Annotated in this window: 100 protein-coding genes and 7 tRNA genes (2 of these 107 only partly in view); 71 read left to right on the top strand and 36 right to left on the bottom strand. The window is 43.9% G+C overall.

Annotated features, from left to right (window positions below):
* Positions 1–851, bottom strand: the 5' portion of a protein-coding gene (locus K0I62_RS12150; RefSeq protein WP_220068386.1) for a Na+/H+ antiporter family protein. 469 nt of this gene lie to the left of the window's left edge; only the first 851 of its 1320 coding nucleotides appear in the window; the start codon lies at positions 849–851; the stop codon falls past the left edge of the window.
* A gap of 314 nt (positions 852–1165) precedes the next feature.
* On the opposite strand from K0I62_RS12150, the gene K0I62_RS12145 reads away from it, so the two are divergent.
* On the top strand, positions 1166–1771 hold the full coding sequence (locus K0I62_RS12145) for a peroxiredoxin (RefSeq protein ID WP_110456216.1): 606 nt from the start codon (positions 1166–1168) through the stop codon (positions 1769–1771).
* A 151-nt stretch (positions 1772–1922) separates the two neighbouring features.
* Complete coding sequence (locus tag K0I62_RS12140; protein ID WP_220068385.1) at positions 1923–2939, top strand: DUF3137 domain-containing protein; 1017 nt, start codon at positions 1923–1925, stop codon at positions 2937–2939.
* 134 nt (positions 2940–3073) lie between these two features.
* On the opposite strand, the gene rnt is transcribed toward K0I62_RS12140, so the two are convergent.
* Positions 3074–3766 carry a ribonuclease T gene (gene rnt, locus K0I62_RS12135; RefSeq protein WP_220068384.1) on the bottom strand — a complete coding sequence of 231 codons (693 nt, stop codon included), beginning with the start codon at positions 3764–3766 and terminating at the stop codon, positions 3074–3076.
* 143 nt (positions 3767–3909) lie between these two features.
* Here rnt and K0I62_RS12130 point away from each other — a divergent pair, with 143 nt between their 5' ends.
* The 17 genes from K0I62_RS12130 (at position 3910) to K0I62_RS12050 (ending at position 15621) form a co-directional block, all read left to right on the top strand.
* Positions 3910–4791 carry a flagellar protein MotY gene (locus K0I62_RS12130; protein ID WP_220068383.1) on the top strand — a complete coding sequence of 294 codons (882 nt, stop codon included), beginning with the start codon at positions 3910–3912 and terminating at the stop codon, positions 4789–4791.
* Positions 4792–5401: 610 nt separating this feature from the next.
* A complete protein-coding gene (locus K0I62_RS12125; RefSeq protein ID WP_220068382.1) occupies positions 5402–7555 on the top strand; it encodes a prolyl oligopeptidase family serine peptidase in 2154 nt (717 codons plus the stop codon).
* A 167-nt stretch (positions 7556–7722) separates the two neighbouring features.
* Positions 7723–8121, top strand: a complete 399-nt coding sequence (ybgC, locus tag K0I62_RS12120) for a tol-pal system-associated acyl-CoA thioesterase (RefSeq protein WP_220068381.1) — start codon at positions 7723–7725, stop codon at positions 8119–8121.
* Positions 8111–8800 (top strand): protein TolQ, encoded by a 690-nt coding sequence (gene tolQ, locus K0I62_RS12115; RefSeq protein ID WP_220068380.1) that lies wholly within the window; start codon positions 8111–8113, stop codon positions 8798–8800. The genes ybgC and tolQ overlap by 11 nt, the downstream gene beginning before the upstream one ends.
* Complete coding sequence (gene tolR / locus K0I62_RS12110) at positions 8800–9234, top strand: protein TolR (RefSeq protein WP_220068379.1); 435 nt, start codon at positions 8800–8802, stop codon at positions 9232–9234. The genes tolQ and tolR overlap by 1 nt, the downstream gene beginning before the upstream one ends.
* Before the next feature lie 3 nt (positions 9235–9237).
* Entirely contained in the window at positions 9238–10173 is a 936-nt protein-coding gene (tolA, locus tag K0I62_RS12105) for a cell envelope integrity protein TolA (RefSeq protein WP_220068378.1), read from the top strand.
* 9 nt (positions 10174–10182) lie between these two features.
* The gene (tolB, locus tag K0I62_RS12100) at positions 10183–11508 is read left to right on the top strand and encodes a Tol-Pal system beta propeller repeat protein TolB (protein WP_220068377.1); all 1326 of its coding nucleotides are present in this window, start codon (positions 10183–10185) and stop codon (positions 11506–11508) included.
* Positions 11509–11544: 36 nt separating this feature from the next.
* Positions 11545–12087: a peptidoglycan-associated lipoprotein Pal gene (gene pal, locus K0I62_RS12095; RefSeq protein WP_220068376.1), complete on the top strand. Its 543-nt coding sequence runs from the start codon at positions 11545–11547 to the stop codon at positions 12085–12087.
* 22 nt (positions 12088–12109) lie between these two features.
* Positions 12110–12838, top strand: coding sequence for a tol-pal system protein YbgF (gene ybgF / locus K0I62_RS12090; RefSeq protein ID WP_220068375.1), 729 nt, complete (start codon positions 12110–12112; stop codon positions 12836–12838).
* Positions 12839–13088: 250 nt separating this feature from the next.
* A tRNA-Lys gene (locus K0I62_RS12085) sits at positions 13089–13164 on the top strand.
* Between the two features lie 127 nt (positions 13165–13291).
* Positions 13292–13367: transfer RNA gene (locus K0I62_RS12080), tRNA-Lys, on the top strand.
* 127 nt (positions 13368–13494) lie between these two features.
* Positions 13495–13570 (top strand) — tRNA-Lys (locus K0I62_RS12075).
* Between the two features lie 37 nt (positions 13571–13607).
* Positions 13608–13683: transfer RNA gene (locus K0I62_RS12070), tRNA-Lys, on the top strand.
* A gap of 127 nt (positions 13684–13810) precedes the next feature.
* Positions 13811–13886: transfer RNA gene (locus tag K0I62_RS12065), tRNA-Lys, on the top strand.
* A gap of 127 nt (positions 13887–14013) precedes the next feature.
* Positions 14014–14089 (top strand) — tRNA-Lys (locus tag K0I62_RS12060).
* A 37-nt stretch (positions 14090–14126) separates the two neighbouring features.
* Positions 14127–14202 (top strand) — tRNA-Lys (locus K0I62_RS12055).
* A 276-nt stretch (positions 14203–14478) separates the two neighbouring features.
* On the top strand, positions 14479–15621 hold the full coding sequence (locus K0I62_RS12050) for a DcaP family trimeric outer membrane transporter (protein ID WP_220068374.1): 1143 nt from the start codon (positions 14479–14481) through the stop codon (positions 15619–15621).
* Between the two features lie 64 nt (positions 15622–15685).
* On the opposite strand, the gene K0I62_RS12045 is transcribed toward K0I62_RS12050, so the two are convergent.
* From K0I62_RS12045 to acs, 3 genes are all read right to left on the bottom strand, one after another.
* Complete coding sequence (locus K0I62_RS12045) at positions 15686–15943, bottom strand: GrxA family glutaredoxin (protein ID WP_028764773.1); 258 nt, start codon at positions 15941–15943, stop codon at positions 15686–15688.
* A 65-nt stretch (positions 15944–16008) separates the two neighbouring features.
* A complete protein-coding gene (gene radD, locus K0I62_RS12040; protein WP_220068373.1) occupies positions 16009–17748 on the bottom strand; it encodes a DNA repair helicase RadD in 1740 nt (579 codons plus the stop codon).
* 148 nt (positions 17749–17896) lie between these two features.
* Complete coding sequence (gene acs, locus K0I62_RS12035; protein ID WP_220068372.1) at positions 17897–19849, bottom strand: acetate--CoA ligase; 1953 nt, start codon at positions 19847–19849, stop codon at positions 17897–17899.
* A gap of 177 nt (positions 19850–20026) precedes the next feature.
* Between acs and K0I62_RS12030 the strand changes: the two genes are divergently transcribed.
* From K0I62_RS12030 to K0I62_RS12010, 5 genes are all read left to right on the top strand, one after another.
* Positions 20027–23449: a hybrid sensor histidine kinase/response regulator gene (locus K0I62_RS12030; protein ID WP_220068371.1), complete on the top strand. Its 3423-nt coding sequence runs from the start codon at positions 20027–20029 to the stop codon at positions 23447–23449.
* A gap of 25 nt (positions 23450–23474) precedes the next feature.
* On the top strand, positions 23475–24086 hold the full coding sequence (locus K0I62_RS12025) for a fumarylacetoacetate hydrolase family protein (protein ID WP_434086813.1): 612 nt from the start codon (positions 23475–23477) through the stop codon (positions 24084–24086).
* A gap of 222 nt (positions 24087–24308) precedes the next feature.
* Positions 24309–25598 carry an NAD(P)/FAD-dependent oxidoreductase gene (locus K0I62_RS12020; protein ID WP_220068370.1) on the top strand — a complete coding sequence of 430 codons (1290 nt, stop codon included), beginning with the start codon at positions 24309–24311 and terminating at the stop codon, positions 25596–25598.
* A 76-nt stretch (positions 25599–25674) separates the two neighbouring features.
* A complete protein-coding gene (locus K0I62_RS12015; protein ID WP_220068369.1) occupies positions 25675–25842 on the top strand; it encodes a hypothetical protein in 168 nt (55 codons plus the stop codon).
* Positions 25843–26689: 847 nt separating this feature from the next.
* Positions 26690–27436 carry a substrate-binding periplasmic protein gene (locus K0I62_RS12010; RefSeq protein WP_258404992.1) on the top strand — a complete coding sequence of 249 codons (747 nt, stop codon included), beginning with the start codon at positions 26690–26692 and terminating at the stop codon, positions 27434–27436.
* Between the two features lie 73 nt (positions 27437–27509).
* Here K0I62_RS12010 and K0I62_RS12005 read toward each other — a convergent pair whose 3' ends face one another.
* Positions 27510–28379 (bottom strand): LysR family transcriptional regulator, encoded by an 870-nt coding sequence (locus tag K0I62_RS12005; RefSeq protein ID WP_220068368.1) that lies wholly within the window; start codon positions 28377–28379, stop codon positions 27510–27512.
* Positions 28380–28553: 174 nt separating this feature from the next.
* Here K0I62_RS12005 and K0I62_RS12000 point away from each other — a divergent pair, with 174 nt between their 5' ends.
* Entirely contained in the window at positions 28554–29684 is a 1131-nt protein-coding gene (locus K0I62_RS12000) for an S-(hydroxymethyl)glutathione dehydrogenase/class III alcohol dehydrogenase (RefSeq protein ID WP_220068367.1), read from the top strand.
* Between the two features lie 80 nt (positions 29685–29764).
* Positions 29765–30607: an S-formylglutathione hydrolase gene (gene fghA, locus K0I62_RS11995; protein WP_220071370.1), complete on the top strand. Its 843-nt coding sequence runs from the start codon at positions 29765–29767 to the stop codon at positions 30605–30607.
* Between the two features lie 75 nt (positions 30608–30682).
* Here the strand turns inward: fghA and K0I62_RS11990 are convergent, their stop codons facing one another.
* From K0I62_RS11990 to ppsR, 4 genes are all read right to left on the bottom strand, one after another.
* The gene (locus tag K0I62_RS11990) at positions 30683–31342 is read right to left on the bottom strand and encodes a response regulator transcription factor (RefSeq protein ID WP_220068366.1); all 660 of its coding nucleotides are present in this window, start codon (positions 31340–31342) and stop codon (positions 30683–30685) included.
* A gap of 250 nt (positions 31343–31592) precedes the next feature.
* Positions 31593–32018, bottom strand: a complete 426-nt coding sequence (locus K0I62_RS11985) for an acyl-CoA thioesterase (protein WP_220068365.1) — start codon at positions 32016–32018, stop codon at positions 31593–31595.
* A gap of 101 nt (positions 32019–32119) precedes the next feature.
* Positions 32120–33181 (bottom strand): 3-deoxy-7-phosphoheptulonate synthase, encoded by a 1062-nt coding sequence (locus K0I62_RS11980; RefSeq protein ID WP_220068364.1) that lies wholly within the window; start codon positions 33179–33181, stop codon positions 32120–32122.
* Positions 33182–33380: 199 nt separating this feature from the next.
* Entirely contained in the window at positions 33381–34193 is an 813-nt protein-coding gene (gene ppsR / locus K0I62_RS11975; RefSeq protein WP_220068363.1) for a posphoenolpyruvate synthetase regulatory kinase/phosphorylase PpsR, read from the bottom strand.
* A 126-nt stretch (positions 34194–34319) separates the two neighbouring features.
* On the opposite strand from ppsR, the gene ppsA reads away from it, so the two are divergent.
* The gene (ppsA, locus tag K0I62_RS11970) at positions 34320–36689 is read left to right on the top strand and encodes a phosphoenolpyruvate synthase (RefSeq protein WP_220068362.1); all 2370 of its coding nucleotides are present in this window, start codon (positions 34320–34322) and stop codon (positions 36687–36689) included.
* Between the two features lie 453 nt (positions 36690–37142).
* On the opposite strand, the gene K0I62_RS11965 is transcribed toward ppsA, so the two are convergent.
* Both K0I62_RS11965 and metG read right to left on the bottom strand, forming a co-directional pair.
* Positions 37143–37292, bottom strand: a complete 150-nt coding sequence (locus tag K0I62_RS11965; RefSeq protein WP_220068361.1) for a hypothetical protein — start codon at positions 37290–37292, stop codon at positions 37143–37145.
* 137 nt (positions 37293–37429) lie between these two features.
* Positions 37430–39451, bottom strand: coding sequence for a methionine--tRNA ligase (gene metG, locus K0I62_RS11960; RefSeq protein WP_220068360.1), 2022 nt, complete (start codon positions 39449–39451; stop codon positions 37430–37432).
* A 159-nt stretch (positions 39452–39610) separates the two neighbouring features.
* On the opposite strand from metG, the gene apbC reads away from it, so the two are divergent.
* The 9 genes from apbC to K0I62_RS11915 are packed head-to-tail and all read left to right on the top strand — an operon-like array spanning position 39611 to position 46531.
* Positions 39611–40723, top strand: coding sequence for an iron-sulfur cluster carrier protein ApbC (apbC, locus tag K0I62_RS11955; protein ID WP_220068359.1), 1113 nt, complete (start codon positions 39611–39613; stop codon positions 40721–40723).
* Positions 40724–40733: 10 nt separating this feature from the next.
* Positions 40734–41369, top strand: a complete 636-nt coding sequence (gene udk / locus K0I62_RS11950; protein ID WP_220068358.1) for a uridine kinase — start codon at positions 40734–40736, stop codon at positions 41367–41369.
* Between the two features lie 27 nt (positions 41370–41396).
* Complete coding sequence (dcd, locus tag K0I62_RS11945) at positions 41397–41978, top strand: dCTP deaminase (RefSeq protein WP_220068357.1); 582 nt, start codon at positions 41397–41399, stop codon at positions 41976–41978.
* An 11-nt stretch (positions 41979–41989) separates the two neighbouring features.
* On the top strand, positions 41990–42814 hold the full coding sequence (gene pabC, locus K0I62_RS11940; protein ID WP_220071369.1) for an aminodeoxychorismate lyase: 825 nt from the start codon (positions 41990–41992) through the stop codon (positions 42812–42814).
* Positions 42811–43818, top strand: coding sequence for an endolytic transglycosylase MltG (mltG, locus tag K0I62_RS11935; protein ID WP_220068356.1), 1008 nt, complete (start codon positions 42811–42813; stop codon positions 43816–43818). The genes pabC and mltG overlap by 4 nt, the downstream gene beginning before the upstream one ends.
* A complete protein-coding gene (gene tmk, locus K0I62_RS11930) occupies positions 43815–44444 on the top strand; it encodes a dTMP kinase (protein WP_220068355.1) in 630 nt (209 codons plus the stop codon). Before mltG ends, tmk begins: the two co-directional genes overlap by 4 nt.
* A gap of 2 nt (positions 44445–44446) precedes the next feature.
* Positions 44447–45364, top strand: a complete 918-nt coding sequence (holB, locus tag K0I62_RS11925) for a DNA polymerase III subunit delta' (RefSeq protein WP_220068354.1) — start codon at positions 44447–44449, stop codon at positions 45362–45364.
* Between the two features lie 7 nt (positions 45365–45371).
* Positions 45372–45698, top strand: coding sequence for a PilZ domain-containing protein (locus tag K0I62_RS11920; RefSeq protein ID WP_220068353.1), 327 nt, complete (start codon positions 45372–45374; stop codon positions 45696–45698).
* 44 nt (positions 45699–45742) lie between these two features.
* On the top strand, positions 45743–46531 hold the full coding sequence (locus tag K0I62_RS11915) for a TatD family hydrolase (RefSeq protein ID WP_220068352.1): 789 nt from the start codon (positions 45743–45745) through the stop codon (positions 46529–46531).
* A gap of 338 nt (positions 46532–46869) precedes the next feature.
* Here the strand turns inward: K0I62_RS11915 and rsmF are convergent, their stop codons facing one another.
* Positions 46870–48312 carry a 16S rRNA (cytosine(1407)-C(5))-methyltransferase RsmF gene (gene rsmF / locus K0I62_RS11910; protein WP_220068351.1) on the bottom strand — a complete coding sequence of 481 codons (1443 nt, stop codon included), beginning with the start codon at positions 48310–48312 and terminating at the stop codon, positions 46870–46872.
* A gap of 90 nt (positions 48313–48402) precedes the next feature.
* On the opposite strand from rsmF, the gene K0I62_RS11905 reads away from it, so the two are divergent.
* Positions 48403–49629 (top strand): nucleoside recognition domain-containing protein, encoded by a 1227-nt coding sequence (locus tag K0I62_RS11905; RefSeq protein WP_220068350.1) that lies wholly within the window; start codon positions 48403–48405, stop codon positions 49627–49629.
* Between the two features lie 292 nt (positions 49630–49921).
* On the opposite strand, the gene K0I62_RS11900 is transcribed toward K0I62_RS11905, so the two are convergent.
* Positions 49922–50800, bottom strand: coding sequence for a DUF481 domain-containing protein (locus K0I62_RS11900; protein WP_220071368.1), 879 nt, complete (start codon positions 50798–50800; stop codon positions 49922–49924).
* 233 nt (positions 50801–51033) lie between these two features.
* Positions 51034–51405, bottom strand: a complete 372-nt coding sequence (locus K0I62_RS11895) for a diacylglycerol kinase (RefSeq protein ID WP_220068349.1) — start codon at positions 51403–51405, stop codon at positions 51034–51036.
* A gap of 160 nt (positions 51406–51565) precedes the next feature.
* Here K0I62_RS11895 and K0I62_RS11890 point away from each other — a divergent pair, with 160 nt between their 5' ends.
* On the top strand, positions 51566–52438 hold the full coding sequence (locus K0I62_RS11890) for a DNA ligase (protein WP_220068348.1): 873 nt from the start codon (positions 51566–51568) through the stop codon (positions 52436–52438).
* A gap of 20 nt (positions 52439–52458) precedes the next feature.
* A complete protein-coding gene (locus K0I62_RS11885; RefSeq protein WP_220068347.1) occupies positions 52459–52929 on the top strand; it encodes a low molecular weight protein-tyrosine-phosphatase in 471 nt (156 codons plus the stop codon).
* A 46-nt stretch (positions 52930–52975) separates the two neighbouring features.
* Here K0I62_RS11885 and ylqF read toward each other — a convergent pair whose 3' ends face one another.
* Both ylqF and K0I62_RS11875 read right to left on the bottom strand, forming a co-directional pair.
* On the bottom strand, positions 52976–53917 hold the full coding sequence (ylqF, locus tag K0I62_RS11880; protein WP_220068346.1) for a ribosome biogenesis GTPase YlqF: 942 nt from the start codon (positions 53915–53917) through the stop codon (positions 52976–52978).
* A 105-nt stretch (positions 53918–54022) separates the two neighbouring features.
* Positions 54023–54862, bottom strand: a complete 840-nt coding sequence (locus K0I62_RS11875) for an isopenicillin N synthase family dioxygenase (RefSeq protein WP_220068345.1) — start codon at positions 54860–54862, stop codon at positions 54023–54025.
* A 270-nt stretch (positions 54863–55132) separates the two neighbouring features.
* On the opposite strand from K0I62_RS11875, the gene K0I62_RS11870 reads away from it, so the two are divergent.
* Positions 55133–56035 carry a bifunctional methionine sulfoxide reductase B/A protein gene (locus K0I62_RS11870; RefSeq protein ID WP_220071367.1) on the top strand — a complete coding sequence of 301 codons (903 nt, stop codon included), beginning with the start codon at positions 55133–55135 and terminating at the stop codon, positions 56033–56035.
* Between the two features lie 53 nt (positions 56036–56088).
* Here K0I62_RS11870 and K0I62_RS11865 read toward each other — a convergent pair whose 3' ends face one another.
* Together K0I62_RS11865 and rne are read right to left on the bottom strand one after the other, a co-directional pair.
* A complete protein-coding gene (locus tag K0I62_RS11865) occupies positions 56089–57648 on the bottom strand; it encodes a SulP family inorganic anion transporter (RefSeq protein ID WP_220068344.1) in 1560 nt (519 codons plus the stop codon).
* A 155-nt stretch (positions 57649–57803) separates the two neighbouring features.
* Entirely contained in the window at positions 57804–61487 is a 3684-nt protein-coding gene (rne, locus tag K0I62_RS11860; protein WP_220068343.1) for a ribonuclease E, read from the bottom strand.
* 594 nt (positions 61488–62081) lie between these two features.
* Here rne and rluC point away from each other — a divergent pair.
* Together rluC and K0I62_RS11850 are read left to right on the top strand one after the other, a co-directional pair.
* A complete protein-coding gene (gene rluC / locus K0I62_RS11855; RefSeq protein WP_220068342.1) occupies positions 62082–63041 on the top strand; it encodes a 23S rRNA pseudouridine(955/2504/2580) synthase RluC in 960 nt (319 codons plus the stop codon).
* Positions 63038–63694 carry an HAD family hydrolase gene (locus K0I62_RS11850; protein ID WP_220068341.1) on the top strand — a complete coding sequence of 219 codons (657 nt, stop codon included), beginning with the start codon at positions 63038–63040 and terminating at the stop codon, positions 63692–63694. The genes rluC and K0I62_RS11850 overlap by 4 nt, the downstream gene beginning before the upstream one ends.
* 87 nt (positions 63695–63781) lie before the next feature.
* Here K0I62_RS11850 and K0I62_RS11845 read toward each other — a convergent pair whose 3' ends face one another.
* A complete protein-coding gene (locus tag K0I62_RS11845; protein ID WP_220068340.1) occupies positions 63782–64375 on the bottom strand; it encodes a Maf family protein in 594 nt (197 codons plus the stop codon).
* A gap of 318 nt (positions 64376–64693) precedes the next feature.
* On the opposite strand from K0I62_RS11845, the gene yceD reads away from it, so the two are divergent.
* The 10 genes from yceD (at position 64694) to K0I62_RS11795 (ending at position 72977) form a co-directional block, all read left to right on the top strand.
* On the top strand, positions 64694–65218 hold the full coding sequence (gene yceD, locus K0I62_RS11840; protein ID WP_220061216.1) for a 23S rRNA accumulation protein YceD: 525 nt from the start codon (positions 64694–64696) through the stop codon (positions 65216–65218).
* Positions 65219–65235: 17 nt separating this feature from the next.
* Complete coding sequence (gene rpmF / locus K0I62_RS11835) at positions 65236–65406, top strand: 50S ribosomal protein L32 (RefSeq protein ID WP_020913118.1); 171 nt, start codon at positions 65236–65238, stop codon at positions 65404–65406.
* 15 nt (positions 65407–65421) lie between these two features.
* On the top strand, positions 65422–66450 hold the full coding sequence (gene plsX, locus K0I62_RS11830; RefSeq protein WP_220068339.1) for a phosphate acyltransferase PlsX: 1029 nt from the start codon (positions 65422–65424) through the stop codon (positions 66448–66450).
* A gap of 9 nt (positions 66451–66459) precedes the next feature.
* Complete coding sequence (locus K0I62_RS11825; protein WP_220068338.1) at positions 66460–67419, top strand: beta-ketoacyl-ACP synthase III; 960 nt, start codon at positions 66460–66462, stop codon at positions 67417–67419.
* 44 nt (positions 67420–67463) lie between these two features.
* Positions 67464–68390 carry an ACP S-malonyltransferase gene (gene fabD, locus K0I62_RS11820; protein WP_220068337.1) on the top strand — a complete coding sequence of 309 codons (927 nt, stop codon included), beginning with the start codon at positions 67464–67466 and terminating at the stop codon, positions 68388–68390.
* 11 nt (positions 68391–68401) lie between these two features.
* Entirely contained in the window at positions 68402–69148 is a 747-nt protein-coding gene (gene fabG, locus K0I62_RS11815; protein ID WP_220068336.1) for a 3-oxoacyl-ACP reductase FabG, read from the top strand.
* A 161-nt stretch (positions 69149–69309) separates the two neighbouring features.
* A complete protein-coding gene (gene acpP, locus K0I62_RS11810) occupies positions 69310–69543 on the top strand; it encodes an acyl carrier protein (protein WP_011865403.1) in 234 nt (77 codons plus the stop codon).
* A gap of 184 nt (positions 69544–69727) precedes the next feature.
* Positions 69728–70969: a beta-ketoacyl-ACP synthase II gene (gene fabF / locus K0I62_RS11805; protein ID WP_220068335.1), complete on the top strand. Its 1242-nt coding sequence runs from the start codon at positions 69728–69730 to the stop codon at positions 70967–70969.
* Between the two features lie 289 nt (positions 70970–71258).
* Positions 71259–71738: an acyl-CoA thioesterase gene (locus tag K0I62_RS11800; RefSeq protein WP_220068334.1), complete on the top strand. Its 480-nt coding sequence runs from the start codon at positions 71259–71261 to the stop codon at positions 71736–71738.
* A gap of 363 nt (positions 71739–72101) precedes the next feature.
* A complete protein-coding gene (locus K0I62_RS11795) occupies positions 72102–72977 on the top strand; it encodes an NAD(P)-dependent oxidoreductase (RefSeq protein ID WP_220068333.1) in 876 nt (291 codons plus the stop codon).
* A 97-nt stretch (positions 72978–73074) separates the two neighbouring features.
* Here the strand turns inward: K0I62_RS11795 and cdd are convergent, their stop codons facing one another.
* Entirely contained in the window at positions 73075–73965 is an 891-nt protein-coding gene (gene cdd, locus K0I62_RS11790; RefSeq protein ID WP_220068332.1) for a cytidine deaminase, read from the bottom strand.
* Between the two features lie 97 nt (positions 73966–74062).
* Complete coding sequence (gene sbcB / locus K0I62_RS11785) at positions 74063–75475, bottom strand: exodeoxyribonuclease I (RefSeq protein WP_220068331.1); 1413 nt, start codon at positions 75473–75475, stop codon at positions 74063–74065.
* A gap of 166 nt (positions 75476–75641) precedes the next feature.
* Between sbcB and K0I62_RS11780 the strand changes: the two genes are divergently transcribed.
* The 3 genes from K0I62_RS11780 to K0I62_RS11770 all read left to right on the top strand — a co-directional run bounded on the left by K0I62_RS11780 (position 75642) and on the right by K0I62_RS11770 (position 77830).
* Entirely contained in the window at positions 75642–76466 is an 825-nt protein-coding gene (locus K0I62_RS11780; RefSeq protein WP_220068330.1) for a hypothetical protein, read from the top strand.
* 42 nt (positions 76467–76508) lie between these two features.
* Positions 76509–77321 (top strand): 23S rRNA (guanine(745)-N(1))-methyltransferase, encoded by an 813-nt coding sequence (gene rlmA, locus K0I62_RS11775; RefSeq protein WP_220068329.1) that lies wholly within the window; start codon positions 76509–76511, stop codon positions 77319–77321.
* A 302-nt stretch (positions 77322–77623) separates the two neighbouring features.
* Entirely contained in the window at positions 77624–77830 is a 207-nt protein-coding gene (locus K0I62_RS11770) for a cold-shock protein (protein ID WP_028764848.1), read from the top strand.
* A gap of 439 nt (positions 77831–78269) precedes the next feature.
* Here the strand turns inward: K0I62_RS11770 and K0I62_RS11765 are convergent, their stop codons facing one another.
* The 4 genes from K0I62_RS11765 to K0I62_RS11750 all read right to left on the bottom strand — a co-directional run bounded on the left by K0I62_RS11765 (position 78270) and on the right by K0I62_RS11750 (position 81713).
* Positions 78270–79172 carry an ABC transporter ATP-binding protein gene (locus K0I62_RS11765; protein WP_220068328.1) on the bottom strand — a complete coding sequence of 301 codons (903 nt, stop codon included), beginning with the start codon at positions 79170–79172 and terminating at the stop codon, positions 78270–78272.
* Positions 79169–80005 carry an ABC transporter permease subunit gene (locus tag K0I62_RS11760; protein ID WP_220068327.1) on the bottom strand — a complete coding sequence of 279 codons (837 nt, stop codon included), beginning with the start codon at positions 80003–80005 and terminating at the stop codon, positions 79169–79171. Before K0I62_RS11760 ends, K0I62_RS11765 begins: the two co-directional genes overlap by 4 nt.
* An 84-nt stretch (positions 80006–80089) precedes the next feature.
* Positions 80090–80740, bottom strand: a complete 651-nt coding sequence (locus K0I62_RS11755) for a YceH family protein (protein WP_220068326.1) — start codon at positions 80738–80740, stop codon at positions 80090–80092.
* Positions 80741–80876: 136 nt separating this feature from the next.
* Positions 80877–81713 carry a CvfB family protein gene (locus K0I62_RS11750; RefSeq protein ID WP_220068325.1) on the bottom strand — a complete coding sequence of 279 codons (837 nt, stop codon included), beginning with the start codon at positions 81711–81713 and terminating at the stop codon, positions 80877–80879.
* A 433-nt stretch (positions 81714–82146) separates the two neighbouring features.
* On the opposite strand from K0I62_RS11750, the gene speA reads away from it, so the two are divergent.
* From speA to pdxH, 4 genes are all read left to right on the top strand, one after another.
* Positions 82147–84060, top strand: coding sequence for a biosynthetic arginine decarboxylase (gene speA, locus K0I62_RS11745; protein WP_220068324.1), 1914 nt, complete (start codon positions 82147–82149; stop codon positions 84058–84060).
* Between the two features lie 96 nt (positions 84061–84156).
* Complete coding sequence (locus K0I62_RS11740; protein ID WP_220068323.1) at positions 84157–85077, top strand: adenosylmethionine decarboxylase; 921 nt, start codon at positions 84157–84159, stop codon at positions 85075–85077.
* Between the two features lie 18 nt (positions 85078–85095).
* On the top strand, positions 85096–86022 hold the full coding sequence (gene speB, locus K0I62_RS11735) for an agmatinase (protein ID WP_220068322.1): 927 nt from the start codon (positions 85096–85098) through the stop codon (positions 86020–86022).
* A 40-nt stretch (positions 86023–86062) separates the two neighbouring features.
* Entirely contained in the window at positions 86063–86704 is a 642-nt protein-coding gene (gene pdxH, locus K0I62_RS11730; RefSeq protein WP_220068321.1) for a pyridoxamine 5'-phosphate oxidase, read from the top strand.
* Between the two features lie 91 nt (positions 86705–86795).
* Here pdxH and K0I62_RS11725 read toward each other — a convergent pair whose 3' ends face one another.
* On the bottom strand, positions 86796–87572 hold the full coding sequence (locus K0I62_RS11725) for a hypothetical protein (protein WP_220068320.1): 777 nt from the start codon (positions 87570–87572) through the stop codon (positions 86796–86798).
* Positions 87573–87800: 228 nt separating this feature from the next.
* Here K0I62_RS11725 and cysB point away from each other — a divergent pair, with 228 nt between their 5' ends.
* The gene (gene cysB / locus K0I62_RS11720) at positions 87801–88775 is read left to right on the top strand and encodes an HTH-type transcriptional regulator CysB (RefSeq protein WP_220068319.1); all 975 of its coding nucleotides are present in this window, start codon (positions 87801–87803) and stop codon (positions 88773–88775) included.
* A gap of 64 nt (positions 88776–88839) precedes the next feature.
* On the opposite strand, the gene K0I62_RS11715 is transcribed toward cysB, so the two are convergent.
* The gene (locus K0I62_RS11715; protein ID WP_220068318.1) at positions 88840–90216 is read right to left on the bottom strand and encodes an L-serine ammonia-lyase; all 1377 of its coding nucleotides are present in this window, start codon (positions 90214–90216) and stop codon (positions 88840–88842) included.
* Positions 90217–90579: 363 nt separating this feature from the next.
* Here K0I62_RS11715 and nagZ point away from each other — a divergent pair, with 363 nt between their 5' ends.
* From nagZ to K0I62_RS11700, 3 genes are all read left to right on the top strand, one after another.
* On the top strand, positions 90580–91593 hold the full coding sequence (gene nagZ, locus K0I62_RS11710; RefSeq protein WP_220068317.1) for a beta-N-acetylhexosaminidase: 1014 nt from the start codon (positions 90580–90582) through the stop codon (positions 91591–91593).
* 75 nt (positions 91594–91668) lie between these two features.
* Positions 91669–92208 (top strand): alpha/beta hydrolase YcfP, encoded by a 540-nt coding sequence (ycfP, locus tag K0I62_RS11705; protein ID WP_220068316.1) that lies wholly within the window; start codon positions 91669–91671, stop codon positions 92206–92208.
* Between the two features lie 559 nt (positions 92209–92767).
* Positions 92768–93037, top strand: a complete 270-nt coding sequence (locus tag K0I62_RS11700; protein WP_220068315.1) for an acylphosphatase — start codon at positions 92768–92770, stop codon at positions 93035–93037.
* 490 nt (positions 93038–93527) lie between these two features.
* Here K0I62_RS11700 and K0I62_RS11695 read toward each other — a convergent pair whose 3' ends face one another.
* The 3 genes from K0I62_RS11695 to K0I62_RS11685 all read right to left on the bottom strand — a co-directional run bounded on the left by K0I62_RS11695 (position 93528) and on the right by K0I62_RS11685 (position 98701).
* Positions 93528–94544: a CsiV family protein gene (locus K0I62_RS11695; RefSeq protein ID WP_220068314.1), complete on the bottom strand. Its 1017-nt coding sequence runs from the start codon at positions 94542–94544 to the stop codon at positions 93528–93530.
* The gene (mfd, locus tag K0I62_RS11690; RefSeq protein WP_220071366.1) at positions 94537–98019 is read right to left on the bottom strand and encodes a transcription-repair coupling factor; all 3483 of its coding nucleotides are present in this window, start codon (positions 98017–98019) and stop codon (positions 94537–94539) included. Before mfd ends, K0I62_RS11695 begins: the two co-directional genes overlap by 8 nt.
* Positions 98020–98104: 85 nt before the next feature.
* Positions 98105–98701, bottom strand: a complete 597-nt coding sequence (locus K0I62_RS11685) for a hypothetical protein (protein WP_220068313.1) — start codon at positions 98699–98701, stop codon at positions 98105–98107.
* A 95-nt stretch (positions 98702–98796) separates the two neighbouring features.
* Between K0I62_RS11685 and K0I62_RS11680 the strand changes: the two genes are divergently transcribed.
* The 3 genes from K0I62_RS11680 to lolE are packed head-to-tail and all read left to right on the top strand — an operon-like array spanning position 98797 to position 102016.
* Positions 98797–100029: a lipoprotein-releasing ABC transporter permease subunit gene (locus tag K0I62_RS11680; protein WP_220068312.1), complete on the top strand. Its 1233-nt coding sequence runs from the start codon at positions 98797–98799 to the stop codon at positions 100027–100029.
* 2 nt (positions 100030–100031) lie between these two features.
* On the top strand, positions 100032–100763 hold the full coding sequence (gene lolD / locus K0I62_RS11675; protein WP_220068311.1) for a lipoprotein-releasing ABC transporter ATP-binding protein LolD: 732 nt from the start codon (positions 100032–100034) through the stop codon (positions 100761–100763).
* Positions 100760–102016 carry a lipoprotein-releasing ABC transporter permease subunit LolE gene (gene lolE / locus K0I62_RS11670; protein ID WP_220068310.1) on the top strand — a complete coding sequence of 419 codons (1257 nt, stop codon included), beginning with the start codon at positions 100760–100762 and terminating at the stop codon, positions 102014–102016. Before lolD ends, lolE begins: the two co-directional genes overlap by 4 nt.
* A 108-nt stretch (positions 102017–102124) precedes the next feature.
* Here lolE and K0I62_RS11665 read toward each other — a convergent pair whose 3' ends face one another.
* Entirely contained in the window at positions 102125–103489 is a 1365-nt protein-coding gene (locus tag K0I62_RS11665) for a diguanylate cyclase domain-containing protein (RefSeq protein ID WP_220068309.1), read from the bottom strand.
* Positions 103490–103849: 360 nt separating this feature from the next.
* Positions 103850–104356 (bottom strand): DUF2062 domain-containing protein, encoded by a 507-nt coding sequence (locus K0I62_RS11660; protein WP_220068308.1) that lies wholly within the window; start codon positions 104354–104356, stop codon positions 103850–103852.
* A 31-nt stretch (positions 104357–104387) separates the two neighbouring features.
* Here K0I62_RS11660 and K0I62_RS11655 point away from each other — a divergent pair, with 31 nt between their 5' ends.
* The 5 genes from K0I62_RS11655 to K0I62_RS11635 all read left to right on the top strand — a co-directional run bounded on the left by K0I62_RS11655 (position 104388) and on the right by K0I62_RS11635 (position 110630).
* Positions 104388–106700 (top strand): DNA internalization-related competence protein ComEC/Rec2, encoded by a 2313-nt coding sequence (locus K0I62_RS11655; protein WP_220068307.1) that lies wholly within the window; start codon positions 104388–104390, stop codon positions 106698–106700.
* Positions 106701–106734: 34 nt separating this feature from the next.
* Entirely contained in the window at positions 106735–108549 is a 1815-nt protein-coding gene (gene msbA / locus K0I62_RS11650) for a lipid A export permease/ATP-binding protein MsbA (RefSeq protein WP_220068306.1), read from the top strand.
* Positions 108550–108553: 4 nt separating this feature from the next.
* Positions 108554–109549 carry a tetraacyldisaccharide 4'-kinase gene (gene lpxK, locus K0I62_RS11645; RefSeq protein WP_220068305.1) on the top strand — a complete coding sequence of 332 codons (996 nt, stop codon included), beginning with the start codon at positions 108554–108556 and terminating at the stop codon, positions 109547–109549.
* A 25-nt stretch (positions 109550–109574) separates the two neighbouring features.
* Positions 109575–109754 (top strand): Trm112 family protein, encoded by a 180-nt coding sequence (locus K0I62_RS11640; RefSeq protein WP_220068304.1) that lies wholly within the window; start codon positions 109575–109577, stop codon positions 109752–109754.
* A 159-nt stretch (positions 109755–109913) separates the two neighbouring features.
* A complete protein-coding gene (locus K0I62_RS11635) occupies positions 109914–110630 on the top strand; it encodes a BUD32 family EKC/KEOPS complex subunit (RefSeq protein ID WP_220068303.1) in 717 nt (238 codons plus the stop codon).
* A 16-nt stretch (positions 110631–110646) separates the two neighbouring features.
* Here K0I62_RS11635 and K0I62_RS11630 read toward each other — a convergent pair whose 3' ends face one another.
* The 3 genes from K0I62_RS11630 to K0I62_RS11620 form a co-directional block, all read right to left on the bottom strand.
* The gene (locus K0I62_RS11630; protein WP_220068302.1) at positions 110647–111534 is read right to left on the bottom strand and encodes an MBL fold metallo-hydrolase; all 888 of its coding nucleotides are present in this window, start codon (positions 111532–111534) and stop codon (positions 110647–110649) included.
* Positions 111535–111636: 102 nt separating this feature from the next.
* Positions 111637–114684 (bottom strand): efflux RND transporter permease subunit, encoded by a 3048-nt coding sequence (locus tag K0I62_RS11625; RefSeq protein ID WP_220068301.1) that lies wholly within the window; start codon positions 114682–114684, stop codon positions 111637–111639.
* Positions 114681–115343, bottom strand: partial view of an efflux RND transporter permease subunit gene (locus tag K0I62_RS11620; RefSeq protein ID WP_220068300.1) — the final stretch only. 2598 nt of this gene lie beyond the right edge of the window; only the last 663 of its 3261 coding nucleotides appear in the window; its start codon lies off the right edge, out of view; it ends in the stop codon at positions 114681–114683. The genes K0I62_RS11625 and K0I62_RS11620 overlap by 4 nt, the downstream gene beginning before the upstream one ends.

Genomic DNA, 115343 nt, shown 5'->3' with positions numbered 1-115343 from the left:
ATATCTTGATCGGCAACATGTTTAAGCGCGCCAGAAAAACTAAAAATAATAAAACCAATGAGCGCGCCAAATATCATCGAGTCGGTATAAAGCTGTACAACTAAGGTTGCCACGATTGCTAAAACAGCCACAAAGATATTACGACGATTAATCGTCTCTTCAGGCTCTGCGGCCAAAATCATCTGCTCTTTATACTCACGTGGTTTGCGGTAACTAATAAACACCGCAATAAATAAGCCCAATATCATGCCCAAAGCTGGGATAAGCATTGCTGAAGGGATCTGCTCACGTACCGCATTGAGATTATTGCTATTGAGATTAGCGAGCAAAATATCGTTAAGGAAAATGCCACCAAAGCCAATCGGTAAGATCATGTAGGTTGTCACTAAGCCAAACGTTAGTACGCAAGCGACTAAGCGACGATCCATTTTTAGCTTCGACATAACATGCAAAAGGGGCGGGATTAAAATCGGAATAAAAGCGATATGGATAGGCAAAATATTTTGTGACGAAACCGCCATGGCTAAAATCGCAATTAATAGCAACCAACGAACACGGTTAATATTGACGCTGCTTTGTTCCTTCCCTAGCTGAGATATCACTTTCTGAGAAATAAGCGTGGTTAGTCCAGAGTGAGAAAGCGCTACGGCAAATGCACCAAGTAGTGCATAACTTAGGGCTATTTGAGCGCCGCCACCAAGGCCAGTATTAAAGGCATCTACCGTGGCTTGTAGATCCATTCCGCCCACTAGGCCGGCTGCAAGAGCGCTAATGGTGAGGGCGATAACAACATTTACCCTTGCGAGACTTAATCCCAACATTAGGCAAACGGCGATAACAACTGCATTCATATTGATTCTTTTTTGATTAACTATCGTGTGATTGACGCTATTTTTGACTGCATCGTTTCACTTGTCCAGCCAATCGGCGTTTTATCTTAAAAAAAGGAGCAGATGTAACGTGTCTGTATTTAACTGTAATGCGTAAGTGTAAATACCAATACATTAGGCAAGGGTATAGAGCACAGTTAATGGGCAACTAGATGAAAATTTATTAAAAAAGGTGACAATGATCCCAAATAGCTTGTGTCCCGCTGACGACTGCCTATAATGCTTTTTAGTTCATAGTTATAAAGCTTTTTTCAATCCATAGATGGAGATATAAAATGAGTGTATTAGTAGGCCGTCCGGCTCCTGATTTTACTGCTGCAGCGGTTCTTGGTAATGGCGAAATCGTAGATAGCTTTAACCTAAGCGAAGCGATCAAAGGTAAGACTGCTGTAGTATTCTTCTACCCACTTGATTTCACTTTTGTTTGTCCATCTGAACTGATCGCATTTGATCACCGTATGGATGAGTTCAAGAAGCGTGGCGTAGAAGTTATCGGTGTTTCTATCGATTCTCAGTTCACTCACAACGCGTGGCGTAACACTCCAGTAGATAAAGGTGGTATTGGTCAAGTTCAATACACTCTTGTTGCTGACGTTAAGCACGAAATTTGTAAAGCATATGATGTTGAGCATCCAGAAGCTGGTGTTGCTTTCCGTGGTTCTTTCCTTATCGACAAAGAAGGTCAAGTTCGTCATCAAGTGGTTAATGATCTTCCATTAGGTCGTAACGTAGACGAAATGATCCGTATGGTTGACGCACTTCAGTTCCACGAAGAGCACGGTGATGTTTGTCCTGCAGGTTGGGAAAAAGGTGACAAAGGTATGGACGCAAGCCCAGAAGGCGTTGCTTCTTACCTAACTGACAACGCTGACTCTCTATAATCTTAAGATAATAGTTTGTAGCTAAAAAAGCCGCGAGGATCGCGGCTTTTTTGTTTTTGTTATATTAATGATGCACGTTGATACGGTTAAGGACCAAAACTATAGACTCGTAGGTATGACGTCGCATTAAAACATATTCAAGGAGTGATAAATGAATCCGATGGAGTTTGATGTTCCTGAAAAGGATAAACTTTCTTTTAGTCAGTACTACAAGCGCAATATTGCCCCAAAATGTGCATCCTATGAAAAGATGCGCTTAGATGCTGTCAAGCGATACAACGAACGAGCCAAAATTGCTAAACCCTTAGGCCAACTCGTCATCCCATTATTTCTCGTCGGATTTGCCGTGATGTATTATAGCTTAGCAGTGCTTGATGACGGCCAACTATTCACCATAAGTCTGCTCGGTACCATGACGGTATTTGCAATGATCGCAGGCGTTTATGTTTGGGCATGTGGCGAAGTGACTAAATTAAGCAAAGACATTTTTGGTGAGCTTTATCCTATTCTCATTCGTTATTTTGGTAAGGAATTTAAACTCAATCCGCCAAATTTGCCAGAGCTAGAAACGTACAAAGATTACGGTATTTTACCTAAATATGACCGTGGCTATTTTAAAGACTCCTTCAAAGGGAAGTATCAAGGCATTAAATTTTTGCTACGGGAATTAGGGTTGGATGTAAATGATGGTACTAATAACGATAATCAAACCCGATATAAAAATATTTTCAATGGCATATTAATTGAATTTGATATCTCTAAACGTTTTTCAGGTATTACCCTGATTAGCAAAGATAGAGGCATGTTCGGTAACAAATTGGATGCCTTCAAAAGTGATTTATCGCGGGTTAGACTCGAAGATGTGCGCTTTGAAAGAGAGTTTGAAGTGTACAGTAGCGATCAGGTTGAAGCACGTTACTTGCTCAATACCGCGACGATGGAACGCTTGCTCTCAATAGGGCGCTTCTATAATTCTGAACTGGAAGCTTGTTTTAAAGACGGAAAGTTACTGCTTAAAATAGCGAGTAGTCATGATTATTTCCAATCTAACCTAGATATCCAAAAAGAGTTAAGCTTTCAAGAAGATATTGAACAACTATTTAAAGAGTTAGAGGAGATTTTTGCGCTAATTAATACGCTAAAATTAAATCAATACACTGGGTTGTAAACGGTGCTTTAATATCGTTTCATTGTTAAAAGGGGGATGCGGTGCTATTGCGCTGCATCCCCTTTGATATTGTGATGAGGTAAATGGTTAAAGTGGCACTATCTAGAGTGCATTAACTGGATTTGATCATCGCGCTAACTTGAACAGCTATCTTGGCTTTCGCTCTGTTCTTCCATTGAATCGTCGGCATTATCAGAGCTAAGTGGCCAACCGCCTAAAGCTTTCCATTTGTTCACAATATGGCAAAACAGTTCCGCGGTACGTTCTGTATCGTAAAGCGCTGAATGTGCTTCCTTATTATCAAAATCAATTCCGGCTATAGAGCAGGCTTTAGCTAGTACCGTATGTCCTAGCGCTAGCCCTGATAGTGCTGCAGTATCAAAAGTGGCAAAGGGATGGAATGGCGTGCGTTTTAGGCCATTACGTTCAATCGCCTTAGTCACAAAGCCATGATCAAAAGCCGCGTTATGGGCAACAATGATACTACGATGGCAACCAGAGGCTTTCTGTGCTTTCTTCACCTCTTTAAATATTTCTAAAAAGGCTTCTTTTTCTGATACAGCACCACGCAGCGGGTTAGTTGGATCAATGCCGTTAAATGCGAGCGCTTCAGGCTCTAAATTAGCTCCTTCAAATGGTTCAATGTGATAGTGAAGTGTTTTATCGAGTCCTAACACTCCTTGCTCATCCATCTTTAATATGGTCACTGCAATTTCAAGCAACGCATCGGTCTGGGCATTAAAGCCAGCAGTTTCTACATCAATAACCACGGGGAAGTATCCCCTAAAGCGGTGGTTAAGTTTATTCGCGTCGCAAATATCACTCATCAAAATATCCAAATAGTTAGCAGGGGGCTATTATGAAGTATCTGGTGTTAACTTGTCATGTTTGATTGGCTAATATATAAGCTAAAGGAATATTAAAGCAGGCCGATAGGGTTTAGTAACACTATTAATATGAGTGATTGTCTATGTGGACTAGGGTGCTGTTTGTTGGAACATTATGGTTGAGCTTGGGGATGTCGACGACAGCTCACGGCGAATTACGTCATTATGTGGCATCACTTGAACAGTCTCAATGGCGCTTAAGCGACAATACACCGATTGTCTGCCGACTTGAACATGATATTCCTTCATATGGTAAGGCGGTGTTTACGAGTCGTGCGGGTAAGGACCATGACCTCAATTTCACCCTTGATATGTGGGTGAAACCTGACGAAGTAACACATGCCAAATTGATGAGTATGGCACCAGCTTGGCGCCCAGGTGTTTCATCGAAACCGATAACCGACTTGACCTATCAAAAGTACTTTAGTGGTGAAGTGCCCAAAAATGCGGCTTGGTCGATGCTTAATGAGTTAGAGAGAGGTATGCAGCCGACTTTCTATTATGCCGATTGGTATAACCGTTCAAGTAAAGTCGCGGTGGGATTATCGGCGGCTAATTTTGCTCGAAAGTATTCAGATTTTCGCTCTTGTCTTGCCAATCTCTTACCCTACAGTTTTGAAGATATTGCATTTACGGTACTGACTTATGAGTTTGGCGGTGCAGAGCTAACTCGCTATTCTAAGGCTCAAATCGCGAAGGTACAAGAATACTTATCCTACGATCCAGAGGTGGAGTTAGTGTTGATTGACGCTTATACCGATAGTTATGGTGGTCGTTCAGTCAATAAGAAAGTATCAGAAAAGCGAGCGGACTCGGTGAAAGAGTTATTTGTATCGGCGGGGATCCCGCAAGAGCGAATTCACACGCTTGGTCATGGTGAAAAACGCCACGTCGCATCCAATGCGACCATAGATGAACGTTCACGAAACAGGCGAGTCGTCATTAGGTTAAGTAAGCCTCTTTAGGTTTCTTACCTATCTTATCTCACTTAAACCCAGCTAATGCTGGGTTTATTATTTTTAGCGTTAATGTCATTGATTCGCACGGAGAGGGAAATTTGCAGGAGCTGAGAATTTATATAAAAAAAGCCCACTTAATCATTAAGTGGGCCGCAAATAATATATTGCAATCAACAAATTGAAGGAAGGAAGTCAAGCATAAGAACCAGGGATGAATTCACGTGTATAGCACATGACTTCGGAGTTCTTGTTTTCAAATCTACCTGAAGTAGACACCTCCTGAAAACAAGATGAATTATAGGATCAGACGTTTAAACCAGCAAACTAAAAAAATTACCCGTTTAGATTAGTAAAACTAATCCTTTGGAGGCGGCGTTTTTTTACTGGATTCACTAATTCCATGCCTTTGCGCGGAATTAGTCACATTTAGTGCATAACTTTACGATTTAATAAATTTATCTATGTTGGTTTTTTATTAACAATTGAGATGGATTAGTTTTAAATTGAATGTTTAGAGCCCATTGCACTGTTTTATTTTGCTTGTATAGTACGAGGTTATGGGCATTTGCTCGCACTTTGACGTCAAATAATAATTAGATCCCTAGGATGGCTACTGATGCTTCTTAAAACGATATTATCTAAGCAACACCTTTTTATTGCTGGACTCGGGCTTACGCTCGTTGGTTGTCAGTACAATGCATCGCAAGTTGATGTTCCACAAACAATCAGTACGCCAACAGGCGTGACAGAAACAATTCATGGTGTAGAGGTTGCCGATCCATATCGTTTTCTTGAAGAGGAAAGTGATGCGACCCATGCTTGGGTTAAGCAGCAGCAACAAGCTGGTCATGATTACCTCGCTCAGATAGAGAATAAGCAAGCTATTGTCGACCGTATTACCGAGTTGTGGAACTTTGAAAAAATTACCGCACCAGCAGAGCATGGCAGTAATACGTTTTACTATCGCAATGATGGCCTGCAAGCGCAGTCTGTTTTATATGTAAAAAATAAAGCAGGGCAAGAGAAAGTTGCCTTAGATCCTAATGCATTTTCAACTGATGGAACCGTGGCGTTAAGTGGCGTGTCGGTCAGTGGTGACGGTCAAACGATTGCTTATGGTGTGTCTAAATCAGGTTCTGATTGGCAGCAGTGGCAATTTGTCGATGTTGCTACGGGTAAAAAACTCGTTGATGAACTTAATTGGATTAAATTTTCTAGTGCACAGTGGAGTAAGGATAACCAAGGAGTTTACTATTCACGCTACGATGCACCAGAAGGTGGTAATTTGTTAGCCGATGTTAATTTTAACCAAAAAGTTTACTTTCATAAGTTAGGCACAGACCAGTCTGAAGATAAGTTAATCTATGAGCGCCCTCAAAACAAAGATTGGGGCTTTGGCGCTGAAGTTTCAGAGCAAGGGGATTACTTGCTGCTGTCTATTTCACAAGGCACTGATAGCCGTAATCGCTTCTTCTACAAGTCGTTAACGGAAGAAAATGCGCCTGTGGTTGAATTGATTGTCGACCTTGAAGCGGAATATAGTTTCCTTGGCAATGATAAATCAGTCTTCTATTTTAAGACTGATTTAGATGCGCCTAATGGTAAAGTCATTGCGATTGATGTTAACCGCCCCGCAAAAGCTAACTGGAAAACGGTTATTGCTGAGTCAAGCGATCCAATCGCTAGCGCGGCGATTATTAATGACCATTTGGTGGTCAGTTATCTGCATGACGTTTTAGGACAGTTGTCAATATTCAGCATGGACGGTGTAAAACGCCAAGATGTTGAGTTACCGGGTAAGGGTAAGATTGCTGGTCCTTATGGTAAGCGCAGTAAAGATTACTTCTATTACACCTTTAATAGCTATGTTCAGCCTCAGACTACCTACAAGTTTGATTTTAAAACGGGTGAGTCGAGTTTGTACGCCAAGCCAGATATCTCATTTAATCCAGATGACTATGTGTCAGATCAAGTCTTCTATACCAGCAAAGACGGTACTCGTGTACCTATGATGGTGTCCTATAAAAAGGGATTAAAACTTGATGGTAACAATCCTACTTTGTTATACGCCTACGGTGGGTTTGCAATATCGTTAACGCCTCGCTTTAGCCCTGCTAACATTGCGTGGATGGATATGGGGGGTATTTATGCAGTACCTAATCTCCGCGGTGGAGCCGAGTATGGTGAAAGTTGGCATCAAGCTGGCATGTTCGATAAGAAGCAAAATGTATTTGATGATTATTATGCTGCGGCCGAGTATCTGATCGACAACAAATACACCAATAGCAGTAAGCTAGGTGCCTATGGTCGTAGTAATGGTGGTTTGTTGATGGGCGCCGCCTTGACTCAGCGACCAGAGCTTTTTGCCGCCGTGTTGCCAGCTGTTGGTGTGCTGGATATGCTGCGCTTCCATAAGTTCACCATTGGCTGGGCGTGGACCAGTGAGTATGGCAGTGCAGATGTTGCTGAACAGTTCCCTGCGCTGCTTGCCTATTCGCCATACCATAATATCACCGAGCGCGATTACCCAGCCACTATGGTAATGACCGCCGACCATGATGACCGCGTTGTACCCCTGCACAGCTTTAAGTTTGGTGCCCTGTTACAAGACAGACAGACGGGTGATGCGCCTATCATCATGCGTATCGAGTCTAAGGCGGGCCACGGTGCCGGTAAGCCGACAGCGATGAAGATAGATGAGTTTGCCGACATTTATAGTTTCCTATGGCACAGTTTTGGCTTAACAGTACCGGCTAAGATTGGCAAGTAACTTAGGTCTATAAAAGTTGACGGTAAAAGGGAAGTTATTAACTTCCCTTTTTTATTAACAAAATTTTATGAAGTTAGTCGTGACAGTTGCAGTTTGAACCATTCACAATTGATGATGCGATAGGTATAGTAGGCCTCTATTTATCTAATGTTTGGCAATCAGGATCTATGTTTCGTTGGCCTATTTCTGTTTATTACGAAGATACTGACGCTGGGGGAGTGGTATATCACTCTAACTACCTTAATTTTTTTGAGCGTGCTCGTACGGAGTGGCTAAAAAACATGGGGGTTAAGCAGACTCAGCTGTTAGCAGATGATATTGCGTTTGTTGTAAAAAAAGCGGAATTGGACTTTAAGATAGCCGCTCGATTTGAGCAGGACCTTTTTGTCGAATCAGAGGTCATAGAGATGAAGAAGGCCTCGTTACTGTTTCGGCAGCGTTTGTTAGATGATGCTGGTAAGGTCTATTGCGAAGGCTTGATTCTCGTTGCTTGTGTCGCTTTGTCACGTATGAGACCAAGGGCCATTCCCCACAATATTGTTCAGGAGTTTAAGGGTGGAAGCTGATATTTCTTTTATCGGTCTGTTTTTACAGGCTAGTTTGCTGGTTAAGTTTGTCATGCTGACGCTACTCGCGTTATCCGTCGTTTCATGGGCGGTGATAATTCAACGCCGAAGGCTTTTAGCTGTAGCGCGAGAACGCTCGCTTAAGTTTGAAGATAAGTTTTGGTCTGGAGTCGATTTAAACAAGCTTTATAAAGAACTGTCTGCCAGACAAGAGAGTAATACGGGTTTAGAAACGCTGTTTTATACGGGTTTCAAAGAATATGCGCGTTTAAACAATCTTAACGGTAAAGTGCCAAGTGCTGTGATGGATGGCAGCTACCGCGCGATGCGTGTCTCGCTATCTCGTGAACTTGAAAAGCTCGAAACCCATTTGCCATTACTGGCCACTATTGGCTCAACAAGTCCCTATATCGGCTTATTTGGAACCGTGTGGGGGATTATGAACTCCTTTATTGCCTTAGGTGCGGTAGAGAATGCCACATTAGCCATGGTTGCACCAGGTATTGCCGAGGCGCTTATCGCTACCGCCATGGGCCTATTTGCCGCAATTCCCGCTGTTATAGCCTATAACCGATTTTCGACTCAAGTGGATAAGATAGAGATGTCTTATGCCAACTTTATGGAAGAGTTTTCTAGCATTTTGCATCGCCAAGCTTATAGCGAAAAGGAAACGGTGTAATGCAACAAGGTTATCAACGTAAAAGACGCAGGCCAGTAGCGGAAATCAACGTTGTTCCCTATATCGACGTGATGTTGGTGTTGTTGATCATTTTTATGGTTACCGCGCCGATAGTAACTCAAGGGGTAAAAGTGGATTTACCTCAAGGGGCTGCAGAGTCGCTTCCTGCCGACAGTAAACCGCCCGTTGTGGCATCCATTGATGCCGATGGCGATTATTATCTCGATGTCGGCAGTAGCAGCTCAAAAGAGACATTGGATTTAGAAGAGCTGGCGATAAGAGTGAGTGCCATCATTCAGCTTGAGCCTGAGCGCCCTGTGGTGGTTAAAGCGGATCGCAGTATAGCTTACGAAAAAGTGATTCAGTTGATGGTTTCGTTGCAAAAGGCTGGGGTGCCGTCCGTTGGCCTTATGACTGATTCACCAGAGGAGTAGTCGGTGGCAACTAAATCAGATTTTAAATTACCTCTCATTATTTCTGCCAGCATTCATATTGGCGTGATAGGGATAGTAGCGATGGGCGTCGACTTCGATGAGAAACCTAAAGTGGTTCCTCAAGTGAGTGCGCCTGCGGTTCAAGCTGTGGTTGTCGACCAGAAAAAAGTGACGGAATATGCTGAAAAGCTTAAGGCCGATAAGCGAGAAGCCGAACGTAAAGAGAAAGCGCGTCAAGATGAACTCGAGCGCCGAGCTAATGAAGCCAAACAAGCCCGTGAGCGTGAGCAAGCACAAATAAAGAAACTTGAACAACAGCGTAAGCAAAAAGAGATTGAAACTCAAAATGCTGCCGCCGCAGCTAAAGCTGCAAAGTTAAAAGAGAAACAAGAAAAGGAAAAGGCTGCACAGGCAGAAGCACAGCGTAAGAAGAAAGAAGCTGAGCGTAAAGCCTCTGAAGAGGCGGCCGCCAAAGCTGAGGCGAAGCGTAAGCAAGAGGAAGCCGCGGCGAAAAAGGCTGCCGATGAACGTAAGCGCAAAGAAGCTGCAGAACGTAAACGTAAAGCTGAAGAACAGGCGCGTTTAGAACAAGAGCGTATGATGCAAGAGGCGTTAGCCGCCGAACAAGCTGCGTTGTCGCAGACGCGCAATAAGCAAGTGGTTAGCGAGGTACAGCGTTATACCAGTATGATCCGTGCGACCATTCAACGTAATTTGGTGGTAGATGAATCGATGCGAGGCAAAAGCTGTCGTATCTTTATTCGGTTAGCCAAAGATGGTTTTGTTACCGGAAATGAGATTTTATCTGGAGACCCAGTGGTCTGCCGAGCAACCAAAGCTGCAATCAACAAGGCAGGACGTTTACCCGTGTCGCCAGAGGCTGACGTCTACAACAAGCTAAAAGAGATTAACTTAACTGTTCAACCGGAATTTAATTAAAGGAGTGTCATGAAAACTTTGGGGAAATGGCTCATTTTAGGGTTGATGTTCTGCACAATACCTGCCAAAGCTGCGTTAGATATTGTGATCACCGAAGGGGTTGATGCCGCTCGTCCGATAGCGGTTATTCCGTTTGTTTGGCAAGGCGCAACACCAATGCCACAGCAGATCTCTGATGTGGTGATGTCTGACTTGGCTCGCAGCGGCACCTTTAAGCCAATGGAAGAGCTTGGACTACCACAACGCAATATTAGCTCAGTGTCCAATTTTGATGTAAAGGCTTGGTCTGGTGTTGCTGCAGAAGCTGTGGTGATGGGATCGGTCAAACCTTTTGGACCCGATCAATATCTGGTTAACTTTGAGCTAATTGACTTAGTGAAAGCGCAAATGCAGTCAAGTGGACCTACATCAAAATCTGAATACCTGATTGATAGCCGTGAAACCGTTATCACTGCCGCTCAGTTTAGACAATATGGGCACAGGATCAGTGATATTGTTTATGAGAAATTAACCGGGATTCGTGGTGCGTTTTTAACCCGTATTGCGTATGTTGTGGTTGAACATCAAGATAAATCACCCTATAAGCTGATGATTGCTGACTACGACGGTTATAACGAGCAGATGTTACTTCGTTCTCCAGAACCATTAATGTCGCCAGCTTGGTCACCAGATGCGCGCCGATTAGCGTATGTGAGTTTTGAGAACAAAAAAGCAGAAATTTTTGTTCAAGATATTTATACCCAGCAGCGCACTAAGGTGACGAGTTTTTCTGGGATTAATGGCGCACCCTCATTTTCACCAGATGGTAAAAAGTTAGCGGTTACTTTGTCTAAAGATGGTCAACCAGAGATATACGTGGTTGACATTGATACTAAAGCGATTAAGCGAGTGACTAATCACTATGCTATTGATACCGAAGCGTCTTGGACCCCAGATGGTAAATCGTTAATTTTTACCTCTGAGCGTGGTGGTCGTCCACAATTGTATCAAGTGACGCTAGCATCGGGTAAAGTGGCTCGTCTGACATTTGAAGGTGAGTGGAATTTAGGTGGTTCAATTTCACCCGATGGCCGTAGCATGGTATTTGTTAATCGTACCAATGGTAAGTTTAATATCGCCAGAATGGATTTAGAAACTCGCTTTATGCAGGTGCTGACAAGCACTCGTTTAGATGAATCGCCGAGCATTGCGCCAAACGGTACTATGGTGATTTATGGTACGACTTATCAAGGAAAACAAGTTCTAGCGGCAGTCTCTATGGACGGGCGATTTAAAGCTAGATTGCCAGTGGGACAAGGGGAGGTTAAATCTCCAGCTTGGTCACCGTTCTTATAACTATTTATCACGTAAAACAAGATTAAGGATTTAAAAATGGATCTTAATAAGCTGTTTAAGGCTATGGTAGTTGCGCTTCCAATTATAGCTATTAGTGCATGTAGCTCAACATCAGAATCAGAAACCGATGCGACTAGCTCAATGGGTGGTAGCGAAAGCAGCGAAATGACATCTGGTAGTGGTGTTGAAACGGGTGGCGTCGCACCAATGTTGACCCCTGAAGAGCAACAGCGCATTAAATACCAAGAGTTGCGTAAAGAACATATTATCTATTTTGATTTTGATCGTAGTTCTGTGTCATCAGAGTTTTCAGAAGTGCTTAATGCTCATGGAGAGTATTTGGTTGAACACCCAAATGTTCGAGTGATGATTGAAGGACACGCAGATGAACGTGGTACTCCTGAATACAACATCGCACTAGGTGAACGTCGTGCTAAAGCGGTTGCTAAGTACTTACAAAGCATGGGTGTATCACCAAGTCAGATGAGTATTGTCAGCTATGGTGAAGAGAAACCTTTAGATTTTTCTCGTACGGATGATGGTTTTGCCAAAAACCGTCGTGCCGTTTTAGTTTATTAAAAATAGTTTAATAGGGCTAAATATGAAAACAGCCGTTCTCACTGCGGCAATTCTGATGAGTGTTGGTGTGGCTACTGCCGCACCTGCACCCGTTGAAGATATTGCTGGTGGTTCTTCTTCAGACGATAGAATCGCTCGACTAGAGCGTATGCTAAAAGCTAAGCAAGCATCCGAGTTTGAAACTCAGCAACGATTAGATACGCTGCAGCAAGAGGTGTTAGATCTTCGCGGTTTAACCGAGCAGCAAAATTATCAGATTAATCAGATGCTGCAACGTCAGCGTCAGCTCTATGAAGATATTGCAAACCTAAGTAGTGCTAAAAGCTCAAGTACAGTTTCGACTACAGTCGCCTCAGAACCAAGTGCTTCCTCTTCTCTTGGCGAAACGGCAAGTTATGAAAGCGCTGTAAATCTAGTGCTGAAAGAGCGCAAATATGATGAAGCCATCCCTGCATTTAGGAATTTCATTAAGTCCTATCCAGAGTCAACCTATGCCGCTAACGCTAATTACTGGTTAGGTCAGCTACTTTACAATAAAGGTGAGTTTGCTGAAGCGACTCAAGCGTTTAATACTGTAGTTAATAAGTTTAAAGATTCTAATAAGCGTGCAGATAGCTTAGTTAAATTAGGGATGATTGCTCAGAAAAGTTCCGATGTTGTAGGTGCTAAGCGTTTTTATCAACAAGTTCTCAGTGAATATGATAATAGTGCTGCTGCGCGGATAGCCAAACAACAGTTGGCGGGTCTGTGATCTCTATGTAACTAAAAAACATACTCTTAGTCTGTTTTTCATGCAAACGATAAAAAATGGGAAATTTGCACTTGCATGAGAAGATGAAAAAGGTATTATAGGCGCCCTCAAAGCGGTGTAGTCGCTAGGGCGCTAAATCAGTAAGGTTTAGATGTTAAATGGGTCATTAGCTCAGTCACTATTGCATAGAGAAAGGGCGGTTGGCTTTTAACCATTGATGACGGTTAATTCACATTATCATCACTAAGATGGGTCGTTAGCTCAGTCGGTAGAGCAGTTGGCTTTTAACCAATTGGTCGAAGGTTCGAATCCTTCACGACCCACCACTCTTCTACCAGTGGTTAAATAAGTAGGCATCCAGATGGGTCGTTAGCTCAGTCGCTATTGTATAGAGAAAGGGCAGTTGGCTTTTAACCATTGATGACGGTTAATTCACATTATCATCACTAAGATGGGTCGTTAGCTCAGTCGGTAGAGCAGTTGGCTTTTAACCAATTGGTCGAAGGTTCGAATCCTTCACGACCCACCACTCTTCTACCAGTGGTTAAATAAGTAGGCATCCAGATGGGTCGTTAGCTCAGTCGCTATTGTATAGAGAAAGGGCAGTTGGCTTTTAACCATTGATGACGGTTAATTCACATTATCATCACTAAGATGGGTCGTTAGCTCAGTCGGTAGAGCAGTTGGCTTTTAACCAATTGGTCGAAGGTTCGAATCCTTCACGACCCACCACTTTTCTACCAGTGGTTAAATAAGTAGGCATCCAAATGGGTCGTTAGCTCAGTCGGTAGAGCAGTTGGCTTTTAACCAATTGGTCGAAGGTTCGAATCCTTCACGACCCACCACTCTTCTACCAGTGGTTAAATAAGTAGGCATCCAGATGGGTCGTTAGCTCAGTCGCTATTGTATAGAGAAAGGGCAGTTGGCTTTTAACCATTGATGACGGTTAATTCACATTATCATCACTAAGATGGGTCGTTAGCTCAGTCGGTAGAGCAGTTGGCTTTTAACCAATTGGTCGAAGGTTCGAATCCTTCACGACCCACCACTCTTCTACCAGTGGTTAAATAAGTAGGCATCCAGATGGGTCGTTAGCTCAGTCGCTATTGTATAGAGAAAGGGCAGTTGGCTTTTAACCATTGATGACGGTTAATTCACATTATCATCACTAAGATGGGTCGTTAGCTCAGTCGGTAGAGCAGTTGGCTTTTAACCAATTGGTCGAAGGTTCGAATCCTTCACGACCCACCACTTTTCTACCAGTGGTTAAATAAGTAGGCATCCAGATGGGTCGTTAGCTCAGTCGGTAGAGCAGTTGGCTTTTAACCAATTGGTCGAAGGTTCGAATCCTTCACGACCCACCACTTTTCTGTTTATTCCCCTTCCGATATAAATATCCCTGTTTAAATGCTGTTTTTTTAGCGCAGTCGAATCCTTTATACACAAAAAGGCAGTTTCATTAGTTCTACTAAAATCCTCAGCTATCTCATGTCTTATGAGCTTGATGAGACCCATTTACCATTCCTAATCCATTAATTAGAAGTCACTACTCGACCTTTGTCTGATAGACGTTTTGCCAATGTTGTAAATTTGTTAACTCAGTCATATTCATGCTGATAATAATGATAAGGGAGAGAAAAATGACAAAATTAAAACTATCTTTAACAGCTGTAGCAACCATGTTGGCGATGAGTTCAACCATTGCTGTAGCTGAAACTGAATTTAAGTTTGGTGGATATGTTAAAGCTGATGTGATGTTTAGTGACTACAGTAACGGTGCACCAGATTCAGGAAATCTATCTCGTCAGTTTTATGTGCCAGGGACTATTTACGGCACGTCCGATAATGGTGAGCAGGTCGTGGATTTTCAAGCGCGTGAATCGCGTTTTAATTTTAAGAGTACCACCGATCTTGATGGACATAAGCTGAGCGGTTTTATTGAACTTGATTTTATGACTCACCCCGATGGTAATGAGCGAGTATCAAACAGTTATTCGCCTCGTATTCGTCATGCTTTTGTTAGTTTCGATAATTGGACTGTGGGTCAAACATGGTCGACGTTTCAAAATCCTGGCGCACTGCCAGAGAACTTAGATTTTGTTGGTGCGGCAGACGGTACGCCATTTGTTCGTCAAACTCAGGTACGCTACACCAATGGTGGCTTCCAATTCGCGATAGAAAACCCTGAGACAACGGTAACACCAAATGGCGGCGGGGCACGTATCGTTAGCGGTAGCGGTATGGTACCCGATTTTGTTGCTCGATATAATTTCAAGACCGAAGGTGGGGCTAAGTTTACGATCGCGGGTTTAGCAAGACAGCTCAACATTGAAAAAGGCGATATTGACTCACAGACCATGGGCTACGGTGTGAGCTTTACAGGGGTTATCCCTGTAGGTAGTGATGATATCAAGCTCTCTGCGACGGCTGGTGATGGTATGGGGCGTTATATGGCGCTTAACTATGCAAATGCTGGAGTGTTAGATGCCGATGGTGATATTCAGACAATTAGTTCTTACGGTGGTTTTGCATCTTACCGACATTGGTGGAATGATAAATGGCGTTCAAGCTTTACATTATCAGGTTTTAAAGCTGACAACGATATCGCTTTGACTGGCGGCGCTGTAAACGAAGAGTCATATTCTGGCTATGTGAACTTACTCTACTCACCAGTGAAACCGATCACTGTTGGTGTTGAATATATGTACGCAGAAAACAAGAAACAGAATGGTGATAAAGGTGAGTTAAATCGTGTAATGTTCTCACTTAAGTACGTCTTGTAGAAATGTTAATAAAAAAGGAGGCCTAGCCTCCTTTTTTATTACTTATATACAGATAACTTACTGTTTATAGTAAGTTATTGTCGCGTACATATTGTTCAAACTCAGTACAGCCACCAACATGAACTTGATCAACGAAGATTTGTGGCACAGTTTCTACTGGCTTACCAACCGTTTTTTCAAGATCGGCTTTACTGATCCCTTCTGCATGGATATCAACATACTTGAATTTAAAATCATCACGAGCTTCTACGAGTTGCTCTGATAACTGGACGGCTCTAACGCAGTAAGGACAGCCAGGACGGCCAAAAATTACAACAAACATATACGCTCCTGAAAAAATGATTCGAGACTTTATACCATAGCAATGAACTGATTGCATATTCTCAATTAGACAAACTTATTCTCGGTGTGAAATCGGCCCTGATAGTCGAAAAATCGCTCTAATAGCTCCCATCCTTTTTTACCTTTCTTTAGCAGCAATAGATCAGGGGGCCTGAAGGCATCTTTTGCGGCGATAACGTGTTCGACGCTATTTAATTTGGGTTGTTTACAACCAGGCGTCCGAGTGTGTTGATGGACAAATATCGCATAGAACGCTTTTATCTGTGCTGGAGTCTGAAAGTTAAAATAACAACTAAAGTCGTTTCCCTCAATGTCGATATAGCGTACTCGAAGTTTATCTTGATGGTGCTCTAACAGCATCTCTTGGCAACGAAATAGATGATGATGCTTCTGCTGTAGCACCTCTTTAAGACGTTTATCGGGATCTACGAGTACCTGATCGCAGTGCTGGCATATTTTCGCCGCGATATCATTTTCCTCGCCGCAATTGGGGCAAGACTTGGAACGAAAGCGAAAATCGCATTGTTGCTTACCATCTTTGGTTTCGATCACTGCTTGGCATCGGCGCCCAAAGTGTTCGACCAAATCACCGTCATCATCGACAAGTCCCCAAAAGATATTGGCGAAGTGACAGACAGGGCAGTGGACTTGAACGGGAACACTTTTACTATCGGGTTTTGCATGGCCAACTTCGGGAAAAAACAGATCAAAACCGTTAGCGGCATAATCAATCACCAGACAATCGGTTTTTCCTTCGCAGATCCGTAGGCCGCGACCTACCATCTGTTGAAATAGACTGACCGATGCAGTGGGCCTTAATATCGCAATAAGGTCGACATGGGGGGCGTCAAAGCCTGTGGTGAGTACCGCAACATTAACCAGATATTTGAGTTGCCGGTGTTTAAAGTTATCGATGATCTCATCTCGATCATGTGATGGCGTCGATGCGGTGATGAGTCCTGCTTGCTCATCACTTAGCAGGGCCATGATCTCTTGTGCATGTCTTACCGTTGCGGCAAAAATAATCGTGCCCTGTTTGTGTTTCGATAACGCCATAATCTGTTTAACGATGGCTTTCGTCGCCCGACCGGCAATATTGAGTAAAGCATTAACTTCCGATTCGCGATATTCACCATTGCTTGTGGCTTGTAATTCGCTAAAGTCATACTGGGCCGAAAGGCCATCAAATAGTTTTGGTGAGGTTAAAAAACCTTGCTTGATTAGTGGTCTCATTGGCAATTCAAAAATGCACTGCTCAAATGCTGGGTGTTGGGTATTTCCCACCTTACCGTGATAGTGGTAGCGATAGATCCAACCAGAATCGAGTCGATAAGGGGTTGCCGTCAGGCCCAGTAACTTAAGTTTCGGATTCTGCGCTCGTAGATGGCTAAGTAATTTTTGATATTGGCTTTCTTTGTCAGCGCTAACGCGATGACACTCGTCAATAATCACTAAAGAGTAGGGCTGGTTAAATTGAGATGGACTCTTAACCGCCGACTGAATACTGGCAACAACCGTTTTGTTCGCTGTAGATTTTTGTTTTAATCCAGCAGAATAGATACTGGCCGCGTCAGTCAGTAATCCGACTTTTTCTGCATTTTGGGCAACCAACTCTTTGACGTGAGTCAGTACCAAAATGCGGCCACGGGCGATACGGGCTAATTCAGCAATAACAATACTTTTACCAGCACCTGTGGGGAGTACTAACACGGCAGACGCTTGGCTTGTTTTAAAATGACGCACGGCGGCATCGACGGCTTGTTGTTGATAATTTCGTAGTTGCACGCGTAATCGTGTTGCTGGAGGTATCGAAAGTACAGGATACCAGCGTAGCCTAGTGAGCGGCCAGTGTTGTCGATAAAAACGCAAAAATGGCTAAAAAAAACCCCTCAGAGAGGGGCTAGAAGAGAGAACTGTTAAGCTTAACCAAAAGTTATTCGCTGCGGTTAAGGCGACTTTCGATAAGGGTATCGATAACCGCTGGATCGGCTAAGGTTGAAGAATCACCTAAGTTGGTTACTTCGTTAGCAGCGATCTTGCGTAAGAAGCGGCGCATAATTTTACCCGAACGTGTTTTGGGTAATCCACCAGCCCACTGGATAAGATCAGGTGTTGCTAACGCACCAATCTCTTTACGAACCCATTGACGCAGTTCTTGGCGCAGCTCTTCACTTTCAGCGGTGCCTTTTGTGAGTGTTACATAAGCATAGATACCTTGGCCTTTAATGTCGTGGGGATAACCCACAACCGCGGCTTCGGCAACATGTTCATGGGAAACCAGTGCGCTTTCAACTTCAGCAGTGCCTAAGCGATGGCCAGAGACATTAATCACATCATCAACACGGCCAGTGATCCAGTAGTAACCATCTTCATCACGGCGTGCGCCATCGCCAGTAAAATACATACCTCGGAATGTTTTAAAGTAAGTTAATGCGAAGCGATCATGATCGCCATAAACGGTGCGCATCTGTCCAGGCCAAGAGTCGAGAATAACTAAGTTGCCCTCTGTGGCACCGTCAACAATATTACCCATGTTATCGACAAGAGCTGGCTGCACACCGAAGAAGGGGCGGGTTGCAGAACCGGGTTTTGTGTCGGTAGCACCGGGTAGTGGGCTGATCAAAATGCCGCCAGTTTCTGTTTGCCACCAAGTATCTACGATTGGGCATTGCTCGTGACCAATCACTTCGTGATACCAGCGCCATGCCTCTGGATTGATAGGTTCTCCTACCGACCCCATGATCCGTAGCGAGCTTCCGTCGAATTGGTCAAACTGCTCTTTTCCTTCAGCCATTAACGCGCGGATAAGTGTTGGTGCGGTATACAAGATATTGACCTTATGACGGTCTATCATTTCGCCAAGGCGAGCAGGTGTTGGGTAGTTAGGTACACCTTCGTGAATAAGGACTGTTGCGCCGTTTGCCAGCGGTCCGTAAACCATATAGGAGTGTCCGGTGATCCAACCGACGTCGGCGGTACACCAATAAACTTCGCCATCTTTATAGTCAAACACATACTCATGGGTCATTGAGGCATACACCATGTATCCGCCAGTGGTGTGTAAAACCCCCTTGGGGTTACCAGTAGAGCCTGAGGTATAGAGTAAAAATAGCGGGTCTTCTGCGCCCATCTCTTCTGGCACGCAGTGCTCTGATGCGGTGTCCATGAGTGATTGCCACTTAATATCGCGGCCTTCGACCCAGTTGACAGGGTTTCCTGTACGCTCATAAACAATCACCTTTTCAACACAGGTGACATCAGGATGAGACAGGGCTTCATCGATGTTGGCTTTGAGTGGAATAATACGGCCGCCACGAATGCCTTCATCGGCCGTGATAACCACTTTCGATTTACCATCGATGACACGCGATGCGATAGAGTCTGGCGAGAAACCACCAAATACCACTGAGTGAATTGCACCTATACGGGCACAAGCAAGCATAACGATCGCGGCTTCTGGCACCATAGGCATATATACGGTGACGACGTCACCGCGGCGAACCCCTTGGCTACGAAGGGCATTGGCAAACTTACAGACTTCTTTATGTAGTTCACCATAAGTTAGCGTGCGTTGATCTGCCGCGTCATCGCCTTCCCAGATAATAGCGACCTTATCGGCATTTTTTTCTAAGTGCCTATCTAAACAGTTGGCCGATGCGTTAAGTGTGCCGTCATAAAACCAGTTTATAGAGAGGTTATGATCATCAAAAGAGGTTTTCTTCACCTTAGTAAAAGGCTTTATCCAATCGATGCGCTGACCGTGCTCTCTCCAGAAACCTTCAGGATTGACTACTGACTCCTGATACATTTTTTTGTATTGTTCTTCGTTAATGTGTGCTTTATTAGCGATTTCGCTTGGAACTTTATAGAGAGACTGCGTGCTCATCTGACTTCCTTTAATATCTGATTGTGCGTAGTTGAAGTATGGAATGCTTCGGTCATCTAGCTCTATTAGACATTGGTCTAGTAAAAAAATATCCTTAATTTTTAGAATGTTGTGATTATATTTGAGTGAGAATTAAGCTACTATTTAGCCCATAAGAATTAAAATGTTGGAAAATCGATGAATCTGACCATTGTTGTGGGTGTCATAGCCATTTTATATGTGTCGTTGCTCTTCCTATTAGCGTGGGGGGCTGAACGCTGGTTTGGTCGTATTACTAAGAAGATGCAAAGTTGGATCTATGGCTTGAGCCTCGCGGTTTACTGCTCATCATGGAGTTTTCTTGGCACGGTTGGTCAGTCGGCTCAAGATCTGTGGTCATTTTTACCAATCTTTCTTGGACCTATCTTAATTTTCGTTTTTGGTTTTGGTTTGTTGCGTAAGATGGTGATTGTGTCTAAGGCGCAGAACATCACCTCTGTGGCAGATTTTATCGCTGCCCGTTACGGCAAATCACAGACGATTGCGGCGATTGTTACCCTTATAGCACTGTTTGGCATCATGCCTTATATCGCCTTACAGCTAAAGGCGATGGTATTTAGCTTAAACCTGTTTCAACCCAATGATTCGCCTTATGATGGCGCGCGGGTATCACTGATCGTTACCGCTTTACTGGCCATGTTTGCCATTTTATTTGGTACCCGAAAACTCGATGCCACCGAGCATAATCCTGGAATGATGTTAGCCATTGCGTTTGAGTCACTGGTAAAACTGGCGGCTTTTTTGCTTGTTGGCATAGTGGTCTGCTTCGGCTTTTTTGATGGCTTTTCCGATATCTGGCAGCAGGCAAAAGCCGGTGATTTGATTAACAATCCTAATTTACGTCTTGAGAACGTAATGCCGCAGTTATTTGTGGGGATGGCGGCATTTTTGTGTATGCCGCGCCAGTTTCATGTGATGATGGTGGAGTGCGTCGATGAAAAAACACTGCTCAAGGCGAGATGGCTGTTTCCGCTTTACCTGATGTTGTTTGGTCTATTTGTCGCACCCTTAGCGCTGGCAGGAAAGATCGTATTAGGTGATGGCGTCGCGGCTGACACTTATGTGATAAATCTACCATTAGCGCTAGAGCACCCCGTAGTCGCTGTTATTGCACTGCTTGGCACTTTATCTGCCGCGACAGGCATGGTGATCGTGGCGGTGGTGACGATTAGTGTCATGGTGAGTAACGAGTGGCTAGTGCCACTGCTGTTGCGCTCAGGGAAAATTCGTCAGAAAAATTTCAGTCAATTCTCCCAGTTTTTACTCAATGCGCGTCGGATAGCGATCATCGTCATTTTAGGTATGGGTTATTTTAGCTATTTAACCTTTATGGACAGCGATTCGCTATCTGCACTCGGTATGCTCTCCTTTGGCGCATTTGCACAACTTGCCCCCGCATTAGTCGGTGGCATGTATTGGAAACATGGTAATCGCGGTGGGGTATATTTAGGGTTAATCGTGGGATTTGGCTTATGGTGCTATATCTTGGCGCAGGGGATGAGCGATTCTCATGGGGTGTTTGGTGGTGAGCTGACCCTGCTCGATTCGATCAATCCCAATGTACGTGATGTGTTGACGGCGCTAACGGTTAACCTTGGTTGTTATGTGCTTGGTTCTATCTGGTTCAGGGCCGGTGTTGCTGAGCGTATTCAGGCCAGTGCATTTGTGACACCCGGTCAGCTAAAAAAGACCTCAAGCCGCAAAGCCTCACCCATATCTCAACAAGATTTGCTAATTCTAGCGAGTCGATTTGTCAGCCCCACACGAGCATATGAGAGCTTTTCCCGCTTCTCGGAACAAGCTGTTCGCAGTGATAGTTGGCATAAGGTCGCATCGCCCGAACTTATCGCCCATACCGAACATATGCTCGCAGGAGTGTTAGGTGGTTCGAGTGCATCCTTGGTCATGGACTCGGTGTTGCAGGGGCGGGATTTAGCCCTAGATGAGGTATTTAACTTAGTCGATGAGGCGTCATCGAAGATCATTCTCAGCCAAGATATGCTGCGTGGTGCAATTGAGCACGCTTACGAAGGGATGAGCGTCGTCGACAAAGATCTTAATCTGGTAGCTTGGAACTACAAATACGAAGAGTTGTATGATTATCCTGAAGATTTTCTCCAGCAGGGGATGCCGATTGCAGATGTAGTGCGTTTTAATGCGAAGCGAGGCTTCTGTGGTGAAGGTGATATTGAAGAGCAAGTCGCTAAGCGCGTTCAACATATGAAAAATGGCTCCCCCCATGTATCTGAGCGGGAAAGAAAAGATGGCAAGGTGATCAAGATCCAGGGCAATCCCATGCCAAGTGGTGGGTTTGTGATGACCTTTACCGATATTACTCAGTACCGAGAGCATGCTCGTGAGCTGCAAGAAGTGAATGAAACCCTAGAGGCTAGAGTAAAAGAGCGTACCTATGAACTGGCATTGCTTAATAGCCAATTACTCGAAGCTAAGGCGCAAGAGGAGAATGCCAATGCGTCAAAGAGTCGCTTCTTAGCTGCAGTGGGTCATGACTTAATGCAACCTCTAAATGCCGCACGCCTATTTACCGCCTCACTGGCACAATATCCTAACCTCGACCAAGAGGGGCGAACGACCCTGTCTCATGTCAACAGTTCGCTCAAAATTGCAGGGGAACTGTTGACGGATCTACTTGATATTTCGAAGCTCGATTCTGGCATGGTTGATGTTAATCGAAGAGACTTTTCGGTGTCAGAGTTATTAGATGGGCTTGCCGTTGAGTTTGATGCGATGGCAAAAGATTATGGAATCAAGTTCTCTATGGTGCCGAGCAGCGTCACCATTAGCTCAGATCTCAGTTTATTACGTCGAGTGTTGCAAAACTTTCTCACCAATGCATATCGGTATGCCAAAGGTCGCCGGGTGTTACTGGGGTGTCGTCACCGCCGAGGTGCGCTGGAGATCCAGGTTATTGATACAGGCTGTGGTATTGATGATCGCGAGGTTTCTGAGATCTTTAAGGAGTTTAAACGTCTCGATAACCCCCAAAGCAAAAGTGTCAGCGGGCTTGGGCTTGGTTTGGCGATAGCCGATCGCATTGCCCGAGTGTTAGAGCATGATATTAAAGTGGTATCTAAGTTGGGGCAGGGCTCAATGTTCTCAATTTCGGTGCCTCTAGGTGATAAAATCAATGTCGCAATGCCAAAGAAATCGAACTTGATCATGCAACCTTTAGCCGGGGTTAAAGTGCTCTGTATCGATAATGAAGAGGCCATTTTAGCTGGGCTTGAGAGTTTACTTAGCCGTTGGCAATGTGAGGTCATTTGTGCCAGTGACTTAGCCGATGCACGAATTAAACTGGGGCTTAAAGGTGTCGCGCCCGATATCGTTTTAGCGGACTACCACTTAGATAATGATCAAAATGGAGTCGATGCAATGGACGGTATTCGCGCGCTTTATGGAGCGCATCTTCCCGGTATTTTGATCACCGCTAATACTCGCAAAGAGATTGTCGATGATGTGCAGCAGCGTGGCTATCACTATATGGCGAAGATGGTAAAACCTGCAGCGCTGCGTGCGTTAATCTCAAGTCTAGTGAAATAACGTATTTGTAAAAGGAGAGCCTCGTTTGAATCAAGTCATGTGTGACGGAAAACCTGTCACCCCAAGTAAAATTGTCTGCGTGGGGCGTAACTATGTCGAACATATTCAGGAGCTCAACAATGACGTTCCCGAGCAGATGGTGCTGTTTGTTAAACCTAATTCGGCTATTTCCTCGGTACTCATGAGTTACCATCAAGAGCCTCTGCACTACGAGGCCGAACTCTGTTTTATGGTGGCAGGTGGCGCTTTTAAGGCGGTAGGCTTAGGGCTAGATCTCACTAAACGGCAATTACAAGGTGAGCTAAAAGCAAAGGGTCTGCCTTGGGAGCGAGCCAAGGCGTTTGATGGTTCTGCGCTGTTTAGTGAGTTTGTCACTATTGCCCAAGATAGCAATAGACTCTCCTTTAGCCTGCATGTGGATGGAACCTTGCGTCAACAGGGGGACATTGGCTTGATGATCCATAAACCCGATGCCATTTATCGCGAGATTAGCGAGTTTATGACACTTAACGATGGCGATATTGTGATGACGGGTACCCCAAAAGGGGTTGGAATGATTAAGGCTGAAGAGGTGTTCACGCTACAGATGCAACAAGATGGCTGCATGCGTGTTGAGTCTAGCTGGTTGTCTCGGTAATTTTAACTCTCAGTCTGAGCCTCAGCCACATTGTCTGTTTCAATTTCGGCGTTAGCCAGATGATTTTATAGATTGTTTTTCATATAGCGTATCTGATTTTAGCGATGCGCTTGATCCACTTCTTTGTTGTTGACCCAGGTTTGAACTTCTATATACTCGAATAACACACACCTTTGTAAAAAATATAAAACAAAGCTTTGATCGAGCAACTTAGGAGCCTTCATGTCACTACCGCGCTGCAATTCCTACTACAATGCCACCATCAATCAAGAAACCGATTATAAGGCGCTACAAGGCGAGTTCGATGTCGATGTGGTGATTATTGGGGGCGGATTTACTGGGGTTGCCACCGCAGTCGAGTTATCGGAGCGAGGCTACAAAGTCGCCATTGTCGAGGCGAATAAGATAGCTTGGGGCGCAACTGGGCGTAATGGCGGTCAAGTCACGGGTAGTCTGTCTGGCGACGGGGCGATGATTAAACAGCTACGAAATCAAATTGGCACAGAAGCAGAGGATTTTGTCTGGAACCTGCGCTGGCGCGGTCACGAGATCATAAAAAACCGTGTAGCTAAATATGGTATCGATTGCGATCTTAAATTTGGTCATCTGCATACCGCCTATAAACCCGCTCACATGAGCGAAATGCAGGCAACCTTTGATGAAGGCGTGCGCCGCGGTATGGGCGACGAGCTTGAACTACTATCAAAAGCTGATATTCCTCAATATTTAGATACGCCACTCTATCATGGTGGCTTGCTCAATAAGCGTAATATGCATCTGCACTCAGTTAACCTGTGTATTGGTGAGGCGAGGGCGGCAGAGGCCAATGGCGCCCTGATTTTTGAACATTCACACGTGCTTGATATTATCGACGGTGATCGCCCTGTGGTGAAAACCGCACAAGGGCAGATCACAGCCAACAGCGTAGTACTAGCGGGTAATGCTTACCACAAATTAGCGCGCCGAAAATTAAGCGGCTTGCTGTTTCCTGCATCCTTAGGTAACTGTGCGACGGTTAAGTTAGACCCTGCGCTTGCCAAGCAACTTAATCCCCACGACTTGGCCGTGTATGACAGCCGTTTTGTGCTCGATTACTACCGCATGACCGCAGACCATCGCTTAATGTTTGGTGGCGGAACCAATTATTCGGGCCGCGATTCTAAGGATGTCGCTGCAGAGCTTCGCCCTGCGCTAGAACGTACCTTCCCGCAGCTCAAAGGGGTTGAAATCGAATTCGATTGGACCGGCATGGCAGGCATAGTGGTCAACCGTATTCCCCAGCTTGGTAAAGTGTCTAATAACGTATTTTACTGCCAAGGTTATTCGGGTCACGGTGTCGCAACCTCGCATATTATGGGGGAGATCATGGCTCAGGCGGTGATTGGTCAGTACAAAGAGTTTGACCTGTTTGCCAATATGAAACAGATCCGTTTGCCCGTCGGTGAATGGCTCGGTAATCAAGGCATGGCAATCGGCATGCTTTACTACCGCATGATGGAGAATTTTCGCTAATTGACGCGATAATTTGATCTTCGAATGAAGGTGTTGGCATTTTGGCTTGTAGCATTTGGCTGAGTCGGTTTTTGGTATGGCTGATGCTAGCGTTAACCTTCATGGTTTTGAATTGCTTGCAGCAGTTGAAGTGCATGGATGCGCAAATGTCGTGATCACAGGATGTGGAAGAGCGATCTATTCGTGCAGGTATTTCGGTGGGACGCTGCAAGCATATCCCTATACGCTCGACGGTGGCATCTGACGTGAATGGATTCACAAATGCCGCGATAAAATAGAGGTCAGAGAGCGGCCATGCCATCAACGTCCGCACCCGTATCTACACGGGGTTATTTTATCTCTTCGATTTGGCCGTAATTGGTATCCACAGAACCGTTAAAAGCTAAATTGTTTTTGTGGTTTAACATTTGGCTGAATTAGTGTTGGTAGAGTGTCTTTGAAATTTGTATCTTCACTGTAACTAATCGCCGGACAGGCGATAAGTTACAGTGAAGGTGTGACCTTCAAACCCACTTAACTAATACTCATCCATCCAAATGTTACTCGTACCGAATGAAATCAAATCGAAGAGAGTTAATAACCTAGTGTAAGCGCGGTTTTGGCCTTCGAAATCATGGCCGAAAATGTTTCAGACATTTTTCGGCATTCCCTCCGTCCTTGGAGGTCAGATGATTTCGCAGAGCCCACATGGAACTGCTTGAACAACGTTCATGCCTCTCACTCGAGAATACGGAGCTGCACTTCACTCACCGAGCCAAAAGAGTGATTGCACATTCCTCGCCGAACAGGCGATTAATAACAGTGAAGGCTCGACCTTCAAAGACTTTCAATAAATGAGAATGTAGCGGAGCGCTACTCAAGCAAATGGAAAATGCCAAACCTTTGGTAAGCCCTATTAATACCAGCCCAAGTTAAATTTGTTCTGAGTCCTATCCTGCTTGTGGCCGTTGCCTTACAAAGAGTCGATAAGAAAACGCTGTCGTTATGATTTGCTAAACTTTGTTTATGTGAGTTCTTCTGCTCGCATTCTTTTTGCTAGGTTGTACTCCGTTATCTAGACTTAACCTATTGCCATGAGTGGAGGAGACGGTTTGAAAATCATTATACGTCACAGTTATTTATTACTAGCCCTGTTACTCAGCACTGCCTTCGCAGCAGATAGCCCGTTGCTGCCAAGCTATCGATTTGCGTCTATTGAGTATTTACTTGAGCAAGAAGTGGCGCGTGAAGTGATACCGCAGGTTTACCAAGGCCTAGGGATAAACGTTGAAATATTACCTTTGCCGGGCAATCGGGCTCAATATGCTGCCGTTTCGGGTCAACTGGACGGTGAAGTAATGCGAATATGGCGTTATGGTGAAGACAATCCAACTATGTTACGCGTTCCTACGCCTTATTATTATGTTGAAACGATGGCTTTTGTTCGTGCTGATAGTGGCATTATTATCCGCGAGCCCAAAGATCTCGAGCCATATAGGGTGGCAAGGGTTAGAGGCGTCAAGCATACCAACAACGTCACTGCGGGGCTGCCAAGGGTTCGAGACGTTGACAGTACTAAGATGATGCTCGAGCTATTGCACAATAATCAGGTTGATGTAGCGCTTACCAGTCACCTCGATGGACAGATCATGATGAAACGCTATCATTTCGATAATATCACTGGGATGCCAAACCATTTGGGACACCTTGCGCTGTACCACTATTTACATCCCAAACATGCTGAGCTATTGCCTGCGATTGATGCTGAGTTCAAGCGCCTTGAAGATGCATCCGAACTCGGTACTCTTATCAAGTTGGCAGAGATCCGGGTGATAGAGCGTCAGCTTTTACTTGAATAACTATCGTTTTTGACAGCAATAAACACCTATTGGCCTAAATCAGACACCCTCCACTATTATGTGGGAATGACCATTAGGGAAGTTGCGCTGCGAGAAAATCCACCATTAACCGTACTTTAGGGGAAAGATGACGGTTTTGTGGGTAAAGTGCCCAGACCCCTTCATTCGGCTCTTGATAAGCATTTAAAAGCGGTACTAAGCTGCCTGTAGCAAGATCATGGCTGATGTAGTAATTAGGCAGTTGAGAAATCCCAATCCCTTTTAATGTGGCATCTCTAAGGCCGTGGCCAGTATTGCACTTTAATGTGCCATTGACCTTTATCTGACGTTCTCGGCCTTGATCGATGAAACGCCAGTAGTCATGGTTGCCGATCAAGCAATTATGTTGACTAAGCTCTGACAGCGTATGTGGCTCGCCATAACGTTTTAGGTAAGCCGGGGAGGCGCAAACAAAGTTAATCCGCTGGCTTATGCGTTTTGCCATCAAGCTCGAATCTGCCAGCTTACCGATACGGATCGCTAAATCGATACCTGCATCGATCAAGTTAACTTGCCTGTTCGTCAGCTCTACCTCGATTTCAATGCTGGGGTGGATGAGCATAAAGTCGTTGACGATAGGCAAAATATATTTTTCACCGTAAGCCACGGGCGCGGTGATTTTTAATAATCCTTGGGGCGTGCCTTTTAAACTGCTCAAGGCGCGCTCTGCTTCATCTAAGCCGTCGAGCACTTGACGACAATGGCGGTAGTAAAGGGTGCCTTCTTCGGTTAGAGACACTTTACGGGTCGTGCGGTAGAGCAGCTTGGTGTCGAGCCTTCGTTCTAACGCACTCACTTGGCGGCTCACTTGGGCGGTAGAGATCCCTAGGCGCTTAGCTGCGGCGGTAAAACTCTCTGTTTCTGCCACCGCGACAAATTCACTGACCCCTTCCCAACTTTGCATTGTTACTATCTCGTAAAAATCATTTGCAGAATAGCTAGATTATCATTGCACAAGAAATAAATACAATGATGCCACTGTAATATCTGAGATCTATTGGGTCGATTGTTACACCCGTTGCGAAGAAAGCGACTAAATTGTAGGTGTCGCATCCACATCATCAAAGGAGTTATTTTTATGTCAGATAAGTTTATTAAATCGAAAGCGGCCATTGCATGGGGCGCGGGTCAGCCATTATCAATAGAAGAGGTGGATGTGATGCTACCTCGTGCAGGCGAAGTGTTAGTGAAGATTGTGGCGACGGGTGTTTGTCATACCGATGCGTTTACCCTATCGGGAGATGATCCTGAAGGGGTGTTTCCTGCCATTTTAGGCCATGAAGGTGGCGGTATCGTTGAGATGGTTGGTGAAGGTGTTACCAGCGTTAAAGTGGGTGACCACGTTATTCCGCTATACACGCCAGAATGTGGTGAGTGCAAGTTCTGTAAGTCGGGCAAAACTAATCTTTGTCAAAAAATTCGTGAAACCCAAGGTAAAGGCTTAATGCCCGACGGCACCACCCGTTTTTATAAAGATGGCGAGCCTATTTTCCATTACATGGGCTGTTCTACTTTTTCTGAATATACGGTATTACCTGAGATCTCTTTGGCTAAGGTCAATCCTGAAGCGCCGCTTGAAGAGGTGTGCCTACTCGGTTGTGGCGTAACAACGGGTATGGGCGCAGTTCTAAACACTGCCAAAGTTGAGCCTGGTGCTAGCGTGGCGATTTTTGGCATTGGTGGTATCGGTCTTTCAGCGATTATCGGTGCAACCATGGCGGGTGCTACGCGCATTATTGCCATCGATATTAATGACAGTAAGTTTGAACTGGCGCGTCAACTTGGCGCGACGGATTGCATTAACCCTAAAGACTATGACAAGCCTATTCAAGAGGTGATTGTTGAGCTAACCGATGGTGGCGTTGATTACTCATTTGAGTGTATCGGTAATGTAGATGTGATGCGCAGTGCCTTAGAGTGTTGCCATAAGGGCTGGGGCGAATCAGTGATCATTGGCGTCGCAGGTGCAGGGCAAGAGATCTCAACACGTCCGTTCCAGTTAGTGACCGGTCGGGTATGGCGTGGCAGTGCGTTTGGTGGTGTAAAAGGGCGCTCTGAGCTGCCGGAAATTGTTGAGAAATACCTACGCGGCGAGTTTAAGTTAAGCGATTTTATTACCCATACCATGCCACTTGAAGAGATTAACAACGCCTTTGATTTGATGCATGAAGGTAAGAGTATCCGCTCAGTTGTGCACTTTGATAAATAGCGGTAAAGCAAAAACAGATTAGCATCAATCAACAGCGTGGCGAAGGTGAAAGCTTTTGCCACGCATGGTGAGGATAAATGATGACGATAGAAAATATCAGCAGTAATAAAAGCTTTGATGGTTGGCATAAACAGTATCAACATCAATCGAGTGTGCTTAATTGTCAGATGCGCTTTGCGATTTATCTGCCGCCTCAGGCCAGCGAGCAAAAAGTCCCTGTACTTTACTGGCTATCAGGCCTTACCTGCACTGATGAAAACTTTATGCAAAAATCAGGTGCAATGCGTATTGCGGCGGAGCTAGGCATGGCGATTGTTGCTCCAGATACCAGCCCTCGTGGAGAAGGGGTTGCTGATGATCCTGATGCAAGCTATGACCTAGGTTTAGGCGCAGGTTTTTATGTTAACGCCACCCAAGCACCATGGCGTGCGCATTATCAGATGTATGACTATGTGGTTAAGGAGTTACCGGATCTGATTGAGCAACATTTTCCGGTGAGCTGTGACCGTGCAATCGCTGGGCATTCGATGGGCGGCCACGGCGCGTTAACCATTGGTCTGCGTAATCCTGAGCGCTATCAGTCGATATCGGCATTTAGTCCGATAGTGAATCCGATAAACTGTCCATGGGGACAGAAGGCATTTGTAAATTACTTAGGTAAGAACCGTGATGACTGGCTTGAGTACGATGCCTGTGAGCTGATGAAGATCGCCGATACCGATCTGCCTGTGCTGGTGGATCAGGGAACAAGTGATAACTTTCTTGAAGAGCAGCTTAAGCCTCATGCCTTAGTTGAGGCTGCAGCAATGAATGAGTATCCACTGATATTGCGAATGCAAGAGGGTTATGATCATAGCTACTACTTTATCGCTAGTTTTATTGAAGATCATCTGCAGTTTCATGCCAAGCATTTGAAGCTATAAAAAGCGCACAAAAAAGCCGAATATGAATTCGGCTTTTTTATTTATTATTCTTGATAAACATCGAGATAAAGTTGATTAGATTTCAATTTTATCCATTTCAAGCTGTTGAAGGGCGATAACAGCTTGAGTGCGATTGCGTACTCCAAGTTTACGAAATATGGCCGTTGCATGGGCTTTAATAGTCGCCTCTGAAACGCCTAGCTCATAGGCTATCTGTTTATTTAGCAGGCCTTCGGCAAACATCTGCAATACCTTGTATTGCTGAGGAGTTAGATCGGCTAGTTTAGTTGCCATTTGATCGGTGGCGTCTTCATCAATTTCTTGTAGCTCAATATTCTCCGGTAGCCACATATCACCATAAAGTACCGCTGTAAGGGCATCGGCTAGGGTCTCCATTGACGCCGATTTAGGAATAAACCCAGCGCTGCCGTAATGCACTGCTCGGCTAATGGTCATTGCATCTTCATGAGCTGAAATCACCACAACAGGAAGTTCTGGAAAGTGAGTACGCAAATGAATCAGGGTTGAATAACCATGTGATCCAGGCATTTGCAGATCAAGCAAAACCATATCGTAATTGGTTTCAGTTTGTTCTAACAATGCTTGCAATGCATCCGCACTATCGGCTTCAAACCAATTGGTATTGGCAAAAGAGCCACTGAGCGCCTGACGTAGAGCATTTCTAAATAAGGGGTGATCATCTGCGATGATGATATTTAAATTTTCTAGCTTCATTGCTTTTTGATTATCTTTGTTGCACTTGAAGATAAACTCAATGTAACAGATAACTGGCGTATTATTCTATGAATTTTATGCCCTAGGCATTGCTTTTCTGATTAATTATCGCGCTAGTTAGACTTTAGTCTAATACGTTTGCTTGTAGAATGGCATATTGAAAGAGATAAAAGAGGTATCCTTACCTCTTGCTTAGCAGGGGGTTATCGTTCGATTCGCCTGACTAAAAATACGATTGCACAAGAGATGCTTATTCTTGTGTCCACACTTTTGTTGGTTTGCGATCAGCGTCGACTGCAACAAAGGTGAATACGCCACGAATGGCATGTTCTCGCTTATCTTGATACATATCCTCAACGAAAATATTAACCTCAACTTTGAGTGATGTATTGCCTACATGAATCACCTTAGCGATGATTTCTGCAAGGGTTCCTGCTGGAATCGCTTTATTGAAATCAATTCTATCTGAACTGACAGTGACTAAAGCTTTGCGACAAAAACGGGTTGCAGCGATAAACGCAGTTTCGTCCATCCAAGCTAACGCTTCGCCGCCAAAAAGGGTGTTGTGGTGGTTGGTGATCGAGGGAAATATGGCTTTTATTACGCGCGCTTCAGATTGCTCTATGCGCGCTAAAATAGCGTCAGAATAAGGAGATTGAATGTTAGTTAGGGGCATACGGCAACCTTAAGGTTCTGCATTAAAAACATAAAGGCTTCATTGCTGAAGCCTTTATTATTAAAGGTGTGGATGACATTTTGTGGTTAAACTAGCTCATATCAAGCTAGTTTATTGATGCGTGCTCGTGATGCTTTAGCTAAATCACGTAGTAATTGCTCTGAGTCTTCCCAATGCAAACAGGCATCAGTGATACTTTTGCCATAGATCAGTGGTTCACCAGTAACAACCTTTTGATTTCCCTCTTCAAGGAAGCTTTCAGCCATAATACCCGCAACGGCAGTCGAACCTTGCTCTAGTTGCTCGATAATATTTTTGGCGACAATTAATTGATTTTTGTGCTTCTTTTGGCTGTTACCATGACTAAAATCAACCACCATACGGTGAGACAAACCGACCTTAGTTAACTGCTCAGCGGCTGCATTAACGTCATCGGCATGATAGTTAGGTTGTTTACCACCACGTAGAATAATGTGGCCATAGGGGTTACCGCTGGTGCGGTACACCGCCATTGCACCATCTTTATCCGGGGAATAGAAGATATGTGGCTCTTTTGCGGCGCGCACTGCATCAATAGCTATGTTGATGTTACCGTCTGTTCCGTTTTTGAAGCCAACAGGACAAGAAAGTGCCGAGGCCATCTCCCGGTGAATTTGGCTTTCAGTGGTGCGAGCGCCTACAGCACCCCAAGTGATAAGGTCGGCGATGTATTGACCATTAACCATATCAAGGAATTCGGTCGCAATAGGTAACTTGAGTTCAGTTATTTGTTGTAATAGGTGGCGCGCTAAACGAAGGCCTTTGTTGGCATTAAAGCTGCCATCGAGATCTGGATCAGAGATTAAACCTTTCCAACCCACTGTAGTGCGCGGCTTTTCAAAATAGACCCGCATTAAGATGCAAAGATCATCTTTTAGCTCTTGATGTAATACAGCTAAGCGTTTTGCATAGTCGATAGCGGCTTGAGTGTCATGAATAGAGCAAGGGCCAATAATCACCAACAAGCGTTGATCTTCACCAGTAAGAATGGCTTCAACTTCACGTCGTTGTTGTACCAAGTAATCAGCAGCGTCTTGAGTAAGCGGGTATTCAGATGCGAGTTTTGCAGGTGAAATGGCCTTGCATAATAATGTGGTGCGTAATTCGTCTGTTTTAATGGTCATTCAATATACCGAGCGTTTGTCTTGGCATTTCGCCTTATTGCCTCGGATTATAACGAATAGTTGCTAGCTGCACAGCGCTTAAATCGTGAAAATTTCGCGAATTCTTGCAGACTGTGCATTTCAATGGGGCAAATAAGCCAATAATTGACGCCAGATAAGCGACTCGATAAGCCGCTATATCGCCTCGATTTGGGGGAGATTAAAACATATGACGTTCCAGACCTGTTTTTTCTAATATCTTGGTGGCAATCTCTTCTACCGAGTGATTAGTCGTGTTGACGAACGGGATACGTTCACGCTTGTACATCATCTCTACCTCTTTTACTTCGATACGACATTGCCGTAATGAGGAGTAGCGACTATTTTCCATTCGGCTTTGACGGATCTCATGTAAACGTACCGGATCGATGGTTAGACCAAATAGTTTGTGCTTATTCTTTTTGAGGACATCTGGTAGCTTAAGGTTATCCATATCATCTTCGATAAACGGGTAGTTAGCGGCTTTGATACCAAACTGCATTGATAAGTAAAGGCTGCTGGGGGTCTTGCCGCAGCGAGAAACGCCGAGTAAAACGATGTCTGCTTTATCGATATGTTTCAGTGTTTGGCCGTCATCGTTCTCCATGGCGTAGTTAATGGCATCGATACGTGCTTCATAACTATGATTCGCTTTACCATGGGTTCGGTGGACAACGGGGCTCGCTTTTATTCCTAATTGTTCCTCTAATGGCGCAACGAACGTGTTCAAAAAGTCATAATCGATACATTCGCTACTATATATGATGTCTCTAATTTCTGGTTTGACGATAGAATGGAACACCAGTGGCCTTTCGCCTGTTGTAATAAAACAATCATTTATTTGCTTCTTTACAGCTTCAGCTTTCTGAGTTGTTTCTACGAACGGAATAGTAAGCGCCTCAAACTCAACAGGAAACTGAGACAAAACCGCATGACCAAACACCTCGGCCGTGATCGCCGTCCCATCTGATATATAAAAGACTTTACGTAACATTTCGACCTCTTGTAGTAATAAAATTACAAATAAAATTATACATTTACGCTTCTTGCTGTGGAGTGTAAAATGCCGCTGCCCTCCTGTGAAGGGGCCACACTGAAATAAACTTGCGGAGATAGAACTGTGCAGCAATATGTACTCTGGTATCAAGAATTAGGCATGGGTGACGTCAACAAGGTCGGCGGTAAAAACGCTTCTCTTGGGGAGATGATCAGCAATCTAGCTAATGCAGGTGTTCAAGTGCCTGGTGGATTTGCTACCACCTCTTTTGCGTTCAATGAGTTTCTTGAACAAAGTGGACTTAACCAGAAGATATACGACATTCTAGATTCTCTAGATGTCGATGACGTGAATGCACTCGCGGCAGCCGGTGCACAGATCAGACAATGGGTTATCGACACCCCATTCCATACCGAATTTGAGCAGGTTGTACGTGAGTCGTACGACAAGCTTTCCTCTGAAACTCAAGATGCGTCTTTCGCGGTGCGTTCTTCAGCGACAGCCGAAGATATGCCAGATGCTTCTTTTGCGGGTCAGCAAGAAACTTTCCTAAACGTGAAAGGATTTGATTCTGTATTAGTAGCGATTAAGCACGTATTTGCATCGTTATTTAATGACCGAGCTATCTCATACCGTGTGCACCAAGGTTACGATCATAAAGGCGTAGCGCTTTCTGCCGGTGTACAGCGTATGGTTCGCTCTGATACCGCTGCATCAGGTGTAATGTTCACTATGGATACTGAGTCGGGTAACAACGACGTGGTATTTATTACTTCATCATTTGGCTTAGGTGAAATGGTAGTACAGGGCGCAGTGAATCCTGATGAGTTCTACGTACACAAGCCAAGTTTAACTGCGGGTCATAAGGCCGTTGTGCGCCGTAACATCGGTAGCAAGCTTATTCAGATGGTTTACTCTGATGACTTAAATCATGGTAAACAAGTTAAGATAGAAGATGTTGCTGCAGACAAGCGTCGTCACTTCTCAATCAATGATGAAGAAGTGATGGAACTTGCTAAGCAAGCGATGGTTATCGAAAAGCACTACGGTCGACCAATGGACATCGAGTGGGCTAAAGATGGCAATGATGGCAAGCTTTATATTGTTCAGGCGCGTCCTGAAACCGTTCGCTCACGTGAAGATGTACAACTAATCGAACGTTACAGTCTTAAGACGAAAGGCGATGTCATTGGTGAAGGTCGCTCAATTGGTCATAAGATTGGTAACGGTACTGCTAAAGTACTGGCTTCTATCGAAGATATGGATCAAATCGAAGAAGGTGATGTACTGGTTACCGACATGACCGACCCCGATTGGGAACCTATCATGAAGCGCGCCAGTGCGATTGTTACAAACCGCGGTGGTCGTACTTGTCATGCTGCGATTATCGCTCGTGAGCTTGGTGTTCCAGCGGTAGTGGGTTGTGGTGATATCACGGACAAGATTAAGCATGGTCAACAGGTGACAGTATCTTGTGCCGAAGGTGACACAGGTTTCATCTACGAAGGTATCCAAGATTTCGAAGTGATGTCATCACGTGTCGATTCTATGCCTGATCTGCCAATGAAGATCATGATGAACGTGGGCAACCCTGATAGAGCATTCGACTTTGCTCGTCTGCCTAATGAAGGTGTGGGTCTAGCGCGTCTTGAGTTCATTATTAACCGCATGATCGGTATTCACCCTAAAGCTTTGCTTGAGTTCAACGACCAAACTGCTGAACTGCAACAAGAGATCCACGAGATGATCGCAGGTTATGAATCACCTGTTGAATATTACGTGGCGCGTCTGGTTGAAGGTATTGCGACTATCGCATCGGCTTTCCATCCTAAGAAAGTGATTGTACGTATGTCAGACTTTAAGTCTAACGAGTACGCAAACTTAGTCGGTGGTGACCGTTACGAGCCAGAAGAAGAGAACCCAATGCTGGGCTTCCGCGGTGCAAGCCGTTATATCTCAGAGTCGTTCCGTGACTGTTTCGCCCTTGAGTGTGAAGCGATTAAGCGTGTGCGCGGTGAGATGGGTCTGACTAACGTTGAGATCATGATCCCATTCGTACGTACCCTTGAAGAAGCTGCACAGGTGATTGAGCTACTTAAAGAGCAAGGACTTGAGCGTGGTAAAGATGGTCTTCGCGTCATCATGATGTGTGAGCTTCCATCTAATGCATTGCTTGCCGATCAGTTCCTTGAGTATTTCGATGGCTTCTCAATCGGTTCAAATGATTTAACTCAGCTAACGCTAGGTCTTGATCGTGACTCGGGTATTATCAGTCATCTATTTGATGAGCGTAATCCTGCGGTTAAAGCCCTGTTGGCGATGGCAATTAAATCGGCTAAAGCTAAAGGTGCTTACGTTGGCATTTGTGGTCAAGGCCCATCAGACCACGCTGACTTTGCTGCATGGTTAGTTGAGCAAGGCATTGATACTGTGTCGTTAAACCCTGATACCGTGATCGATACTTGGCTATATTTAGGCAATAATCACGCATAAATAATTGCGGTTTGTGAGTTTAATTAAAAAAGCCGCTTTTTAGCTAAGTCCTATCACCTAAGATGTGTAGAGTGCTAAGACTTAGCGAGTCTTACTTATTTAAACGGTCCTTGATTTGGGCCGTTTTTTCGTTCAGGCCATGTAGCGCTTTATTCGTCCCCGCATTCTCCTTTGCTTTTTCGGTATTACACTCGGTGAAGCTATTGCGTACCACATCAGTGGGAGGGTAAAACACGCCTAACAGGTGAGTATTAGCATTTTTGATGCAGTGTTAACGAGTTTGACTCTAGTTCAATCCTCGCTCAACTATGCTCTTCACTTGTTGTAAACAACAAGGCCTTGTATGTTCCCTTCATACTTAAGGCATTCCCTCCATCCTAGGAGATCTGATGTTGTGAATATCTTTAAGGCACGACGATATGGAGCAGTTACTTAGCGGGTCACTTTGGTCTTCTATGCTTGTTTTGTTGGTTTTATCAAGCGCGGAAGCTCTTTTTGGAAAAGTGCGAGTGGATCTGGGGCAGCAAAGCCATCAACATCATCAATTAGCCAATGAGCTAATATAAAAATCCCCTCAAACATAATGTTTGAGGGGATTTTCATCTAACTAGAAGATCGTTCAACTGGTCATTTTTCTTAACTGATCAGTGTTAGCCTTATAGGTTAGGCGTCAATCAAAGCCACCTTCGATGAAAGTGGTTTTTACTTGATACCGTATTCGTTGATGCCGTTAAGTGATATTACTTAACACGCATACCTGGCTGAGCACCTTCGTGTGGCTCTAAAATCCACAAGTCTTTCTTTCCTGGACCCGCCGCAAGTACCATACCTTCCGACATGCCAAAACGCATCTTACGCGGTGCAAGGTTTGCGACCATCACGGTAAGTTTACCTTCAAGATCTTCAGGTGCGTAAGCTGACTTTATCCCTGCAAAGACTTGCTTGGTTTCGCCGCCTAGATCAAGTTGCAGTTTCAGCAACTTGTTCGCTTCAGGCACATGCTCAGCTTTTGCGATACGCGCAATACGTAAGTCGAGCTTGGCGAAATCATCAAAACTTATCTCTTCGCTTATTGGGTCAAGATCTAGCTGACTCTTTGGCGCCTCGGTAACTTGTAAGTTTTCGGTAGAGGCTTCGATGATCGCTTCGATGTTTTTCATTTCAACGCGCTGCATTAGTGCTTTGAATGGTGCAATTTGATGCCCTGCTAGATCACGGCCTAAGTCGTTCCAAGTGAGCTCTAACTGCAGGAAGCCTTCTACGTCTTTAGCCAGTTTGGGTAGCACTGGCTTAAGGTAAGTGACCAAAATTCGGAACAGGTTAAGTGCATTACTGCAGACCTGATGTGCTTCATCTTGTTTGTCTTCTTGCTTAACTAGCTGCCACGGCGCTGCATCGGCAACAAAACCATTGGCGATGTCGGCTAGCGCCATAATTTCGCGCATCGCCTTACCAAACTCGCGAGTTTCGTAAAATTGAGCGATCGTTTCTTGTTTGGCTAAGAAGGCTTCAGCTAATGATTGATCAGTCACTTTGGCTAACTTGCCATCAAAGCGTTTGCTGATGAATCCTGCGGTACGAGAGGCTAAGTTCACTAATTTGCCAACAAGGTCTGAGTTTACTCGTTGCGCAAAATCTTCCAAGTTCAGATCTAAATCATCAATACGGCTACTTAATTTTGCAGCGTAGTAATAACGAAGATATTCAGGATTCAAATTATCTAAATAGGTACGAGCTTTAATAAAGGTCCCTTTAGATTTTGACATTTTTGCGCCATTGACGGTGACATAACCATGAGCATACACGCTGTTGGGTTTGCGGAAATCGGCACCTTCGAGCATCGCTGGCCAGAATAGGCTATGGAAGTAGACAATGTCTTTACCGATAAAGTGATAAATCTCAGCGGTAGAATCTTTCCCCCAAAACTCGTCGAAGTTGAGGCCTTCACGCTTGTCGCAAAGGTTTTTAAATGATCCCATGTAGCCGATAGGTGCATCTAACCATACGTAGAAAAACTTACCTGGCGCATCAGGGATCTCAAAGCCGAAGTAGGGAGCGTCACGACTAATATCCCACTGTTGCAAGCCTTGGTCGAACCATTCGCCTAATTTGTTCGCCATCTCTTGTTGCAACGAGCCTGAGCGAGTCCACTCTTTAAGCATGCCTTCAAACGCAGGAAGGTCAAAAAAGAAGTGCTCACTGTCTTTCATTATCGGCGTAGCGCCCGATACGGCAGACTTTGGATCGATTAGATCTGTTGGGCTGTAGGTTGCACCGCAGCTGTCACAGTTATCGCCATATTGGTCGACAGACTTACACTTAGGGCAAGTGCCTTTGACAAAACGATCGGGAAGGAACATCGACTTTTCTGGATCGAATAGTTGCGAAATCGTTCTCGATTTTATGTAACCACCGTCGCGTAGCTTGAGATAAATCTCCGTCGCTAATGCGCGGTTCTCATCGCTGTGAGTGCTATGGAAGTTATCGAATTCAATATTGAAGTCAGCAAAGTCTTGTTGATGCTCTTTTTGTACTTGAGCAATCATCTCTTCTGGTGCAATACCTAGTTGTTGCGCCTTCAACATAATCGGTGTGCCGTGGGCATCGTCGGCGCAAATATAATGACACTCATGTCCACGCAGCTTTTGGAAGCGAGCCCAAATATCGGTTTGAATATATTCCAACATGTGACCTAAATGGATCGGTCCATTGGCATAAGGAAGTGCGCTAGTCACGAGAATTTTACGTTGTGAAGTTGCCATCTTGTCTCAAAATCAGTAAGTGCCCAAAAAGAATGGCATAGATACTAACCGATCATTGCATAAGTTTCACCAAAAGCTGCTTTAACTGAGCTAAATCTACCCGAATATTGTCAGAATTTCTGATACACTTAGCCAAATTAAATTCAGGGGGTAGTCGTTTTGTCTTCAGCTTCTCATAATTATCACCTTAGTGATGATCTTCTCGGGCCAGTTTTGGCCATTTTAGACGCATATCAAGATCCAAATTTGCAGCAAGGTTTAGTGACAGCAGGTTGTGTGACCAAGCTCGATATTGAAGGCAAGCGTTTGCTACTTGGATTGTGTTATCCCTATCCTTGTCAGACACAATATCGTGACACGGTTATGACAATCACCAACAAGCTAGCCGTACTCGACGCCATTGATGAAGTGGAGTGTGAAATTGACTTTCAGCCTGCGACTATCTCTTCTGGTGCAGTGGAGCCATTGCCGAATGTGAAACAAGTTATTGCTGTTGCATCCGGAAAGGGCGGTGTAGGGAAGTCGACTACCGCAGTTAATCTTGCGTTGGCGTTAGCGGCCGAAGGTGCCAAAGTTGGTATCTTAGATGCCGATATTTATGGCCCTTCAATTCCTATTATGTTAGGTGTGCCAGATTTTAATCCGGTATCTCCAGATGGCAAAATGATGACCGCGGCCAGTGCTCACGGTATCGCTGCGCAGTCAATCGGTTTTATGTTAGGTGGCGATGAAGCTGCTGTTTGGCGTGGTCCTATGGCGGCTGGTGCGTTAGCTCAGTTGCTAAACGAAACGCTTTGGCCTGAACTCGATTATCTGGTTATCGATATGCCACCAGGAACGGGCGATATCCAGTTGACTTTGTCGCAAAAAGTCCCTGTAAGTGGCGCGGTTATCGTGACAACACCGCAAGATATCGCGCTTGCTGATGCGAAGAAAGGCGTCAGTATGTTCCAAAAAGTGAATATTCCAGTGTTGGGTATTGTTGAAAACATGAGTTTTCACCTTTGTAGTGAATGTGGCCATAAAGAGCATCCATTTGGTCAAGATGGCGGTGCTAAAATGGCGCAGCGCTACAATGTCCCGTTGTTAGGCCAATTGCCACTTAAACTCAATATTCGGGAGGATGTTGATAATGGTGTGCCGACAGTGGTTGCCGATAGTGAAGGACAAGTTGCGCAGCTTTATCTAGCTATCGCAAGAAAAGTTGGCGCGCAATTGGCGTTAACTCAGACACAAAGTGTCGTTTCAATTTCAATTACAGAAGATGAGTAAGGTTTAAAGCATGAAATCGCAATGTGTCATTATTGGTATTGCTGGGGCATCAGCATCGGGTAAGAGTCTAATCGCGAAGACGATTTATGAAGAGTTATGTCGCGATTTAGGCACCGATGAAATAGGTGTGATTGCGGAAGACGCTTACTATAAAGATCAGAGCCATCTATCGATGGATCAGCGAGTGCTGACTAATTACGACCACCCAAAGGCCTTAGACCATCCATTGTTGTGTGAGCATCTAGAAGCTCTTAAACATGGTCAAGCGGTGGATATTCCTCAATACAGCTATACCGAACACACGCGTATAGCAGAAACCGTTAAGATGACACCCAAGAAAGTGATTATTCTTGAGGGGATTTTACTGCTAACCGACCCCATGCTGAGAGAGAAGATGGACGCCAGCGTGTTTATGGATACACCGCTTGATATCTGTTTTATGCGCCGTTTATCTCGTGATGTTGCTGAACGGGGGAGAACGATGGAGTCTGTCATGCAGCAATATACCCAAACGGTGAGACCCATGTTTTTACAGTTTATCGATCCGTCTAAGCAATACGCTGACATTATTGTTCCTCGCGGTGGTAAAAATCGTATTGCAACCGACATTTTGAAAGCGAGAATTCAACACCTCTTGGTAAGATAATAAGGTCAATTTAGGAGTTTAGTTGAGATGCGTTTGACTGATTTAGAGATTGAAGCATGTTTAGATGACGGCACGATTATTATCGAGCCTCGTCCTGATGCCGACGCCATCAGCGGTGTCAGTGTTGATGTCAAATTAGGTGACCAGTTTCGCGTATTTCAAGATCATACGGCTCCTTTTATTGACTTAAGTGGTCCAAGTGCCGAAATGCAGGCCGCGCTCGATAGTGTGATGAGCGATAAAATCGTGATCCCTGAAGGGGGAGCATTTTTTTTGCACCCAGGTGAACTTGCGTTGGCTATTACCCATGAACATGTCACTTTACCTCCAGATATCGTTGGGTGGCTTGATGGGCGCTCTTCACTTGCGCGTCTCGGTTTAATGGTGCATGTCACTGCACACCGTATCGACCCTGGTTGGCAAGGCAGGATAGTGCTGGAGTTTTATAACAGCGGCAAGCTGCCATTAGCGCTTCGTCCTTTAATGACGATTGGCGCGCTTAACTTTGAGCGATTAAATTCGCCGGTAGCACGTCCATATAACCAGCGTAAAAGCGCTAAGTATCGAGATCAACAAGAAGCCGTCGCAAGTCGGATCAGTCAGGACTAATCATGTCAGGATTGCTATGGGTCAATGGCGCTCGTCAAGAGACTGTATCTGCGTTTGATAGAGGCCTCGCTTATGGCGATGGCCTTTTTGCTACTATGCGCTGCACGAAAGAGGGGGTGCTATTTATAGATACCCACATGGCGCGTTTAACCCAAAGCGCAAAACGATTGGGGATACAATGGCAACCTTCTATCGAACTTAAACAGCTAATTGCATCGTTAGTGCAACAAGAGCACAAATCGTTTAATGGTGACTTTTGCCTTAAGCTCTTGTTGAGTCGTGGCGTTGGTGGTCGTGGATATCAACCGCCAGAAAAAGCAGCGACGACTGAGGTCATTTCGTTTCATCCGATCCCGAGTCACTATCGACAGTGGCAATCAACTGGGATTGCGCTGCAAACGAGCAATATGCGCTTGGCCTTACAAACACGCCTAGCTGGTATGAAACATCTTAATCGGCTAGAGCAAGTGCTAATTAAAGCTCAGATTCTGGGTGAAGGCTTTGATGATTGGTTGGTGTTAGATACGCAAAACACCATCATTGAATCATCAATGGCGAATCTATTTTTGATTAAAAATAGCCAAGTTGTGACACCTAGCTTGCACTTGTCTGGGGTCGCGGGCGTGATGCGAGAGCAATTGATTTATTGGTTTATTGAGTCAGGCTTCGATATTGATATTAGGCCGGTGACCTACAGCGAATTAGGCGAGTTTGAGCATGTATTATTGTCAAATAGTCTCTTTGGTGTCGTCGGTATCAATCGTATTGACCAATGGTTTTTTTCGCCAAGTGAATTAATTCAAAAAATTATTAGAACGCTATCCTTATCATTATGAAAAAACGCTTTATTAGTATTATCTCTGTGCTTTTGTCATCACTGTGCATTGCAAGTGTCGGACTCTTTTGGGGTTACCAGTCGGTATTAAGCTATAGCCAAAATCCACTTACTCTCGATTCTGCACAAGAGCTTGAGGTTAAAAGAGGCACCTCTTTTATGCAGATGGCTAGCGGATTAGAGCAGCGTGGGGTGATAGCGGATACTTGGAAGTTAAAGGTGCTAATTAAGCTTCATCCAGAGCTCGCTCAAATTCGCTCCGGTTTATATCTGATGACGCCAGATGATACGATATCGAGTTTACTCGATAAGTTAACCCAAGGCCGAGAGATGGTCTTTAGTGTCACGTTAATTGAAGGTCAAACGATTAAGGAGTGGAGTGCTGTTTTGCAGCAACTGCCTCGGATAAAGTGGCAAAACGATGTATTTAATCAAGTACTTCTTGATCACGGTGATACTTCTGGATTGCCTGAAGGGAAGTTTTATCCCGACACTTATCATTATGGTGCAGGGGATGACATTAAGGTTATTGTTGAGCAAAGTTACCTTAAGATGCAAAGTGAGTTAGAGAAAGTTTGGCAGAAAAGGGATACAAGCATTCCATTATCTTCGCCTTATGAGTTGCTTATTATGGCGTCGATTATTGAAAAAGAGACGGGCAAAGCCAGTGAGCGTCCTTGGATATCTGCGGTATTTACGAATCGATTACGTAAGAAAATGCGCCTGCAAACCGATCCCACGGTGATTTACGGCATGGGCGATCGGTACCAGGGCAACATTACGCGTAAAGATTTACGTCAAATGACACCTTACAACACTTATCGTATTAATGGATTAACCCCAACACCAATTGCCGCACCAAGTGGAGCCTCTTTGCAGGCGGCAGCACATCCTGCAGCAGTGGATTATCTCTATTTTGTCTCAAAAAATGATGGTAGCCATATTTTTTCTAAAACATTAACTGAGCACAATCGTGCCGTAGATAAATATCAGAGAAACCGATGAACAAAAGTAGCGCTAAATTTATCGTCATAGAAGGATTAGAGGGAGCGGGTAAATCGAGTGCTATCGCTTTAGTCAGAGATTTTATCGAGCAGCACAATGGCGCTGCACCAGTGTGTACTCGCGAGCCAGGTGGTACGCCGCTTGCTGAACGTATACGTGATTTGGTTAAGATTGCTGACCCTAGCGATCCGCTATGTGATGAAGCTGAGTGTTTACTGCTCTACGCCGCGCGGGCGCAACTTGTTGAGAATATTATCAAGCCTGCACTCGCCAATGGACAATGGGTACTCGGTGATAGACATAATTTATCTTCGTTAGCCTATCAAGGTGGTGGACGAAATTTGATGCCTTTGGTAGCGACGGTGAGTGAAGCAACATTGAAGGGTTTTAAACCTGATTTAACTCTCTACCTTGATATTGATCCCGTGCTTGGTCTTCAAAGAGCGGCTGATCGCGGCGCATTAGATCGAATCGAGCAACAGGCGATCAGTTTTTTTGAACGTGCTCGAGCAACTTATCTATCACTCGCAGACGAAGACGAGTCAATCATCGTGATTGATGCCAGTCAGAGTATGGCTGAAGTTCATCATGACATTTTGACTGCGCTGCAACAGCAGGGGTGGTAGTGATGAACGCGATCCCTTGGCATAAGACGGTTATTGAACAGTTTAGTCTGCAGGTAAGCACCGGTCTTCAGGGACATGCCTATTTAGTGGGTATGCATCAAGGGTATGGCGGCCTCGAACTGTCGTTAACTTTAGCACAAATTGCTTTGTGTAATCAGCCAACGCAAAGCGGTCCGTGTGACCGCTGTAAAGCGTGTCAGCTGTTTCTTGCTGGAAATCATCCCGATTTTTATCAGGTAGAAGCCGATGGTAATCAGATTAAAGTTGATCAGATAAGAGATCTTTGCCAGCGTTTGACCTCTACTGCACAGCAGGGCGGCAAACGTGTAGCTGTAATAAAAAACTGTGAACGCTTAAATGTCGCTGCTGCAAATGCACTGCTTAAGACATTAGAGGAGCCAGGCAAAGAGACACTTCTTTTGCTGCAAACAGATACACCAAGCCGTTTGATGGCGACCATCAGCAGTCGTTGTCAGCGTTTACATTTTACCCTGCCGATGGCGAATGACGTTCAAAAGTGGATATTAGAGCACGTTGAATTAAAAAATGATGTCACTTGGTGTCTACCGGTAATGGGGGGGCCTATCGAATTACTGGCGGCGTTGCAATCGGATCGCTATACCCAACTTATTCAATTCAGGAAAGACTGGATACAAAGTTTGTCGTCTGGACACCTGTGTGCTAATTTAACTAATATAGATCAAAAGCAAGTTTCTGATGCGCTTAGGGTTTTGTATCTTGTTTTAAGACAAAAACTGATTAAGCAGAAAAGTGCCGATGCATTAATTAACGTTAAGATAACCACTTTTGCAGCCAAGGTAATGGCAACGTATCATGAGTTAAACATGATGCCGAGTATAAATTTTATGGCTATTTTTCAATCGTTTATCTTAGAGTATCAGTCGCTAACAACAAGTTAAAATAAATATGGTCGATCTCGTAGTTAATTTTGATACTTTACATCAGCTATACCGTGCTTACATGCCGTTTATTCAGCCTGTAGGCCTTTTTGTTGCAACTACTGAAAGCCACTATCTAGGCCAAGAGTTGTCGATTGCCTACCAATTACCTGGTTCTACTGTGAAGCAAGAGTTTCAAGGGATTGTTGTATGGATCAACCCATTAGGCGCGTCGGGCGGACGACCTGCTGGCATAGGGGTGAAAATAATCTCCGATGCATCAACTCACAAACATCATATCGAGAACTTATTATCTCGAGAGCTAGCGTCCAGTGATTTGACCTGTACTATGTAGCTAGGTATCCTTGGCTCCTTTTTGTTGTTTAGTTGGAAATAAGCGTGCTCATCGATTCACATTGTCATTTAGATCGCCTGAAAATTGCCCCCGATCATGCCTCGTTAGCAGAGATCCTCGCTCAAGCTAAGTCGCGTGGTGTCGATTATTTCCTTTGTGTGAATGTACGTCAAAAAGGTTTTGCTGCCATGCAGGCCAAAATGGCGGAGTTTGATCAAGTTTTTCTATCGGCAGGCGTTCATCCTCTAGATGTTAAAGAGGGGCTCGATACTCTAGAATTACATCAATATATTAACGATCCCAAAGTGGTTGCCATTGGTGAAACCGGTTTAGATTATTTTTATGCCGATGACACCAAAGCATTGCAACAATCTTGTTTTGAGCAACAAATCGCGTTGGCTGTTGAGGTTAATAAGCCGCTGATTGTCCATACTCGAGATGCGAGAGAAGATACTATCGCGTTACTCAAAGCGGGTCATGCAGATAAAGTCGGTGGGGTATTACATTGCTTTACTGAAAACTGGGAAATGGCTAAAGCGGCTATCGATCTTGGTTTTTATATCTCTGTTTCGGGGATTGTTACCTTTAAGAATGCAGGCGATCTGCGCACGGTTATTCGTAAAGTCCCTAAAGACCGCCTTCTAGTTGAAACCGATGCACCATATTTAGCCCCCGTCCCACATCGCGGCCAGGAAAATCAACCTGCATTTGTCAGAGATGTTGCCGAGTTTGTTGCTGAGTTGAGAGGGGAGTCATTTGAAGAACTTGCTGACTATACTACGACCAATTTCTTTGATTTATTTAAAGATGCTGCCAAGTTAGTTAATCGCTAGTCATACCCGCTTATATTAAGCATTTAATAGCTTTATCTCTTATAGACTAGGTTTTCGCTAGCGAACAGATCTTTATACTGATAGATATCAATTATATAGACAAAAAAAGACCCAAAACTATTCCAATTGTTCTGGGTCTAGGGGAATGGCTCTTTGCAGAGCCGTGCGCTACTGTTTGAGATTGCCTTTCTTTGCTCTCAGACCTTTATTGTAGTCAAGCTTGAGCTAACTGCTTATTCAGTATAAATTTCAACCAAAATAAAATGTAACCAAATGTGTCAATCTTGACCTGTAATCAATCTATGGTTGCTGTCGATTGCTTGATGTTTTTCTTATCTTCAATTACTTAACTTTTGATTCAACGAAGGACAAATTTTGTCTTTTACCAATTCTCGGGGAAGGCTATTTTTTAGCTTACTACCTAAGTGCTTAACAATACCAAGATTAGCTTGATGATAGCTAACAAGTTGTTCTCCCATAGGGGGCACTTTCGCGTCGAGCATGATATCACGACCCATTAAGTAGCTCATTGCTTGCTGTTCATTTAATTCAATGCTCCTAGTGGTTGACGCTAAAGCGATAATGGCTTCGTGGCGCGCTTTAAAGCCCTTCTTGAGCGCGTCAGCAATTTTAATACCAATGCGTTGGAAGCGAATTTTACCTATTAATGGCATGATGTTATGCGGAAATAACCAATATTCATCATCACGCTGCATGATCACCCCATGTTCAGCTAAGTTGATGCCAAAAGTTGTTTGAGCATAGTCTTCGAGTGCTAGGATCTGTTTATTACTTGCAAGGCTGAAGGGAAAGTTCTTCTGTCGTTTTGGCTCTGGAACCGCACGTTCAATATTTGCGACCTTTTTTATCTTTGCGATAAAGAAACCTTCGCTATCATAAATCTGTGGCCAAACATGTAAAAAACCCTCTGCGGTACAGGCTTTGTCGGCGTCAGGAAATAGCGTGGCTAGTGATTCAAACTCAACCGCTTCTGGATAGCGCTGTTTAAGATGAAGGCAGACTTGTTGGTTCTCTGTGCGATTGAGCGTACAGGTTGAATAGACTAACGTGCCGCCAGTTTTTAAGGCGAGGAAAGCAGACTCTATCAGGTCTATTTGTGTATTTGCAATTGACTCAATCTCACTAAAATCCCAATGCTTCAACGCATCAGGGTCTTTACGTATTGTGCCTTCACCACTGCAAGGCGCATCGAGTAAAATAGCGTCGAAAGTATCATAGAGATATTCACCAAAGACCCGAGCATCGAAATGGGTTAATGCAGTATTTTTAACCCCCATTCGCAATACATTGGCGTGCAGTACTTTGACTCGGCTAGATGAATATTCATTAGCAACAAGCAAGCCTTGGTTATTCATCATTGCTGCAAGCTGGGTTGTTTTAGACCCTGGCGCAGAAGCCATATCTAACAAGGTTAAGTCAGCCGGAGTTACTATCGCATCTGGAAACAGAGCATGGGGAGGTAGCATTGAACTGGCTTCTTGAATATAAAATAGTCCTTGAATATGCTCTAGGGTATTGCCCAGTTGCACCTCATCTTCGACCGTAACCCAAAAACCGGCGTCACACCATGGAATCGGTTCAAACTGCCAACCTTTGGCTTGCATCAGCGCGATAAAATGCGCTGTCGATATTTTGAGTGTATTAACCCGAATCGATGGCCTGAGTGGCATCGCACTATAGGCGATAAAATCATCCATCGAAAGGTGTTCGGGGATCTCTTGAGCTATGCTATTGATAAAATTTTGATTTAGTTGAACCATAAGAAAGAAAAACCAGATATTGTTAGCTAGCAGTATACCACATAGGTGGTTACGCTATTGGTTTATAGACCACGGGTTAAAGGAGTATGTGTGCTTAATCGCATTTGGTTGATTTTTTTTGGGGCGGCATTGTTGTCTATTGGTATTTCCTTGTCACAGGGTGAGTGGCATGTACTATCGGATGCCGTTGATTCAATATTTGCCAGTGCTAAGCTTGCAGCGGAGATCTCTCTTGGCTTGATAGGAGTACTATCGCTATGGATGGGATTGATGCGAGTCGGCGAAAAAGCCGGGGTTGTCGCGGCAATATCGTTTTTATTTGAACCTTTGCTGCACCGACTTATGCCTGAAGTACCTAAAGGTCATCCTGCATATGGCAGCGTGACCATGAATTTAACCGCCAATGTCTTAGGGCTCGATAATGCAGCAACGCCCCTTGGGTTAAAAGCGATGCAAGATTTGCAATCACTCAATCCGAATAAAGAGGTGGCCACCAATGCGCAAATATTGTTTTTAGTATTAAATACTTCTTCGGTCACACTGGTCCCTGTGACCGTTTTTCTGTATCGAGCGCAACAAGGCGCTGCTGCGCCAGCAGACATCTTTTTACCGATATTGTTAGCGACAACGGCATCAACATTAGTGGGCGTATTGGTTGTTGCTTGTTTTCAGAGACTTTCTCTTTTTAATAGCGTGATCATGGGCTATGCCGCGGTGATCTTGGGAGGCATCTCAGCACTGGTTTTTTATCTAGGAACCCTAACTGCGAGTGCAATAGGTACGCTATCAACCTCCCTCGGTAATGGCATTTTACTTATGCTTATTTTTAGCTTTGTTCTCGTTGCGGGCATACGACGGGTGGCTGTCTATGATGAGTTTATTGCCGGCGCGAAAGAGGGGTTTGAGCAGGCTGTGAAGCTAATCCCATACCTGTTAGCCATGCTTCTAGCCATTGCGTTACTGCGTTCATCGGGAGCACTCGATTATCTGCTCAATTTGATTGCGGCAGTCGTTAAGGTTATTGGCGGGGATACGCGATTTATTGATGCATTGCCTACCGCATTGATGAAGCCTTTTAGTGGCTCAGGGGCAAGAGCTATGATGCTGGAAACTATGCAGCATTATGGCGTTGATTCTTTCGCCGGCAGGCTAGCTGCGATAGTACAAGGCAGTACTGAAACCACTTTTTATGTACTGGCTGTGTATTTCGGAGCAGTGGGTATTCGTAATGGCCGCCATGCTTTAGTGTGTGGGTTAACTGCTGATATTGCGGGGATCTGTGCCGCTATCTGGGTTTGTTATCAGTTTTATGGTTGATCACTATATCGTAGGGACCTTGGGGCTTTCGAGTTTGTTCTTTGCTCTGATTCAATGATGTTATATGGCAGGAGGAAATGATGTTTAAAGTGGGTTAAGTGGGAGATTACCGGATAATTTGAAACGAAGCTAAAGAACTGGCCTCTTTACTATTTTCGTATTCTTGTTGGCTATTGTTGAGAGTCGCTAAATGTTCCCGCTGCCATGCCAAAACCATCAACATATTCAAAATAATCAATGATCATTAATTAACTGTATAATCTGGTGCACGAATTCGTTATTGATAGAGGGTTTAGAAGTAGTAGCTCACCGATAACATTGGACCGATAAAGCTGTAGTAAAGATTATAGTCTGCGACGTTGCTATCAACTTGGTTGATGTTGTGCTTAAAGTTAACATCCACTTTATAGTAGTTAAATGCTGCTGCCATATGCCAGTTTTCTGTGATAGCGGCCTCCACACCAGCTCTTACATCGATCAGGCTACCTTCCACATCATCTAGTTTAATATAGAAATATTGTACGTGAGCGTTAAATGTAAAACCAGGTGAAAACTCATAATCACCATATAAGCCAATATCAGGCAATGGTGCAGTGACTTCTTCATTTACAAGTTTAGGTGATGCAGCATTGGCGCATTGTTGAATACTCTCTCCTTCGACACAGATCCCTATATCGCCATCAAATGCTGTTTTGATAAACATAGTGTGTAGGCCGAGAGATACACCCAAATTGGAGTTATTACCCTGATAAAAATTATACTTATAACCTAGACGTGCAATATCAATGTTGAGTGTCGTTTCTAATTCTCCACCTGCTTGTACATCATAGATTTGATCATCTAGGGTAACTTGAAATGGAACAGTAAGTGTTTTTACTTCAGCATTCCGATGGAGTTGTTTCCATTCAAAGTAGATGCCGTGTTTAGAATTAAATTGGTATTGTGCTTCAAAGAAAGGAAGAAATTGTGATTCCTCTAAATTGAGATCTTCTTCAAAATCGAGTTTAAAATTGTCTCCCCTAAGTGGATCAGTGACATCCATGCTTGAATTTGAGTTGGAATAAAAACCACCGACTCTAATCATTGTTTTACTTTCTTCAATGAGTGCAAAAGTTGAAGGTATAACCGTATCCTCGGCACCAATCGCCGAACTACTAATTAAACCAAGCATGAATAACGTTGAATATTTAACCACTAAGTCAAGCCTTACCAATTCTTATTATAAGTTATTGATTTTAATGTACTACGGTATTTTGTACGTTAGTCATTCTAGCAGGATTAATTTAATTGTGAATGATTTGTATCAATAGATGTCAACAAAGTCTTGTTTTTTGTTGAAACAAGGTAGCGATCGCAAAGATCATCGTCTCTGTGCATTGAGGCGTTAGGAGGCCGAATTGAGTGTTAAAAAAACAGAGGCCAGATGATCATTAACCAGGTGATGCCACATAACGCTAAACTGATGAATACCGCTGCAGAGGCGATATCTTTTGCTTGGCCACTTAATGGGTGGATCTCGTGGCCGATGCGATCGACTACAGCTTCAATCGCTGAATTAAGTAATTCAACGATAAGTACGATCAGTAGCGTCATAATCAATAGTATGCGCTCTACGGACGACACATCGATAAGCATAGCGATTGGTAGCATTACAATGGCTAATATCAGCTCTTGTCGAAAGGCAGCTTCTGCTTGCCAAGCAACTTTTAGTCCTTGCATAGAAAAACCAGTGGCACGAAAAATACGTTTAATGCCTTGATTATTTTCTGGTTTCATAAAATTTCAATACTCAATGTTAACCATAGCTACGATGTTTAAAAAGTGACGGAAGTATAACATTCAAACAACAACTAATGCATTGCCTTTAATGTTTTGGATTTACTTGGTCTAAACTGATCTTACATGAATGTTGGATCATTAGCTCAAGGAGGAGCATATGTGGGTATATCTATCGCGGATTATTGTTGTTGTATTACTGTTTATTGGTTTAGTCCCCAATTTGTTGTCACAGGACATTGTTGTAACGGCTGACAAGCATCAACGGCTTAAGTTACAACATGCTGGATCCATCTCTCCGCAGCTGCCTATTTCAGAGTATTTTGTCAGTGAGAAGCTCGATGGGGTTCGTGGCTTTTGGAATGGAACCACCATGTATACTCGCAGTGGCAGGAAAATCGCTTTGCCAGATTGGTTTGTTCATGGGTTTCCCGCTCAAGCGCTTGATGGTGAACTTTGGATTGCTAGAGGTAAATTTGATGATATTTCGGGATTAGTTCGACAAACTCGCCCTGATCAAGAGCGCTGGAGACAAGTAAAGTTTATGGTGTTTGATCTACCAGAAAGTAAGCAGCCGTTTGAAGTTCGTTATCGATATGCTGTTGATCATTTTAGCCACCTATCGCCCTTTCTTAGGGTCATTTCACAACGGCAATACGATAATCGCAAAGATGTCGATCAGTTATTAACCAGTGTGGTTGATGCTGGTGGCGAAGGGCTTATGTTACATCGAAGATCTGCAATATACCTTCAAGGGCGTAATAATGATGTAGTGAAGCTAAAGCAGTATCAAGATGCTGAAGCGGTGGTGATTGGACATTACCCCGGTAAAGGTAAATATGAAGGAATGTTGGGGGCGTTAGAGGTTAAAGCCGCCGATGGAACCATTTTCCGCTTAGGGACAGGCTTTAGTGATGAACAACGGAAAAAGCCTCCTCGAATAGGGAGTTCCGTGACCTATAAATACTATGGTTTAACTAAGTTAGGTGTGCCAAGATTTGCGAGTTTTGTTAGAGTAAGGTTGGAACAGTAGTACGTATCTATGGAGGTATAATGACACAGACAACATCGGTTTTATTTGTATGTTTGGGTAACATTTGTCGCTCGCCAACGGCAGAAGCAGTGTTAAGGACAAAGGCTACTGAACGTGGACTAGCTGTAGAATGTGACTCTGCAGGTACATCGGCAGCTCATATAGGCGAAGCACCTGATGGAAGGGCGATGCAAGCAGGTAAAAGGCGTGGTATCGATTTTTCAGGAATCACGGCAAGACAAGTATGCGATAATGATTTTATTAAATTTGACATGATCTTAGCGGCTGACAGGGCCAATTTACATAAGCTACGAGAGCGATGTCCCACTGAACATCAACATAAGTTAGATTTGATACTTTCTTATGGTAACAGTGAATATAGCGAAGTGCCCGACCCCTATTATGGTGGTGAAAATGGATTTGAATTAGTATTAGATTTAATCGAACAAAGTTGTGACGGTATACTTGCGCAAATATCCTTAGAGGATTAAAAAAGGGCGCTAACGCGCCCTTTTTTAATCGAGTTAAGTTGATACCTTAACTGTTATGACGAATACCAGAACGTTTTAATCTTTCTTCTTCTAGCTTTTGTTGTTTGATTGCTTCTTTTTCTGCAAGTATTCTAGCTACTTCTGCTTTTTCGGCTTCAGCCATTGTCGGTGTCTCTAGTGACAATTGGCCAATTTTACCTGAGCGGAATTCGTGCAGCAGTAGTTCGGATGCTTTGTGTAGATCGATACGTCCACCTGGTCTGAGCGCGCCGCGTTTACGGCCGATGGCTTCAAGTAGACCGATATCATCTTTTGGGAGTTCTTTTAGTTTATAGCGTTCAGTTATGGCCTCTGGATAGGCAGCTAAAAAATACTCGGCGGCGAACATAGCTACATCTTCATATTCCATTGCCGTATCTTTAATCGCGCCCGTCACAGCGAGCCGATAACTACTGGCTTCATTATCCACTTTTGGCCATAAAATCCCTGGGGTGTCTGACAGCACGATACCATTTTTAAGGTTGATGCGTTGCTGCCTTTTCGTCACCGCGGGTTCATTCCCCGTTTTGGCGATGACTCTACCTGCTAAGATATTGATAATAGTAGATTTACCCACGTTAGGGATACCCATGATCATGGTGCGAATATCTTTTTCTGTGGTATCACGATTAGGCACTAATTTACGGCACAGATCGGGGACTTTGCGAACCTGTGCGGCTTGTAGGGTGGTGATCGCCATCGCTTTCACGCCTTGTTCTTGCTCAAGGTGATCGATCCAAAGTTGGGTTGTTACTGGATCAGCAAGATCGGATTTATTCAGTAGCTTTATGCATGGCCTATCACCGCGCAGTGTTTTTACCATAGGGTTTTCGCTGCTGAAGGGGATACGGGCATCGAGCACCTCAATCACGAGATCGATTTGAGGCATCACCTCTTCAATCTCTTTACGCGCCTTGTGCATGTGACCGGGATACCACTGAATAGCCATGTTTATACTCTACCTTTAGCTGAAGTTGGCGCGATTTTACCTTGATATGTCGGAAAAATCACAAATAAAAAGCGCCAGATGGCGCTTTTTATTGGCAAACTTGGATTAGATTACACCAAGTTCTCTTAAACGTTCCATCAAGTAACTATCTGCAGTATAGCGCTCTGATAGCACAACTTCTGGCTTGGGATGTAAAAACAGTGGCAGAGAAATACGTGGGCGGGTTTTATCGGTACCTTCAGGGTTAATCACTCGATGTGTTGTTGAAGGAAAATAGCCGCCCGATGCTTCTTGAAGCATGTCACCTATGTTGATAATAATATTTCCAAAGTCACTTGGTACATCTAGCCAGTCACCGGTTTTGGTTTTCACCTGTAGGCCTGGTTCACTTGCAGCTGGTAATACCGTGAGTAAGTTTATATCTTCGTGAGCTGCGGCTCGAATTGCCCCCATGGCTTCGTCGCCTGACATTGGTGGGTAATGTAAAATGCGTAGTAAGGTTTTATGGCTGCCTTCTATCATCTTCGGTAGTGAGATTGAGTAGTTGACGGCTACATTTTCCGGAGTGTGTGCTTCGACCCAACTTAGCAGTTCTGCAGCTAGCGCATTAGCTTCTTGATAATATTTTAGAATGTTTTCTTTTAAGTGTTTAGGGATCCGGCCCCAAGGATAAACATGGTAATACTCTTTGATGTCTTTAACGTTATGACCTTTAGCGGTTTCAGAAATGCTAGCAGGGAAGAAACCGTCATGGGTTTCTGCTTTAAACATGAAGTCATGTTTTTCATCACTGTTAAAAAAGACTTGCCATTGTGTGTAGATAGTTTCGACTAATTCTTTGTTGATAGGATGGTTAGACAGCACACCAAAGCCAGTTTCACGTAATGATTCGACGAATCTTTTTGCGCTATCTTGAGCACGGTAATCGATAGTTTCTAATTTCATATTCTGTTCTTTTATTGTTATTGACCCGGCCGAAGTTTACATTTGTCTCATTAAATGGGCAATTAAGTGTTCTTTTTGTGGATTTACCTCGGCTCTACTGATGCCTTTTTAGTTATTTTTCAATAGGTAAGCTAAGAACAACAAGAATGAATAAAATTGGTATAATATCAGAGTTAATTAGTAGGTCTTTTGTCTGTTATATTATGGCTTAGGATCCTGTCGGTGCTCCGTAGTCATTGCGCTGATAAAAAGGAAGTAGAGTGGTGGTTTATGCGTGAATTAACTGAATTTGAAAAGTACGTGATTGAAGATAAGGGCACTGAGCGGCCTTTCAGTGGTGAATATAATCAGCATGACGCTCAAGGCGTGTATCACTGTAAGCGTTGTGACGCGCCTTTGTATCGCTCGGAGCATAAGTTTAATGCCCATTGTGGATGGCCCGCATTTGACGACGAGATAGACGGTGCAGTTAAACGTGTCGCCGATGCCGATGGTCAGAGAACTGAAATTGTATGCCGTCAGTGTGATGCGCATTTAGGCCATGTGTTTGAAGGCGAGTATTTAACTGAGAAAAATATTCGTCACTGTGTCAATTCAGTATCAATGCAGTTTAAGCCAGTTCAGGTAGATGCTCAGAGTTCGATCCAATGGGCGACGCTGGCGGGTGGCTGCTTTTGGTGCATAGAAGCTATTTATGCCCAATTGAAGGGGGTTATTTCGGTACAATCCGGCTACTGTGGAGGAGACGAGGCTACCGCGAATTATAAGAGTGTATGCAGCGGAACAACAGGCCATGCTGAAGTGGTTCATATTGAGTTTGATCGACAGATGATTAGCTTTGAAGAACTGCTTGAAGTCTTTTTTAAAAGCCACGATCCAACCACGTTAAATCGACAGGGAAATGACATTGGATCGCAATATCGGTCGGCCATTTTTGTTCACACTGATCAACAAATTGATATAGCGTCGGCGATGATAGACCAACTCATGAAAGCAGAAGTATATGATTCGCCTATAGTGACCGAGGTGGTTGCTTTTGACGTGTTCTATCCCGCGGAGTCTTATCACCATGACTATTTCGCCCATAATGGTCAACAACCTTATTGCCAAATGGTGATAAAGCCTAAGGTTGATAAATTCAAGGCACTATTCAAAGAAAAATTGAAGCGGTAGGTTAAAACGTAATAAATAAAGGCGCTCTATAGCGCCTTTATTTATTTGAAGCATTATGAATCGAGTTTATCGTCGGCGACTTTATAGTGTGGATCTTCGATAAAATTAACCTCTACTAAATCACCAGCCTTATGAAGCAACTGCTTACAGTCATGACTTAGGTGGCGCAGATGTAATTTTTTCCCCGCACTAACGTACCGCTCTGCAAGTGTATCGATAGCATCGAGCGCTGAGTGATCGCATACTCTAGAGTTTTGGAAATCGACAATTACATCTTCAGGATCTGTTTTAGAGTGAAACAGTTCAAGAAACTCAGCGACAGATCCAAAAAATAGTGGACCATTCAGTTTATATACCTTCCATCCGTTGGCATCTTCGCTTACTTCAACGTTGATATGCTTTGCATGTTCCCAAGCAAATACCAGCGCGGATACGATAACGCCCACAAATACAGCAAATGCTAGATCGGTAAATACGGTAACCACAGTCACCAGTATGATGACAAAGGCATCATGCTTTGGCACTTTACGCATCACATTGAAGCTTGCCCATTCGAAGGTGCCTAGTACGACCATGAACATTACGCCTACCAATGCTGCTAGCGGGATCATCTCAATCAGTGAAGAACCGAATAAGATAAAGGCTAATAAAGCGACCGCAGCTGTGATCCCCGACAAGCGACCTCGACCACCAGAATTGATGTTAATCATGGATTGGCCAATCATGGCACAGCCGCCCATGGCGCCAAAGAAACCACTGGTGATGTTACCAATACCTTGGCCGATACATTCTTTGTTCCCTTTACCGCGGGTACTCGTCATTTCATCTATCACAGTTAGTGTTAACAGGGATTCAATAAGGCCAACAGCAGCTAAAATAAACGAGTAGGGGAGAATGATATATAAGGTGTCTAAATTAAAAGGAACCGATGGGATTGAGAAGCTCGGCAAACTTCCTGCGATAGTTGCATTGTCATTGCCACTCATCGATTTTAAAAAGTCCAATACATTACGGGTATCAAGTTGGAAGTACACCACAATGGCGGTTACCGATAAAATCGCCGCTAATGAAGAGGGGAATGCGGTCGTCAATTTAGGCAGAAAATGAATAATAGCCATTGTTAGCGCCACTAGACCTAACATCAATAACAGCTGATCTTGTGGTAGCCAGTTCAATACGCCATTAGCGTCTGGTGCCTTAAACTGCCCAAGCTGGGCGAGAAAAATAACAATAGCTAAGCCATTAACGAAACCTATCATTACTGGGTAGGGAACGATACGAATAAACTTCCCCAATTTTAGCAGGCCAAAACTCACTTGAATTAAGCCCGCGAGTACTACGGCGGCAAAGAGATACTGGACGCCATGCTCAGCAACCAGTGCGACCATGACCACAGCCATTGCGCCAGTTGCACCAGAGATCATACCTGGTCTACCGCCAATAAGTGCGGTTACTAGTCCCATAATAAAGGCTGCATACAGACCCACCATGGGCTCTACACCTGCAACAAATGCAAATGCCACGGCTTCTGGAACTAGGGCCAACGCGACGGTTAGTCCTGAGAGTAAGTCTGCTCTGTGGCTTGCGGTTTTGTGACGAATAAGATCGAACATTTAACCTCTGTTGTAAAATTGTGATTAATTGGAGTGAGGCCGCGCATACTAGCAAAATTCACGCGGTAATAAAACAAAAGCCATGCTGATCAGCATGGCTTTTGAGTTTATTGAGGTAAAGTCAACTGTAGACTTATATCTCAATTATCGTCAGTCTATGGGCGAGCCATATCTGATTCAGCACTATTACCGCGTGAAGTTGGCTCTTTGCTCTCTTCATTTTTAGTCGCTTGGTATTGGCGTCCCGTTGGCACTTCAACATTTGGCCTAGCTGTAATTGTTGGCTTGGTCATTGTTGAGCTAACCATAGTACCAAAACGGCTGGCAGGCTTAGGTGCTACTTTTGCGTGTTCAGTTTCTGTTGTCGGCTCAGAAGCAGACTCAGACTTTGCAGGTGCAGGTGCAGGTGCAGGTGCAGGTGCATTTGGAACCGCTATTGCTGCCGGCTTCGCCATCGGTGCGGAAACCGAAATAGATGAAGCAGGTTTAGCTACTTTGACCTTTGTCTCGGCAACTTCAGTCTCGGTAACTTTGTTTTCAGCCGCTTTATCTTCTGAAACGGTAGCCTCAGGAACTTTAACTTCTGCTGAGTGACTCGCGTTTGCTTGAGTAATGGCTGAAGTCGTGGGTGATTCAGTATCGCTAACGCTTGCTGACTCAACTTCTGCAACTACTTCAGGTTCAGCTTTTCCTGTTGATTCTACAGCTGGCGTAGCTTGCTGAACTGGCACTTCAATCGCTGCAGGCTCTTCTGCTTTTGCCGTGACAGCGACTTCACTCTTAACTGGCTCTACAGTTTCAACATTGCTTTCAACGTTAGCCACTTCACTATCCGTTGTTACTTCAACTTTAGCTGTTTTGGTGGTCGATGCCGCTGCTGAAGAGGATGAAACACGACGCTTGGCCTTAGGTTTAGGCTTTGCTTCCGTATCTATTTCATCTTTTGCTTGTGGTTGTTCACTGCTCTCAGCTTTCACATCAGCTTTCACATCTGTTGTTTGAGTGGCTTCACTTTTACTCGCTACTTGTTTCGAGTCTGTGGTTTCGACTACTGCAGTGACTTCAACGTCCGCAATGGCGTCCTTTTCTGTTGGTTGAGCTTCAACGACACCTTGAGGATCAGTATCGAGGATCGGCGCAGTTTCGACATCATTTGGTATAAAGGCTGGTTGAGCATTTTCATTAGTGCTCTCGTTACCAGTATCTTCATCGCGACGACGACGTTGCCCTGCGGCGCGAAGATGGCGCGGGCTACGACGACTACGACGCTGTCCATCACGAGGTTCACGTTTGCCATCGGCATCAGTTTCAACTTCGTTATTGCTTTCAATGGCTTCAGTTTCTGGACTATTAGCTTCTGTCTTTTGGCTGTCGGCTTTGGCTTCAGTTGCTGGACGATTAGCTTCTGTCTTTTGGCTGTCAGCTTTGGCTTCAGTTTCTGGACGATTAGCTTCTGTCTTTTGGTTGTCAGCTTTGGCTTCAGTTGCTGCGCTATCTTCTGTCACTTGGTTGTCAGCTTTGGCTTCATTGGTTAGCTTAATCTCAGTGCCTACGGAGCTGTCATCTGCTGCATCAGTGACTTTAGTTTTGGTATTTCCCACAACTTCTTGCGAGACTTCGGCCTCTGGAGTCGCTGTTTGCTCTTGCTTTGGCTTAGCTTTGCGCGGCGGACGCTTAGCTCGTGATGCCTTATCTTCGCTCTTAGCTGTAGACTCGGTCTCCTTTGCTTCTACCGATACTGCTTTGTCTTGTGCTTCTAACGCTAGAGCTGCTTCTTGCTCTTTCTGTTGCTCAGTTTGCACTCGCACTTTACGGCGCATATTACGGCGTTGACGACGTTCTCTTGCTGCTTCCTGTTTCGGTTGCTGCTCTTTAGTCTGTTCTGTCGGTGTTTGCTGAGTTGCTGCTTTAGCATCGTCACGTTTTACACGTTTATTGTCATTACGTCCTTTAGTTGGACGAGACTCATTGCCATCAGCCTTTGTATTGCGAGTGCGCTTATTTTCAGGCTCTTTTGTTTCACTCTCATCACGACCACGACGATTGTCATTACGACGAGTGTTACGGCGACCTGTGTTGCGGCTCTGTGCGTTACGGCGAGGTTGTTCTTTAGGCTTCTCTTCACTTTTGGGTTCATCGGAGCTAAAGAGGTTGCCGATAGCTGAAAGTAGCTTCGACAGTAGACCTGGCGTCGCTGCTTTCTCAACAACTTTAGGTGTTGACGTAGGCGTCGGCGTTGCTGTTTGAGTTGGCGCTGCATAACCTTTCAGTGCAGGTTCTGGTGATGCTGCACGCTCAAGCTTACGAGGTTCATAAAGCTTCGCTTCTTGCTTCTCAAGCAGTTTATAGCTTGATTCACTGATTTGGTCATCTTTGCGATGTCTTGAAACGCGATAATCTGGTGTGGTCATGTTTGGATCAGGGATCACATACACTTCAACATTGTGACGCTCTTCAGTAATACGAATGGCTTTACGTTTTTCGTTAAGTAGGAACGCTGCCACATCAACCGGTACAACAGCTTCAATTTGTGATGTGTTCTCTTTAATCGCTTCCTCTTCCATTAAACGCAGGATAGAGAGCGCTAATGATTCGGTACCGCGAATAGTGCCTTGACCATGACAACGTGGGCAAAGGTGGGCAGCCGACTCTTCTAGAGAAGGGCGTAGGCGTTGACGTGACATCTCCATTAGACCGAAACGAGAGATGCGTCCAAGCTGAACGCGTGCTCTATCGTGGTGTACGGCATCACGCATTCTGTTTTCAACTTCACGCTGATGTCTAACTGGCGTCATGTCAATAAAGTCAATAACAACCAGGCCACCTAGGTCACGAAGACGAAGTTGACGGGCAATTTCATCGGCAGCTTCTAAGTTGGTATTTAGTGCTGTTTCTTCAATATCTCCACCTTTAGTGGCGCGGGCAGAGTTAATGTCGATCGAGGTTAATGCCTCTGTCGGATCGATGACAATTGAACCGCCAGATGGTAAACGAACTTCACGCTGGAACGCCGATTCAATTTGAGTTTCGATCTGGAAGTGAGTAAATAATGGCACTTCTGCTTCATAACGCTTAATGCGATCGACAAAATCTGGACGTACTAAAGAAACATGCTCTTTGGCTTGTTCATAAATACGTGGATGATCGATAAGTACTTCACCGACATCGCGACGCAAGTAGTCACGGATTGCGCGAACAATCACGTTACTTTCTTGATGGATTAAGAATGGTGCTGGGCGGGTTTTAGCCGCTTCTTCGATTGCTGTCCAGTGATGTTGAAGTACTTTTAAATCCCACTTTAACTCAGTGGCTTCTTTACCGACCCCCGCAGTACGGACGATGAGTCCCATGCCTTGTGGTACTTCAAGTTCAGATAATGCCGCTTTAAGCTCGGTACGTTCGTCGCCTTCGATACGGCGAGAAATACCACCGGCGCGCGGGTTATTTGGCATTAAGACAAGATAAGAGCCCGCAAGGCTTATAAATGTAGTGAGTGCAGCACCTTTGTTGCCACGTTCTTCTTTGTCTATTTGAACGATAACTTCCTGACCTTCTTTGATCACTTCCTTAATGTTAGGACGACCTTGGAAAGAGTAACCTTTAGGGAAGTATTCGCGAGCAATCTCTTTTAGAGGTAAGAAACCATGGCGGTCAGCGCCATAATCGACAAATGCGGCTTCTAGCGAAGGTTCTACACGGGTAATTTTACCCTTGTAGATGTTGGCTTTTTTCTGTTCATGACCTGGGCTTTCAATATCTAGATCATACAGTTGTTGCCCATCAACTAGGGCAACGCGCAACTCTTCAGATTGAGTCGCATTAATTAACATCCGTTTCATGATGACGTATTTCTTCTTAAAATAGGGTCATCAAACCAAGCTTTTTTCGACGCATTACGGGCCCAGAGGTAGGCGGAAGCCTCGCGGCTTGAGTCTAGGCTAAGGTGCGCAATTTCTGTAAGACGCAATCACTGCGTGTCGCTACCTATTTATGGCTTATTTTTTAATATTTCTAAAAACAAGGAATTCGTTGTAAAACGTCAACCAACCCCATAAATTCTAATGTACTTTCCGGTAATGCCAAAATCGATAAGCGTTCGTCTGACGACAAGTTAAAATTAAACTTCGAATTTGGGGCGCTATTCTTGGAAAAACCACGTTGAAATGTGGCATTAATGCTGTGTTTAGTCGTTCAAACTCGTTTTCTCGGTTTTTTTGATGCAACGACTTGCAAATCAATGAGTTGCTACTCAGTAAAAATGTCTTTTAGTTTCCGCTCTTCGCGCATGCTTTGGGAGATTTGTGAACACTTTATTCACTATTTATCCCCATAGGCGTGGCAAATATAGCAACAAACCAGAAAATCAGCAAATGGAAAGGCATAAAAGATGTTAGTTGTGTACAATAAGCAGCTTGAACGATACAAGGCGTAGCATGAATAATCAACAATCTCTAAATAAAGTCGAATTGGTCACCATTGATGAGGACCATTTAGGCCAGCGAATCGATAACTTTCTTGTCACCAAATTAAAAGGCGTACCTAAAAGCATGATCTATCGTATCGTGCGAAAGGGGGAAGTTAGGGTCAATAAAAAACGAATCAAGCCAGAATATAAGCTACAGGATGGCGACATCGTTCGCATTCCGCCTGTCAGAGTTTCTGCTAGTGACGATAAGCCTGGGCCGAGTGCTAAATTGACCAAGGTGTCTCAATTAGAAGACCGTATCGTATTTGAAGATAAGTCCATTATCGTGCTCAACAAGCCCGCGGGTATCGCGGTACATGGCGGCAGCGGTGTCGACTTTGGGGTGATCGAAGCGATGCGATCATTACGTCCTCAGCAGAAGTTTCTCGAATTAGTGCACCGTTTAGATAAAGACACATCTGGTGTGTTGCTTATCGCAAAGAAGCGCAGCGCATTAAAACATCTGCATGATCAGTTGCGTTATAAGAAGATGCAGAAAGATTATTTTGCATTAGTTCGTGGTGAGTGGCAAAGCCATGACAAGGTGATCAATGCACCATTATTAAAGTTAACGCTTAAGTCCGGTGAGCGTATTGTTAGAGTTAATCAAGAGGGCAAAGCATCTGAAACGCGCTTTAAGATTAAACAGCGATATAAAGGTGTCACTTTAGTGCAAGCTAGCCCAGTGACAGGACGAACTCATCAGATCCGTGTGCATTGCCAATATGCTGGCCACCCTATTGCCTGTGATGAAAAGTATAGCGAACAGAAGTTTGATGATTCGATGCGAGCGTTAGGCTTAAACCGCCTATTTTTACATGCAGCGCAGCTAAAGTTTATCCATCCTAGCACCGAAGAGGTGATGCAAGTTAAAGCGCCATTGGATGATGCGTTAGAACTATTATTGTCTAAATTGGAAAAAGTATGAAACGTTATGAGCTAGTCATCTTTGATTGGGATGGTACTTTGATGGACTCTGTGGGGAAGATTGTTGCCTGTATGCAGCAAACCGCGACGCAGCTTAATATGCTAGTACCTACAGAAGCCGCAATAAGAGATATTATCGGATTGTCTATGAATGAGGCGCTTAATGTGCTTCATCCTGCGGCTAGTGCTCAAACCCGTGAAGAGATGATCTCTGTATATCGTCAGCAATACCTGCAGCTCAATAAAACCCCAAGTCCCGTTTTCGATGGAGCAGAAGAGCTATTGTTAGCGCTTAAATCATCGGGACACTCTTTGGCTGTTGCCACAGGAAAGGCTAGAGCTGGACTGGATAGAGTATTAACTGAGACTGGGTTTGCAACGCATTTCCAAGCGAGTCGCTGCGCTGATGAGGCAAAAAGTAAACCTCATCCTCAGATGTTAAACGAGTTACTCCAGCAGTTAAACGTCGCGCCGCAAAAAGCGCTTATGGTCGGGGATTCTATACATGACCTCAATATGGCAAATAATGCGGGTATTGATGCAATAGGCGTGAGTTACGGCGCTCATAGATCTGATAAATTAAGTCAAGCAAACCCTATCGCCATCGTATCGTCGCCGCTGGCAATGCTGCCAGTGATCACCGGTAGTGTTTAATTGTGAACATAAAAGTTTGATGCTTGGCATTATAGGCATGCAAATATTGTGATCACATCGATATTGTCGCGAGCAATTTTTTTACCGCTATCTTGACTGGCTAAGCACATCAATATTTTGTTTAGCCAACATATCAATCAATAGAATAAGCGGTAAACCTATTAAAGTATTAGGGTCGCGACCTTCAAGTTTATCAAAAAGTGCAATGCCTAACCCTTCGCTTTTAAAGCTACCCGCACAATAGAAAGGTTGTTCTTTATCGACGTAGTAGCGTATTTGCGATTCGGTTAAGCTTCTAAAATGAACAGTAAACGTTTCATGTTGTGCATCAATGCTCTCGTTTTCAATGTTATACAGGGCTAACCCAGTATAAAAAGTGATCGCCTTTCCTGAACTTCTCATCAACTGCTTAACCGCATTTTCCGCATTAAGAGGTTTACCTATGATCTCGCCATCGATAACCGCAACCTGATCCGAGCCGATAACTATACCTTTTTCTCTATCCTTGGCTCCTGCGATGGCTTTAGCGATCGCAAGGCGGGTGACTAAGGCGGGTGCTGTTTCATTAGGCTGAGGAGTTTCGTTGGTGTCGATTGAGCAGGTTTCAAAAGTAATGCCGAGTTTTTCTAATAACAATTTTCGATAACTTGATGTAGAAGCAAGAATGATAGCTTGTGACATTAATAGACCTTTTTAAATGTGATGAGATGTTCGTGCTAATTAGACGAATAAAATATACAGCCTTTGACTGAGTTAACGGCTATTGTGGCATATTGCTTATACTGGTGCAGATTTCTACGTCGATTAGACTAAAATTAGTGCGCGAATGCTTTAATTTTAATCGTGCGGGGCTTGAGTATCCACTAGGGCTTGGGTAGAATTTTGCCTCCAATAATTTTTGTTTTATGCGTGAGTTTTTTAGGAATCGTTATCTTGATCCTTAAAGGTAGTAAATTTTCCTTTGACTCCGAGTAATTCAAACTATAATATGCGCGCCTTATGCAAACAGTAAAGATACCGGTTTCAATTGATCCAAACCGCGCGGCGGCAAGCAAGCTTTCTTATGAAGGCATGATTCCTGGTGTGCAGTTAAAGCGATTAAATGAGTTATGTGCCGGCGACTGTTCCGATGTGGCAGTGTCGCTTGAATGTAACGTGGATATACAGGGGATAGTCTACCTGAAAGGGAAGGCTGTGACGGAGCTCACTCTGAATTGTCAACGTTGTATGACACTATTTACTACTGAGGTTACGGTCGAGTTTTGTTTTAGCCCTTGCGGGTCTGAAGCAGAAATCGATGAGCTCCCGGATGCGTATGACCCTATTGAGTGCAATGAGATAGGTGAAGTTCGTCTGCATCAATTGATTGAAGATGAATTGATAGTTGCTATGCCTTTGATCCCAAAGCATGTTGACGATAGTTGCAGCGAAGGTGATCAAGATATAGTCGTAGGCGAGATTGAACCCGCTCAAGAGGAGCGTCCAAATCCGTTTGCAGTGTTAGAAAAACTGAAGAGCAAGTAATCTAGGAGACAGGTCAAATGGCTGTACAACAGAATAAAAAATCTCGTTCAAAGCGCGGTATGCGCCGTTCACACGATTCATTGAGCACCGCTCAACTATCTGTGGATGCAACGAGTGGTGAACTACACCGTCGTCACAATGTGACTGCAGACGGTTTCTACCGCGGTCAAAAGGTTATCAACAAGTAATTTGTTGATAATTTAATGACTGATCTGACGCTTGCGTTAGATGCGATGGGGGGCGATTTTGGCCCCTGCATCACAGTGCCTGCAACCCTGCAGGCACTTCGCTTATATCCCTTTCTCAATGTCACGTTAGTTGGCGATAGGTCTCAAATTGAGCCGCTATTAAGCCAATGTGAATCTTCTTTATTGTCTCGGGTTGAGATACTTCATACGACTGAAGTCGTTAAAATGAGCGATAGGCCTGTGCATGCTTTGCGTAATTGCAAGCAAAGTTCAATGCGCCTTGCTATCGAATTAGTCCGTGATAATAAAGCTCAAGCCTGTTTAAGTGCTGGTAATACTGGCGCATTAATGGCGATTTCTAAGGTATTACTAAAAACGCTTCCAGGCATTGACCGGCCTGCATTGGTTAGCTGTTTACCTGCGGTGAATCATAAACCCGTTTATCTGCTTGATCTTGGAGCTAACGTATCATGTTGCAGTGAAACCTTGTTTCAGTTTGCCGTGATGGGATCGGTGCTTTGTGAAGCCGTTGATAAAAATGCCTCTCCGAAAGTCGCTTTACTTAATGTCGGTATTGAAGAGATCAAGGGTAATGATCAGGTTCAGCAAGCAGGGCAATTACTGCAACAATCGCCGCAACTCAATTACACTGGGTTTATCGAAGGCGATGATATCTATTCTGGAAATGTTGATGTTATTGTTTGCGATGGCTTTGTTGGTAACATCACACTTAAAACTTCAGAGGGGATCGCAAGGCTCCTCGTCCATCAGTTAAAGAAGGGATTAACCCAAGGCTTTTTTGTTCGATTAATGGCCAAATTAATCGCGCCGCGCATTAATAGTGTTTTAAATCAGATGAACCCCGACCACTATAATGGGGCAAGTCTGATAGGATTGCGCGGAATTGTAGTAAAAAGTCATGGAAGTGCGGATCAATCTGCCTATTTACAAGCAATTAGTTTGGCAGTGACCGAAGCACAACGTCGACTTCCCAAGATGATTGAAGAACGTCTTGAGTCGATCCTTTTAGACATAAATAACTGATATCTCCTTATGCATACAAAAATTCTCGGAACTGGTAGTTATTTGCCAGCGCAAGTCCGTAGCAATCTCGATCTGGAAAAGATGGTGGAAACCAGTGATCAATGGATTGTTGAACGTACCGGTATCTCAGAGCGCAGAATAGCGGCCAATGATGAATCAGTATCAACCATGGGTTATCAAGCGGCACTAAAGGCGCTTGAGATGGCGGGTATTGACGCTAGCGAGTTAGACATGATTGTTTGCGGCACCACTAGTGCCAGTAATGCATTTCCTGCAGCAGCATGTGAAATCCAAGCCCTATTAGGTGTTCATACTATTCCTGCTTTTGATATTGCAGCCGCATGTTCTGGTTTCGTTTATGCGTTGTCGGTAGCAGATCAATTTGTTAAAACCGGTGCGGCTAAAAAAGTGTTAGTCATTGGCGCCGATGTACTGTCACGTCTTTGTGAACCAGATGATCGCTCAACAATTATCTTATTTGGTGATGGTGCTGGAGCGGCTGTTATTGGCGCTTCTGATAGGCCTGGTATCTTGTCTACGCATATTTATGCCGATGGTCGTCAAGGTGATCTATTAAAGTGTTCATTTCCTCCCAGAGCTGGTGAAACATCAGAAGCCGTGGGTTATATGACGATGAAAGGCAATGACGTGTTTAAAGTTGCGGTAACTCAACTTTCTCATGTGGTTACCGAGACGCTACGTATTAATCAGATCGACAAGTCTGAAATTGACTGGTTGGTGCCACATCAAGCTAACTTCCGTATCATTAAAGCCACCGCGAAAAAGTTAGACATGAGCTTAGATAAAGTGGTGTTAACTTTAGCGAAACACGGTAACACCTCTGCGGCATCTGTGCCAATCGCATTAGATGAAGCCGTTCGTGATGGGCGTATTAAGCGGGGGCAGCTATTGCTATTAGAGGCTTTCGGTGCTGGTTTTGCTTGGGGCAGTGCATTAGTTCGTTTTTAGTATTGTTTCCTATACAATACATTGATTTAGCAAAGGTATAAAAAATGGAAAAGATTGCTTATGTGTTTCCTGGACAAGGTTCTCAGGCCGTAGGAATGCTGGCTGATTTAGCCGCAGAGCATGAGATTGTTGGACAGACCTTTAATGAGGCAAGTCAAGTATTAGGCTACGACCTATGGCAATTGGTGCAAGACGGTCCTGCAGAAAGTTTGAATCAAACAGATAAAACTCAGCCTGCATTACTTACCGCGAGTGTTGCCATTTGGCGCGCAATTAATGCAACTAATGCCGCGAAACCTGATGTATTAGCTGGTCACAGTTTGGGTGAGTATTCAGCTTTAGTATGTGCTGGCGTTATCGATTTTGCTGATGCGGTTAAATTGGTTGAACTTCGCGGTCAGCTGATGCAACAAGCGGTGCCTGCTGGCACTGGTGCTATGTTTGCGATTATTGGGCTAGATAATGATGCTATTCAAACTGCCTGTGACGACGCTGCTCAAGGTGCTATCGTTAGTCCAGTTAATTTTAATAGCCCAGGACAAGTCGTTATTGCAGGTGAGAAATACGCTGTAGAGCGTGCAGCAGCTGCGTGTAAAGAGGCTGGGGCAAAAATGGCGGTGGCATTGCCTGTAAGCGTGCCTTCTCATTGTCAATTAATGAAACCTGCAGCGGAAAAGCTCGCTGAAGCATTAGTGAATATTCCGTTTTCAGAACCGCAAATAAAGGTGATCAACAACGTTGATGTTGCTGCACCTGTAACTGCTGACGCGATAAAAGACGCACTTGTGCGTCAATTATATTGTCCAGTTCGATGGTCTGAGACAGTAGAAGCAATGGCTGCTGATGACGTTACGATATTAGTCGAGGTAGGTCCAGGTAAGGTACTGACTGGTCTTGCCAAAAGAATTAATCGATCGCTGAGTGCTAAAGTAGCTAATGATCCAGCTTCTGTTGCAGCATTAAGCGAATAAAGGAGTTATTAATGAGTTTTACTATTGATTTAACCGGCAAAGTTGCTCTAGTGACCGGAGCAAGTCGTGGTATTGGCCGCGCTGTTGCTCAGACATTGGTGCAGGCAGGTGCTACTGTTATCGGTACCGCTACAAGTGAACGTGGCGCTGCAGCTATTCAAGAATATTTAGGTGATAAAGGTCACGGTCTGGTACTTAATGTTACAGATAGTGATTCAATTGCTCAATTGTTTGCCTCGATCAAAGAAAAAGCTGGTGATGTTGATATTCTAGTCAATAATGCAGGTATAACGCGTGACAATTTGTTAATGCGAATGAAGGAAGATGAGTGGCTAGATATCATTGATACTAACCTTAATTCACTTTATCGCACCTCTAAACAGGTTATGCGCTCTATGATGAAAAAGCGTAATGGTCGCATAATCAATATTGGTTCAGTTGTAGGTACCATGGGCAATGCAGGTCAAACGAACTACTGTGCAGCCAAAGCGGGTTTGATTGGATTTACAAAATCTCTTGCAAGAGAGGTTGCATCTCGTCAAATAACAGTGAATGCTATTGCTCCTGGATTTATCCAGACTGATATGACAGATGAGCTGACTGAAGAGCAGCAACAAGGTATCATGTCCCAAGTTCCGATGGAGCGACTAGGGCAGCCGCAAGAAATTGCCAATGCTGTTCTATTTTTATCCTCGGATTCAGCTGCTTACATCACAGGGGAAACTCTCCATGTAAACGGCGGCATGTACATGGTTTAAGCGTTAGTTAAAATAACTAACTGATTTTTTATTGAATTTTGGTGTAAGTTTACGTAGATTTTGTGGTTAGACCACAAAAGTTAAGCTTGCATTGTGTGCCAAATTGAATAAACTACTCGCAATCTTACGCAAGTGCGTAATTTGAATAGGAAAGAAAACTAATGAGCAACATCGAAGAACGTGTAAAGAAAATCATTATCGAGCAACTGGGCGTTAAAGAAGAAGACGTTAAACCAGCAGCATCTTTCGTTGACGACCTAGGTGCAGATTCTCTGGACACCGTTGAGTTGGTAATGGCTCTAGAAGAAGAGTTCGACACTGAGATCCCTGATGAAGAAGCTGAAAAGATCACTACTGTTCAAGCAGCGATCGATTACGTTTCTAAGAATCAGTAATACTGAATTCTAAAAAACAGGCAGCATTTATGCTGCCTGTTTTTGTTTGAGCTTATTGATAATAATTGGCACTCAAGGAGTGCATAGGTAACTTTGCCCTTTCGTGTTTTAAATTATTCAATTAATCATATAAATTACCTCTTTAAAGAGATAATAATCATTACTTTAGTCAGAAGGTGAAAACGTGTCTAAACGTCGTGTAGTCGTAACAGGTCTGGGTCTCGTCACTCCTGTAGGCAATACCGTAGATACGTCCTGGAAGGCATTAATCTCAGGACAAAGCGGTATTGAGCCGATCACAAAATTTGATGCAACTGAATTTTCTACTCGCTTCAGTGGCTCAGTTAAAGATTTTGATGTAGAGCAATATTTGCCGAAGAAAGAAGCGCGTAAGATGGATCTTTTTATCCAGTACGGTATGGCGGCAGGTATTCAAGCGATTGAAGATGCAGGCCTGAACATGGAACAGGAAGATCCTTCCCGTGTCGGCACTGCTATCGGTGCAGGAATGGGCGGTATGCCTCTGATTGAGGCTGCGCATTCTGCATTGTTAAAAGGTGGTCCTCGTAAAATTTCACCATTTTTTGTGCCAAGTACCATTATCAATATGGTAGCGGGTCATCTCTCGATTAAGTACGGCATGACCGGTCCTAATTTTGCGGTAACGACAGCTTGTACTACAGGTGTTCACAACATCGGTTTTGCCGCACGTACAATCGCCTACGGTGATGCAGATGTGATGATTGCCGGTGGAGCAGAAGATGTGACTTGTCCATTAGCTGTGGGTGGCTTTGGCTCAGCGAAAGCACTTTCTACTCGTAACGATGACCCTACCGCGGCAAGCCGTCCGTGGGACAAAGATCGTGACGGATTTGTTATTGGTGATGGCGCTGGCGTGATGGTGATGGAAGAATATGAGCATGCAAAGGCTCGTGGCGCGACCATTTACGGTGAACTCGTTGGTTTTGGTATGAGTGGGGACGCATTTCATATGACTTCTCCTCCTGCTGATGGCGCTGGTGCTGCGGCGGCGATGGAAAATGCGATTAAAGATGCAGGCATTGAGAAGACGCAAGTTGGTTATATCAATGCTCACGGTACTTCTACACCAGCAGGTGATAAAGCTGAAGTCGCAGCAGTTAAATCTGTGTTTGAGCAGCATGCTTACAACCTACTGGTTAGCTCTACAAAATCGATGACAGGACACCTTTTAGGTGCAGCTGGTTCGGTTGAAGCGATTATTACTCTGCTAGCGCTTCGCGATCAAATCGTGCCCCCGACACTGAATCTCGATAATCCAGATGAAGGGTGTGATTTAGACTTTGTTCCTCATGTCGCACGTAAGCATACTTTTGATTATGCGTTATGTAACTCGTTTGGCTTTGGCGGAACAAATGGTTCCTTGCTATTTAAACGTGGTGAATAAGTTACTAGACATAAAAAAAGCACCTTTAGGTGCTTTTTTTATGTCTAGTATTACCTATTGTCATCATATTATGTTTATCAGTGATGGCTTTCGGCTGAGTTTGACGTCTTGCTTAATTTGAGAGAATTCTGATTTTCATCAAGAGTACGAGTTGTACAGTTAACTTCTTGAACCTGATCATATTTTTCATCAAGATATAGGTAGCAATATAATTTACTGTGTAATTAGATATTCGCGTTAGTTTATTTACAGTACACTCTAGTTAAGTGATTCTAATGAGTAGATGCAAATGGCAGGAAAAGAAAGAGGTATTACTTTACGTTTTTTAGCGGAGCCTGCAGATGTCAACTTTGGTGGCAAGGTGCATGGCGGTGCAGTAATGAAGTGGATCGATTTGGCCGCTTATGCCTGTGCAGCAGGATGGAGCGGTAAGTATTGTATTACCGTTTATGCTGGTGGTATCCGATTTGTTAAGCCAATACACGTAGGTAATATTGTAGAGGTTAGTGCCAAAGTGGTTTATACCGGGCGAACCTCGATGCATTTAGGAATAGATGTAAAGGCTGGTGATCCTAAGAATCTTGAGCGTCATTTAACTACTCATTGTGTGGTGATTATGGTGGCTGTCGATGATGAGGGACAGCCGACTGAAGTGCCAGAATGGATTCCCACTACAGAAGCGGATAAAGAGATTCGAGACTCGGCTGTTCGTTTAATGGAGATGCGTAAAAAAATTGGTGCAGAAATGGAAGCGCATCTTAAGCCATAAATTTATCTATATGGAAATACGGGAAAAATGAAAGGTGCGATTAGCACCTTTTTTACTGTCTGATTATCACTTTTTATCATCCAGTTATTATCGATTTTGCTTCTTTATTAACACTGGTGCAGTGTTCCCAGTATCTAAAAATCATAATAAGTTTGGTATTGAGATTCAATTTACCTCAAAGCTTAAGTTCACTAAGAATCATTGCGAGATACTGACTGATGATGCATATTGGAATCAATTTTTCAGTGTTCGACAAGCGTATTCATTTCGCGTTAGCGTTATAATGCGCAAGTACCCCCGCAAAATATGGCCGTTTAATCAACGGTTAGAATGATATTCATTAATAAATAGATAGGACTACAAATGGCAAAGGTCGCATTTTTAGGATTAGGCGTCATGGGGTATCCCATGGCTGGACACTTGGTTAAACAGGGCCATGAAGTTACCGTATATAACCGCACAACCGTAAAAGCCGCTGCGTGGGCAGAAGAATTTAATGGTCAGTTTAAAGAGACTCCCTTAGATGCTGCAAAAGGGCAGGAGTATGTTTTTGTCTGCGTCGGTAACGATGATGACTTACGCTCAGTTTTAATTGGTGAGCAGGGTGCACTTAATGGGATGGAAGCGGGTTCGATATTAGTTGATCACACCACTGCGTCGGCTGATGTGGCTAGAGAGATCGCTGCTATTGCTGCGACAAAAGGCGTTGGTTTTATTGATGCTCCGGTTTCTGGTGGTCAAGCTGGCGCAGAGAATGGCATGTTGACCATTATGGTGGGTGGTGAGCAAGCCGTTTTTGATTCAGCTAAACTTATTATGCAAGCCTATGCTCGATGTTCTGAGTTGTTAGGTGAGGTGGGTAGTGGGCAACTCACTAAAATGGTTAATCAAATCTGTATCGCTGGAGTAGTGCAAGGACTGGCTGAAGGCCTACATTTTGCTCGTAGCGCTGGCCTTGATGGTGAAAAGGTTATCGAGGTTATTAGCAAAGGTGCTGCGCAATCTTGGCAGATGGAAAATCGTTATCAGACGATGTGGCAAGGTGAATATAACTTTGGTTTTGCTGTTGATTGGATGCGTAAAGATTTAGGCATCGCACTGGATGAAGCGAGACGAAATGGTTCACAATTACCATTAACTGCGCTGGTTGATCAGTTTTATAGTGATGTGCAAGCTAGCGGCGGTCAGCGTTGGGATACGTCTAGTTTACTCTCTCGTTTAGAAAGACATCGTAACTAGTCAGCATGATATTGAAAATGAAAAAGGACTGCAGCGCAGCCCTTTTTTATTTAATAGTGGCTTCTTTTTAATAAAAGCGAGCCGTTATCTAATATAACTAAACAGGATCGATCACAATATGCTCTAGTTCAACAGCCGCAGCAGCGTGTAACGCATCCATGGTTGCTCCAACGAGGGAAATTTTTCCTTGGCTGGATTCGACTAACACTGCGCGGTTGATTTCACTAAAGTCACGATTATGACGAACCATCGCAGATAGTGCCATTTGCATTGGTAACATCGATGGGTTAAACGCGGCACTTTCGGCATAACGACCGCAGAATGTTTGCCCATCTTTAGTTTCTAATACTACAGCAGCATAGCTCTCAGTGTAGGGAGCGTAGCTTAAACTTGCATGATCAAGCGCTTCAATGATCATAGGGTCTGAGCTGTCTAATGAAAACTCATGTACCTGCTTAGAAAGTAATGGCTTGGTAATATTGAGATCGCTTGGTCCAAATGCATAGGGCAAATAGTGCGATAAAGGCTTCGCTCCCTGGCTTGGGAGGTGGATCTTTATTGTCTGACCAGAAACAAGCTCATTCATAAACTGACGACAATGGCCGCAAGGAGATTCATTAACAATGATATCTTCGATTGCAGTTTCACCACTTAACCAAGCGTGACTAATAGCGCTTTGCTCGGCATGAACACTATGAAATAGAGCTTCACCACTTAACTCCATATTACCACCCATATAGATATCGCCACTTTTACCTTTGGCGATTGCACCTACATAAAACTCACTGATTGGTGGTTTAGCCAGCGCCGCCGCAATCGGCAATAATTTTAACAGTAGTTCATCGACAGGTAACTGCGTTGCTGCCGCCAAATCGGCAATCTGTTGCGCGTCGATATGACCTGCAAAATCTTCGTTCAGAATTGGCACCAACTTGTCTGCCAATTCTGATGGCAGTTGAGCTATGCAGTGAATAAATCTATCTTGCATCAGCTTTATCCTTAATTGTTAAGCTATTGGAAAATCATTCTAGTAACTAAGTTACCACGATAGTGGGATTCAGATCCCATTTCATCTGATGTTTCGACTACAAATGGCTAAGATAATGACATAGAGCCTGTAATAATTTCTGTTTTTCTTCATCGCCATCGGTTTCATTAAGCAAGGTTTCTAATCTAAGCAGGTAATCGGGATCATTGAGTCTTTGCTGGCAAAACTCTCGCCAGCGATATTGCTCTGAATCATCAAAGGTTTCGGGATAATTACGGCCACGATATCTAAACAACATCTCTTTAAGTCTAGGATCATCAAAATGCAGATCGAGCGCTGCAAGATTGTGTGGCTGAGTATGGCGGATTATCTCCATCTTATTTTTGTCTGCGCTGCTAAAGAAGCCGCCACTATAAAGTTGTAAATCAGGATCTGATATTTCATTGCTATGATCGGTGTCGAACACTGCAACGAGTTTTTCTCTAATCTCAGGATGTTGTCTTAATCGTTTATATTGCTCACGTGCAAAATCTTTATCTATTGATAATCGCTGTGCATTTTCATCGGTAAGACTTTTTGCAGGGGCTAAAAAGGGGCACTTATTGATATGAATTTGTTTTAGGCCAATAGGTAGCTCATCGGGGGCTAAATCAGCGCGGGGCGTATACATACGCTGCTTTATCTGCTCAACGTCAAGTTCAATTAGCGGGGTAATGTCCATAGCCAAATTGACACATATAATGGCATTTTTATTAGTACTATGATGTGCAACGGGAGCGATCAGCGTGGTGCATCCATTTAATGCACTGATTTTTGAACTGACATGCAGCATAGGTTGCATATTCAGTACGTCAATAAGCTTGCTGACTTCGTTCTTCTTGCGCAGATTAAAGTAATAATCGAATAGCTTAGGTTGCTGCTGTTTAATCAGTTTCGCTATATCAATGGTGGCATAAACATCGGACATCGCATCGTGTGCTTTTTCATGGCTGAGATTATTAGCTTGGGTCAGGTGCTCAAGTTTAAAGCTTGGCGTACCATCCTCTTTAGTCGGCCAGTTGATGCCTTCAGGTCTTAATGCATAACACGCTCTGACGAGATCGATAATGTCCCAACGTGAGTTTCCCTGTTGCCACTCTCTTGCATAAGGATCGAAGAAATTGCGGTAAAAACCGTAACGGGTAATTTCATCATCGAACCTTAGGGAGTTGTAGCCAGCAACACAGGTATTGGGCACTGAAAATAACTCATGCACCTTTCCCATAAACTCTGATTCAGGAACGCCTTTCATATTTGCGAGTTGCGGTGTGATACCTGTGATTAGAATCGCTTCTGGCGACGGCAAATAGTCATTTGCAACTTTACAATAAAAAGTCACCGGTTCTGAAATGATATTGAGGTCTAAATCGGTACGGACACCAGCAAATTGTGAAGGCCTATCTTTTGCCGGATTTGCGCCAAAAGTTTCGTAGTCGTGCCAAAAGATACTCGCTGAATTACTTGATGACATAGGGGAAATTACACAATGAATATTGTGTTCTATCATAGCATCGACAAACTCTAGAGTGCCATTATCATGCTAAATTAATCGCTATTTAACTGAATATTGTCGTTTTTAAAGTTGGCAGGACAAATCCATACTAGGTACAATGAGGCTTAATGTATAGGAAACCTTCATGTTTGAGTCGTTACTTACCCAGCCACAACTGATTGAATTACCTCAAGACGGATATTTGGTTTTGACCCTGAGTGATTCAGCAAGTGACCATAGCTTGTTACAGACAACAGGAGGGCATATTGCTGAGTGGGTGGTAGTCGAAAGTACCTATGATCGGGTTAGTTTGCTCGCTCGTATTCATCCTTTTCTTAAACTCGACATTCAATCTACTTTTATTGGTGAGGTAAATAATAGTAGTACTGCTGAGCAAATTAACCGAACCTCAGGGCAAGGTGTTCGCTTATTCAATGCTATTGGTTATTCACCAGCTATCTGTGTGAGCTTGTTGCGCCAAGGGCTGGTGATTAAGATCAGTTACGAGCAAGCAAGTGTTAATTTTTTGCCGTTATTCGATAAGAAATGGCAACTAATAGAATTAGAGCGCGATTTAAGATTGTTTGGCGCACCGAAAGAACTTCGTCGTGCAAATGCTATTTTGGCGCGGGAGCCTGATCTGCTATTGAATGCAGAGAAGCTGCTGCTTGAAATTAGTGAAATTGAAATTGTTAGAAATGAGTTACGAGCATTTGTTAATGAGCGACAAATTCATGATTATCGTACGCTGCTGAACGAAGTCACTAACCTTGACACCCAATTACTTCGCCGGAAACAGTTGATTTCACGCCAATATCACCAATCCTTAGAGCGAGTTAATTGGCAATATGCTGCCAATTATGAGGATGATATAGAGGTGTTACAGCGTAAAATAGAGTCCTATCGGTTACTTTCGCCGCCCGAACTAAATGCGATGGTTGAGCAGATGTTTGTTGATGAGAACGAGTAACACTCTTCTTAATATTGTCTAAAAGTTTTTTCGGAAAATACCATGAATTATCGTTGCCCAATTTGTTCGCAACCCTTATGCCTTAATCAAACAACTTGGTCTTGTAGTAAGAACCATCGATTCGACCGTGCGAAAGAGGGTTACGTCAACCTTTTGCCTGTCCAGAAAAAACGTTCAAAAGACCCTGGTGATAATAAAGAGATGATGTTTGCCCGTAGAGAGTTTCTAAATAAGGGCTACTATCAGGCGATGAGCGATAGAGTAAATTTGTTAGCAATTGAGTTTGCACCCAATGCTAAACAAGGGCTGGATATCGGCTGTGGTGAAGGTTACTACTCTCATCGATTGCAACAAGATATGATGTCGCGAGGTGATTTTGCGCTTAATGGAGTCGATATCTCTAAATCGGCACTGAAATATGCGGCAAAACGTTATCGAGAGATCGATTTTTGTGTGGCGAGTAGTTTTGAAATGCCCTTCGATGACAATAGTTTTGATTTTATGTTGAGAATATACGCACCGTCTCTCGACTGTGAGCTAAGGCGCGTGGCGAAAGACGATGCAATTTTGATCACCGTTTCTGCGGGACCACAGCACCACTTTGCGTTAAAGGAGTTGATTTATGAGCACCCGAGACCACATCCAGATATCGTGAGTGAGATAGAGGGGTTTAAACTGCTTCATACTGAACGTGTACAGCAGGTTTTACAGTTATCTGATGCTGTCGATATTCAGCATTTTTTGGCGATGACACCTTACAATTGGAAATTTAATGCTGAACAAAAGCAAGCATTAACAATGAAAGATTTCAGGTGCGAGTTAGATTTTAAGATTGAAGTTTTTCAGGCCTGCTAACCTGTTAGCCATTGTTTAAATTATCTATTTTTTCTCCTTGATCGGTGGTTAGTGTTTTTATACAAATTTTATATTGATTGTTTTGTAACAACTGACAGAAATTTAAGTAAAAATAGGAATTTTGACCTTCAATGGTTGTTGACATACTGTCAGAATGATTTATAGTGATTGGAGCTTGAAGGTTGGGCTTAACTTTATGTGTTCAATACGACCAGTTCGTCCTGTTAACATAAGTAATACCGGCATTTTCCAGCTCTACTGCCGTTTAAGGCTTTATTTTATTTAGTTACAGGATTTATATCATGTCTCAAGTTACTGGCGTTGTTAAGTGGTTCAACTCTGACAAAGGTTTTGGTTTTATCGAGCAAGAGTCTGGCCCAGACGTTTTCGTACACTTCCGTGCGATCAACTCTGACGGTTTCAAAACTCTTGACGAAGGTCAGAAAGTGCAGTTCACTGTGACTCAAGGTCAAAAAGGTCCACAAGCTGAGAACGTAACTGTTCTTTAAGCTGACCTTTAGTAGCATTAGCTACTAAAAATAATAGTAAGGGCTACGATTTATCGTGGCTCTTTTTTTGTATCTGAAATCCTAATATTTGCTAAATAGCGACGTTATAACTTATCAGTCTGTTCTACAATAATCTCTCATTCAGCTTGTTTTCCCATCCCAGTTATAAATATTTTTACGCTAAACTTCGCGGATGCTGAAATGGATCTATGGGGTGTGTGGCCTAATAAAGGAGCAACCATCATCACTCATTCGCTTTGAATTAATCGCAAAACAGCTGTGTAGAGCATTTTTAAGCTAGCGTCAAGACGTTTAAATCTAGAGTGGTGACAACATGAATATTGTAAATCTCCCCCACTAATATAGGACCAATAAAGGTCCTATATTAGTGGGTTACTTTCCATTGCGTGATGGCATTGTATTATCAGCACTTGGGTTGTTATTTCGAAAAAAGTTTCTCTTCTAAGGTGCGTCCACGCTGTAGCGTTCTATAAGTCCAATTATGGGTTGAGAACAGTTCAAGCAGTGCCATTTCAAATTCAAAACTTTTAGTTAAATTATAATGGATAACAAACTCATTATATTGAGCAGCTTTTACGTTTTTGACTTGCGGCCATTGTGATAGTGTTTCAATAAGCTGGTCGCTGTCGCACTGCTGCATCACTAAGGTTAGGTAATCGTCCGCCTGATTGTCCTGTATCGATACCGATTGATTAAGCATGCCTTTGTCTAGGTAAAGCACCTTGTCACATAGTTTTTCGAGCTCATCAAGGTTGTGTGAACTAATGACAAAGGTGGTTTCATTTGAGTGAGAATGGACGAGCTCTCTGATCGCTTTAGCATTAGCGGGATCTAACCCTGCTGTGGGCTCATCTAACAATATCAGTTGTGGTGAGCCTATTAAGGCTTGTGCTATTGAGATCCTTTTACTCATTCCATGACTCAGTGATAGAGGCTTTTGGTTTGCCGTTTCACTAAGACCAACTAGGTCGAGTACACGTTGACATTCAGCCTTGGCGCCTTGGGTGTCAAATCCTTGTAATTGTGCAAATAGGATCAACTGGGCCTGTACGGTTAAATTGGGATCGAGACGGGCATCTTGTGGCAGTGCGGAGACTTTTCCTAATAGAGGAGTGCTTCCAGGTCGGTGACCCAAGATCCTTATCTCACCCTCTGTTGGCGCGATATAACCACATAATAACGAGAATAACGTCGTTTTACCGGCACCGTTAGGGCCAACGAGCGCTACGGCTTGGCCTAGAACAATATCAAAGCTCACTTGGTTTAGGGCTTGTTTACTGCCATATGATTTGCTGACATTTTGACAACTGATGATATTCATATTGCAATCCTCGCCATGTAGGTTCTTCCTAATAACAGCAATACAGCTGCTTGAATCAATGGAATGGCGGCAATGGGTAGGCTGCTAAAACCATGGGTATTGATCATCATCGATAGCTGAGCACCGGGCACTATCCACTGCAAAATAGAGCTTAATCCTGGAAGGGAATAGTTAATAATGCCATTAACGATGGATATGCCGGCAAGCAATAAAATGGCGTATATGGTTGCCTGACGTGCTGAATTTGCATATAGCGACAATATTGCCATTAACGCAGTGTAGGGCAGGAGGACAATCATGATGTTAACGAAAATAAACAGTGATGATCCAACGGCTGAAGGCAGTAAGTTGGGATCTCTATAGGCGATTAATAACAGTGTGGCGAATAGGGTAAAGGCTAATAATATTGCTTGAATAAACAGATAGCCGGCAACGCGGCCAAAAAACAGCGTATCTCGGTTGGCTCTCAGCGTGAGAAAACGAAAAGTACCACGAGTTTTGTCTGAGGCAAACTGATCGGCACTCACAAAAATACTAAATAATGGAAACAGATAAAGCGCAGCTACCCATAATATGGCCATCTCCGCGACTTTCCACGAGAACAACTCACTGACGGAAGATTCACCAAATAACGCACTGAGTAATTGCTTAAAGTCTGGCGAAAACAGATAGACCGAGGCGTGCTTTACTGGATACCAAAGGATTAAAAACCAAACTAAAGCGAAGGCCGCAAGTGCAACTAATCCTCTAGTGCTGAATAAGATTTTTTTGAGTTCAAACCTGGCTAATAATATAGCACCTGAAATTGAACTTCGAGGGGTAACTGTTTTCAAGGATAAATCCCTTTTTTGAAATTAATAGGGCTAGCTTAACACTTGTTATTTGGATAAGTTGCAGCAGTGCATGTCAGATCGTCTTTAAATGTTACTCGTTAGTGTAGAGAGTAACTGTTTTAGTTCTGCAACCTCTTGTTCGAGACGATTTACCCGTTCGGCAAGCGAATCTTGGTGCTGTTCATGCTCAGTAGCGCTAGCGGGCGATGGTATCTCCGTTTGTATTTGCTCTGAAGTTTCACTCAATAGCTCAACAAAACGACACTCTCTTTTTCCGGGGTCTCTAGGCAGTTGGCGTACTAAAGGTTCTGTCATCTCTGATAATGCCGTGAGGGCATGTTCAACTTCGGTGACATCGCTAAAGGTGTGAAGACGATTACTACGTGTTCGTAACTCTCCCGGTGTTTGCGGGCCTCGAAGTAGAAGTAGGCAGATAATGGCCACTTGGGCCGAGCTTAACTGCAGAGCGCTGAACTCTGTGTTGCAAAACCGATGTTTGTATTTAACGACACGTGAACCGAAACCGCTTTGTTCTGAGATAAGCCTTTTTTTGTTAAGTGAGTCGATCGTCGCTTGTACATCCGATTCGGTGTAACTAACCACCGGCTCTCTGCTGGATTTTTGATTGCAGGCTAAGGTTAAACCGTTAAGCGAAAGGGGATATTGTTCTGGTGTGGTTCTCTCTTTTTCTAACAGACAACCGATAACACGGGCTTCGTGAGAGGTGAGTTTCATTTCAGTAAAAGTATCCGTATAAAAAAAGCATAGCTTGTTATAACAGAGCTATGCTTTTATGCAAAGGCAATCCACAGAGTCAGCGGGTTACTGACTAATAACTGCCCAGTTGCTGTTCAACTAATGGCTTTGGCTATTATGCTTCAACTAACCGAATACCATCTTGTTCAATAGTGATTTTTTGCAGCTTATAAAGGCCACCAATACTCTTCTTAAAGGCTTTCTTACTCATCGCTAGTTCTGCATAGATTACTTCAGCATCGGTTTTGTCGGTAAGAGGCAAAAATCCGCCAGCTTGTTTGAGCTTGATAACAATGGTATTCGCATGTTTATCAAGTTCCTCTTTAGCACCGCGCTGAAGTACGAGATCTATCTTATCGTCACTTCTGACGCGTTTAACGAATCCTTTTACTCGTTGGCCAAAACGCAGATCGCGAAACACTTCATTTTTATAGATAACGCCCCAGTGGCTATTATCAACAATGGCTTTATAGCCGAGGTCTGTCGTGCCACCTATGATCAGACTCACTTCTTGGCCATTACGATATGGCGGTGGTGTTTTGTCTAAAAACTTATCGATTTTAGAAGAGGCAACAATCCGCTCGTCGGCGTGATTAACATCGACATAGACTAAATACGAACGACCGACTTCAATTTCTTTGTGCTGTTCACCAAAGGGTAAGAATAGATCTTTATCGAGTCCCCAATCGAGAAACGCACCAAATGGACCGGTTGCAATGCACTTGAGATAGGCAAATTGCCCCACTTGAACTTTTGGGATCTTGGTGGTGGCAATGACCTTATCTTCAGAATCAAGATAGAGAAATACCTCTACATTATCGCCAATTTCAAATTGTTTTGGCGCGACCTTTCTTGGTAATAATACTTGGCCTAATTCATGGGCATTAAGGTACACACCAAAATCGACTTGCTTAACGATCTCGAGGGTACAGGATTTTCCTATCTCAATCATGGGATTCTCTATGGTATTGACTAACAACTTCGACAGCGGATTATAGTGGAATTTTGATTGAGATGCTTTAGCTCCAATGGGTTAAAAGCGTTTTTTTTTAATGGAACAAAATCATAACGATTATTGGTACAAAAAATCGGATATCGATGTAGGAAAATGTGCAATACGGGTCGTAATCCATTAATGTATTATTCATGCTTGCATTTAATTAATTTCAAGGGTTTAATTGCGCGCCTTTTTTTACTAACTCATTTGCTAAATTGAGGCGATGAAATGACGGGGACTCGGAGGACTAACTTCGATAGCTGACACCCAAAAATGGTGTCGATATTGTGGCTTATGTATTAGATAAGGCGTGATATTGGATAACATTCATGTGTTGGTAAGCATTTAGCTTGCTGAATATAAATGTAAATAGACAGGTTGAGAGAATATGAGTAATTGGTCTATTAAAGATGCTTATGCTGGATATAACGTAAATTATTGGAGCTCTGGGCTCTATGGCATAAGTGAGGCCGGTGAGGTGACGGTGTCCCCCGATCCGAGTCATCCTGAGTATAGTATTGGTTTAAATGAACTAGCAAAAGATATGGTTAAGTCGGGCGTGGCTTTACCTGTACTAGTACGATTTCCACAGATTCTGCATCATAGAGTTAACAGTCTCTGTCATGCGTTTAATCAAGCGATTCAAAAGTATGATTATCAATCTGATTATCTACTTGTGTATCCCATTAAGGTTAATCAACAGCAAACTGTTGTTGAGGAGATCTTGGCTAGCCAAGTCTCTAAAGAAGTACCGCAGTTAGGTTTAGAGGCGGGCAGTAAACCGGAGCTTATGGCAGTACTTGCCATGGCGCAAAAAGCCAGCTCAGTGATTATCTGTAACGGCTATAAAGATGTCGAGTATATTCGTCTTGCCTTGATTGGTGAAAAGCTAGGGCATAGCGTCTACATCGTGCTAGAAAAGCTATCTGAGCTAAAAGTGGTGCTTGAAGAAGCCAAAAAGCTTGGCGTAACGCCGCGTTTGGGTCTGCGTGTACGCTTGGCATTCCAGGGTAAAGGCAAGTGGCAGGCGAGCGGCGGTGAAAAGTCTAAATTTGGACTGTCTGCTGCCCAAGTATTGAATGTAATTGACTCACTCAAAGAGCAGCAAATGCTTGACTGCTTACAGTTGCTGCATTTCCACTTGGGTTCTCAAATTGCCAATATTCGCGATATTCGTAGCGGCGTAAGTGAAGCGGGTCGCTTCTACTGTGAATTGCAAAAACTGGGTGCTAACGTTAAATGTTTTGACGTCGGTGGCGGATTGGCTGTCGATTACGATGGCACTCGTAGCCAAAGTAGTAATTCGATGAACTACGGTTTGACTGAGTATGCCAATAACATCGTCAGCGTCCTGCGCGATATGTGTACTGAGCATGAGCAGCCCATGCCAAGACTGATCTCGGAATCGGGTCGCTATTTAACGGCGCATCACGCGGTGCTTATTACCGATGTTATCGGTACCGAAGCCTATAAATCTGAAGATATCGATGCGCCAAGTGAAGAAGCACCACAGCAACTTCAAAACATGTGGCAGTCTTGGACAGAGGTAAGCGCTAGAGCCGATCAGCGTGCATTAATTGAAATTTATCATGATGTACAAAGTGATCTCGCGGAAGTTCATTCACTATTTGCTTTGGGCCAGATGAGCCTGACAGATAGAGCTTGGGCTGAGCAGATGAACCTGCGTGTATGTTATGAATTAAAAGGTGTGATGAGTGGCAAGTATCGATTCCATCGTCCGATCATCGATGAACTCAATGAGAAGCTTGCTGACAAGTTCTTTGTTAATTTCTCCCTGTTCCAGTCATTGCCTGATGCTTGGGGGATCGACCAAGTATTCCCTGTCATGCCTCTGAGTGGTTTAGATAAGAAACCGGAGCGTCGGGCGGTGATGTTAGATATTACCTGTGATTCTGATGGCATTGTCGATCAATATGTCGATGGTCAAGGTATTGAGACGACCTTGCCTGTACCTGCATGGAGTGCCGAAAGCCCTTATTTAATCGGTTTCTTCCTCGTCGGTGCATATCAAGAGATTTTGGGTGATATGCATAACCTCTTTGGTGATACTAATTCCGCTGTTGTACGTTTAGATGACGATGGCTTGGTTAACATTGAATCAGTGCTTGCTGGTGATACTGTTGCCGATGTATTGCGCTACGTAAACCTTGATGCAGTATCATTTATGCGCACGTATGAAGAGTTAGTTAATTTGCATATTCAAGAAGATGAGCGAGCTAATATTCTTGAAGAGCTTCAGGTGGGTTTGAAGGGTTATACTTACTTGGAAGATTTTTCCTAAAGGGTGTCAGTTTTAGGGTAAAGCGATAAAAGCCAGCTTTGAGGAACCTCAAAGCTGGCTTTCAACCGTCTGATGATACAGGAGTGACATTCATCGATGTTTTTTGAAGGTGCAGAGAAACGTATTGAGATTGTTGTTGATGAGTTCACATCCAATCTACGTGAGTTTGGCGATCTGTTTTGGCAGACAGCTTTAGCTAAGGCTGGTGCATCGGTACTTTCAACAATATCTAACGATTACTGCGACGCATACGTATTAAGTGAATCCAGTCTGTTTGTCTGGAAAAATAAGATCTTGCTCATCACTTGCGGTAACACAAGCCTCATTGATACCAGTGTGCAGATCTTGGAATCCGTTGGTGTAAATCATTTAAAATGGTTTAGTTACCAACGAAAAAGTGAGCTTTACGCTCATTTGCAGACGAGTCGTTTCGAAGACGATGTCATAAGATTAAAGCAATATGTAGATGGCCATGCCTATCGAGTTGGTCATTTAGATGGTCACCACCACTACTTATTTTATAGCGAACCATTGTCATCACTGCAGCGATTTAGTGCGTTGCAGATGTATCATATAAAAGGCGCTTTGGCTGACTATCTGTTAAGTGAACAACAGCATAAGAGCCATATTTTGACTCAATTGCAGTTAGACTCATTGTTGCCTAAGTTTAAGTTCGATGATTGGTTATTTAGCCCCTGCGGTTACTCAATTAATGGCATCTATCAAGATGACTATATAACAATGCATATTACGCCTCAGGAGCCCAATTCTTATGTCAGTATTGAAACCAATCTTGCTGACCGCCAACAGGTGTCTAATATATTCTCCAATATGTTAAATATATTTAACCCTCGAAGCTGGGATGTGGTAGGGTTTAACGCGCATTTGCCTGCTAATGGAATGGAATGCTCAGTCCTATTAGCTCAATGCCGTTTAGCGTTGAACACCAAAGATAATCTATATATTAATCAATACAGAGAGCTGGCTTGCGAACAATTAGCTGCTGTTGAACTATGACCCAGATATGGAGCAAGCATGACCACGATTGCAGATAAGCCTGATTATTCGCTTTATTCCAATGCATTTGGTTATTTAAGACAACCATTGGATTTTAAACCACTGGACAGCGATGCCGATGTTGTGGTTATTGGGTTACCGTTTGATATGGCAACGACTGGCCGTGCTGGTGGTCGTATGGGACCCGGGGCTATACGTCAAGCATCGGTTAATTTAGCCTGGGAAGACGTTCGCTGGCCTTGGGATTTTAAATTAAGCCAGCATCTTAAAATTGTTGATGCGGGAGACTTGGTTTATACCTGTGGTGACTCTGCCGACTTTACTCAAAGAGTTGAAGAGTTTGCGACCGCGGTTGTCGAATCTGGTAAGGCGATGTTGAGCTTAGGTGGCGATCATTTTATGACCTTGCCTTTGCTACGAGCTCACTATAAGCAGCACGGCAAAATGGCCCTTTTACATTTTGATGCACATACTGATACCTATAGTCAGGGCAGTAAGTACGATCATGGCACTATGTTTTTCCACGCGCCAAATGAAGGTATTATCGATGCTGGACGCTCAATTCAAGTCGGGATTCGTACTGAGTATGATCAAAAAAACCACCTGTTTAAGGTGATCGATGCGGCAACGGCGAACGAATTAACGGTCAATGAGATTGTTGCACAAATCAAAGAGCGTGTTGGCGATATGCCACTCTATGTGACTTTTGATATTGATTGTCTAGATCCAGCTTATGCTCCTGGTACTGGCACGCCAGTTTGTGGTGGCTTAACCAGTGATAAAGCGATGAAAATCATTCGTGGTCTACGTGGTATGAATATCGTTGGTATGGATGTTGTGGAAGTTACTCCTGCTTATGATAGCGCTGAAATCACGGCTTTAGCGGGTGCAACACTTGGTTTAGAAATGCTTCATGTGTGGGCTTGTGCTCACAAAGGTGCCTAGTTGTAGGTGACTTCAATATAGCCCAAGGGAAGGTTGATTGATGGCAAAATTAGATGATATTAGGCGCGAGTATACATTAGGAGGATTGCACCGTGAGGAGCTTCCTGATGACCCTATGGTGTTGTTTGAAAAATGGCTCGAAGAAATTCGTGACTCAGAAGTGCTCCCCGATCCTACAGCGATGTCAGTGGCGACGGTAGATGACTCAGGGCAACCTTTTCAACGTATTGTATTACTCAAGCGATTTGATCAAAATGGCTTTGTGTTTTTTACTAACCTCGCTAGCCGTAAGGCTGAGCATATTGGTAAAAATAGTAAGGTGAGTCTGCTCTTTCCGTGGCATTCGCTTGATAGACAGGTTGCTGTGACAGGTATTGCAGAGCCGTTATCTACCGCAGAAGTCCTTAAATACTTTATTACTCGTCCCAAGGAGAGTCAGATCGCTGCATGGGTATCTAAGCAATCGAGTAAAATATCCGCAAGGCAAGCTTTAGAAGGTAAATTTGCCGAGATGAAGGCAAAATTTAGCCAAGGGGAGGTTCCCCTGCCTAAATTTTGGGGAGGCTATCTAGTTCGACCCACCAGTATTGAGTTTTGGCAGGGGGGAGAACATCGGTTACACGACCGATTCCTGTATAGCAAGACTGAAACGGATTGGGATATTGATCGCTTAGCGCCATAGTGAGATTGCACACATAATAAAAAACCACCTTCAGAGGTGGTTTTTATTATGGTTACGTCAGTAACACTTAAATGAACAATACTCAAATACGCTACCATTTCTTCTTCGGCTGAAACAACACATCGATGTCATCTTCTTCATTCTTTTGCTGAGGCGCATTTGGTGCAGAAAGCTTCTGTGCACCCATAATTTCATCCAATAATAACTTTGCTTCATCCACCTTTTTGCTGATGAAAGGATCGTTAGGTGTCATCGCTTTAATGGCATGTAAAGTCGACAATGCTTTAGTCACCATCTGTTTTGATGAGCCATATTGCTTCATAAAACTGGCTGTGCGGGCACGAGATAACATAGAGTCGACATTGATTCTGAGTTGTAAACTATCGACGCGGGCTTCTTCCTGAGCAAAGACGGTGGGGTCAACTTTGCCTTTATTATGCTCTGCTCGTAAGATCGCTTTAAGCTTCTTAAGCACTTTAACTAGGTCTAAGATCTGCTTATCGGTATCGGGTAAACGAAAATGCTCAATCATTGGATTTTGTTTTGGACCGTTGTTTAAAGCGTCAATCTGAGCGTTCAGATCGTTTAAACGACGTCGATAATCTGCTGCTTGACCGCCGCCTAAATTGGCTGCTTGAGCTAAAGCTTCCTTTACTCGTTTATATAGGATAAGAATAATATCAGTAGAGCAGGGAAACATACCTGTACATGACAATACATTTTCAGTTTCGTCTATAATGGCGCGTTGCCTAGCTAATTCCGTTCGTCTTTCCGCTTCTGCGCGCTCTTTATGTTGTTGGATAACGTTGATACCGATAACCAATAACAGTAATGCACCGATGAGGATGAGAACCAAAGTAAATATCATAGATCTACCATTTCTTATGCAATTCCATTAATGCTACTATAAATCAACACGCTAGCATAGTTATCTTAGTCTAGCTTTGCCGTTATGTCGTGTGATTAATCATAACTCTGTGCTATATTCCCGTTTGATTTAATTTTTCGCATGTACTATAACTAATTCTTATACTAAGGTTCATAATTATTGGACTGTGATCACCCACAGAGCATATACCTTTTCAAAGGATCGAAGATGAAGCTGCAGCAATTAAGATATATCGCCGAAGTGGTTAATCATAACCTAAATGTGTCGGCGACGGCTGAAAATTTATATACGTCCCAACCCGGGATTAGCAAGCAAGTAAGAATGCTTGAAGATGAGCTTGGCATTCAGATATTTGGGCGTAGTGGTAAACACCTGACTCATGTGACGCCTGCAGGTCTGCAAGTGATTAGTATTGCTAACGATATTTTGGGTAAAGTCGAAAGTATTAAGAAGGTTGCTGAAGAGTATACCAAACCTGATCAGGGTGAGTTAAATATTGCCACCACAGATACTCAAGCTCGTTACGCGTTGCCTAGTATTATTAAAGGCTTCATCGAGCGTTATCCTAAAGTCAATTTACATATGCACCAAGGTACGCCAGCACAAATTAGTGAGTTAGCGGCTAGAGGTGATGCCGATTTTGCGATTGCGACAGAAGGCATGCATCTTTATTCAGATCTCATTATGTTGCCCTGTTACCACTGGAATCGCTCTATTGTGGTAAACCGTGACCATCCGTTAGCATCAAGAACGCAAATCAGCATAGAAGACTTAGGTCGTTTCCCTCTTGTTACTTATGTATTTGGTTTTGATAGAGAGTCTGAAATAGAGAAAGCATTTAATCGTGCAGGTATCGATCCTAGAGTGGTATTTACCGCAACCAGTGCAGATGTATTAAAAACCTATGTGCGTTTGGGCTTAGGTGTCGGCGTAATTGCCTCGATGGCTATCGATCCAGTGATTGACAAAGATCTGGTGGCAATTGATGCGAGCCATCTATTTGCCTATAGCACAACCAAGATAGGCTTTAGAAAAGGTAACTTTTTACGTACTTATATGTATGAGTTTATCGAACACTTTGCCCCTCATTTAACTAAAGACGTCGTAGAGAAGGCGGTTGGTCTGCGAGATCAGCAGTTAATTGATAATTTGTTTACTGACATTGAACTGCCGATACGCTGAAAATAGTTGATGTAGCTTAAGTAACTAAAAACTCGTCATATGGCGAGTTTTTAGTTAGGAATGGTTAACATTCAACAATGTTAACCGCTAAACCGCCTTTGGCTGTTTCTTTATATTTACTGCGCATATCTTTACCGGTATCCATCATGGTTTTTATCACCTTATCTAGTGATACTTTATGGTTACCGTCACCTCGCATTGCCAGTCTTGACGCATTAATCGCCTTAACCGCTCCCATCGCATTGCGCTCTATACAAGGTACTTGGACTAAGCCGCCTACAGGGTCACAGGTTAAGCCTAAATTATGTTCCATACCAATCTCTGCAGCATTTTCGACATGTTCGATAGTACCGCCCATAATTTCTGTCAACGCACCTGCCGCCATGGAGCAAGCGACACCCACTTCACCTTGGCACCCCACTTCTGCGCCAGATATTGACGCATTCTTTTTGTATAAGATGCCAATCGCAGCGGCAGTTAGCAAATATTGACAACAGATATCGATATCAACTTCTTGAACGAAGGTATGGTAGTAGCAGAGCACTGCCGGAATAATACCAGCGGCACCATTCGTCGGCGCGGTCACCACACGGTCGCCTGCCGCATTCTGTTCATTAACAGCTAATGCAAAGAGGTCTACCCAGTCCAGAGCCGTGAGCGGGTCGACACAGGTTTTTCCTTCGGCTTTTAAACGGCGATAAAGGGCTGGGGCCCTGCGGCGAAGTTTTAGACCACCAGGGAGAATACCCTCTTTTTGATATCCGCGCTCGATGCAGGTTTTCATCGTTTGCCAGATATGCCATAGACGCTGCTTTATCTCTTGTTCTTCGCCGATAGACAATTCGTTTGCCATCATGAGTGCTGAGATACTTAGTCCATTTTCAGCACACATGCTTAATAGCTCTGAAGCACTATTGAAATCGTAAGGCGCCGATTTTATCGGTGAGGCTGGAGAGGCGTCTTGGGCTAAAATTTCATCTTCATCGAGAATAAAACCGCCACCAACAGAATAGTAAGTACGTTGGTAAATACACTCGCCTTTGGCATAAGCGTACAGCGTCATTGCATTAGCGTGTGCAGGAAGGCTTTTACGTCTATGGTAGGTAATACCGTGTTCACGACTAAATTTAACGGCTTTACTGTTTGGCATAGTAAGCGTTTGACTGTCGCTTACTTGCTCAAGGATAGTTTCGATGGTGTCAGTATTGACGGTTTCGGGCGCTTCACCCATGAGACCTAGAATGACCGCTTTACCTGTACCGTGACCTTTTCCTGTTTGACCGAGTGAACCAAATAACTCAGATCTGAGTTCATCAGTTGCTGCCAAATGACCATGTTTTTCTAGATCTTTTATAAAGATATTACCCGCTTTCATCGGGCCCACAGTATGGGAACTCGATGGTCCTATCCCAATTTTAAACATGTCAAATACGCTAATCATTAAAAAATCCTGCTTGTTTTCATTGTTTTCATTGTTATCATTATTCAATCTCAGTGATTTTAGGCTAATAGAGCCATTTTTGCTGACCACATAATGCTGAATGTTGTGCTACTCTTGCCAGCGAATTAAGATTGAGTGCAGATGAGTATCCCATACTTTAGTGTTAACTTTCGCATTAGTTATTCTCAAGTTTATATTTCGCATTAGACATATTAGTGTATAGTGAATTTGCGTTCGTCACAGGGCAAGGTTTTTATCCGTTTTTTGTTTTTTATACAACAGCTTACTTGACGGCTTTCTTTGGCGTTGTTTATTTTATTATGTTAGTTCCGTATTGATTTAACAGTTATTTTAGGGGGAAGAGTGAGCTATTTGATGATGGATTTGTTATCAACTCAGGTCTCGGAGTTAGAGAGAGAGCAACTGCAACACCCCATGGTTGGCGGTATAATTCTGTTTAGTCGCAATTATCAAAATAGAGAACAGCTATGTGAGCTTATCGCTACAGTTCGAGCCATCCGACCCGATTTACTCATCGCAGTCGATCATGAAGGGGGCAGGGTGCAGCGTTTTGTTGAAGGCTTCAGCAAGATCCCTGCAATGGGCGATATTTTACCTATGGCCAATAGCGATATGGCGATTGCGCAACAGTGGGCAGAGGAACTTGGATTTTTGATGGCGATAGAGCTATTGAGTTGCGATATCGATTTGAGTTTTGCCCCTGTGTTAGATCTTAACGGCATTAGTGAAGTGATCGGCAAGCGGGCCTTTAGCGATAAGCCTAATGAGGTGATCTCCTTAGCGACATCTTTTATTAAGGGAATGAATAGCGCGGGCATGGCCGCGGTCGGTAAACACTTTCCAGGACACGGCAGTGTTGCCGCTGATTCGCATATCGCAAAACCCGTAGATTCAAGAAGCGAGCAGCAGATCCGAGCATTAGATATGGTGCCATTTAAGTCGCTGATGGCAGAACATATGTTGCAAGGTGTTATGCCTGCTCATGTTATTTTCGATCGTGTCGATCCCAATCCTGCGGGTTTTTCCTCATATTGGTTAAAAGAGGTGCTTCGTGGTGAGTTAAGTTTTAATGGAGTGATCTTTTCCGATGATTTGGGAATGAAAGGTGCTGGTGTTGTCGGTGGATACAAGGAAAGAGCCCAAGCAGCGTTGAATGCCGGATGCGATATGATATTAGTATGTAATGATAGCCAAGGTGTCGCTGAGCTTTTAAGTGAGTTTGATTGGCCTTTATGCAAGCCTCATGTTTCTGCAGGCTTGTTACGTGCAAATGCCGAGCAAGTCGTGAATGCACTTCAAAATCAAGCTCGTTGGTTAGCGGCTAAAGCGCTAGCAGAGCGGTTCGTATTGAACTAAGTTTGATGTAGCTCAAAATACAGATGAGCTCGGTTAGCTAAAGTTTATATTCAATGTTTATCAATAGGTGACAGGATGATCCTCTATTTTCATGGCTTCGATGCTACCAGTCCAGGTAACCACGAAAAAATGCGACAACTACAGTTTGTCGACAACGATGTTCGATTAGTGAGTTACAGTACCTTACACCCCAAGAATGACATGCAATATCTACTCAATGAAGTTAGTAGACAACTGAAAGAGAGTGACGATCCTGCGCCGTTGGCGATTGGCGTGGGTTTAGGCGCATACTGGGCTGAAAGAGTTGGTTTTTTAAACCAACTTAAAACGGTGTTGGTTAATCCAAACCTTCACCCTGAAGTGACCATGGTGAATAAAATTAATCGTCCTGAAGAGTATGCTGATATTGCCAGTAAATGTGTAACTGAATTTAGGCATAAAAATAGTGGTAAGTGTCTGTGTATTTTGTCTCGTCATGATGAGGTGAATGATAATGAGGCAGTCATGAACGAGTTAAGCCCGTTTTATAAGATCATTTGGGATGAAGAACAAACTCATAAATTTGTATCATTAGCTGCTCATCTTTCTGATATTAAAGAATTTAAATCTATATAACGACTCGAGTTTATAGGGCTGAATTTATCGATACCATTAGCATAAACCTGACAGCGATAATTAGAATTTTGTTAAGCTCAGGTTTTTGTTCTCTGTTTAATGTAAACATCTTTCTATGCTTAAATTCTCTCGATATTTTACGGTCTTTTTAGTGGTTTAAAGACTATTTTGTCAGGCGGAGCCGATAAGGTTTAATATCATCTGCTAATAGTCTTTATCATTTATTTTCATGACTTGAGTATCCCCGCATCCCGCATCCCGCATCCCCGTAGCTTGTAGTTCAGTATTTTGATGATTTTTCGCGCACATCGGATAATGAAGGAGCATACCAACGAAATTTCGACTTTTTTATGTGGCAAATGTAGCATCTCCCCTCTGTTTTGTGATACAAACTGATACATATTGCTACATAATGATCTATCAGATCGTTTCCAATTTGCGTATGTCGCCCGATGCAGCTAACCACTTTATTAGTTAGCTGTTTTTTTTGTCTAAATTTTGCTCATGTTGAAACTTTAGGTTATCTTCAAAGAGTCAACTTGACAGACAAGAGGCGCAAATGAAGCGAGTACTACTAACTATTTCTGGTAAAGTTCAGGGAGTCTGTTTTCGACGTTATAGCCAGCAGAAGGCGATGGAATTAGGTCTTACTGGTTATGCCAAGAATTTGGACAATGGCAAAGTATCGATTTTACTCCAAGGTGGTAGTGCTGCTGTCGATCGATTTATCACGTGGTGTGATGAAGGTGCTCCTCAATCTAGGGTTGATGATGTATTAGTTGAGGAAGATGAGGCTGATGATATCTACCTCGATTTTTCGATATATTAGCTCTGAGTGTTTAATTCTTTAGCCTGAACACAAGCTTATTACGTCTACATCGTTATACCAATTAGGATAACGATGTGATCGCTCATCGACGATTTAGTATTAAAGGTTAGCGTTTATGAGGCAAGGTCATTAATTGCACCATGCGTTACCCTACCTCCTATAGCCAGATAGTCGTGGATTAAAGACATTCACAACATCAGACCTCCAGGGATGACGGGAATGTCATAAGTATGTCGGGAACATGCAAGACCTTATTGTTTGCAACGACTGAAGCGCATACTTGTAGGGGCAAACTTGTTAACACTGCATCAAAAGTGTTTAAACTCGGCTGTTAGGCGTGTTTTTTACCTTGCTACTTTTGCGTTGAATGACCTTGCAAGGAAACAAGCATTCCATCATCCATTCGCCTTGAATGAGTTACTAAAAACACGCTGAGTCGCTCTCTTTCTTATACCTAAAGATAACCATACATCACTGCGCTATTTAAGGATTAATATACACTATCGTTAACGGTTTTGGCCTCAAGTCCTGAGTTGTCATCGAGCTTGCTTGGACTATCGACAAAAACGCCTAGCTGTTCTAACGCCTCTTGACTCATTTCATTTGGTTGAGTCATCTTTCTTATTTGCAACAGCATGCCCATATTGGGGTGATCGAAATAATGAATCTCATCACTTATTACTCGTTTATTCTGTGCCATCCAGATATTGAATAAGTAAGGAACGGGTGTCGATGACATTACAGTTTCAGTGTCTTTATATCGATCTATTTGTGGCGGTATTTTAGTACCTTCTTCATGTAAGGTGAGCGCAGTTTCTACATATAGGTAGTGATTTAAGTAGATGTTTATAGCGCCTTCTAACTGCCAAATAGGTGCTTTAGTCTCTGAATTACCGAGCCCGTAATCGAAATTAAATTGTGGGATATCTGATGCAGCTACTTGGTGGTCAATTAAGTAACCATCTTTCCCATAGCGCTCGGAAAAATCATCACCTGCGTATAATCGAATCGGTGTCGCTCTATGCCTTGGCTGCATCGATTGTTGCCAAGTCATATGTAGTAGACTTTTATGGCCTGGCTCTTTGGATAACGTGCTTATCATATCGTCAAACTGTGCCTGAGAGGGGGCGAGTAGCACGGTAGATTCTCCCTCCTTGGCATACTGAGGTGTCGCTGCACCGATAGATGCTGGGATAGTGCTAGGGGAACTTACCTGCGCTGAGCTGAGCTGCTGATTACATTTGTCTGCATTCTCAAGCCATTGTTGCGCGGTACACCCTTCGAGCCCTATGCTAGCGCCTGTTATATCGGTGTTAAATAGCGGTGATATCATATCGATAGGCTGACGCTTATTCATATTGGCTGGGTTGTTGGTCATCTCTTCGAATGCATTTCCTTGGCGTTCAAAGATATAGATTTCAACTTCAAACCAACGTTCAGCATCTGCTAATGCATAGCTAGAAATTGATAGTAAGCTGGCGGCCAATACTAGACTCTGTTTAAGCACGTAGTTCTCCAAGACGATGTTGCATAAGCTGTGAGATGATTAGCGACAATAAGGCTAAACGATCTTTATCTGCTTCTGTAGGCATAAGGAATTTTAACTTACTTGGGCCATCCATACGATAATTTTGTGGCTGACTCTGCAATAGGCCAATAATAAAGCCAGGATCGATAATATGGTCGTCCCTAAACTCCATGCTTCCGCCTTTGGCGTGCATTTCTATTTTGGCTATGCCTAATGCCGTTGCTTGATGTTTATATAGGGTCAACTCTAATAGATTTTTTGTAGCTTGTGGCAATAGGCCAAAGCGGTCGATCAGTTCGACTTTTAGTTCATCAAGTGCTGTTTCGCTTTTACTGTTGGCTATGCGTTTATAGATTGATAAACGGACATTAACGTCATGAACATAGTCTTCTGGCAGTAAGGCTGGAATGCGAAGGTCAATTTCACATTGGCCTCGGAGCATCTGATCGAGTGATGGTTCTCTTCCTTCTTTTAATGATTTCACCGCGTCTTCTAACATCTCCATGTATAGGGTGAAACCTATCTTAGAAATGTGGCCACTCTGCTCATCACCTAAGAGTTCACCAGCACCACGGATCTCCAAGTCTTGCGTTGCTAGCATAAAACCTGCGCCAAGATCTTCTAGGGCACCAATCGCTTCGAGTCGTTTGCGCGCATCTTTGGTCATTCGTTTCGGGTGCGGGGTCATCAAATAGGCGTAGGCTTGATGATGAGAACGACCCACACGACCACGAAGCTGATGTAGTTGCGCTAAGCCAAAGTGATCGGCGCGTTCTATCACGATTGTGTTGGCACTTGGCACATCGATACCAGTCTCAATGATCGTTGTACACACTAACACATTGTATTTTTGGTGATAAAAATCAGCCATCACCTTTTCCAGATCCCGTTCACGCATCTGGCCATGAGCGGTGACAACCCGAGCTTCAGGAAGTAGATCTTCGAGTTCTCGTGCGCGTTTCTCAATGGTTTCGACGTTGTTGTGCAGAAAATAAACCTGACCACCCCTTAAGATCTCACGCAATAGCGCCTCGCGTACCGTTGCATCGTCATACTCTCGCACAAAGGTTTTGACCGCTAATCGTTTAGCGGGCGGGGTCGCAATAATTGATAGATCTCGCATACCAGACATGGCCATATTGAGGGTTCTAGGGATCGGTGTCGCCGTAAGCGTTAAAATATCAATATTTGCTCTAAGGGCCTTAATTTTTTCTTTTTGTCTTACACCAAAGCGGTGTTCTTCATCGATGATCAGTAGGCCTAAATTTTCAAATTTAGCTTCGGACTGCAGCAGTTTATGGGTGCCGATGACGATGTCGACCTGGCCATTGGTTAATTGGTCGAGTACCACTTGTTGCTCTTTGGCGGTTTTAAAACGCGATAATACTTCAATCTTGATTGGCCAGTCGGCAAACCTATCTTTAAAGTTCTCATAATGTTGCTGAGCGAGCAGGGTAGTCGGCACTAAAATAGCAACCTGCTTATTATCATTTACAGCCACAAATGCCGCGCGCATTGCGACTTCGGTTTTACCGAAACCAACGTCACCACAGACCAAGCGATCCATTGAAGTCGGCGAGCACATGTCGGTGAGCACGGCATCGATAGCCATTTCTTGATCGACGGTTTCCTCATAGGGAAAGCTACTGGCAAACTGCGCATATTCTTGTTGGTCGAGCTGGCAAGCTTCACCCGGCCTAGCTTGTCTTCTGGCATAAACATCAAGTAGCTCTGCTGCAACATCACGGATCTTTTCAATCGCTTTGCGTTTTGCTTTGCTCCAGGTTTCATTACCCAGCTTGTTGAGATGGGCTTCTTCATCGGGGCCAACACTGTAGCGACTAATAAGATTAAGGGAAGAGACGGGGACATAGAGCTTATCGCCGCCTGAATACTCAAGTTTGAGGTATTCGGCAACAAGCCCTCCGGTGTCGAGGGTTTCTAACCCTTGGTAGAGCGCCACACCATGATCTAAATGTACGATAGGCTGACCGACTTTAAGTTCGGCCAAGTCTTTAATTAATGCATCGCTGCTGATCTGGCGCTGCTTATCTCGTCTGCGTTGTTGCGAGATACGTTGACCGAAAAGCTCGGTCTCACACACTAGCGCCCATGGTTTGCCTTTGCTACCACTAATAATAGCCCCTTGAGACAGGGGCGAAACGATAAGACCAAATTGTGCTGGATTTTCAACAAATTGATTGAAGTGATCAAATAGTTGAGGTTTTATCTCTATCTTAGCAAGCAGCTCTATGAGCGCTTCGCGTCGGCCTTCCGATTCGGCGCAAAACAGGATTGAAATGCCAGAGCTTGCATACTCTTGCAGCGCGATAAGCGGCTGTTTCAATTTATGATTTGAGGCGATATCTGGCAATGCTTCAACTTTGGCTGGAATACTCGTGCCTTGGAAATCTCGCCCCTTACACAGTAGCCTTGGCAATTGCTTAAACGCTTGAAATACTTGCTCTGCAAGTAAATAAAGATCTTTCGGTGGTAATAAGGGTCTTAAAGGATCAACGCGACGATTTTCATAACGCTGAGCGACTTCATTAAGATGGGATTTCGCCGCTGTTTCTAAATCTCCGAGGGCGACCAGTTGTGTCTGTTCTGGTAGGTAATCAAACAGGGTGGCTGTTTCATCAAAAAACAGTGGCAGATAACTTTCAATACCTGCAGGCATCACTTTGCGACTGACCATCTGATAGATTGATTCAGGCTCTTTAACGACCACATCAAACTGACGACGATAACGCTGTCTAAATCCTTCTATAGCCGCATCATCAGTGGGAAACTCTTTTGCTGGTAGTAGTCGAATCCCCTCTATTTCAGCACTTGAACGCTGAGTTTCAGGATCAAACTGGCGAATAGATTCAACTTCATTGTCGAAGAGTTCTATACGATAGGGGTTATTGGAGCCCATCGGGAAAATATCGATGATAGAGCCTCGTACGGCAAACTCACCATGTTCATAAACTTGTTCGACTAGGTGATACCCGGTATTCACCAACTGCTGACGCACTTGCTCGAGTTGGTAGATATCGCCCTTGTTGAGCAGCAGCACATTACCCGTTAGAAATGATTGCGGCGGTAGTCTTACCATCAAGGTGCTTATTGGAACAATCACCAGACTCTGTTTTTCGATGGAGATCCGAGATAGTGTCTCTAATCTTTGTGATACCAGATCTTGATGGGGTGAGAAACTGTCATAAGGCAAGGTTTCTCTGTCTGGGAACAGGAGTACTGGGACAGATGCCGGTTTAAGCAGATATTTAAGTTCAGTTTCCAGTTGCAGCGCGCTGGGCGTGTCATGGGTAACGACCAAGGTTAAACCGTTATAATTAGCGCCGATATTCGCTAAGGTGATTGCTTGAGCAGCACCATGCAATTGACTTAGGGTTTGAGGCGTTTTTACCCCTTTAACTTTTGGGGGCGTCAGGACAGAGAAAGCATTCATGGAGAAGAGACTAATAGCCAAAAATCGACAAAGATGCGAGCCATTGTAGAGGCTTAGTCTCCCATGTGCCAGTGAAAACTAGCCTTTAGCTAGACTTGGTTTGATTATCTTTTTTACGCTGCTGTAGTTGTTTTTGTTGAACATTGAGGCTGGCTTTTACCAATTGTTCAATATCTTCATCCAAAATTTGGCTAAATTCGAGTGCACTCTCAAAGCTAGTTTGTTGGTTGCCAGAGCCGCTCATTGGCGTTGAGCTTATGCACTGAGCGATACATAGTATCGATAGTAGGACATCTTTGATATGCAAGGTGACTCGATAGTGTTTGCCTATTTCCAGTTGGGTATCGCCAATGATTTGAATACCGCTACCACCAAATTGCTGGCCGATATATTTATCGCCTTCGTTGGGTTGCTGTTCGAGCACATATTGCAGCACTAAATCAATTTTACGCGATTGCAGCTTTAGATAGTCAACCACGGTGCGAGCCTCGTCATCAAGGTTTCTCAGTTGCAATAAACAACTTGCTTCCATCGCTTTGACTTCGCTTATTAGCTGTAGACCTAAGGGTAACATGCCTTTGAGTTCTGATTCTGAAGGCAAAGGTTGATTTTCAGGCCAAGGTGATAGGTAAGCTGAAAACCTATGCTTGACGCTAAAATAGGAGTTTGATTCGTTGTTCAACGGATTGCCTCTTGTTTTTATGGTGCTATTAGCCCTATTATCGTGCGCATCTCAATGATTTATCAAGGCTCCTGAGCAAAGAGACCCTGCCACACATGAATTTAGCGTTATCTTGGAACATAGGTTATCGATATTGGCGAGCACGTAAAGCCAATGCCTTCGCCTCTTTTATTACCATTTTTGCCGTTTCGGGCATTTTACTTGGGGTGGCTGCGTTGATCATCGTCAGTTCGGTGATGAATGGATTAGAGGGACAATTAAAACAACGCATTTTGGGCGCGGTGCCTCAGTTAACCGTTCATAGCGAGCAAAAACTGAACCAGTGGCAGCAAAATGCAGATGCCTTAGTTGAGCTTGATGGCATTATCGCAGTGAGTCCAAGTATCTCCACCCAAGCTATGTTGCAAGCGCCGAATAGTATCAGCGCGGTACAAATCTACGGTATCTATCCTGAGCTTGAAAAACAAAATTTAGCCTTGATCAATCAACATTTCAATGGGTCATTGGCGGCACTTAAGTCAGGAGAATATAACATAGTGCTAGGGGCCGAATTGGCGCGCCGTCTGGATGTTGCTCCTGGTGACAAAATTAGAGTTTTGAGTGGTGATGGGGTTGTCTATTCGCCATTAGGACCTGTGCCAAGCCAACGAAACTTTCGTGTTGTTGGCGTCTTTGAAATGGGATCTCAGGTCGATGCTAGCTTGGCCTATGTTCATCACGATGATGCGCAGCGCCTAATGCGGCAAAAACCAGGAGAGATAAAGCAACTCAGACTTTATCTAAATGACCCGTTTAACGCCGCTAACATTGCGCCGAAAGTGACTGATACATTTGCACAATCGGGAGTTAGTGTTACAACTTCTGATTGGCGTGACAGTTATGGTCACCTGTTTGCGGCGGTAAAAATGGAAAAGAACATGATGTCGCTGATGCTTAGCCTGATCATTGCGGTGGCTGCGTTTAATATTGTTTCGGCACTGGTGATGATGGTGGTCGATAAAACCACAGATATCGCCGTATTAAAGACACAAGGACTGCGCACCTCGAGTGTCATGAGCATTTTTATGATCCAAGGCTCGTTAAACGCGTTATTAGGTTTGCTCGGCGGTTTGATCATTGGTGTCTTTATCACCCTCAATTTAAATACGATTATGGCGGCCCTTGGGATCTCAATTTTAGGGGCTGGACAAACACTGCCCGTACAGTTGGAGTTTACCCAGTTAAGCGCGATTGTTATCGGCACCCTAGTGATTACTTTTTTAGCCACGGTTTACCCTGCATTACGAGCCGCTAACGTTCAGCCCGCTAGCGCATTAAGGTACGAATAAATATGACCCAACAAGATAATAAGAGTTTGCTGTTACAGGTAAAAAGCGTCACTAAACGTTACCATGAAGGCAGTATCGATACTCTGGTATTAAATGGCGTAGATCTCGATGTTTATAGTGGTGAGCAGCTTGCGATAGTGGGCACTTCTGGCTCGGGTAAGAGTACCTTATTGCATATTATGGGCACGCTTGATAAACCCAGTAATGGTCAAGTCACCTTGCAAGGAGAAGATCTTTATACTTTGTCAGCGAGCCGCCAGGCCAAGGTACGCAATCAAGATCTGGGTTTTATCTATCAGTTTCACCATCTACTGCCCGAATTCAGTGCATTAGAAAATGTCGCTATGCCTGGACTTATTCAAGGGCGTGATCGTAAGTCGGTAGAGCAAGAAGCGAGTGCTTTACTGGAGCGCGTGGGATTAGGACATAGATTAAATCACACACCATCGGAGATGTCTGGCGGTGAGCGTCAACGTACTGCTATAGCAAGAGCATTGATAAATAAACCTAAATTGGTATTAGCCGATGAACCTACGGGGAACTTAGATGCCGCGAGTGGTGAGTCGGTTTATGAGTTGATACGTGAGCTTGGTAGTCAACTCGGCACGGCTTTTGTTGTGGTGACTCATGATCCTAAATTAGCGGCGCGTATGGACAGACAACTGCGAATGAAAGATGGACATCTTTATCATACGAAAGAGGCTTTAGAGGCTGACGCACAGGAGCTTGCATGAGCCAGATGCTGTCATTTTGGGTCGGCTGGCGCTTCTACATGGCGAGACAGTCCAACCGTTTTATCAGTTTTATCTCTTTTGCCTCAACCGCAGGTATCGCCCTTGGCGTCGCGGTGTTGATCACTGTGCTGTCGGCGATGAATGGTTTTGAGAATGAGTTAGAGCAACGTCTGTTAGGTGTTGTTCCTCATGGTGAATTAACCGGGGTTAATGAACCTATTCGCGATTGGCAAAAAATTGCCGAAGATGCCCAATTAATTGAAGGGATTGAGGGAACCGCACCTTTTATTCGTTTGCAGGGGTTGATCCAAAAGCCAGGTGGGTTTCAGGGGCTTTCTGTCATTGGGATCGATCCCGCTTTTGAAGCGAATGTCTCCAATATCGCCCAGTTTATGGATGATTCCAGTTGGCAGGCGTTAAATCAAAGTCGCAACAATATCGTACTGGGTAAGGGGTTAGCCGATAGCTTATCCCTGAAAGTTGGTGATAATATTAGTTTATACACGCCTGATTTTGCTGCAAAAAAGACAGAAACGAAACGCATTGGTTCGGCCAAGAGCCATCGCTTTGTCGTTGCTGGGATATTTGATATCGGTGGTGAATTAGATATGACCACAGCGTATATTCCACTGGCTTATGGCGCGCAGATTTTAGGGCTGAGCGATGGGGTGAGTGGTGTACGGATTAAAGTCGATGATGTATTTGCAGCGCCTCGGCTAATAAGAAGTTTAGGTTATAGTCAGCAGCAGTATATGTATTTGTCTGATTGGACTCGGACTCAGGGGCATCTTTATCAGGATATACAGCTGGTTAGGGCTGTAATGTATCTGGTTTTGGCGTTAGTTATTGCGGTTGCTTGCTTTAACATAGTGTCGACTTTAGTGATGGCTGTTCGTGATAAACAGTCAGAAATTGCCATATTACTCACCATGGGAATGGCTAAAATTACCGTGATGGGCATTTTTGTTGTACAAGGTGCGTTAAATGGGAGCTTAGGCTGCTTAATAGGTGGCGTGCTTGGGGTTGTCATTGCGTTAAACTTGAGTGCGATGGCAAGTTTAGTCGAACAGGCTTTAGGGGTCCAACTGCTTTCGGCTGATGTTTACTTTATTGACTTTCTACCATCTCAGCTGCATTGGCAAGATGTGCTTTTAGTGGTTAGTTTAGCGTTTATTATGAGTCTGATCTCGACCTTGTATCCAGCATGGAAAGCAAGCCAAACCATGCCTGCCACAGCATTAGCGGGTAGATAATAAAGCGTGTAAGCAGTAGAGCTGTTAACTTTAAATCGCCCGATAGGTTAGGGCTAACTGAGTGGCTACCAGATAAAAGAGATTACTATTGCCTCTTATGCTGATCAACTATGAGGCTTTCTTATTTCTAGCGCGGCGCTTGTGTGCGTACATGCTCTTATCTGCATTGGATAACAGCTGTTTAACTGTGGTGATTTGCCCTTCAAACATGGCAAAACCTATGCTTAACGATGGGATGATTTGTGTCTCGCCCCAGTTAAGGTAACTCGCTTCCACGGTTTCACGGAGTTGAGTAATAAGCGCTTCTATCTGCGATACATCGGAAATATTTCTTAATAGTATTAAGAATTCATCGCCCCCAAAGCGAGCCACGGTTCCGTATGGCGAGGTTTCCGAGACAAGTAGTTTGGCGATATGTTTGAGTAGCTCATCTCCGGCCTCATGTCCTAATTCGTCGTTTACCTGTTTGAAACCGTTTAGATCAATATTGAGTAGTGTAAACGTCGCATTATTGCCGCCCTCGGTGATTAATTTATTGAGTAAACTAATCATGAAGCGTCTATTGGGTAATTGCGTCAGTTCATCTTCAAGTGCAGCGTTATGGGTATGTTTATAATGTCTGTAGAGCAAGACCATCACGGCGTAAATAAGCAAAATTGTCAGCCAGCCAATGACAAGTGAAATATTATTAATGTGTTGAATTTGTTCGTGATTATCTATGTCAAACTTAGCTGCAAGTTGCCATGTTCCGCTGGGTAGCTGGATGGGGTATTGTATGTCTGGTTGATCAAATACTGTCTCTTCGCCGTAAAACACTTGGCTAGTTTCATCGGGTAATACTTGTTTGCGCAATGCAATGTTAGCGCCTTGAAAACGGGTTAATCCCGTTTCGTCAAGTAGTCTCTCATAGTCCATGACAACGCTGACCGCTCCCCAATAGTCAGTGTTTAAGGGAGAGTCTGAGAAAATAGGGTAGCGAGCAATGAGTCCTACACCGCCTTGGACTAAGTTAACGGGTCCCGCAATAAACACGCCTTGTCTTTCCTTCGCTAACAAGACGGTTTTGAGTTGTTCTGGCTGGGTTCTGAAATCAAATCCTATTGCTCGCTCATTTCCTTTTTCGGGATAAACCAGCGTGATCACGTTATTTGGAGCGAACGCGACGCTGCGAACATATTTGGCTTTAGCCAATAATTTTGTCGCTATCCTCGCCCAATTTTCCCTGGCAAACTCTGGGTCAATGGTGGTTACTGTGGCTAAGCTATCTGCTAGATAGGTATCCATATAGACGGAGGCTTCGAAATTAAATCGAACTAATGACAAATTCTTACGAATATCTTCTTTCTCTTTCGAGATCGCATTCTCTACCAAGTACTGACATATCATGTTCACGGTAAAGGTTGCGACGATCATAAATAATAAAGAGAACAGTGAAAAAATCGCTAAATGTTTTTTATTTGAACCTAAATGCATGGCTTCCAACAGTATTTTTATATTTAAAAGAAGCAAATCAACATCAATTTGTTGATCACATTTGTTGATGCAAATGATAAAAAAATGTTGTCATTTGGTTATTCTATAGCAAGTTTGTTCTATAAGCTAAGATGTTTTTGTCGAGACGCGGATGAGGATACGCCATTAGCACTATTTTCTTATTAGTCAATAAAGCTAACTCATGAGATTCAGGTGATGGGCGACATCGAGCTCCATAGAGCTACTTTTTAATATCGCCATTGCCAAGCCAGTGAAATTACGTCGTCTGCCAGCGATTTATGCCTCTTCTAACGCTAAAATCGGTCGCAGGCTTGAGAGTTGGTGTCGATGATATAGCGACTACTTTGTGCGGTTTTTCCATTTGAATAAAATGGAGTATTTCCACAAATTATGCACAATAAAATAGCCTACAGCAGCAAAAATAACCCCAAAAACTACACACCCTAATAGAAATGGTGGGCCTATGGTAGAAAGTGATGACTCAATCCATTGCCAGCTGGCTTCAAATGTGAATCGCTGTGGTGGATGGCTTAGCAGCTTTGCACCAAATAGATAAGCCGCGTAGAACATAAATGGCATAGTGATTGGGTTGGTTATCCAAACCAATGCAACCGCTATGGGTAGATTGCAATTGAATACAATGGCGAGTGCAGCGGCTAATACCATCTGAAATGGCATAGGTACCCACGCAACAAATAATCCGACGGCAAATGCCATAGGAGCTGAACGGCGATTAAGCGCCCATAAATTTGGTTTATGCAACAGTTTACCAAACATCTGCAAATGCTTATGATTTTGCAGCGTTTCAGGCTTTGGCATAAACCTTTCAATGATTTTTTTTGGCATAGCTTAGTATTGCAGTCTTAAATTATTCATTATGAATCGATTTATGTTCGGCTATTGTGCGACCATTATTTCGGCACTTCTGTGGCCGTCTTTACTTTCTGCGTCCCAAGCCTGGTACTGTATTGGGGTTGCGCTCTTATTTCTGCGCTGGTCAAGGCTAATAGCGGGTGGTTTGTTCGCTGTAGCTTGGATCAGCTTGTTTTGCCAACAATTATTGGTATTTGATTCTATCGATAATGACGCACACATATCAGTAAGGGGCGAAATCATATCACTAGTTTATCGAAACAGCGACTGGATAAGTGCCGATATTCGTGTATTGGATAACAATTCTTCTATCTTAGTAACTCAGTATATGCGAGTTGCTTGGCCATTAGCGGCAAAAGCGAATGTGGGTGAACAGTGGCAATTGAAGATAAAACCCAAGTCTATTTCAAGTCCGCTTAATCAAGGGGGCTTTAATCGCCAACGTTATTATTTGTCTAAACATATTATAGGAAAAGGTAAGGTCGTTGCTGCAGAACGTATTGAAGCCGTTGCAGGTGTGCGTTCATCGTTGATTCGCCAATTCACGCCAACGGTTAGTGAGTTTCCAAATGGTGATCTGATTTTGGCCTTGATGCTTGGAAATAAGCAATTGATCACCACAGAGCATTGGCAAGGGCTGAAACAGAGTGGTACTGGACACCTTATTTCCATTTCAGGCCTACATCTGTCGGTGTTGGCCCTGTGGTGTATTGCTTTGATGCGTTTAGCCCTGAGTCGATTTCGACCGACTCCAACGGCGAACAATCTTCATCTTGCCGCCATGTTTGCGCTATTGGTGTGCTTTGTTTATGCCTACCTCGCTGGATTTGCCTTGCCGACTCAAAGAGCGCTAATCATGCTTGGGCTTGTGATGATATTAAGTGTTTTACGTCGACATTCTACCCCTTTTGAACGCTTGCTTTGGGCATTGTTTGTGGTGTTGTTACTTGATCCTGTCAGTATGATGAGTGCAGGCTTTTGGCTCTCTTTTAGCGCATTAGCCATTATATTAGGGTTTAGTCATGCGCAGAGTCGAGAAATATCAGCTGAGGTCACCACCCTTTGGCAGCGATTCAAGCGAAGTGTTAGCCAGCTCTGGTCACTGCAGTGGCGCTTAAGTTTACTACTGGGGGTGTTGCAAATGTTGCTGTTTGGCGGCGCAGCGCCTTTATCTTTACTGTTTAACTTAATCTTTGTGCCCTGGTTTAGCCTAGTGGTAATTCCGCTTACCTTTCTCCTTATGGTTTGCTATCTGATCACGGGTGGTTCACAGATGGTCACGACGGCGCTTTTAACACTGTTAGATAGTGCGATAAATCCACTTACATGGAGTTTTCCACTGTTGCAGTCATTTCCCTATGGCTGGGTCTCGGTATCATCTCAACTGTCTGTCATTATCGTCTACGCCATACTCGCCTTTTGTATATTGCGGATCATCACCAAGCCGATGTGGCGTTATCTCCTCATCATATTATTGCTGCCAGGTTTATTGCTATTACTAAAGCCTTGGTCTGATGATTTTCGTCACGACTGGAAATTACATTTGTTAGATGTAGGTCAAGGTTTAAGTGCGGTGATTGAAAAGCAGGGGCGGGCAATTATTTATGATACTGGTTCCGCTTTTGGACAGGACTTCAGTTATGCAAAACAAGCCATTATTCCATTTTTGCAATATCGCGGAATAGCAGATGTCGATCATTTGATTTTGAGCCATGGTGATAACGATCATGCTGGTGGCGCCGATGATTTAATCAAGCAATATCCGCAGCTGCAGTTGATCACAGATCTCGATGATCACCAAGCGATGGAGTGCAGGCCGTCGAGGTTTTATTGGCAGGCGTTAACGGTGAACATATTAGGACCAACTTCTCCAATGTCTGGTAACAATGGCTCTTGCGTGGTGCAATTTAGTGACGGTGTTAGTGAGGTACTCTTGCCTGGTGATATTGAAATTGATGCAGAGCAAGCGTTAATTAAACAATATGGCGACTCGCTGAGTAGTGTTCTTCGCAGTCGTGTGCTGGTCGCACCGCATCACGGCAGTAATACCTCATCCAGTAACGGCTTTATTAAGGCTGTATCACCCGAGCTGGTTTTTTATCCTGCGGGATTAAATAATCGTTACGGCTTTCCCAAATCTGAGGTGGTGTCCCGATATGAAAATGCATCTATTGCTCAGTATGGTGTTGGTGTTAATGGCCAGTTAAGTGTGAATTTTGAACAAGATGGCGTAAAAGTGAATAGCTTTCGGTACGATATTTCACCATTTTGGTACAATAGAGTGTTTGAATTTGGTGTGTTCGGTAATACAGAGTAGAATGTGGTTCTTTGCACCAACTATAGAATCTTGAATGACAAAGTCTTCTAAAAGTGAAGTGAGAGCCGTTTTTGTTAGGCTACTGACTTATCTTATTCCCCTTAAAGGGGTGTTGTTTCTATCTGTATTTGGCCTAGTATTATATGGCCTAGTGGACGCGACATTTATCTATTCCATTAAACCTTTTATTGATCAAGGTTTTGCCAGTAATGTTCCCTCTACGTCGGGTATCGTTAGCGGTGTTGATTTAGGCTTGAGTGGTGGTTTCGACTCCGACAGCGACGTGCTAATGATGGCGCCTTTTGTCGTTATTGGTCTGTTTACGCTGCGTGGATTGGCTAACTTTTTGTCAACTTATGGTATCTCCTATATTAGTGCGCGAATGATTATGGACATGCGCCAACAAGTGTTTGAGCATTATCTGAGATTACCTGTGAGTTACATCGATTCCGAAAGCAGCGGCAATCTTATCTCTCGTGTGACCTATGATACCGAGCAGATCGCCAGAGCATCGGGGAGCGCGTTGATCACCATAGTGCGTGATGGCATAACGGTTGTTGGCATGTTAGGGGTGATGTTTTACAACTCTTGGAAACTCTCGCTTTGTATCTTGGTTGTCGGCCCATTAATTGGGGTTGTTATCACTATAGTTAGCCGTAAGTTTCGTAAGGTATCAAAGCAGATCCAAACGGCAATGGGCGGCGTTACATCTGTGACGGAGCAGATGATCAAAGGTCACAAAAACGTATTGGTGTTTGGAGGGCAGAAGACCGAATCGGAACGTTTTGGCAAAGTCAATGATAACAACCGCTCTCGCACCATGAAGCTTGCTATGGCGCAAGCCATTAGCCAGCCTTTAGTGATGGTTATAGGCTCATTTGCATTAGCGTTTGTACTTTATGCATCTAGCTTAGATAGCATGAAAGCCGATCTGACCGCTGGCACCTTTGCGACTATCCTTGCAGCCATGTTGGCCATGTTGCAACCCATTAAAAGCTTAACTCGTGTTAACGCAGAATTTCAGCGTGGTATCGCGGCATGTAGCACGATTTTTGAAATTTTAGATACTCCACCAGAAGTCGACAATGGAACCTATGAAACTAAGCGAGTGAAAGGCAAACTCTGTTTTAATAAGGTTAATTTTCGCTACAACAATCAAGAAGGCTTGGCACTCAATGAGGTTGATTTTAGTGTCAATCCAGGTGAAACGCTGGCTTTAGTAGGGCGTTCAGGTTCAGGAAAGTCAACTATCGCCAGTCTTATTACCCGTTTTTACTCAGATTTAGAGTCCGGTGATATTACCTTAGATGGGGTAAGTCTTCGCGATTACAAACTGGCCTCACTTCGAAGCCAAGTCGCATTGGTTTCGCAGCAAGTGACCTTAATTAATGACACTATTGCGGCCAACATTGCTTACGCCTACCCAGGCAAAGTGACAGAAGAGCAGATAATGGATGCCGCAAAACTCGCAAACGCCTACGAGTTTATTGCTGATTTGCCAGAAGGGATCCATACCCAAGTGGGCGAAAATGGCGTGATGTTATCCGGTGGTCAGCGCCAACGTATCGCTATCGCTCGGGCTATTTTACGCGATGCACCCTTGCTAGTGTTAGACGAAGCAACCTCTGCGTTGGATACCGAATCTGAAAAAGCGATTCAAGGCGGTTTAGATAACCTTCGCCAAAACCGGACCTCTATTGTGATTGCTCATCGCCTATCGACCATTGAAAATGCCGATATGATTTTAGTAATTGATCAAGGGCGAGTGGTTGAGCGGGGATCTCATGCTGAATTGTTGGCGAAAGAGGGGATCTATTACAACCTTTATCAGATGCAATTTGGTAACTAACTAGATGCAAGATTTTGTTAACCGACTTTGGTATGGCAAGCTCAATATGGTGATGCAATTGCTTGTTTGGTTGCTATTGCCCTTAAGTGGTTTGTTTTACCTAATATCGAGTTTTAGACGACAGTTATTTAAGCTCGGCATAATAAAGGCGCAAAAACTACCTGTGCCCGTTATCGTTGTCGGTAATATAACCGTTGGCGGCAGCGGCAAGACCCCAACAGTTATCTATTTAATTGAGATGTTACGCCGTCATGGGTATCGCCCTGGCGTGATAAGCCGTGGCTACGGTGTTGATGTTGCTGGTACACGCGAGGTATTACCTGGCATGTCGCCAAAAGAGGTTGGTGACGAGCCCGCGATGATAGTCTCTCGGACTCGAGTCCCCATGGTGATAGGACGCAATCGTGTCGATGCCGCTAAGGTATTAATTGCGTCTCATGGTGTGGATGTGATCATCAGTGATGATGGTTTGCAGCATTACGCACTCAATCGTGATATCGAATTACTCGTTCTAGACGGTGAGCGCCGTTTTGGTAATGGTTACTTGTTACCGTCGGGACCATTACGCGAAGGGATATGGCGGCAAAAAGAGGTTGATTTTACTATTGTTAATGGTGACAGTTGCCGTGACACTGAATTTTTAATGCAATTGAGACCAGGCGATTGGCAAGCTGTACAATGCTCGCAACCAGATGAATCTAAAGCGTTTTCAATTGCTCCCCATTCAGTTGCTATTGCGGGTATTGGTCATCCTCAGCGCTTTTTTAATACGTTGGAGCAGATGGGGATTAATGCGAATAAGCAACATGCTTTTGATGATCATCAAGCGTTTCAGCTTGAGGATATTATCGCCATTGCTGGCGAACATCAGGTGCTGATGACCGAGAAAGATGCGGTTAAATGTCGCGAATTTGCAAAGCAAAACTGGTGGTATCTACCTGTTGATGCCAAGATAGACCCTCGATTTGAACAGCAGCTAATTGCACAGTTACAACCGTAAAAAGAAGTACAACAAGGAAACTCAAATGGCGTTTGATAAGAAACTTTTAGAGATAGTTGCCTGCCCTGTGTGCAAAGGTAAACTTGAATATGATAAAGCAAAGCAACAGCTTATCTGTAAGGCAGATCGTTTAGTTTATGCCATTGATGATGGGATCCCCGTTTTGCTTGAAAATAAAGCTCAGCCTTGGGTTGAGGAAGCTTAAGCTGTGAGCGGCGCGCTTATTTTGAGCGCGCTACTATAACCCATCATTTTAGTTTCCCCTTAAATAATCGCTTATAGTTACTGCACTAGGTTTTAGTGTTGTTGATTTTGCATGAGCAAATCCTCATAATCACGCCTCATTCTAATCGGAGTAATTGCAGTGACTAAACCTGCCATACAAGCTGTTGTCGACCAAGTCTTAGCCGAAAACAAGGGTAAAAGGGTGGTTAACTTTGAGTATGACGGTAAGCGGTATTGGCTTAAACAAACCGAGCAATTAACCGGTGCCATGCGGCTATTAAAGTCACAGCCCGGTCAGTCTCTGCAGCTGGAAATTGCGACGCTGCAATCATTGGCACAGAAGGGCGCTCCAGTGCCTGAACTCCTTGCCTTTGGTGACAATTATCTCGTGGTGTCAGATGTAGGAAGCACAGTAAATCGTTGGCTCGATAATCGCTGTGATCGCGATATGCAGGCACAAATCCTTAAAGATAGTGCTATTGGATTAGCTAAGTTACATCAACAAGGCTTAGCCCACGGCAGACCTGCTTTACGGGATATCTGCTGGAAAGAGGGCGAAGTGTCATTTATTGATTTTGAAGCTAACCAAAAAGACAGTGATATAGAGAAGCAACAGATACGCGACTTGTTGGTCTATATTCATAGCCTCTATCGTTATATCGGTCCACATCCTGAGCTGGTTGAACCTGCGATATGTGCCTATCGAGAGGCTGGTGGAGAGTCGTTATGGCAAGCCAGTCGAGTTCGGATCCGTCGCTGGCAATGGCTCAACTACCTTATTGCTCCGCTTAAAAATATAGGCGGAAAAGATCTCCGCCCGGTTTATTGGTTACTTAAACACTTTGCTAGTGCCTAGTGCGCACAGCTACTGCTTAGGGTTTCTTACTCGAAAGGTCTTGATATAAGGTTTCAATCCAACGCTCATCGGAAATAAAATGCCATCCCCAACCTTGTAAGTTTTGAGGTAGACCATTTTGTTTGAGTGTCTCTAAGGATTTTGCTGTTATTAACTGGCCCTCCATCCAATTAATGGACTCATCGAGTATATGTTTAAAGCGAATGAGGTCATTTTTTGTTGCGAGCTCACCATGTCCAGGGATCACTTTAGTGTCACTACCAATTCGGTTAATGATATTAGCCACACTGTCACGATAGCCTTTCACTGAACCGCCAGCTTCTAAGTCCACATAGGGCCATTTATCTTTAAAGAATAGATCGCCCATATGCACGACCGATTTATCATCCCACAGCACAACGCTATCGCCATCGGTATGGCCTGCGCCAAGATGGATAAGATGCAAAATATCCCCATTAAAATGGATAGAAACGCCTTGTTCATAAGTAATGCTTGGTAGCGCGGCTTGGGTGTATTTATCGTTGCTAGCTAGACGCTTAAGCACATTACTGTGTGCGAAAATGGTGCTGCTGGGACCAAAACTATTGTTGCCGCCAGTATGATCGCCATGATAATGGGTGTTGACGACATAGCGGGGTAAGCCAGGTTGAATCGTATTGAGAGCCGCACTAATTTTGCCTGCAAGTGGTGCGAATTGGTTATCGATAATGATAATGCCATCTTGTCCTGCAGAGACGCCTATATTTCCGCCCGATCCGGTAAACATGTAGGTATTAGGGCTGAGTTGCTGGCTTACTATTTCGACATTTGCAAATCTATCGTCAGCGGCGAATGCGCTGTTCCCTAGCAAAAAACAGCATCCAAGTAGACTAACACAAGGAATAGCGGAAATGAGTTTGGTCATATAATTTCTCTTAGTCGTCATATTGAGTGTGTTGGTATTTTGTTAACTTAACCTAAGTGACAGATAAAAAGAAGGGCTACAAAAGTAGCCCTTAGTGATGGTTTAATGTGCCCAGGGCATTAATCGCCTCGTTCTCATATCGGCATTGCCAAGCTTAATCGCGGCATTATGGCGCATACGATATAAGGCTTGATAACATAAGGGGACTAAATAGAGACTCGTTACCGTGGAGAAGGTCAGTCCGCCAATAATCGCAATCGCCATGGGAGAGTAGGGTGGTCCACCACCGCCAATCTGAGTATCACCCATTGCAAGGGGGAACAGTCCCAGTATTGTGGTAGCTACAGTCATTAATACTGGGCGTAATCGGGTAATACAGACATCATGGATAGTTTGAGATAACATTTCTAAATCAGGGGTTTGTTGATTTATTTGGTCAACCAATACAATCCCGTTGTTAACCACGATCCCCATCAAAATTAAAATTCCAATCATAGACATTATTCCCATCGGGGTGCCTGTAATGAGTAGCGCCCAGAACACGCCTGTGATTGAAAACAGGATGGAAGTAATGATTGCCGTTGGTAACAAAAGCGATTCAAATAGGGCTGCCATGACGATATAGATCATTGCCACAGCTAAGATCATATTGGTCGCCATAATGGCTTGGTCTTCATCTTGGCGCTCAAATCCACCCCGCAGCGAGTAGTCATATCCTGGCGGAAATGAGACCGCTTGCATCACCTGTTTTATGGCTTTCTGTGCTTCTTCTGTGGTCATTTCATCTAGGTTAGCACCAATAGATAGTGCGGTTTGGCGATCGTAATGACGAATGGTGTCAAAGCGCGGTTGAATGCTAATCGTCGCCAAGCTTTGCAGGGTGTAGACGCGATTATCGAGCCTAACAATGGGGAGTTGCTTAAGTTTTTCAAGCGATGCTTTCCATTGTTTTTCGAAGGCTAACTCAATACGCAGTTCACCATTGGGATCGTGTCTAAATGAGCGCAGTGGCGAGCCTCTCAGCGCCATTGATACGTTTTGTGCCAGCTCGCTTAAGCTAAGGTCGAGCCTTGCTGCCATGGTGCGATCGAGTTGAATAATGACCTCTTGCTGGGTCCCATTAAGTTCTGAGCGTACATCGGCAAGACCTTTGATATTTGTCAGCAGTGGTATGACTTGCTCACTAAGGTTGATTAATTCAGATGTCGAGCGTCCTGTTAATGTTACTCGAATACCACTGTTTTCATCTCCCCAGCCAAATTGTGGCTTTGCGATTGAAAACTTTGGAAAACCTTCACGGATCTTACGTTTCAGTGCCTTCAAGTCGATATCTTCATCTTCTTTAAGCAGCAGCGTCGATTGACCACGGTCGGCGGAAAAATAGCTGTAGACAGAGTCGATATAAAACTCATCTTTATTGGCGTAAAGGTAGTCCTCCATTCGATTAATCATAGCTTCAGTAACCGCTAGGCTATGGCGGCCTTCCACTTGATAGTTGATATAGAGGCGATTATTACCTTCGCCGTCTGATTGATCTTGTTGCACCATGCTTAGGGGCAAAGCGGTTGATGCTAGCAGTATCATGGCTACGATACCTGAGCGCTTCGGGCGATGTAAAATCCAGTTAAGACTGCGCTCGTAGTAGTGCTGTAACTTACTCTCCTTTGGATCCATTTCAATATCGAAATGAAACTTGCTTAACATTAATGGGATCAATGTTTTCGCCACAAGTAAAGAGGAAGCAAGTGATATGCAGATTGCGATCGCGACATGCTCAAGGAAGATTGTGAGTTGGACTTTTACCCCGAAAATATTAGGTAAAAATACGATGGCCGTTGTTAGTGTCCCAGCCAGAACGGCTAATGCGACTTTGTTTACCCCTCTCAGTACTGCTTTCTCTGGAGCCTCACAGCTTGAATGTTGTTTTTCTTGTAACACGCTTTCACTGACAACTACGGCGTTATCAATCAGCATACCAATGGCGAGCAGTAAACCCATCATGGATAAGATGTTGAGGCTGTAACCCAAAAAGTACATCCCAGCCAATGTCATGCACAATGAGATAGGCACAGAGGAAACCACAACCAAGGTCATTTTCAGGTTGCGCAGGAATAAATACAGTACCGCAAACGAGAGCAGGGCACCGAGGAGTCCCGCCATTAGCAGATCAGACAGCGATGATTTAACGCCATATGCCTGATCTTCCATGATAAAGAGCTTGATCCCTTGAAACTGCGGATCTTGTTTAGCTGCTTCGATGACCTTAAGTACTCGGTCCGATACATCGACTAAATTAGCTCCCGACTCTTTAAAGACATCGAGCCCCACGGCATAGTTTTGATCGAGATGACGACCATCTAAGCGCTCAGGTAGCGCATAGCGTACGCTGGCGATATCACCTAATCTAATGCCAGGCACTAATACTAAGGCTTCGATTTCATCTAGGTTTCGAAATTCGCCTTTGGGTGACACTTGGTAGACTTTGGCGTTCGCTCTGAGTGTTCCTGCGCTGATGATAAAGTTCTCTTGCTGCAGACGAGCTTGCAGTGCCGCTGTACTGATGCCGCTCGCAGTGAGTTTTTCCGCATTAAGGCGCACTTCAATTTGCTTCTGCTCAACGCCATATAGAGTGACTTGCGATACGCCTTCGACACGCTCTAGCGGCTTCTTAAGCTGCTTGTCGAGTAAGTCGAAAGCGCCCGAGAGTTCTCTGTCGCTGGAGATACGGATCGTTAGCACTGGCATGTCGGCGGTAGAGAACTGCCTGATAAATACTCGCTCAACATCTTTAGGTAGCAGGTGACGCACCGCATCGACTTTCTCTCTGGCTTCAAGGCTCTTAGTCGAGACATTCTCGCCCCATTTCATCCGTAGCTCAATCTCAGCGCCATTTTGAGAAGAGCGAGATCTTAGCTCTTCGATGCCGCCCATGGTCGCCAGAGACTCTTCGAGCACATTGGTGATCTCCCGTTCAACCTCGGCAGGGGTTGAGCCTTTATAGGGCACTTCAATTAGCACCTGCGGCATTTCGATGCCCGGAAACATCTCTAGCGGTAATAGTCGACTCGACGCGAGACCAAACAGCAATATTGCAACAAAGAACATGCTGGTGGTTACGGGACGGGCAATGGCTAAGCGGGTGATATTCATTGTGCCTCTCCCATGACAGACTCAGCAGATTTAGGCTCTGTTTCCACTCGATACTGCTTACGGTCAAATAGCGAGTAAAGCGCTGGGATCACCACCAAAGTCAATAAGGTCGCAAGGCTTAAACCAAAGATTACGGTTATTGCCATAGGCGCGCGCACTTCACTACCGTCACCTAGGCCAAAAGCCATAGGGGCTAGACCAAGCGCAGTTGTCATGGTTGTCATAATGATGGGTCGCAGACGTGATTTAGCCGCTTCTTCAATCGCCATCGCTTTTTCCATGCCTTGCTCACGCAGTTGATTGATTCGGTCGACCAATACGATGGCGTTGTTAACCACGATACCCGCCAACATGATGAGACCGATAAACACCACCACACTAAGATGTGTTTGAGTGATATAGAGTCCCAAGATGCTGCCACCAACCGCCATTGGGACGGCGATCAAGATAAGTAGTGGGTGGATAAGTGATTCAAATTGGCTCGCCATGACCAGATAAACTAAAAATATGGCAAGTACTAACGCTATCTGTAGTGACTCGAACGAATGCTCCATCTCTTCATTCTGGCCGCCGAAACGCACTTGAATAGAACTAGGGATTGTTTGCTTATTCACAATGGATCTTGCTTCAGCGACGGCTTCGTTTAAGTCGCCATAAGC

It is taken from the genome of Shewanella psychrotolerans (assembly GCF_019457595.1).
GTDB lineage: Bacteria > Pseudomonadota > Gammaproteobacteria > Enterobacterales > Shewanellaceae > Shewanella > Shewanella psychrotolerans.
Note: the sequence above shows the minus strand (reverse complement) of the source record. Positions and strands in the feature narration are given on the sequence as shown.

What these genes read in the sequence shown, in the direction of transcription:
- K0I62_RS12145 (WP_110456216.1), top strand. Translation starts at nt 1,166, where the DNA reads ATGAGTGTATTAGTAGGCCGTCCGGCTCCTGATTTTACTGCTGCAGCG.
- K0I62_RS12140 (WP_220068385.1), top strand. Translation starts at nt 1,923, where the DNA reads ATGAATCCGATGGAGTTTGATGTTCCTGAAAAGGATAAACTTTCTTTT.
- rnt (WP_220068384.1), bottom strand. Translation starts at nt 3,766, where the DNA reads ATGAGTGATATTTGCGACGCGAATAAACTTAACCACCGCTTTAGGGGA.
- K0I62_RS12130 (WP_220068383.1), top strand. Translation starts at nt 3,910, where the DNA reads ATGTGGACTAGGGTGCTGTTTGTTGGAACATTATGGTTGAGCTTGGGG.
- K0I62_RS12125 (WP_220068382.1), top strand. Translation starts at nt 5,402, where the DNA reads ATGCTTCTTAAAACGATATTATCTAAGCAACACCTTTTTATTGCTGGA.
- ybgC (WP_220068381.1), top strand. Translation starts at nt 7,723, where the DNA reads ATGTTTCGTTGGCCTATTTCTGTTTATTACGAAGATACTGACGCTGGG.
- tolR (WP_220068379.1), top strand. Translation starts at nt 8,800, where the DNA reads ATGCAACAAGGTTATCAACGTAAAAGACGCAGGCCAGTAGCGGAAATC.
- tolB (WP_220068377.1), top strand. Translation starts at nt 10,183, where the DNA reads ATGAAAACTTTGGGGAAATGGCTCATTTTAGGGTTGATGTTCTGCACA.
- pal (WP_220068376.1), top strand. Translation starts at nt 11,545, where the DNA reads ATGGATCTTAATAAGCTGTTTAAGGCTATGGTAGTTGCGCTTCCAATT.
- ybgF (WP_220068375.1), top strand. Translation starts at nt 12,110, where the DNA reads ATGAAAACAGCCGTTCTCACTGCGGCAATTCTGATGAGTGTTGGTGTG.
- K0I62_RS12050 (WP_220068374.1), top strand. Translation starts at nt 14,479, where the DNA reads ATGACAAAATTAAAACTATCTTTAACAGCTGTAGCAACCATGTTGGCG.
- K0I62_RS12045 (WP_028764773.1), bottom strand. Translation starts at nt 15,943, where the DNA reads ATGTTTGTTGTAATTTTTGGCCGTCCTGGCTGTCCTTACTGCGTTAGA.
- acs (WP_220068372.1), bottom strand. Translation starts at nt 19,849, where the DNA reads ATGAGCACGCAGTCTCTCTATAAAGTTCCAAGCGAAATCGCTAATAAA.
- K0I62_RS12030 (WP_220068371.1), top strand. Translation starts at nt 20,027, where the DNA reads ATGAATCTGACCATTGTTGTGGGTGTCATAGCCATTTTATATGTGTCG.
- K0I62_RS12020 (WP_220068370.1), top strand. Translation starts at nt 24,309, where the DNA reads ATGTCACTACCGCGCTGCAATTCCTACTACAATGCCACCATCAATCAA.
- K0I62_RS12015 (WP_220068369.1), top strand. Translation starts at nt 25,675, where the DNA reads ATGGCTGATGCTAGCGTTAACCTTCATGGTTTTGAATTGCTTGCAGCA.
- K0I62_RS12005 (WP_220068368.1), bottom strand. Translation starts at nt 28,379, where the DNA reads ATGCAAAGTTGGGAAGGGGTCAGTGAATTTGTCGCGGTGGCAGAAACA.
- K0I62_RS12000 (WP_220068367.1), top strand. Translation starts at nt 28,554, where the DNA reads ATGTCAGATAAGTTTATTAAATCGAAAGCGGCCATTGCATGGGGCGCG.
- fghA (WP_220071370.1), top strand. Translation starts at nt 29,765, where the DNA reads ATGACGATAGAAAATATCAGCAGTAATAAAAGCTTTGATGGTTGGCAT.
- K0I62_RS11990 (WP_220068366.1), bottom strand. Translation starts at nt 31,342, where the DNA reads ATGAAGCTAGAAAATTTAAATATCATCATCGCAGATGATCACCCCTTA.
- K0I62_RS11985 (WP_220068365.1), bottom strand. Translation starts at nt 32,018, where the DNA reads ATGCCCCTAACTAACATTCAATCTCCTTATTCTGACGCTATTTTAGCG.
- K0I62_RS11980 (WP_220068364.1), bottom strand. Translation starts at nt 33,181, where the DNA reads ATGACCATTAAAACAGACGAATTACGCACCACATTATTATGCAAGGCC.
- ppsR (WP_220068363.1), bottom strand. Translation starts at nt 34,193, where the DNA reads ATGTTACGTAAAGTCTTTTATATATCAGATGGGACGGCGATCACGGCC.
- K0I62_RS11965 (WP_220068361.1), bottom strand. Translation starts at nt 37,292, where the DNA reads ATGAAAATCCCCTCAAACATTATGTTTGAGGGGATTTTTATATTAGCT.
- metG (WP_220068360.1), bottom strand. Translation starts at nt 39,451, where the DNA reads ATGGCAACTTCACAACGTAAAATTCTCGTGACTAGCGCACTTCCTTAT.
- udk (WP_220068358.1), top strand. Translation starts at nt 40,734, where the DNA reads ATGAAATCGCAATGTGTCATTATTGGTATTGCTGGGGCATCAGCATCG.
- dcd (WP_220068357.1), top strand. Translation starts at nt 41,397, where the DNA reads ATGCGTTTGACTGATTTAGAGATTGAAGCATGTTTAGATGACGGCACG.
- mltG (WP_220068356.1), top strand. Translation starts at nt 42,811, where the DNA reads ATGAAAAAACGCTTTATTAGTATTATCTCTGTGCTTTTGTCATCACTG.
- tmk (WP_220068355.1), top strand. Translation starts at nt 43,815, where the DNA reads ATGAACAAAAGTAGCGCTAAATTTATCGTCATAGAAGGATTAGAGGGA.
- holB (WP_220068354.1), top strand. Translation starts at nt 44,447, where the DNA reads ATGAACGCGATCCCTTGGCATAAGACGGTTATTGAACAGTTTAGTCTG.
- K0I62_RS11920 (WP_220068353.1), top strand. Translation starts at nt 45,372, where the DNA reads ATGGTCGATCTCGTAGTTAATTTTGATACTTTACATCAGCTATACCGT.
- rsmF (WP_220068351.1), bottom strand. Translation starts at nt 48,312, where the DNA reads ATGGTTCAACTAAATCAAAATTTTATCAATAGCATAGCTCAAGAGATC.
- K0I62_RS11900 (WP_220071368.1), bottom strand. Translation starts at nt 50,800, where the DNA reads ATGCTTGGTTTAATTAGTAGTTCGGCGATTGGTGCCGAGGATACGGTT.
- K0I62_RS11895 (WP_220068349.1), bottom strand. Translation starts at nt 51,405, where the DNA reads ATGAAACCAGAAAATAATCAAGGCATTAAACGTATTTTTCGTGCCACT.
- K0I62_RS11890 (WP_220068348.1), top strand. Translation starts at nt 51,566, where the DNA reads ATGTGGGTATATCTATCGCGGATTATTGTTGTTGTATTACTGTTTATT.
- K0I62_RS11885 (WP_220068347.1), top strand. Translation starts at nt 52,459, where the DNA reads ATGACACAGACAACATCGGTTTTATTTGTATGTTTGGGTAACATTTGT.
- ylqF (WP_220068346.1), bottom strand. Translation starts at nt 53,917, where the DNA reads ATGGCTATTCAGTGGTATCCCGGTCACATGCACAAGGCGCGTAAAGAG.
- K0I62_RS11875 (WP_220068345.1), bottom strand. Translation starts at nt 54,862, where the DNA reads ATGAAATTAGAAACTATCGATTACCGTGCTCAAGATAGCGCAAAAAGA.
- K0I62_RS11870 (WP_220071367.1), top strand. Translation starts at nt 55,133, where the DNA reads ATGCGTGAATTAACTGAATTTGAAAAGTACGTGATTGAAGATAAGGGC.
- K0I62_RS11865 (WP_220068344.1), bottom strand. Translation starts at nt 57,648, where the DNA reads ATGTTCGATCTTATTCGTCACAAAACCGCAAGCCACAGAGCAGACTTA.
- rne (WP_220068343.1), bottom strand. Translation starts at nt 61,487, where the DNA reads ATGAAACGGATGTTAATTAATGCGACTCAATCTGAAGAGTTGCGCGTT.
- rluC (WP_220068342.1), top strand. Translation starts at nt 62,082, where the DNA reads ATGAATAATCAACAATCTCTAAATAAAGTCGAATTGGTCACCATTGAT.
- K0I62_RS11850 (WP_220068341.1), top strand. Translation starts at nt 63,038, where the DNA reads ATGAAACGTTATGAGCTAGTCATCTTTGATTGGGATGGTACTTTGATG.
- K0I62_RS11845 (WP_220068340.1), bottom strand. Translation starts at nt 64,375, where the DNA reads ATGTCACAAGCTATCATTCTTGCTTCTACATCAAGTTATCGAAAATTG.
- yceD (WP_220061216.1), top strand. Translation starts at nt 64,694, where the DNA reads ATGCAAACAGTAAAGATACCGGTTTCAATTGATCCAAACCGCGCGGCG.
- rpmF (WP_020913118.1), top strand. Translation starts at nt 65,236, where the DNA reads ATGGCTGTACAACAGAATAAAAAATCTCGTTCAAAGCGCGGTATGCGC.
- plsX (WP_220068339.1), top strand. Translation starts at nt 65,422, where the DNA reads ATGACTGATCTGACGCTTGCGTTAGATGCGATGGGGGGCGATTTTGGC.
- K0I62_RS11825 (WP_220068338.1), top strand. Translation starts at nt 66,460, where the DNA reads ATGCATACAAAAATTCTCGGAACTGGTAGTTATTTGCCAGCGCAAGTC.
- fabD (WP_220068337.1), top strand. Translation starts at nt 67,464, where the DNA reads ATGGAAAAGATTGCTTATGTGTTTCCTGGACAAGGTTCTCAGGCCGTA.
- fabG (WP_220068336.1), top strand. Translation starts at nt 68,402, where the DNA reads ATGAGTTTTACTATTGATTTAACCGGCAAAGTTGCTCTAGTGACCGGA.
- acpP (WP_011865403.1), top strand. Translation starts at nt 69,310, where the DNA reads ATGAGCAACATCGAAGAACGTGTAAAGAAAATCATTATCGAGCAACTG.
- K0I62_RS11800 (WP_220068334.1), top strand. Translation starts at nt 71,259, where the DNA reads ATGGCAGGAAAAGAAAGAGGTATTACTTTACGTTTTTTAGCGGAGCCT.
- K0I62_RS11795 (WP_220068333.1), top strand. Translation starts at nt 72,102, where the DNA reads ATGGCAAAGGTCGCATTTTTAGGATTAGGCGTCATGGGGTATCCCATG.
- cdd (WP_220068332.1), bottom strand. Translation starts at nt 73,965, where the DNA reads ATGCAAGATAGATTTATTCACTGCATAGCTCAACTGCCATCAGAATTG.
- sbcB (WP_220068331.1), bottom strand. Translation starts at nt 75,475, where the DNA reads ATGTCATCAAGTAATTCAGCGAGTATCTTTTGGCACGACTACGAAACT.
- K0I62_RS11780 (WP_220068330.1), top strand. Translation starts at nt 75,642, where the DNA reads ATGTTTGAGTCGTTACTTACCCAGCCACAACTGATTGAATTACCTCAA.
- rlmA (WP_220068329.1), top strand. Translation starts at nt 76,509, where the DNA reads ATGAATTATCGTTGCCCAATTTGTTCGCAACCCTTATGCCTTAATCAA.
- K0I62_RS11770 (WP_028764848.1), top strand. Translation starts at nt 77,624, where the DNA reads ATGTCTCAAGTTACTGGCGTTGTTAAGTGGTTCAACTCTGACAAAGGT.
- K0I62_RS11765 (WP_220068328.1), bottom strand. Translation starts at nt 79,172, where the DNA reads ATGAATATCATCAGTTGTCAAAATGTCAGCAAATCATATGGCAGTAAA.
- K0I62_RS11755 (WP_220068326.1), bottom strand. Translation starts at nt 80,740, where the DNA reads ATGAAACTCACCTCTCACGAAGCCCGTGTTATCGGTTGTCTGTTAGAA.
- K0I62_RS11750 (WP_220068325.1), bottom strand. Translation starts at nt 81,713, where the DNA reads ATGATTGAGATAGGAAAATCCTGTACCCTCGAGATCGTTAAGCAAGTC.
- speA (WP_220068324.1), top strand. Translation starts at nt 82,147, where the DNA reads ATGAGTAATTGGTCTATTAAAGATGCTTATGCTGGATATAACGTAAAT.
- K0I62_RS11740 (WP_220068323.1), top strand. Translation starts at nt 84,157, where the DNA reads ATGTTTTTTGAAGGTGCAGAGAAACGTATTGAGATTGTTGTTGATGAG.
- speB (WP_220068322.1), top strand. Translation starts at nt 85,096, where the DNA reads ATGACCACGATTGCAGATAAGCCTGATTATTCGCTTTATTCCAATGCA.
- pdxH (WP_220068321.1), top strand. Translation starts at nt 86,063, where the DNA reads ATGGCAAAATTAGATGATATTAGGCGCGAGTATACATTAGGAGGATTG.
- K0I62_RS11725 (WP_220068320.1), bottom strand. Translation starts at nt 87,572, where the DNA reads ATGATATTTACTTTGGTTCTCATCCTCATCGGTGCATTACTGTTATTG.
- cysB (WP_220068319.1), top strand. Translation starts at nt 87,801, where the DNA reads ATGAAGCTGCAGCAATTAAGATATATCGCCGAAGTGGTTAATCATAAC.
- K0I62_RS11715 (WP_220068318.1), bottom strand. Translation starts at nt 90,216, where the DNA reads ATGATTAGCGTATTTGACATGTTTAAAATTGGGATAGGACCATCGAGT.
- ycfP (WP_220068316.1), top strand. Translation starts at nt 91,669, where the DNA reads ATGATCCTCTATTTTCATGGCTTCGATGCTACCAGTCCAGGTAACCAC.
- K0I62_RS11700 (WP_220068315.1), top strand. Translation starts at nt 92,768, where the DNA reads ATGAAGCGAGTACTACTAACTATTTCTGGTAAAGTTCAGGGAGTCTGT.
- mfd (WP_220071366.1), bottom strand. Translation starts at nt 98,019, where the DNA reads ATGAATGCTTTCTCTGTCCTGACGCCCCCAAAAGTTAAAGGGGTAAAA.
- K0I62_RS11680 (WP_220068312.1), top strand. Translation starts at nt 98,797, where the DNA reads ATGAATTTAGCGTTATCTTGGAACATAGGTTATCGATATTGGCGAGCA.
- lolD (WP_220068311.1), top strand. Translation starts at nt 100,032, where the DNA reads ATGACCCAACAAGATAATAAGAGTTTGCTGTTACAGGTAAAAAGCGTC.
- lolE (WP_220068310.1), top strand. Translation starts at nt 100,760, where the DNA reads ATGAGCCAGATGCTGTCATTTTGGGTCGGCTGGCGCTTCTACATGGCG.
- K0I62_RS11665 (WP_220068309.1), bottom strand. Translation starts at nt 103,489, where the DNA reads ATGCATTTAGGTTCAAATAAAAAACATTTAGCGATTTTTTCACTGTTC.
- K0I62_RS11660 (WP_220068308.1), bottom strand. Translation starts at nt 104,356, where the DNA reads ATGCCAAAAAAAATCATTGAAAGGTTTATGCCAAAGCCTGAAACGCTG.
- K0I62_RS11655 (WP_220068307.1), top strand. Translation starts at nt 104,388, where the DNA reads ATGAATCGATTTATGTTCGGCTATTGTGCGACCATTATTTCGGCACTT.
- msbA (WP_220068306.1), top strand. Translation starts at nt 106,735, where the DNA reads ATGACAAAGTCTTCTAAAAGTGAAGTGAGAGCCGTTTTTGTTAGGCTA.
- lpxK (WP_220068305.1), top strand. Translation starts at nt 108,554, where the DNA reads ATGCAAGATTTTGTTAACCGACTTTGGTATGGCAAGCTCAATATGGTG.
- K0I62_RS11640 (WP_220068304.1), top strand. Translation starts at nt 109,575, where the DNA reads ATGGCGTTTGATAAGAAACTTTTAGAGATAGTTGCCTGCCCTGTGTGC.
- K0I62_RS11630 (WP_220068302.1), bottom strand. Translation starts at nt 111,534, where the DNA reads ATGACCAAACTCATTTCCGCTATTCCTTGTGTTAGTCTACTTGGATGC.
- K0I62_RS11625 (WP_220068301.1), bottom strand. Translation starts at nt 114,684, where the DNA reads ATGAATATCACCCGCTTAGCCATTGCCCGTCCCGTAACCACCAGCATG.